Raw genomic sequence first — 113,895 nt, forward strand, 5'->3', positions numbered from 1 at the left:
GCTCGCCACGCAGGTCGGCCCGAAGGCGATCGCCGACTGGGCGGACCAGGCGCGGCGGCTCAACCGGCCCAGCGTGACGCTCGGCATGCTCTTCCCACCGGCCAACATCGGCAACCCGCTCCGCGAGGGCTGGTCGGGGCGGCGCGGCCAGGCCGTCCCCGTCTCCTACACCAACCGCTACGGCGCGCTCATCAAGGGCACCGTGTACGCCCCGTTTCCCGGGGCCCGCGACCCGTACACCGGCAAGAAGCTAAAAGGGCCGTTCCCAGGCGTCGTCATCACCACCGGGTCGGTTCAGGGCACCGAGCGGATGTACACCTGGCTGGCCCAGGATCTGGCCGAACGCGGCTACATCGTCCTCACCTATGACGTGCAAGGCCAGGGGCGCAGCGAGACCCTTCCCCACCAAGGGCCGGTCGCGGACCTCCCGTTCTGCGACCCGACTGCCAAGCCGTTGCCGGGCGAGCAAGGCGGTTGCCCGGGAGTGATTTCACAGCAGGGCGCGAACTTCCTCTATGGCACGCAGGACGCGTTGAGCTTCTTCCAGTCGAGCCCTTCCCATCGATGGCGCAACCCTGCCGCCGGGTCGGCCAAGGTCAACGCGTTCAACCCGTTCTGGAAGCTCTACGACCGCAGCCCCGACCGGCGAACGGTGACTCCTGGACGCACGAGCCGCATCGCCATCATCGGTCACTCTTACGGCGCGGCCGCGGTGAGTTACCTGCAGGGCGTTGACCCGCGCGTGCAGACCGTCGTCGCACTCGACAAGCTCTCCAACCGCACGGACCCGGCTTGGCCCGCCCCGCGTCCCGTGGTGCCCGCGCTGGGTCTGCAAGCCGACTACGGCTTCGTGCCCACGGCGTACGACTCGTGCCAGGGCTGCTCCCCGGACAAGGCGCCCGACCCCTATCGCGAGCGCAAGTCCGGCTACGACACGTGGACGGCTTCGGGGGTGGACAGCATGGTCGTCGTGCCCCGGGCGGCAACGCACCTGGACTACACCGACGTTCCCCTGGTGCTGCCCGCGTCCCGCTACGGGCAGGCGCTCGCCAGCGCGTACGCCCAGGCATGGCTTGCCAAGTACCTCAAGCACGACCCGGCCGCGGACAAGGCCCTGCTCGCCCCCTCGCTCCGCTACCTGGAGCCGGTCGCCATCGGGAAGTGGGCGCCGGTGACGTTGAAGCGGCAGGACAGCCTGTCGTTCTACTACTGCTCGGCCTACCGCTTCCGTACGTCCGCAGGGACTCTCGCCGCGAATCCCGACATCACCAAGGTCGGCTGCGCGCGCTGAGCGCCTAAGAAACGTTCACTAAGCAACGTTCAACGGAAACGGGCGAGCCCGGGCGCGGGGTGCTGCAGCACCCGCTCGCGCCCGGGCTCATCCCATGAGGGCCTGAAGATCAGCGGCGAACGCCGAGGGCCCGGGTGATCGTGCTGAACAGGTCGGTCTGGTCGGTGACGCCCGTGACGTTCGCGGCCTGCGGGCCACGCGCCGCGATGCGCACCTCGGTACCGGTGTGCTCCTGCGACTCACCGGCCGGCATGGTCGCGTAGTTCATCTTCATCTGCGCGCCGTCGGCGGTGATCAGCGTGGCGGTCTGGCCGGGGCTCTTGGCCTCCAGCGGGATGATCTGGCTGGTGTGACCGTGGTCGGCCGTGGTCACCACGAGGGTGTCGGGGTTGCGGCGGGCGAAGTCCAGCGCGGCCTTCACGGCCTTGTCGAACTCGACCGTCTCGCCGATCTGGCCGCACGGGTCGGCGGCGTGGTCGCGCTTGTCGATCGAGGCGCCCTCGATCTGCAGGAAGAAGCCCTTCTTGCCGTGCCGGGACTGGCCGTCCAGCACGTTGATCGCCTTGGTGGCCATCTGCGACAGGTGCGGGCCGCTGAACTGCTGGTTCGGCGTGCACTTGGAGGGGTCGGTGCCGCCGGTCCTGGCGAGCGGGCCGGTCCACTCCTGCGGCATGTTGACGTCGGCGAACAGGCCGAGCAGCTTGCCGTTGCGCGACGGCTTGGCGGCGGCGAGCCCGGCGGCGTCGGTGACGACGTTGTAGCCGGAGTTCTTGGCCTGGTCGATGACGGTCTTGCCCTTGTACTTGCCGGCCTTGACGGTCTGGTCCCAGCGGGCCTTGCCGCCGCCCAGGTACAGGTCGGCGCCCGTCTGGACCTGCTGCTCGACGATCGAGCCGGCGCCGCCGTTCTCCTTGGCGTTGGCCGGGCAGGACTTCATGTCCGCCGGGCCCTGGCAGGAACGGTCGACCACGTGCGAGGCCAGGACGGCCGGGGTGGCGTCGGACAGCTCGGCCGTGGTGACGTCACCGGTACGGAACCCTGCCGACTTGGCCAGCTCCAGGATGGTCTTCTTCGGCTTGCCGTCCGGGGTCACCGAGATCGCGCCGTTGTAGCTCTTGTGGCCGGTCGCCCAGCCGGTGCCGCTCGCCGCCGAGTCGGTCACGTACTCGGGCAGCTTCGGGTTCGCCTTCTGCAGGGCGTACGTGGTGTACGCGCCGGTCAGCGGGAACCGGTCCATGTTCAGGCGGCCGGCGGCGCCGACCGAGTAGTTGCGGGCGGCGGTGATCTCCGAGTCGCCCATCCCGTCACCGATCAGCAGGATGACGTTGCGCGCCTTCCCGCCCTTGACGGCGGCCCGGACGTCCTTGGTCCGGTCGCCGTTCGACGCGCCCGCGAGCCCGGCGCCCAGCGCGCCCACCGCGACCCCCGACGCGAGCACGACCGCGGCGGTACGCCGCATCCTTCCAGCCGAAGACACCGGCTGACCTCCCCATTTATCGGTTCTCTCTGAGCAGGGACAGAGAAGCGAGCGAAGGTGATCGTTTGACCGGTGACGGATGTCCAGGACGTGAACGCTGTCCCAATCCGTGACTCTTGGTGCCCAGTGGGCGTCCGGAAGCCCATAAGTGGGTTGAACGCCGCATCTGCGGGTTATGGGCCCGGTATGCCACCGGACCACCTGGACCTTTTCCCTGGAAGCGCTTGGAATGCGAGCACGGGTGCGCAATCCTGAGGGTCACCGGGCAGGGTCGCGGGCGCTCTCCACCAGGGACGTGAGGTTGCCCATGGACTTCGAAATACACCTGATGCACCACGACCGCTGCACCCTCGTACGGGTGCAGGGCGAGATCGACGTCGTCTCCAGACCGCAGTTCGAGAAGGCGATGTTCGACGTCATCGACACCGGCTCGCCCATGGTCGTGGACATGCGCGAGGTCACGTTCTGTGACTCGACCGGCCTGAACGCCATCGTGGCGGCCAACCGCCGCGCGACCGAACGCGGCACCATCATCGCCCTGATCGCGCTCCCCGAACGCGTGCAGCGGGTGTTCCGCATCACCGGCATCGACAAGTTCGTTCCGGTCTTCGACACCCTCCGCGACGCCGTCGCCGCGCTGCCGTCCGGCGCGGGCTCCCAGCCCGGCTCCTAACGAGCCTCAGCATCAGCGCTCCCCGACGTCAGCGCTCCCCGACGTCGGCACTCCCTGGCGTCGGCACTCCCTGGCGTCAGGTGCAGCCCTCGAACTGCGGGACGCTGTTGACGAGCTTCAGCCCCGACTTGCCGAACCACTTGTTGAGGAACCGCCCCGCCGAGCCGTCCTGATACATCTGCGTGAGCGCGCGGTTGACCGCCTCGCATCCGGCGAGATCGCCCTTCTTCAGACCGACGCCGTACTTCTCGTCGGTGAACGGGGCGTTGACGATCTTCACCTTGCCGGGCGGCTGGGTCACCGCGAAGCCGGCCAGGATGAGGTCGTCGGTGGAGACCGCGTCGAGCTGGCCCGCGAGCAGCTTGGGCACGCACTCGCCGTACGTCGGGCTCGGCACCGCGGTGGCGGCGATCTTGCGCTCCTCCTGCACCCGCTTGAACGAGTTCGAGCCGGTCACCGCGCACAGCCGCTTGCCCTTGAGGTTGCGCACGTTGGTGATCGACTGGTCGCCGGCGCGGACCAGCGTGTCCTGGTGCGCGACGTAGTAGGGCCCGGCGAAGGTGACCTTGGTCTTGCGGGACGGCGTGATGGAGTACGTCGCGAAGATCAGGTCGACGTCGCCGTCGGCGAGCGCCTTCTCCCGGATCGACGACGGGGTGGTGCGGAAGGTGATCCGCTTGGCGGGCACGCCGAGCTTGCCCGCCACGTACCTGGCGACGTCGACGTCGAACCCCTGGTAGGTCCCGTCCTTCAGCTTCAGGCCGAGGCTCGGCTGGTCGGCCTTGACCCCGATGACCAGCGAGCGCTTGTGCAGGATCGTGTCGTTGCCGTCGTCGCCGATGCTCCCGCAGGCGACCAGGCCCGCCGAGGCGATCAGCAGCGCCGCGGCGACCGCGGTCCGCCGAACGGCGGCGACCCGCAGGGGGCGGCGGAGGGTGGCTGGCTGGCGCATGGCTCTGTGGTCTCCTCCGGTCATCGGAACTCGGCCAGCCTCGGCCGTGCCCCGGCAAGGATCAGCACCGCGATCACCACGGCGCCCGCCACCGGGATCACCGTCCAGCCGCTCAGCCCGCCGTCGGCGTCCTTGATGGCGCGGTCGAAGGCGCCCTGGTGCGCCTCGTTCAGCCGCATCAGCGCGGTGTCGTAGTCGTCGAAGTCCTTGATGGCGCCGGTGTCGCGGCCCATCCGCAGTTTGAGCGCCTCGTCGGGCTTGCCGCCGGTCGCCAGCGCGCGCATCCGCCGGTCGTCGTCGATGACCTTCCGGTACGCGCCCAGCGTGCTGACCAGCGCGCTCATCTCCACGCCCGGCCGCACCCGGTCGGCCTCCTCACCGAAGAACCCCAGGAACACGCCCCTGTCCCGGGCCGGGTCGTAAGTGCTCAGGACCGCGGGCAGCCGCGCGTAGTAGGTCTCCAGGTTCGCGGGCTGTGTCTTCGGGTCGATGAAGAGCACCGACTGCGACTTGTCGAGGTAGGTCTGCTCGTAGGTGTCGGCGCGGCTCGGATCCAGCAGGTAGCGGGCCTCGTCGGCGAACGCGCTGTGGCTGATCGCGCGGGCCCGCGACAGCGCGAGGATCGAGTCGAACCCGTCCTCCTTGGCCTTCTTGATGTGCGAGCCCTGCGCCGACAGCATCCCTATCCCGACGGCGACGAGGATGAACGTCACCGCGGTCGCCAGCGCGAGCGCCGGGTTGACCAGGCGGCGGAACGTGGCGGCGAGGTAGAGCTGCGTCAGGATCAGCACGGCCAGCAGCAGCCCGCCCGTGATCGCCAGCCACAGGCGGCCCGAGTTGACGTCCGAGCGCTTGCTCTCGTACGACTGCCGGACGGTCGCGCCGCTGTCCAGCGTCAGGTTGTACGCCTTGGGGAGCAGTTCGAGGCGCATCAGCTCCGACGCCTGGTTGTAGGTGTCGACGACCTGCTTGGGCACCTGACCGGCGGCGTGGTTGGACTGCTTGTCGAGCAGCATCGCCTCGCCGACCAGCCGCTCGTAACGGCCCAGCCCGTCGATGACCTCGCGCACGGTCGCCTGCATGTTGGAGTCGTCGCCCGCGAGCTGCGCCGCCTGCACGGCCGCCTGGCCCGCCTCCGCGCGGCGCTGCTCGTAGCGCCGCAGCGACTCGTCATAGCCGATGCCCAGGTCGTGCTGGCGCCCGATCAGCAGCACGTTCGCGACCTGCGCGTCCATGTTGGAGAGCGAGAAGAACAGCGACCCGGTCGCCACGACCTGCGGGCCCGCGTCGTGCCCGATCGTCTTGACGCCGTCCCGCGCGTTCCCGATCGCCACGCTGAGCACCACCAGCATGACGATCAGCACGGCCAGCGCCGCCGCGACGGCCGCGCGGATCCGGCCCGGGATGGTCTTCAGCCACCGCGCCCGCAGGAACGTCCGCAGCCGCCCCTGCCTTCGGTCCGCGTTCGCCGCCGGGGGCGGTGCGGTCTCCGGCAGCGGCGGGCCGACCTCGGTCGTGGTCATCGGGTGCCCTCCCCGTGGAGCGTGATGGTGGTCCAGGCGCCGACGTGGATGCGGTCCCCGTCGCCCACCGGAACCGGCACGTTGGCGTCGAGCGGAGTCGTCCCACCGTTCAGCGTGGTGCCGTTCGTCGATCCCGGGTCGACCAGCAGCCACGACCCGTCCGGCTGCGCGAGCAGCAGCGCGTGCTCGTGCGAGACCCCCGGGTCCCCGGGCGCCACCCCGAGGTCGATCTCGGGGAACAGCGCCCGCGTCATGCTGCGCCGCCCGATCCGGATGCGGTCCCCGATCAGCGGGACGCGCCGTTCCGGGCAGTACGGCGGGAACGCCAGCCCGTCCGCGTCCGGCCCTTCCATCTCCATCACCGACGCGTAGTAGTCGCGATCGGCGACGATCGTCACCGACCAGCCACTGATCCGCCGCGCCGGGCTTGGCGGCGCCGCCGGCGTCTGAGCCGCCGACGGCCCGGAGGCCGGGGCCTGCGCCGGGGTCTCCTCGGGCACGTCAGTGCGCGCCTGGACGGGCGCCGCCGGTGACGCCGGTGGTGCCGGTGACGGCTCGGAGGGCGTCGGCGCAGAAGGCGGAGGCGCAGGAGGCGTGGGCACAGGAGGCGGAGGCACAGGCGCAGGGGGCGGAGGCGCCGCGGTGGGTGGAGGGGGCGGAGGCGGTGGTGGGGACGCCTGCTGCATGGATTGCTGGTCGAGGTACGCGGTCTGGACGGGGCTGCCTTCAGGGGCGGCGACCCGGGGCATGGAACCGGCCTCGAAGTCGTAGCCGTCGTCCTCGCAGAAGCGGCCGTTGCGCGGCATGCCGCAGTACGGGCAGGTCTCGACGGGACCCGCCGACTCCTTGACCGACGCGCTGCCGTTCTCCTGCAACGAGAAGCGGGCGGGCGCCGCGCCCGTCATGAGATCGCCGCACACGTCGCAGTAGTCCGTGGCGGCCGAGGTGTGCCCGCGTGGGCAGGTCGGCATCGCGTTCACCCTCCAGCCGGATGCTCGCCGGTCCCGCCCTGGCGGGTACGGACGGTGCGTACCGAACGCGTGTCGAGCGACATCTCGTCGGCCTTGGACACGTTCGACTTCAGCCGTACGGTCCCGGACTCCTCGTCGACGACGTCCACCACGCGGTCCAGCAGGCCGGAGATCTGGTCGTTCCCCACCTTCTTGGCCAGCGCGACGGCGCGGCCGAGGCGGGCGGTCGCGGTCTCCTCGTCGCCACTGCGGCGCGCCTCCAGGCCCTCCTGGATCGCGTCGGCGAGCTCGGACTGCCCGGTGTGGTGCGCGACGCGGCCGTTGATGCGGGTGGACTTGGCCTCGTCGTCGGTCCACTCCGCCAGCACGTTCCCCGAGGCGAGGACCTGCTCGGCCGGGTCGGAGCCGGAGCCGGGGACGACGAGCTTCACCCACGCGGCGCGCATCTGCCGGCCGACGTCGCCGGGGTCGACGTCGATGCGCAGGTGGTACTCGCGGTCCTCGGTGCCCCACGCGCCGATCGGGTAGTCGCCGGTCTGCGGGCCGGACGCGATCCGCTTGGCGGACAGGTCCTCGACGGTCGGGATCATCTGCTTCACGAACATCAGCCGCGCGTGCTGCGGCGTCCACACGCGCAGCATGACGTCGGCGACCTCCTTGCCCATGGCCGTCTTGGTCATCTCGAGGAAGTCGCGCTCCAGGTCCTTGGGGTCGGGAACGTCGAGGAACGTCCCCAGCAGCGCCGAGGCGATCTTGCGGAGCTCGGCGACCTCCCAGTCGGTTCCGACGCCGCGCGCGTCGCAGACGAAGCTGCCCGCGCACTTGGCGAGCGCCGAGTCGAGCTCCTCGTCGCTCTCGTGCTGGTTCTTGCCGTCGGTCAGCAGGATGGCGTGCCGTACGGCGTCGCGGTGCGCGTCGAACAGCCGGTCGGCGAGGCGCAGCCACGACCCGATCGCGGTGCCGCCCGCCGCGTCCAGCCGTGCCACCGCCTGCTGCGCGTCGTGGCGGGTGCGGTCGCTCACCTGCACCAGCCGCTCGCCCATCGGGTAGATCATGCGCGGCTGGTTCGCGCCGGCGACGACCGCGAAGTGCACCCCGTCGCGCAGCACGTTCAGCGCCGCCTTGGCCGCCCGCTTGGCCGCCGCCATCTTCCCGGAGTACGACATCGACCCGGAGGTGTCGATGATGATGATCTCCGCCGCCTCCGCCGCCCCGGATCCGGGCATGCCCGGTGAGGCTCCGGCCGTCCCGGTCGCGCCTGTCGCGCCGGTCGCCTCGACGGTGACGACCGCGTGCATCTCCCTGCCGCCCGCGGGCAGGTAGGGGTTCTGGTCGACTTTGATGGTGAACTCGGGAAGGTCGCTCATCTGCGGTTCTCCCTGGAGTGTTCGGCCGTTGCGTTCGCCTGCGATGAGTCCGTCGGGGGGAACGGGATCAGCGCCACCGTGACGTTGTCGTGCCCGCCGCCGTCGAGGGCCGCCTGGACCAGGCGGCGCGCGGCGCCGAGCGGATCACCCTCGCCGCTCGCCGCGGCGGTGAGGGCGGGCGGGTCGGGCAGGTAGTTCCAGAGGCCGTCGCTGCAGGCCAGGACGAGCCCCGGGCCGGCGGGCACGAACGTCCGCACGTGCGCCTCGACATGCCCCGCGTCGGCGCCGAGCCAGCCGGTCAGCAGGTGGGCGCGCGGGTCGGCCAGCGCCTCGTCCGTGCTCAGCTCCCCCCGCGCGATCTTCTGGACGGCCCACGAGTCGTCCTCGGTCAGCAGCGCCGACGACCCGTTCGCGAGCCAGTAGGCGCGGCTGTCGCCCACCCACCCGACGGTGACGGTGTCGGCGTCGACGACCAGCGAGACGTACGTGCAGGCGGGGGAGTTGTGGTCGGCGCCGCCCAGTCCGGCCACCGCGCGTGCGGCACGGCCGGCCGCGGAACGGGTGGCGCTGTCGGCGGGCGCGCCCGCGGTCAACCTGCGGGCCAGGAACGACACCCCGGTCTCGGCCGCGAGCTGCGCGGCCTCCTCCGATCCGGGCGCGGTGGCCACGCCGTCGCAGACGACCGCGCAGACGACGCGTCCGGGAAGGCTCACCAGCGCGAGGGCGTCCTCGTTGCGGCTGCGCCGCAGTCCGCGGTCGCTGATCCCGGCGGCCGGGACCCGGTTCCGCTCCCCCTCCAGCGCGATCTCGATGTGCTCACGCCCGTTCGGCTGCCGCATGCCGCACTGCTCGCAGTAGCCGTCCGGGCTGACCGCCGCCGCGCCGCAGTCGGTGCAGGCGGGCGCGGCGGCCTTGAACGCGGCGCCTGCGACGACGAGGTCGCTGGGCCGTCCGCATTCCTCGCAGAAGCGGTCGCGCGCCTGGACGAGCTCGCCGCAGTCCGGGCAGATCGTGGCGCCGTTCCCGCTCACCATGCGAGAGGCGCCTGCGGTGGATGCGGCGTCCGCGGCGCCCGCCGGACGGAACTCGCCGATCGCGCGCCAGTCATCGTCCGGGCGCCGTGCCTCGCCTGCGCCCGGACGCGGATCGCCTTCTCTGTAGTGGCCGCCGCCCCTGTCCATGATCAGAACAGCGTCCTCGGTCGTACGGAGTTGGCCCGTTTCACCATCTCGTGGCGGTCGTCGGAACGGTCGGCGAGCCGGGCGAGGAGGCGGTAGGTCGCCTCCAGCTTGCGCCGGAGCGCGGTCTCGGTGACCGGAGCGCCGAGCAGCGAGACCTGAGGTGCCGCCGCGCCGGGTGGTGCCGTACGCACCCAGGCCAGCGCCGCCTCCAGGACCTCGGCGGCGAAGCGCGCGTAGCGTTCGGTGTCGAGCCTGAGCGTCTCCAGGCGCTGACCTGCCTCGACCAGCGCGTTCGCGTTCAGCTCGCCCGGACCTCGGCCTCGTACGACCGTCGCCACGGCGGCCAGTTGCGCGGCCAGGTAGTGGCTGGAGATCGGCGGCACGGAGTCGAGCACCTGCTCGGCGCCCGCCCGGTCACCCGCGGCGAGGCGCACTCGGACCAGCCCGAACGCGGCGCTCACGTAGGTCGGGTCGGTGCGCCAGACGATCTCGTAGGAGTGCGCGGCCGCCTCGGCGGCGCCACGGCACTCGTGCACGAAGGCGAGGGCGAGCTTGGGCGACATCTCCCCCGGCATGAGGTCGTACAGGTCGTCGAAGATCCGGATGGCCTCGTCGAAGCGGCGGCCGCGCAGGGCCGCGACGCCCCGGTACCAGTCGACACGCCAGTCGTCGGGGTGCTCGGCGGCGATGCCTTCGAGGAGGCGCGCGGCGTCGGACTGGTCGCCCAGCTCGATCCGTACGCGGGCCAGGGCGAGGCTGACCTCGACGGACGGGACGACCGGGTTGACCAGCGCGACGGCCAGGGCTCCGGGGTCGCGCGCGGTGAGCCCGGCCAGGAAGCCCGCCGCCGGGTCCGCGTCGTTCACCAGCGGAACGGGCAGAGCCGCGGCCGCCTCGGCCGGGTTCAGGGGAGCCAGGACCCGGGTCTTGCCGTTCGATGTTGCGCTGGAGGCGGGTCGTCCTGCGTTGAGGGGAGCGGGAGCGGGGTTTTGGGCGGGTGGGGTGGAGCCGTTGGGGGCGGGGTCGGAGGGCTCGGTGGCCACGTCGGTGATCTCGGTGCCGGCGGCGTAGCGCTCGGGGCCGAAGAGGGTCGACGGCGCGGGGCGGGGGAGCCCGTCCTCGGACGAGAGAACCTCGCGCAGGACACCGGTGAGCTGCTCGGCCATCTCCGGCGCGCTCTGGAAGCGCAGCGCGGGGTCGGGGTGGGTGGCGCGGCGCAGGAGGCGGTAGTACGACTCGTGCTGCTCCAGCAGCGGTACCTCAAGGCGCGGCGGGAGGCTGCGCAGGTGGCGGCCGGTGTAGCCGCGGAACGGGAAGCTCAGCACGGCGAGCGTACGGCCGACCGTGTAGAGGTCGGAGGTGACCGACGGGCCGCGGTCGGCGATCTCGGGGGCCTGGTAGCCGGGCGTTCCGAAGATCGGGCTGTTGGCGTCGAACGCGCGGCGGACGCCACCGAGGTCGATGAGCTTCAGCTGCTCCTCGGACTGGATGGCGTTGTCGGGCTTGAAGTCGCAGTAGAGCAGCCCCACGCCGTGCAGGTAGCCGAGGGCGCGCAGCACCTCCAGGCCGTACGCGATGACCTGGCCGAGGGGCAGCGAGCCTTCCTCGCCGGCCTCCTTGCGGCGCAGCAGGAGGATGTCCTTGAGCGACTGGCCGCCGACGTACTCCATGACGATGTAGCCGGTGCCGCCGTGCTGCACGAAGTTGTAGATCTTGACGATGTTGGGGTGCTCGACCTCGGCCAGGAACGCGCGTTCGGCGGTCGCGGCGGCGAGCGAGTCGGCGTCGCCGGTGTCCAGCAGGCCCTTCAGCACCACCCAGCGGTCGCTGACGTTGTGGTCGCGGGCCAGGTAGATCCAGCCGAGCCCGCCGTGCGCCAGGCAGCCCAGCACCTCGTACTGGCCGCCGATCAGCTCGCCCTTCTGGAGCTTGGGCGTGAACGAGAAGCGGTTGCCGCAGCTGCGGCAGAAGCCCTCCGTACGGCCGGGACGGCCCTCGCGGCTGCGGCCGACCGGCTCGTCGCAGCGGCTGCAGTAGCGGCGGTTCTCCGGCACCTCGGGCCGTTCCATGATCGCCGAGGCGGGGTCGCGGTAGGGCACGGGCGGGACGTCGACGAGCCCGGCGCCGAGCATGCCCCGGCGTGCGGCGCCGGTCGAGCCCGTTCCGTACGTTCGCCAGGAACCGCGCGAGGCGGTGCGGCCCGAGCCCGAGCTGCCGCCGGAAGGCTGCGAGCCCGCTGAGCCCGCCGATCCGCCCGTTCCCCCGGACTCAGGTGACGGGATCACCGAGCCTGCGGCCACCGAGTAGGGCTTGGCGGGAACGGCGGACGCGATCGTCGGCGGGGCCGGGTGCGGCACGCCCCCAGCGCCCGCGGCTCCGTTGGCGACGGAGGGCTGGACGGTGGTGGGCGGCGCGGGCTCGTGCGCGACGGGCGGGGCCATGCCGCAGAGATCGCAGAAGCCGTCCGCCTGGACGGTGCCCGTGCAGCCGGGCTGGGTGCATGGCGTCATCAAGCCCTCCGCGTCTCCTTCTCGCACGCCCTGAGCGCGCGCTGGTACTCCGCCACCGCGGCGGTGGCCCTGCGCAGATCGCAGGGCGCCGTCCACAGCAGCTCGCGAGCCTCCCCGTGGAGCCGGGTCAGCAGTTCGTCCTCGGCGAATCCGAGCCGTCCGGCCTTCGCCCGGTAAGCCTCCAGACGGCCGCGCAGCTCCCCTCTGCGGTCGAGCAGCCCGGTACTGAGACGCACGCTGTGGCCGGCCTGTTCCAGTGCCTGCGCGGCGGCGCGGTCGAGCTCCTCGGTGTGGCGGGCCAGCTCGGACCAGCGGCACTCCTCGCGGAGCGCGTCGAGCGCGGCGAGGCGTTCGCGCAGGGCGGTCCCCTGCGCGGGCGGCTCCGGCACGGTCGCGTTCTCGATCTTCACGAGCGCGGTCTCACGGGCATCGCGCGCCTCTCGTTCGACGGCCTCGACACGTTCAATCGTCGCCCGCAGACCGGCCGCGCGCTGGGGAAACCCGTCACGCAGGCCGGCCAGTTCGGCGAACTCGGCGCGCAGGCCGTCCAGGGCGGCGCGCACCCGGTCCAGGCGCGAGGTGTCGGGCCGGCCGTCGCGGACGAGCGACAGCGGGTCGGTGCGGACGAGCCGGCCGAGGGCGGTGAGCTCGCGGCCGAGCCGGTCGAGCTCGGGGTGCCGGACGTCATCGAGCGACTGGCCGATCCTGGCCGTCTCGCGCCAGCTCTCCTCCGCCGCCTCCAGCGGAACGAGCAGGGCGCTCCACGCGGCGTCGGCCGCCGCGATCACGTCGGCGGCCCTGTCGTACGCCGTGGACATCATGTCGACGGCCTCGTCGAGCGTCGCCCGTTCCTTGGCCGGGCCGAGCAGCGTCCGCTTCTCCAGCGGGACCTCGCCGCCGGGCAGCTCCACCGACGGACCCGTGAGCAACCAGGTGAGCCGGCGCAGCGCGTCATGATCGGCACGCCGTCCGATGCGTTCACGCTGCTGCGCCGCCGCGTCCAGGACCCGCTGGTAGGCGTCGAAGAGCCGCCACAGCAGGGCGATGCGCGTCTGCGCCTCGTCCCAGCGGCGCCAGGTGTCCCCGGCCAGGCGGGCGCCGTGCAGCAGCCGGTAACCGTGATGACTGTCGAGATCGAGAAGGGACGTGGAGATCCGCTGCTGCTCCTCGCGCAGCCCGACGAGGGCGTGGTCGACCCCTTCACGACTCATGGGCGCGGCCGCCGCCCCAGGCCCGCTCTCATTCACCTTGACCCCGCGTTCGGTGCCTTCCTTGCGTTTCCGTCCCCGTATCCCTGTAGACGTCCACCTGTCCCCGTAAGGCGTATAAGGCGCGTTTGGCGTCGTAAGGCGTCGTTGCCAGAGCGGCCTGGAAGCTCCGGCCACACCAGGTTCGGGCACACCCTTTCCGAATAGTGTGATCGGTGACACTTTTCTGGACAAGCGCCCGTTGTACGAGGATGAGGCCCCTGTTCCGAACGTGAAACGGAACCGCTACTGTGATTCGCCCTCCTCGCCCCGGAATGCCCCTTCGCGCTGGGTAGTTGAGGGGATCATCACGCCGCGTCTCCTTGTGCTGCGGGAACGACCTGGTGTGGGGTGACGTTTGCGCATAGTGAGACGCATCAGTGACGTCGAAACCGATCGAGAGGGAGTTGAGAGTCCGCAGTGTCGGACCCCAGTCATAGACCCGGTGCATCGTGCTGACCGCCGCACTCGGCGTCCTCGCCGTCCTGTTGCTGACGGCGGCCACCGGATACTTCGTCGCTCAGGAATTCGCGTTCGTCGCCGCCGACCGGCTGCGGCTCAAGCAGGCCGCCGAGCAGGGTGACCCCGGGGCCGCCCGGGCCCTCAAGGTCATCGGCCGCCTCTCGTTCATGCTCTCGGGCGCCCAGCTGGGCATCACGATGACGACCCTGGTCGTGGGCTTCATCGCCAAGCCCGCCCTCGCCGAGCTGATCGAGCCGCTGCTGGACCTGGCCCGCGTCCCGTCCGGCGCGGTCGACGCGATCGCGCTCGCCACCGGGTTCGTGCTGGCCACGCTGATCCAGATGCTGCTGGGCGAGCTGTTCCCCAAGAACCTCGCGCTCGCCCGTGCCGAGTCGCTGGCTCGCTGGCTGGCCCGGTCCACGCTGATCTACCTGACGGTCGCCGGGCCGCTGGTCCGGATGTTCGACCGTACGGCCGAACGCCTGCTGCGGCTGGTCGGCGTCGAGCCGGTCGAGGAGCTGCACAGCGGCGCCACGCTGGAGGAGCTCGCCGAGATCATCGGCCGTTCGCAGCGCGAGGGCCACCTGCCCGCCGACCTGTCCGGGCTGCTGGAACGCGCCCTGTCGTTCGGCGACCTCACCGCCGACGAGGTCATGGTCCCGCGCCCGCAGGTCGACGCCCTGCCCGCCGACGCGACCGTGGCCGAGCTGATCGAGCTGATCCGCGACACCGGCCACACCGCCTACCCCGTGTACGGCACCGAGGTCGACGACATCGTCGGCGTCGCCGGGGTGCGCGAGGTCGCCGACGACACTGTCGACCCCACGACCCCGATCGGCCGACTGGCCCGCCCGGCCCTGCTGGTCCCCGGCAGCCAGCCGCTGTACGGGGTGATCGAGCACATGCGCGACTCCGGCGAGGAGTTCGCGTGCGTGGTCGACGAGTACGGCGGCCTGGCCGGCATCCTCACCTTCGAGGACATCGCCGAGGAACTCGTCGGCGAGATCACCGACGAGACCGACGCCCGCGACGCCGCCCCGTGCACCGAGGCCGACGGCTCCTGGCTGGTCGACGCCGGCATGCGCATCGACGAGATCGCCCGCATGACCCGCCTCGACCTCCCCGAGAGCGACGCCTACGACACCCTCGGCGGCCTGGTCATGGCAGAGCTCCGCCGCCTTCCCTCCCCCGGCGACCGCGTCGTCGTGGACCTCGACGCCGACGCCGCCGCGGCCGGCCGGGTCGAGCTGGAGGTCGTCACCGTCGTCCGCCGCGTCGCCCACCAGGTCCGCCTGCGCCCCCTGACGAACGAGGAGCAACCCGTCCTCCCCGCCTGCGATCCCATCGAAGGCGCACCCGTCCCCATCGACGGCGCACCCGTCCCCGCCTCACCTGTGGGGATCGGGGCGACGGTCGCCGAGACGCTGCCTCCGGCTGTGCCGATCGCTTCGCCGCCGCCTGACTCGGCGGTGGCGCCGGGGCCGGTGACCGCGCTCAACGCCGCACCCCTGGTCTCCGAGGCCGATGGTCAGGAGGCGTCGTGGACCCGTTGACCTCGCTGCTGATCACCGTTCTGCTGCTGATCGGGAACGGGTTCTTCGTCGCCGCGGAGTTCGCGCTGGTGGCGGCCAACCGTCCCCAGCTCGAACGGACCGCGGCCCGTGGCAGCCGCGCCGCCGGGGCGGCCGTGTCCGGGATCCGGGAACTGTCCCTGATGCTGGCCGGCGCGCAGTTCGGCATCACCATGTGCTCGCTGGGCCTGGCCATCGTGACCGAGCCCGCGTTCGAGCACTTCATGGAGCCGCCCCTGCACGCCGTCGGCGTTCCGGAGGCGGGCACCAAGGCCATCGCGCTCGCCACCGCGCTGGCGGTCATCACGTTCCTCCACATGGTCGTGGGGGAGATGGCGCCCAAGTCGTGGGCGATCGCGCATCCCGAACGGTCCGCGATGATCCTCGCGCTGCCGTTCCGGGCGTTCGCGAAGGTCTCCCGCCCAGTTCTGGCGTTCCTGAACGGCACCACCAACGGCCTGCTGAGGCTCATAAGGGTCACCCCGCGCGACGAGCTCGACAGCCATGCCGACGCGCAGCGCCTCACCCACCTGCTGGGCGAGTCGCGGCGCCTCGGCCTCATCGACCGCCGCGACCACGAGCTGCTCGGCCGCGCGATCTCGGCCCGCGAGATCACCGTCGACCACCTGGTCGTTCCGGCGGCCCGCGTCACCGTCATCGACGCGGACGCCACGGCCGCGCAGGTCCGCCGTACCGCCAACGCGCGCGGCCACAGCCGCCTGGTCGTCCGCGACCCGGGCGGCGCGGTCGTCGGCATCGTGCACGTGCGCGCGGCCATCACGGCGCCGGACGCCACCCGCAGCGCCGCCGACCTGGCCACCCCGGCGCCCGCGCTCACGTCCGGCACCACCGTTCTGGACGCGGTCACCCGGCTCCGCCGCGACCGCGCCCAGCTGGCCGTGGTGACGGGTCCGAACGCCGAGTTCAGCGGGATCGTGACGCTCGACGACCTGCTCGCGGAGCTGCTCGCCACCAACCCCCACTAAATGCGGCCCTGTCGCGCCTGCGGCGGGTGCGTTGTTGTCGAGATGCTGCAATCCGATCTCTGAGTCATCGTTGGCTTTATGAGCGAGCACAAGCACCGGTTGACGCACCTACGACCGCACTCGCACGAGGCCGCGGACAAGGTCGACTCGGCGCTCGAATCGAGCACCGAAGGCATGCGGGCCCTGTGGATCTCGCTCGCCGGACTCGGGGCGACGACGCTCGTCCAGGCGGTCGTCGTCGCCCTCTCCGGCTCCGTCGCGCTCCTGGGCGACACCCTGCACAACGGCGCGGACGCGCTGACCGCCGTACCGCTCGGCATCGCGTTCATGCTCGCCAAACGCCCGCCGACCCGCCGCTACACCTACGGCTACGGCCGCGCCGAGGATCTGGCGGGCGTCGCCATCGTGCTGGCCATCGCCGCCTCCTCCCTGGCCGCCGGGTACGCGGCGATCCAGCGCCTGGCCGACCCGCAGCCGATCTCCCACCTCCCGGCCGTCGCCCTGGCGGCCCTGGTCGGCTTCGCGGGCAATGAACTGGTCGCCCGCTACCGCATCCGAGTAGGCCGCCGCATCGGCTCCGCCGCCCTGGTCGCCGACGGCCTCCACGCCCGTACCGACGGCTTCACCTCACTGGCCGTCCTCCTGGGCATCGCAGGTGTCGCGATCGGCTGGACATGGGCCGACCCCGTAGTCGGCCTCCTCATCACCGTCGCCATCCTGCTCGTCCTGCGCCAGGCGGCCCGCGAGGTCTGGCGCCGCCTCATGGACGCCGTCGACCCCGCCCTCGTTGACCAGGCCGAACACGCCCTCGCCCACACCGCCGGCGTCCTGGCCGTCGGCCGCGTACGCCTCCGCTGGATCGGCCACCGCCTCCGCGCCGAGTGCGACGTCGTCGTGGACCCCGCCACGACCGTCGTCGAGGCCCATAGGGTCGCGGTGGAGGCCGAACACAACCTGCTCCACGCCCTACCCCGCCTGACCGGCGCGATCGTCCACCCCGACCCCGAGGATCACGATGGCATCGATCACCACGCGATGCTCGCGGGCCACCGATGATCGAAAACCTGTGAGACGTTAGTCCGGAGCAGGAGGGGAACACTGCCCACGAGGCGATCACGAAACGGGGGAAGGCCACGTGCGAGAGCCGAACGAAGGCCGCCCGGAGCCCGGCAGCAACGGCACCTTCGAATGGCCGAAGGTCACCGACCCACCGACGTCCCCCGGCGAAGAGCCCACCCAGGCACTCCCCACCCTCCCCGAAGACCAAGAACCCCCCACCCCACCCGACCCAACCCCCGCACTCCCCGAGCCGGCAGGCACGGACGAGCCCGCTCCGCCCATGACCGTGCCGCCCGAGCCCGAACGCGGTCCCACCGGGACCGCGCCCGAGCCGCCGGCCGTGGGCGACGCCGCCTTGGACGCTGCCGTGCTCGAGTGGCAGGAGCCGCCCGGCCAAGGCGCGACCGAGCCCGCTGCCACGGATGAGCCCGCGTCGAGCTGGGGGCCGCGCACCCCTCAGCCCGCCCCGGCCGCCGGACTAGGCGAGTCTGTGGGTGAGCCTGCGGAAGCGCCTGAAGCCACGCCGAGTGAGGCGCCCGCCTCTGCGTCCGGCCAGTTCGTGGAAGAGCCTGTGACTCCGGCGGAAGGCGAGCCGCCGACGGCAGGTGACCTTGCGCCGAGCGGGGCGCTGCCCGGCGGGCACGCGGCGCCCGGCGGGCACGCGGCCGAGCCCGCTGCCACGGACGAGCCCGCGCCTGCGAGCGAATCCGAGCCGGAGACGGTGGGGGATTTCGCGGCGATGAGGGAGGGCGGGCTCGGCGAGGCTGAGCCACCGACCGTGGGGGACCTCGCGGTCGGCGAGGCTGCGGAGGGCGTGCCGGGTGAGGCGTCCGGGGCGGAGCCCGTTACGCCGGTGGAAGGCGTGCCGGTTGCGGATGAGTCGCCGACGGTGAGTGATCTGACTCCCCTGGGCGAGCCTGCGGTGTCGGCTGAGGAGCTGCGGGGGCTGGTCAGGGATGCGTACGGGCCGCTGACGGAGATCTACGAGCAGCTGGAGGTTCGGCTGCGGGAGCAGGACGGGCACGCGGTCGGCTGGGCTGGGCATCTGGAGGCGTTGCGGGCCCTGCGGGAGGAACGCGTCGCCGGGGATTGGGAGGAGCTCGCCCGGCTGCTGGTCGCGCCTGCTTCTGCCACGCGGGCGCAGGTGGTCACGGGTGAGGGGTTCGCGGAGGCCGTACGGGAGGCTGTCGCGGAGGCCGAGGGCCGGGTGCTGGTGTTCGCGCCGACGATGGAGCAGGTCGAGGAGGCCCTGGAGGCCTGCCCGGAGGCCTTCGCGGTACGGGTCGACCCCGTTCAGCCTGAGAGCGCGGCGGACGGACAGGCGCCGGAGGAGCTGGTGTCGGGGGCGCTGGCCAGGCCGGTCGGTGATGCGTGGCGTAAGGCGTGGCGGGCCGAGGCCAAGGAGTTCCAGCGCGAGATGTTGTGGCTGGAGCAGTGGCCCAGGGACGCCGGGACGCTCGCGACGCTGCGTACCGAGCATGAACGCGGGCAGACCCAGGCGGCGGCCGAGATCAACCAGCTGGAAGGCCAGGTCGAGGAGCTCCGGGCACAGATCAGCATTGCCGAGCAGGCGGTCGAGGAGGCCGAGGAAGAGCGCAAGCGCCTCGCCGAGGAGGAGAAGCCGCTCGCCAAGGCCGTTCAGGGGCCGCGTGCCGAAGCCGACCGGCTGCAGCAGTTGGCCGAACGGGCGGCGGTCGCGGCCCGGGAGGACACGCGTTCGGCGGACGTGGCGTACGCGAAGTGCGCAGAGATCGACCAGCAGGCCGGCCACGCCCAGGCCGAGCTGACCGCCGCGCAGCAGCGCGAGCAGTCCCTCACCGCCGACCTGGCGCGGGCGCGTGAGGATCTGCCTCGCGCCACCGAAGAGGCCGAACGGCTGGCGGCCGAGGCGGCGGAATCCGCGGCAGACGGGCACGCCCGCTATTACAGGCTCGTGTCAGCGGAATCGGCCCTGTCCGCGCAACGCCGCAAGCGGACGCTCACGCAGCGCCTGCACGTGGCCTCAGCGCCGCCGGAGCTGGAGCAGTTGCGGGCCGAGGTGAAGGCCCGTGCGCGCGAGGCGGACGAGGCCGCCGTACGTGCGCGCCAGTCCAATGAGGCCGCCGAGCAGGCCGAGATGCACCGGGCCGGGCTGGACGGGTTCGTGTCGGGCGGCGCAGCCCAGCTCACGGCGACGCGTGCGGCGCAGGAGAAGCTGACCGCCGATCTCACCCGCCTCGCGGCCGAACGCGAGACGGCCGACATGGAGCACCAGGAGCTGGCGCGGAGTGCGGCCGAGGCCGTCGACCTGGCCACCCAGGCGAGCACGCAGGCCCGGCACGCCGAGCAGCACGCCCGGCACGCCGAAGAACGCCTGGCCGCGGCCAAACAGGCGCATCAGGAGGCGTTGAGCGCGGCTGAGCAGGCCCGGCTGGAGTCGGTGGCCGCCATTGAACGCGTCCAGGCCGCGTCCGCCGAGCTTGAGCGGCTGCGCGCGGAGGCCGAGTCAGAACGTGCCGCGCGCGAGGCGGAGATCGAGGCCGCGACTCAAGCGGAGGCCCGTTCCCGCGATAACGTCCGGCAGATCTCCGGACTGGAGCCCTCGGCGGCCCCGCCGGACCTGCTCGCCTCCCACCAGAACCGCGCCATGCAGCAGATCGACCTGCTGTCCGGCTATCTGGAGTCGCCCGATCCGCTCGTTCCGGTGCGTGATCTGCTGGCCAGGGCGGACCTGATCTGCGGAACGCCCGTGGCGATCGCCGCCGCGCCGTTCGCGGACGTGGACTTCGAGGCGCTGGTCGTACTGGACGCCGGGCGCCTGACCGACGCCGACTTCCTCATCGGCGCCGTACGGGCGCGCGACTGGCTGCTGATCGGCGACCCCGGCCACCGCCCGCCCGCGTACACCGACGAGCGGCTGATGAACGGTCCGTTCGTACGGGCACTGGGCCCATGACGGGCCTATGACGGCCGACGAGGCCCGGGCGGGGAGGATCGCGCCGGGCCTCGTACGGGTCTTTGCGTCGGGCGTCAGTCGTCGTCGTCGCTGTCGAGCACCAGGCTGAGAACCCAGCCCACGAGCCCGACGACGATGGCGCCCCAGAAGGCGGGCCAGAACCCGTCCACGTGGAAGGGGAGCTCGAGCCGCTCGGCCAGATTGCTGGTGAGCAGCAGCAGGAGGGCGTTCACCACCAGCCCGATCAACCCCAGCGTGAGCACGTAGAACGCGCACCCCAGGGTCTTCACGATGGGCTTGATGATGGCGTTGATCAGGCCGAAGATCACCGCCACGCCGACCAGCGTCAGCGCGCGCTTGGCCCCGGTCTGACCGGAGACCGTGATCCCGTGGATCAGCGCGGTGGCCGCCCACAAGGCCACGGCGGTGATGCCTATCTTGAGGAGTATCCGCACACCACGATCATGGTGTGCCCCTATGCCCCCCGCCATCCCCCTGCGCGGCGATATCGCCCCGCCCCCAACTCATCTCCAAGAACCATCCCCCACCAAGCCCACGGAGGACCCGCCCCCCATTCCCCCAGGCCAGAGGCCTGGAGCGGGGAGACCCGGGCGACGAAGATCCGCACGGCGGGCGGGCCGGAGCGGCAGACAGCCCTGGGCTGGGGCGCGAATTGAGGGCGCGGGCGACCCCAGGCGGGGCGCCTGGGGCAGAGGGGCGCCCAGATCGGTGAGCGGCCGAGGGGAGACGGGCGGCTCGGAAATGGGCGGCCCCGAAGGGCAGTCGGCCTGGGTCGGCCGGCGCCCGGGGCAGCTGGGCTGGGACGGTCGGGCCGGGGTGGCTGGCCGGGGCTGCGGGTGCCCGGCGCGGGAGCGGCCCGGGCGACAGGGTGCGTGGGCGGACGCGGCCCGGGCGACAGGGTGCCGGGGCGGACGCGGCCCGGGCGACAGGGTGCCGGGGCGGACGCGGCCCGAGCGACGGGGTGCCGCGGCGGAACGGGCGGGTGGCTAGTCGGCGCGGTCGAAGAAGGTGGAGGCCGCGGAGATCTGGGAGCGGGAGCCGGAACGGGCGGGAGCGGCGGCGGGGGCCGGGGCGGGTGCGGGAGCAGGGGCCTGACGGGCGGGGCCGGGGCGGGCCGCCGAGCCGCCGGCCTGGCGGAAGCGGGCGAGTTCGCGCTGGAGCTGGCGCTTCTCCATCTCCAGGGTGGTGAGCGACTCCTCGTGCTCCTCGCGCAGGTAGCGGAGGTCGCGGCGGGTGCGCATCATGCGGCCCATGCCGGCGAACGTGACCATGAGGCCGAGCATGAAGACGACGGCAAGGCCGGCGCCCGCGAAGAACACCTGCCACTGGCTCGTGATGCCGGGTATGGATTCTCCGTAGACGGTCAGATCCGCGCTTCCAGCGTTCTCCATGGCAACGCCGACACCGGCGCCGACGGCCGCCACGACCAGGACGAGTCCAAGGAACACCATGCCAAGTCTCCTCTCCAGAAACTCCGGAGGCAGGGGTTGGAGCGCCTCCACCTTGCCAGAGAGATGGCCCGTTATGCCTCTTTTGTCGGATAACAGCTGGTCAGGGCGGGGTATGAGGGATCTGTGGGGTCCAAGTGACGGGGTTCCGGCGGGCCCGACCGGGTACTGATCACAGCCGGAGGAGGGAGAACCATGTCCGTGAGAGCCGTCGTGTTCGACCTGGACGGGGTGCTGATCGACTCCGAACCGGTATGGGAGGAGGTGCGCCGCGCCTTCGTCGCCGACCACGGCGGGCAGTGGCGCCCCGACACCCAGGACCGGCTGATGGGCATGAGCACCGAGGAGTGGGCCGATTACCTCGGCAGCGACCTGATCGGCGACCTGAGCACCGAGTACGTGGCGTACGAGGTGATCGACCGCATGAGCCGCCGCTACGCCGAGGAGCTGCCGCTGATGCCCGGCGCGACCGAGGCGGTACGGCGGATGGCCGAGGACTGGTCCCTCGGGCTGAGCAGTTCGTCGCCGCGCGCCCTCATCGACCTGGTGCTCGGCCGGATCGGGGTGGCGAGCCTCTTCAAGGCCACCGTGTCGACCGAGGAGGTCGACCGTGGCAAGCCCGAGCCCGACGGCTATCTCGCCGTGGCCAGGCAGCTCGAGGTGCCGCCGGAGCTCTGCGCCGCGATCGAGGACTCCAGCAATGGCCTGCGTTCCGCATCGGCAGCGGGCATGCGCGTGATCGCCGTCCCGCACCCCCGCTATCCGCCCGCCTCCGACGCGCTGGCCCTGGCCGCCTACGTGGCGACCAGCCTGGACGACGTCACCCCCGCCGTAATCTCCGGCCTGGACGCGCCCGTCTAACCACCTGACCTGGACGCCTTCGCCGAACGGGTCGGCCGTACTGGGGCGGCTGCTCGATTGGTGGGGTTTGCGCGGGATGGTTACGCGGATCGCGGGCGCGGGTTGTCATTAGGATGGCTCGGTGGCTTCCCCCGAGACCGGACCCGGCCCGAACGATCCGTACGAGGCAGGCCTGCCTCCGGAGCCCGATCCCGATCCGTACGATCTGCCGCCGGAGCCGTACGACGAGTACGAGGCCTACGAGGCGCCCGCGGAGGCGCCGCCCGTTCAGGCGCGCGAGGTCGGTAGCGCCCTGGAGGCGCTGCAGCGCGTCTTCGGGTACGACTCGTTCCGCGGCGACCAGCAGGAGATCATCGATCACCTCGTCGAGGGGAACGACGCGCTGGTCCTGATGCCGACCGGCGGCGGCAAGTCGCTCTGCTACCAGATCCCCGCGCTCGTCCGTAAGGGCGTCGGCGTCGTGATCTCGCCGCTGATCGCGCTCATGCAGGACCAGGTGGACGCGCTGCAGGCGCTCGGCGTGCGCGCCGGGTTCCTCAACTCCACGCAGGACATGGACGAGCGGCGCGTGGTCGAGGCGCAGTTCGTCGCGGGCGATCTCGATCTGCTCTACCTGGCGCCCGAGCGGCTGCGGGTGGAGTCGACCGTACGGCTGCTGGAGCGCGGCACGGTCTCGCTGTTCGCGATCGACGAGGCGCACTGCGTGTCCCAGTGGGGGCATGACTTCCGGCCCGACTACCTGATGCTTTCCGGGCTGCACGAACGCTGGCCGGACGTTCCGCGGATCGCACTCACCGCGACTGCCACCCAGGCCACCCGCGAGGAGATCGCGACCCGGCTGGACCTGGAGAAGGCACGTCACTTCGTGGCGAGCTTCGACCGGCCCAACATCCAGTACCGCATCGAACCCAAGAGCGACCCGAAGCGCCAGCTGCTGTCCCTGCTCCGCAGCGAGCACGCCGGGGACGCGGGCATCGTCTACTGCCTGTCGCGCGCTTCCGTGGAAAAGACCGCCGACTGGCTCGTGGAGAACGGAATCGAGGCCGTTCCCTACCACGCGGGTCTGGACGCGCGCGTACGCGCCACCAACCAGTCGAGGTTCCTGCGCGAGGACGGCCTCGTCGTGGTCGCCACCATCGCGTTCGGCATGGGCATCGACAAGCCCGACGTCCGCTTCGTCGCGCATCTCGACCTGCCTAAATCAGTAGAGGGCTACTACCAGGAGACCGGCCGCGCCGGTCGCGACGGCCTGCCTTCGACCGCCTGGCTGGCGTACGGGCTGCAGGACGTGGTCAACCTCCGCAAAATGATCGACACGTCCGAGGGCACCGACGACCACCGCCGCCGCATGCGCACCCACCTCGACGCGATGCTCGCGCTATGCGAGACCGTCGAATGCCGCCGCGTGCAGCTGCTCAACTACTTCGGCCAGACCGGTGAGCCCTGCGGCAACTGCGACACCTGCCTCACCCCACCCGAGTCCTGGGACGGAACGGTCGCCGCGCAAAAGGTCCTCTCTGCGATCTGGCGGCTGCAGAACGAGCGCCGCCAGAAGTTCGGCGCCGGCCACATCGTCGACATCCTGCTCGGTAAGAAGAACGCCAAGGTCATCCAGTTCGACCACGACAACCTCAGCGTCTTCGGCATCGGCACCGAACTGTCCGCGAACGAATGGCGCGGCGTCGTCCGCCAGCTCCTCGCCCAAGGCCTGATGGCCGTCGAGAGCAACTACGGCGCTCTCGTCCTGACCGACACCAGCGGCGACGTACTGGGCGGCCGCCGCAAGGTCAGCCTGCGCCGCGAGCCCGAACGCGCCGCACCCAAGGCCGGCAAGTCGTCGTCGTCCTCCCGCAAGGCCGCCGCCGACATGCCCGCCGAGGCCGCCCCCTTCTTCGAACGCCTCCGCGCCTGGCGAGCCGCCACGGCCAAGGAACAGGGCGTCCCCGCGTACGTCATCTTCCACGACGCAACGCTCCGCGAAATCGCCACCGCCCTCCCATCCTCCCTGGCCCAGCTAGGCAAGATCAGCGGCGTAGGCGAGAACAAACTCGCCAAGTACGGCGAACAAGTCCTAGAAACCCTCGCCTCCACCGACTAACCACTTAAAGGCAGCGGCAACCTCAAGTTGCCGCTGCCTGTCGTTCGTCGATTTCGACGGGCGGACCATCAGGCCGTAGCTAACCGCCACCCCGCCTCATTGCCACAGGGGTCAGGGGGTCAGGTCTGCGGTTTCGCCTGGGCCGAGGATGCGGACTCGGGTGTCGGGGGAGGCCTCGCTTACGCGGCGGGCGAATTCCTGCTCGGGGCCTAGGAACAGCTGTGGGCGGACCTTGTCCAGGCCTACTGGCCAGAGGGTGCCGTAGTGGATGGGGATGGCTACTTCGGGGGCGCTGCGGCGGACTGCTTCGGCAGCGCGTTCGGGGTCCAGGTGGCCTGGTCCTAGGGTCGGTCCCCAGCCGCCTATGGGAAGCAGGGCGGCGTCTAGGCGGCCTAGGTTTGCCATGCCGTCGAAGAGGTCGGTGTCCCCCGCGAACCAGGTGACGCGTTTGTTGCCTGTGACCACGTAGCCGAGGGTGGGTGCGCTGTGGCGTGACCAGGGGTGGCGGCGGCCGCTGTGCTTGGCGGGTACGGCTCTTACGCCGACTCCGAAGACTTCGGTTTCCTTGCCTTGTTCTAGCTCGACGCAGCGTTCTGCCAGGTCGTCCGGCAGGAGCGCGCGGCTGCCGCTTGGGGCGACCAGCACGGTGGTCTCCGGCAGCATCCGTAGGGATGGGATGTGCAGGTGGTCGGCGTGCATGTGCGAAATCAGCGCCGCGTCCGCCGCGCGTGCCTCAAGCCTTGGCAAGGGCCCGCGGCGTCTGTAGAGGTGCCCGACCCGGCTGGTGAGCAGGGGATCGGTGAGCAATCGCACGCCGTCGTAATCGACAGTGGCGCAACTATGGCCCCACCAGGTAATGCCCGAACTCATTGCAGTCCTTTGCGGTGACCCAACCGTTCCAACCAGCCTACGAACAACCGGTGCACCGCCTCCGCGCCGACCAGCGGTTCAGCGGGCACCGGCCAGTCTGCGGGGTGAACGAGCATCGCCTCGGTCTGCCAGCCGCCCAGTCCCCCGTGGCAGCCGACCAGCTCCTCGAACGCCGCCACCTCGCCCGTCGCCTCGTCCACCATGCTGTTGAGGTAGATGTCAGGCGCATGGTCGAGCCGGGTCACCCGCAGCATGTCGGCGGCCGCGTTGGCAGGGAAGTCCGCAAGCGGATCGGAGCCGTCGACCGTGCCGTCGACCAGATGGTGGATGCCGTCCCGGCCCACCGCGATCGGCCCGCCTGTTTCTGATTCCACTACGGCGAACGCGATTCCCGGATGGTTGGCCAACGCCCCGACCATGCCCGGCCAGAGACGTTCGATCTGCTCGTAGGTAAGCCTGCCGGGCTCGCGGGGAAAGTAGACCAACCCCAAGTTGCCCGAGGCCGCGACCACAACCTCAGGGCGTTCCTGCTGCACGGCAGGTGTCTCGTTGCCGCGTACGGCAGGTGTCTCGTTGCCGCGTACGGCAGGTGCGGTCTGGGCGGCGGATTGCTCATGCGCGCGTACGGAAGGCGCCTCGTCGGCACGGGCGGCGGGCGCGTCACCGTCATGTGCGGCGGGCGGTTCGTTCTGGCGTATGGCGGAACGGCCGTCGCCTGCTAGGGGCTGAGCGGCGTTCTCATCATCGAGGGCTACAACGGCCTGCGCGGTGCGCGGCTTTGCTTGTGCTCTGCCGTCCGTCCCGTGGGTGGGGCCCAGGCCGGTGCGGGCGCGGTCTCGGAGGACGCGGCGGGCTATGCCGGCGCTGACGCTTTCCTGTTCGGTCAGCTGGCTGAGGAAGGTGTTGACCGGTCCCCACTCCTCGAACGTGCCTGTGGCGGTTTGCATCTGGGCCGTGCCGCCCATGAGGTCGCGGACCAGGTCCTCCAGGGGCAGGCCGTAGCGTTGCCGGAAGGTGGCGCCCTGGCTTTGACCGTGGTCGGACACGACCACGAAAGCGTACGGGCGGGGAGCCTGGGCCGCGACACGTTCGAGCTGACCGAGGACCTCGTCGAGACCTTCGAGAGCGCGCAGGGATTCGGCGCGGACCGGTCCGGCGTGGTGGGCGATCTCGTCGTAGTCGACGAAGTCCACGTAGACGGAACGGGTTCCGCGCATGAGCTGCTCTACGACGAGGGCCACGTTGAGGTCGCGGAGCATCACGTTCGTCACACCGCGCAGGAGGACGTACGAGCCGCCGCGGCGGATGCGGGGTTCGATGCCGAGGTTGCGCTGGCGGCGGGCCTGGTAGAGCTCCTTGGCCATTTCGCCGACGGTCAGGATGAGCGCACGGCTGAAGCCGAACGGGTGCGTGAAGAACGAGGCGTAGGAGGACGACGGTCCTAGGGCGTCGCGGCGGCGGCCGGACGCGCCGCTCATGGAGAGCAGGCTCACGGCGGCGTCGCCGGAGAACAGGTTGCTGATGCTCGCGCCGTCGTCGGCGAGCAGGCCGCGGCCGTCGGAGATCCGGGACTCGATCTCGGCGGCGTCGGCGGGCCGGTTGGCGACGAGCATCCGCCCGGCGTCCTTCTCGTACCAGCGGAACGCGGGGATGCCCTCGGTCGAGCCGTGCAGCAGGCCGGCCTGCGAGACCGGCGTGGTCGAGGGGACGCGCGCCGTCCAGCCCCGTACGACATGCTCGCCGGAACGGACCCAGCGCGACAGGTTGGGGAGGTTCCCCGCGTTCAGCGCCCAGTCGAGGACCGGCCGCGGAACGCCGTCCAGCTGCACGAACACCACGCCGGGCATGTCACTGGGTTCGATCACGCCGCGGCCGCGCGTGGCCTGGCGGACGCAGTGGCCGATGAACGCGTCGTCGGCGTCGACGGCGAGGAGCCAGCTGAGGATCGTGGCGAACAGCGCGTACAGCCACGCGGCACCGATCGCGTCCCAGAACGAGTTGACGTCGATGCCCGGCGCGAGGGTCAGGCCGACGTAGCCGACGATCGCCTGGGTGAACAGCCCGATCGCGAACACCCCGAACCACGAGAGCGCCACCGCGAGGGCGGTGAGGACGGGCCGCAGCACGGCGTCCACGATGGCGATGATCAGTACGGCGGCCACGACGCTCGCCGGGGTGCGGGCCGATATCCCGCCGTGGATCGCGATGATGGCGGACAGCACGAGGACGCCCAGGAACCAGGCCCACAGCAGATTCACGACCTGCCGCCAGCGGGGCCGCCAGCCGCTCAGCAGCCAGCGGGCGAGCCGATTCCGCCTGCTCTGCCTGCGCTGCGCAGGCACCTCGACCATGAGCCGATCAGAACAGATGACCCCGGGCATGTAAAGCAAGGGGTCACCCTGACCTGCACAAATACCGATAATGTGCGACTCGTTCGAGGACAGGTTCGTGGCCTCGGTCTGGCGGGCATATGGCTGACCGGGGACGATGATGATCGGGGGAGCATGCCGGACGACGAGGAAAAGGCGATCGAGATCGGTGAGGCCCTGGCGGGCATGCGGCTCGTGCCGCTACCGACCGGCTGGACGGCGCTCGCCGCGGTCGTGCTGGTCAAATGCCTCGACGAGGAGGGCCGCGCGTCATGGGCGTTCCGGACGACGGACGGCCTGAACGACGAGGAACTGCTCGGTGCCCTTGTCGTACGGACGGACCTGCTCAGGCGGGAACTGCTCGACGCCTACGAGGGCGAGGACGACGACTGAACGACCAGCATTTCGGTCGCGCCGCGCTGGAATTCGTACTGCACTGGCCGCAGCTCGGCTCGCAGGACGTTGTGGCGGCTCGGGCCGTTCAGATCGTTGTGGCTCGGGCCGTTCAGGTCGTTCACGGCGCTCGGGCCGTTCAGGTCGTTCGAGGCGCTCGGGTCGTTCGAGGCGCTCGGGTCGTTCGAGGCGTTCAGGGCGTTCAGCAGCGGGTTGAGGAAGGCGACCGGGTCGCCTGGGCCGCGGCGTACGAGCGGATAGACGCGTACCTCGCGTCGCGCGACCCTGGCCATCTCCAGCAGCGCCGCCTTGTGCCAGGCCTGGTCGAACGGGTCGGCCCACGTGAACAGCAGGTGCGACGACAGCACGAGGTCCACGCTGTTGTCGCGGAGCGGGAGGGTCGGCAGGCTGCCCGCTATGTAGCGGCCGGGTCGTTCTTGCACATCGTTCAAGAAACGCTGTGCGGCGGCGGCCCGGACGTCCAGGAAGGCTTCGGGCGAGCCGTACCAGTCCCAGGTGAAGCTCTCCTGCGCGTCCAGACGCATCGCGCCCAGGTGAACGCTGTCCTCCGCGATCCGTTCCGCCAAGCTCGCGGCCTGGGCGTACAGCGGATCAACGGCGAGGCCGCGACCCCCTGCCGCGCCGAGTTCGGCGGTGAAGCTGGACGCTCCCCCAGCACAATCCAGGACAAACCCTTCCAGATCAGCCTGTGAGAGCGAGAACATCGCCACATATTCGGCGAACGAGCGCGAACTGAGCAGCACGCAAGGCAGCTTACGAGGAGGCCGTGATGGAGCCGATCCGATGGGGGATCTTGGGCACGGGCACGATCGCCCGCGTGTTCACCGAGGACCTGTTGCGCCTGCCCGACCATGCCGTCGTGGCGGTCGGCTCGCGTTCCAAGGACACCGCGGAGGCCTTCGCCGACCGCCATTCCGTGACCCGCGCGTACGGCTCCTATGCCGAGCTGGCCGCGGACGACGAGGTGGACGTCGTTTACATCGCCACACCCCATAACCTGCACGCTTCCAACGCTCGGCTATGCCTGGAGGCCGGACGCGCTGTTCTCGTAGAGAAGCCGTTCACCGTGACCGCCGCCGAGGCGACCGAGACCGTTGCCCTTGCCCGGGAACGCGGCCTCTTTGCATTGGAGGCGATGTGGACCCGTTTCAACCCGGTCATCGACCACCTACGGACTCTGGTCTCTTCAGGGGCGATCGGTGAAATCCAGGCCATCTACGCCGACTTCAGCGCCGCGTTCCCGTACGACCCGGAACACCGCGCATGGGCACCCGCCTTGGCCGGCGGCGCACTCCTCGACCTGGGGATCTACCCCTTGTCGTTCACCTGGATGCTGATGGGCCAGCCCGACCGGGTCAACGTCATCTCCACCCCGGCCCCTACCGGCGTGGACGCCAATACCGCAATCACGCTCGGTTTCCCTAGCGGCGCCGTGGCTCTGCTTCATTGCGGGCTTTTGGCGGACTCTCCCCAGTCGGCCACCATCGTGGGAACGGCCGGGCATATCCACATCCCCGATTTCTGGCACCCGAACTCGCTGACCCTTCACCGTCCAGGCTCGGAGCCCGAGACGTACAGCGTCACCCTGAACGGCCAGGGCTACACCTACCAGGCCATAGAGGTCGCCCGCTGCCTCCGTGCCGGCCTCCTCGAATCCCCCAAGATGCCCCTGGACGAGACCATCGCCATCCTCAAGGTCATGGACACCCTCAGAACCCAAGCCGCAGCACCCCAGGCCTAGCCTCAGACCCCACGCCTAGTCCCAGGGCCCCAGGCCGCCCGCCGCTTAGCCCCATCCCTGGACGGCGGCGCTCCTGCGGGTACTTTTGTCTGCATGATCCCTGAAAGCCATGAGGACCTGCTGATCCGCCCGCTGTTCGTTCATCTTGCGACGATCGGTCCCAACGGGGCGCCGCAGGTGCAGCCCATCTGGCAGATCTGGGACGGTGAGGTGCTGCGCTTCACCACGACCACCGATCGCCAGAAGCACCGCAACGTGGTCGCCGACCCGCACGTGTCGATCTCGGTGAACGACCCGGACAAGCCGTACCGCTACCTGGAGATCCGCGGCCTCGTCGAGTCGATCGAGCAGGACCCCGAGGGCAACTTCTTCGACGTCCTCGCCCAGCGCTACGGCCTCGAGTACCAGCGCCCCGTCGGCGACAAGGACAGCCGCGTCATCCTGGTCGTTCGTCCGGTCAAGACCACCAGCCAGTAACCCTGACGGCCGCTGGCGACTGCACCGCGACCTGGACATGGCGCGACCGTGGCGCTCACCGACACCAATCTGGGCGGTGAGCTGTCGCTGCCGTTCTACGAGGACAAGATGGGATATCGCAGACAGGCTGTGATCTTGCGCAAGCACCTGGACCAAGGAGCCCCGATGATCGCCAGAGTCTGGCGCGCGACCGCCACCCCCGACGGAGCGGACGCCTACCGGGAGCACTTCACCGGCTCCGTCCTGCCCGCGCTCCGCAGCCTGAACGGCCATCGAGGCGCGTACCTCCTCCGCCAAGACGCGGAAGGCCAGGTGGAGCTGGAGGTCATCACCCTCTGGGAGTCCTTCGAGGCCATCCACGCCTTCGCCGGCGCCGACGCGACATCGGCGGTCGTGGAGCCGGAGGCCCAGGCCGTTCTCCTCAACTTCGACAAAACGGTCAGCCACCGTACGGTCGTGGTCGACACCGTGACCGACCAGACCTGACCCCCAGCGCCTGCGCTAGCCTCGAATCTTGGGTTGCACGGACCCCCGGAACAGGAGGGTTCCATGTCCAACCTGCCCGAGTACTACCAAGAGCGCGCCGGCGAATACGACGCCATCTACGCCAAGCCCGAACGCCAGAACGACCTGGCTCGCCTCCACGCGGCCTTGCCCCGCCTGGTCGAAGGCCGCCGCGTACTGGAGATCGCCGCAGGCACCGGCTACTGGACCCGAACGCTGGCGACGTCCGCCGCGACCGTCACCGCCACCGACCTCAACGATCAGCCGCTAGAGGTGGCCCGCGCCCGGCAGTACGGCCCGGCCCAGGTCACCTTCCAGACCGCCGACGCCTACGCCCTCACCGAGGTCCCGGGAGACTTCGACGCCGTCTTCATCGGCTTCTTCTGGTCCCACATTCTCCGCGAGGACGTCCCGCGCTTCCTGGAAGGCCTGCGATCCCGCCTCAACCCCGGAACGGCCATGATCGCCCTGGACAACCGCTACGTCCCAGGGAGCAGCACCCCCATCTCCCGTACGACCGCCGCCGGCGACACCTACCAGGAGCGCACCCTCACCGACGGGCGCACGTACGAGATCCTCAAGAACTTCCCCACCGAAGCCCAGTTCCGTACGGACATCGGGACCGACCTCAGCTGGACCGAGCTCCCGTACTACTGGCTTGCCACTTGCGACCTCAATCCATAGACACGCGATTACAGTGAATCCATGCCCGGCGAATTGGTGCCCGATCGCGGCAAACTCCGTGCCTCTCACGAGGACCGGGACCGGGCCGTGGAACGCCTCCGCATCGCCGCCGGCGACGGCCGCCTGAACGCCGACGAGCTGGACGAACGCCTAGAAGCCGCCCTCACGGCCCGTACCTACGGCGAACTCGAGGCCCTCCTCACCGACCTCCCGGCCGAAGCCGAGCCAGCCACCACCACCACCAAGGACATCTCGCGCATCGCGGTCAACAGCGCGACAGCCCGACGCGAAGGCCCCTGGACGGTCCCGCAGCGCCTGGAGATCCAGTGCGCCAGCGGTTCCGTCCACCTCGACTTCACCACCGCCGTGATCACGCTGCCCACCCTCGAGATCGACGCCTCAGTCCACAGCGGCTCCGTAACCCTCGTGGTCCCGCCAGACGTCCACGTCGACCTGGACGACGTCTCGGTAAGCAGCGCCAGCGTAAAGAACCGCGCCCGAGCCACCACCCCACAAGTCCGGCTCCGCGTTCACGTAACCGGCGAGGCCCACCAGAGCTCCATCACGGTCAGGCACCCCCGCCGCACCTTCTGGCAATGGCTCCTCCGCCGCCCCATCCCCGCCGCTAGCCAACTCGCCTGATCACCCCGCCTACCCGGCGCCCCTGAGCGAGCAAGGCAAACACCCTCCTCAACGCGAGGTCCATCAGCCTGCCCAAAACCCGTTGTCAGCTTCCGCATCAGCGACCAAGGAGCACGCACCAGTGAGCACGACCCAAAAGCCCAACCCAACCGACAAACCCGTACGCCCCCACCGGTACGTACTGACCGGGGCGCCGGGCGTAGGCAAGACCACGATCGCCCACCGCTTGAGGGCCCGCGGACTCACAGTCGTCGACGAGGCCGCCACCGACGTCATCGCCGACAGGCAGGCCCGCGGTGAGCAAGAGCCCTGGAACGGCCCCGGATTCCTAGAAGAGGTCCTCCAGACCCAACAAGAACGCCAGCAGAACGCCCCTGACACCGTTATCCAGATCTATGACCGTTCCCCGCTATGCACCCTGGCCCTGGCCCATTACCTGCAGCGCACAGTCCCAACAGCGCTGAAGGCGGCAATCGACCGCATAGAGCGCGAGAACGTCTACCAACGGCAGGTCTTCCTGATCCACCCGATCGGCTTCGTCACCCCCACCGCAGCCCGCCGAATCACGCTCGAGGAATCCCTAACCTTCGCCCGCATACACGAGCAGGTGTACCGATCCCACGGCTACGAGCTGATCGACGTCCCACCCGCCCCCATCGAACAACGCGCGTCAGCCATCGAAACCCACATCCGCCAGTGACCTGCGGACGGACAACCCAACCCACCTGCCCGGCAGCCCCAGCACCGCCTGGCGACGCCGTCGGTGAGGTGAGACGATCGCCGGAGGCCGTACGGGTGGAAGGGAGCCGTCGTGATCGAGATGCTGGCCGGAGCGCTGATCTTCGGAACCGGCCTGGCAATCGGTCGCCTCCTGCCCCGGCGCAAGCAAGACCAGAAGGCCGTCGAACGCGGGCCGTTGTGCCAGTGCGGCCACGGCGCCTCGTTCCACGACGTCGAGGGCCGCTGCCGTGCAGGCGTCGAACGCCCAACGTGGAACAACGGTGCATGGACGGGCAACGAGATGCAGCCGTGTGAATGCCAGAAGTACACCGGCCCCGAGCCCCTTCCATCCTTCTACGCTCCAGAACTACCCGAGTAACGAGACGCACGACCTCCAAGCTCGTTCAGCGACCGAGCCGGAGACCGTGAGTTGCGACACCCGGGCGCCTCACAGAGGCGTTGCCGCAGGTGGTCTCGGCGATCTCGGGGCGCGCGAGCATCACGATCACCGAGGACGTAGGGCCCCTTCGAGGGCTGAAGTCCGGCGGCTCCCAGGGAATGCAAAAGGCCCCTCCGCAGTGATCGCGAGGGGCCTTTGAGCTGGCGCAGCCGGAGGGATTCGAACCCCCAACCTTCTGATCCGTAGTCAGATGCTCTATCCATTGAGCTACGGCTGCTCAACCGGAGACAACTGTACCGGCTGTCTGGACCTAACCGCGAATCGGTTCCCCAGAACGCGCGTCCGGGGGTGGGGCCGTCGATCCGGGCCAGTGACCTGGGTCATGGGAACCGATCGGGGGGTAGCGGGGTCAAAGGGGTAATCGAGACGCAGGTGACCCGTGGGGTTTACCCTCGTCCGAGCCAAATCCCCCCGTTCAAGGAGAAATCCCATGCGCATGTCTGCCACGAAGCTGGTGGGTGTGATCGCCGTCGGTGGCGCCCTGCTGGCGTCGTCCGCCTGTGGCCCGCTGGACTCGGTCACCGGCGGCGGCGACAAGAAGGCCGCGTGCGACAACATCAAGTCGGCGGCGGAGAAGCTGTCCAGCACCTCCGTGGCGCCCGACCCCAACAACCCGCAGGCCAGTGTGGCGGCCAGCACGCAGAAGCTCACCGACTTCGCGTCGACGGTGCGCAGCGAGGGGCAGAAGGCCGGGGGTGACGTCGAGTCGTCCGCCTCCAAGTTCGCGAGTGACATCGACGCCGCTGCCGCGTCCCTGCGCCAGATGGCCAGCAACCCGCTCGGCGGGACCAGCGGGCTGAGCAGCATCAACAACATGAAGACCAGCGGCGAGGCGCTGTCCAAGGCGTGCGGCTTCAGCGGTGGGTTCCGGATCGGCATGTGACCTGCACGGCCGTCTCCCGCGCCCTGCGGGAGACGGCCGGCCGGGCTATGCTGGTGGCTCGCTTTGCCGGGGGTGGCAAACACCCGGTAACCTGTTCTCGGCCTGCTGGCCTCCTGGAGGATTCGCCTAGTCCGGTCTATGGCGCCGCACTGCTAATGCGGTTTGGGTGCAAGCCCATCCGGGGTTCAAATCCCCGATCCTCCGCTCTTCTTTACGCCCCGCCGAGGGTTCTCCCTCGGCGGGGCGTTTTGCTTTCTGGGAGGACGGCCAGGGGCGGCTGCGGCGTAGGTCGTGAGCCGGGCGGCTCGGTCAGGGGCGGGGGATGGCTACGGCGGTGTACGGGGTGTCGGGGGTCGGGGTTGTGTTGAAGCGGGCATTGGGCAGGTAGAGGCGGTTGCCGAACGGCGCCATGGTCGCGGGTACGTCGAAGCGTGGGTCGGTGACGCGGCGTACTACGCGGGCTTCGGTTCCGGAGGAATTCAGGTGGAGGACGGCCACGGTGTTAAGGCGGTTCTGGACGGCGTAGAGCGTTCGGCCGCGGAGGAGGAGGCCGTCGCCCTCGGGGAGGGAATCGCCATGGAGGTTGACCTGGTGGGTCACGCCGGAGAGGTCGGTGCGGAACAGGCGGCCGCTGTTCGACTGAACGATGAGTAGTGCCTTGCCGTCCGGGGTTGGTGTGATGCCGTTGGCGTTGAAGCCTTCGCCGTAGGTGATGTCTCCGGTGAGCGGGATCCGGGTTGCGGCGGCGGGGAGGCGGTTGCGGCGCAGGGGCAGCTTGTAGAGAACGGGGTTGGTCGAGTCCGTGATCCAGGCCGCGCCTTGGGTGAGGGCGATGTCGTTCACAAAAGCCGGGCCGGTGGTTAGGCGGTAGGACGCCAACTGGCGGCCGGTACGGATGTCTATGACGCGGGCGTCGCCGCCCGTGCCTCCGGCGACGAAAAGGCGGCCGGAGCGGTCGATCTGCATGCCGAGGGACGGGGTGCCCGGGCCGCGGCTGAAAATCGCGCCGCGGCCGGTGCGCAGGTCGGTGCGGTAGATCGAGCCATCGGCCATGGAGCTGAAGTAGGCGAACGGGCCGGGTCCTGTGGCGACGCCCTCGGGTTGGAAGCCGTTCGGGAGCTGGATCGTGCTCGGGTACGGCGGAGCGGATGCCTGGGCGGGGGCGGTCGTGCCGGCTGCCAGGGCTAGCGCCAGAAGGGCGGGCAGGTACTTGCGACGCATGATGTTGCCTCCATCGAGAGTCTCAACATTGAGACAACACCATGGGATTATTCTTTACGTCAAGTAGATCAATGTTGAGATAATTGAGCACAGGCCGGTGCTCGAGGATGGGCCTGGAGGCATGAGGAGGGGTCAGACGCGGATGACCTCGGGGCCGGTGGCGGCGATCTCGGCGGCGGACTCGGTACTGAGGCCGGTGTCGGTGATCAGCACGTCGATCTCGGACAGCTCACCGAAGCGCACCAGGTAGTCGTTGCCGATCTTGGTGTGGTCGGCGAGCAGGACGCGGCGGCGGGAGGAGGCGAGCATGGCCTTCTTCACGGCGGCCTCGGCCTGGTAGGAGGTCGTGAGACCGCGGGCCGCCGAACATCCGTTGGTCGCCATGAACGCCACGTCCACCCACAGGTCGGCCAGCGGGCGCAGGGCCCAGTCGTCGACGGTGGCCAGCGTACGGCCGCGCACCCGGCCGCCCAGCATGATGACGTTCAGGTTGGGGCGGGTGGCGAGGGCCGTGGCGTGCGGCGGGCTGTTCACGACGACGGTCAGCTCGCGGTCGGACGGGAGCAGCTGAACGAGGCGGGCGGTGGTCGTGCCGGCGTCGATGATGATCGAACCGTCGGCGGGAACCTCGGTCAGGGCGGCCTTGGCGATCCGTTCCTTCTCCTCGTTGAGGACCGCGTCGCGCGCCGAGAGGGCGGGCTCGAATCCGAGGCGTTCAACGGGGATGGCGCCGCCATGGACCCGGCGCAGCGTACCGACGCGTTCGAGGGCGGTGAGGTCACGCCGGATCGTCTCGGTGGTCACCCCGAACTCCTCGGCGAGCGCCACCACATCGACCCTGCCCTTAGAGCGGGCCCGGTCGAGTATCGCCTGCTGACGCTCTTCGGCGTACATGCTTCTCCGCCCCAGGTCGTGTCCGTGTGCCGCCATTGTCGTCCATGGCGGGGGCGGACTGCGATCGAGACGCGGCGGGCGGCGATCGAGGGCGCGGTCAAGGGGCGATCTTGTGCACGGTCACGCTGGCACCCTCCCGGCATCCGCGCGGCAGGCGCTTGAACATCACGTTCCCCTTCTTGTCGGCATGTGCGGCCTTCAGGGTCTTCACACAGGAGTGGTCGGCGAGGGCCGCCATGATCACGAAGATGCTCCCGACATCCCTCGCGCCCGCACCCAGCCTGGGGATCGACAGCGCCCACCGGCCGTTCACCACGGGGATCGGGCCACCGCTCGCGGCGTAGTAGCGGCCGTCCTGCGCGAAGATGAAGACCTGCAGAGAGTTGCCGCGGAGCTGACCGGCCGTGCCGGAGAGGCGTACCCCGGTCTTGCCCACGACGTCGGCGCGCTGGCCGGGCACTGCGATCGTGACCGCGGGCGGCGGATCCACCGGCGGCGGAACGGTGGACGAGGCGCTCGGCGTGATCGGCGACGTCGGAGTGATCGACATGGGCCGCCGGTCGTCGGCGGGCGCCCGGAGGCTGCTCGTTCCCGCGTCCCTGCGTGCGCCCGCGCTCGAGGACGGATCGCCGCCGCCCAGCGACTTCGCCACAGCCTGCGCGATGAGCAACGTGCCGCAGATGGAGATCACGGTCCAGCTGACGATGTAGCGAGTCTTCATGCGGCGCTTGGGCCCCTTCGGGCGCTCGTGAGCAGGCCCCTCGTGGTCCGCCTCCACCTCGACGCGCCGGTGACGCGGGCGCGGCCCGTCCTCAGGCGAACGCGCTGCTCTCCCGAGCCGACGTGGCGCCCGCTCGGCCGGACGGGCTGCGCGTTCGGTCGAACGGGAGGCTCGTTCAGCTGAGTGAGCACCACGCTCAGACGAGTGGACGGCATGCTCAGCTGGACGGGCTGCATGCTCCGGTGCACGCTCGGGCGCACTAGCGGCTCGCGTAAGCGGATGGGCTGCTAGCCCCGTCGCGTGGGCGGCCCGCTCGGGTGGACGCGCGTCCCGCTCCGCCGGGCGGGCGGCTTGCTCGGGCGGACGGAAAGCCCGCTCCGTCCGGCCGACTGCTCCCTCAGCCGAACGGGCGCCCTGCCCAGGCGGACGCGGGGCTTGCTCGGGCACGTAGGCGGCTTGCTCAGATGCACGGGCGGCATGCTCCGCCTGGCGAACGGCCTGCTCGGGCGCGCGGGCGGCACGCTCACCCGAACTAGAGGCCTGCTTAGACGTACGAGCCCCCTGCTCAGGTGTACGCGGAGCTCGCTCGGGCGCGACGTTGGCTTGCTCGGATGGGCGGGCGGCTTGCACACCCGGAGAGGCGGCTTGCTCGGGCGCGTGGGCGGCTTGCTCAGGCGGGCGCGCCGCTCGTTCACCCGAGCTGGCGGCTTGCTCAGGCGGGCGAGCGGCCTGCTCAGGTGGGTGCGCCGCTCGCTCACCTGGACGGGCGGCTTGCTCGGGCGGGCGTGCTCCTCGCTCGGGTCGGCGCGCCCCCTGCTCAAGTGGCCGAACGGCTTGCTCACTCGGAGGGGCGGTCTGCTCGGGCGGGCGGCTGGCCTGCTCGGGCGGGTGGGTTGGTTGCTTGGGCGGGGGGGGGGGGTGGGTTGGGGGGTGTTGGGCGGTCTCGGGGACTTTCGCTATTGGTTCGGTTTCGTGGGTGGGGCCGCCTCGGCCTAGGGAGCTCGGCGGGGTGGCTGGGCGGGGCGGACTTACGGGGGTGGGGGCGCTGAGGGGGGTGCGGTTGTGGCGTTGGGATCGGGTGGGTGGCTTGGCTGGGGGCCTGGGGCGGAACGGGTCGCCGGGGGATGCGCGGTGGGAGCCTCGTGAGCTCGATCGGTAGGAGGCGACCAGGCGGTCGGGTGGGTCGGACGACAGGGGGACGCTTCCGTGGGCGGGGACCTTCGGGTAGCCGCCGCTGCTCTGGGCGGGGTCGGGGTTCATTGCGGGACCTCCAACTTGATCCCTACGCCCCGTACCGTGTGCAGGTAGCGGGGGGCGGACGCCGTTTCGCCGAGCTTGCGGCGCAGCCAGGAAAGGTGAACGTCAACGGTCTGGTCGTTGCCGTACGGCTGGCGCCAGACCTCGGCGCGCAGCTCGGAGCGCGAGACCACCTCGCCGGGGCGGGCGGCCAGGTAGGCGAGCAGGTCGAACTCGCGGCGGGACAGGTCGATCGCCTGGTCGTTCATGAACGCCTCGTGCCGGACCAGGTCGATCCGCAGGCCGCCGACGGTGAAGACGGTGGACTCGCCTCCGCCGCCTTGCGCGCGGCGCAGGACGGCGCCCAGGCGGGCCTCGAGTTCTTCGACTGAGAACGGCTTGACCAGGTAGTCGTCGGCTCCGGCGTTCAGGAGGCGGACGATGTCGCGTTCGCCGTCGCGGGCCGTGACGACCAGGACGGGGATGGTCGATATTCCTCGCAGCATTTTCAGCAGTTCGAAGCCGTCCAGGTCAGGTAGGCCGAGGTCGAGGATGACGGCTTCGGGCGGGTTCTCGGAGACCTCGCGCAGGGCCGTCCAGGCCTCGCCGACGCTGCGGACCGAATGGTGGCGGTCGGTGAGGTCGCGTACGAGCGCGGTGCGGACTTCTAGGTCGTCCTCCACTACAAGAATGCGAGCCATGCCTGTTCGCGGTTCCCTTCATCGTCCTCGCCGGGGAAGGGCCCGCCAGACCGCGGCGGCCATGGACATGAGGGTGAACGCGGCGACGCCGATCCAGACGGCCTGCCAGCCCAGGAACGGCATGCCGGCCACGCTCGTCGCTCCGCACGCGCTCGGCGCCAATCCCCCTGCGGGGAACCGGTGATACATGGGCTACCACTTCCTTTCGGTGTGCAGAGCGGCCTCGCAAAAGGCTCTGAGCTGGACGGCCTGAAGGAACACGTCGAACGCCATTTCCACGAGCAGCAGCGCCGCGATGCACATCTGCGCAAAGCCGCGGGCCCGCACGGTGACCGCTCGTTCGATCGCGAAGACCCCGGTCACGCCTATCCAGAAGGGGCTGAGCGGGATGCTGCCGGTGGTGGTGAGGGTGGTCGCGATGGAGGCGAGATAAATGCCGATGACCGCGAGGCCGGTGAGGGCCAGCAACTGGCGTCCCCAATAACGGCGGGTCACGGGTGTCCAGCCATAGTCGATCAGATTTTCCAGCGCGCCTCTTTTCCAGCGGAGTCGCTGCCGGAAAAGGTCTCCCCACGTTGGCATGACCTCGGTCGCCAGAGTGCATTCGATGGGGCAGAGAATGCGCATCCGAAGGTGCAGGATCGCGAGGGTCAGCTCGTTGTCCTCGGTGAGGACGCGGACGTCGTACACATGCGGTGCGCCCGGCAACCGCCCCTCGCTACGCGCGTGAACGATCTCGCGCAGCGTCTCGGCCCGAAAGAGCGTGGCCGTTCCGCTGAGCACGAGCGCCTTGCCGTTAAGGCGCCGGACGTCACGCGCGTAGCGGGCGTATTCGTTGCGCTGGAACATGCCGACCAGGCCACCGCCGGGCTTGCCCTCGAACGTGCCGCCCACCGCCGCGTACCTGCCGGTGGCGAGGTAGGCGAGAGCGTGCACGATGAAGCCCGGATGAAGCGTGGAGTCGGCGTCCATCACCAGGATGGCGTCGTCCGGTCCGCAGTCCGGCAGGACGCGGTCCAGCACCTGGTTGAGCGCCCCGGCCTTGCGGTGCGCATTGTCGCGGGTCTCGACGATGTCGGCGCCGCAGAGATGGGCGAACGCGGCGGTCTCGTCGGTGCAGTTGTCGGCGATCACGATGATGCGGTCGGGCCGCCGTTCCTGAACGCGCAGGGAGGCGAGCGTATCGGCGATCTGACCGGTCTCGTCGCGGGCCGGAATGAGCGTGATCACCCGGGCCGACGCGGGCTTCATGGCCGGGAGACTCTGCTTTCCGTCCATCGCGTGGCGACGTCGCTCGAGCAGCTGCGCCATGACAACTCCCTTTGCATTCAGACCTGAAGTCCAATGCCATTTAATGCGACCGGGATATGAGGATGCGCTTATCCGACCTATAAGCAACTCCTAAGAAATCTTAAGTGTCTTATGGTTCGAGGGTTCGCCCCCGGGAACGCTCGCGTTGCTCGCGGTAGGAGGCCGTGGTCCGCAGCCACAGCCCGACGTGCGCGCCGCCCATCACCGAGCGGTCGATCTTCATTTCGCCGCCGGTGGACTCGGCCAGCCGCCGCGCGATGTCCAGGCCGAGCCCGGTGGAGCCGCCGCCGCTGCGGCCGCGTTCGCTCATCGTCTCGGGCTCGGGGATCCCCGGTCCGGCGTCGGAGATCAGGATGCCCGCGCGGTCCCGGCCGGACTGCACGGTGACGGCGAACGCGACGCCCTCGGGCGTGTGGTGGAAGACGTTCCCGAGCACCGCGTCCAGGGCCGCCGAGAGTTCGCCGCGCCCGACCGGCACCGAGACGCTGTGCTCCGGGCAGGTGAGATGCCATCGCCGGCCCTGGTCGTCGGCCAGCGCCGACCAGTATTCGACGCGTTCGCGCACCACCTCGGCGGCGTCGCACATCGCGGTGTCGGACTCGTCCTCCGAACGCCGCGTCATGCGGATCACCTGGTCGATCTCCTGCTCCAGGCGGGAGAGCGCGAGCCGGGTGGGCGCCGTCGCCTCGTCCACGCCGAGCCGGTCGACGTTCAGCCGCAGCACGGTGAGTGGGGTGCGCAGCCGGTGCGACAGGTCGGCGGCCATCTCGCGTTCGGTGGCAATCTGCCAGCTCACGCGTTCGGCGACGGTGTTGAACGCGATAGCGGTGTCCTGCAGTTCGGGCGGGCCCTCCGGCTCGATCCGCACGCGCATGTCGCCGGCGCCGAGCCGCGCCGCCGCCTCGCCGAGCCGCTGCGCCGCCCCGACCACCCGCGCGCCGAGCCGGTCGGCGGTGAACATCGAGAACGCGACCAGCAGCAGGCTGACCATGCCCATCACCGCCCACGCGGCGACCACTCCGGGCGGGAGGGCGTCGCCGGGCAGGCTGACCTGCACGATCGCGCCGCTCGGCGTGGCCTGCAGTACGACGCGCCGCCCGGACGAACGGGTCTCCATCGCCAGGCTCCGGCCGCGCGCCGACACCAGCACGGTCGACGGGACCAGCGAGCCGCCGCCGATCGTCGACCCGTCCGGGAACACCACCACCGACGCCCCGCCCGTCTCGGTGTTGACCACCGCGACGGCGTGCTCGATCGTCGCCCGGTCCGGGGAGCCCGACACCACCGACACCAGCACGCTCAACCGGCGCTGCGCCTCGATGACGGCCCGGTCCCGGGCCAGCTCCCGGGCGAGCAGCGCGCTGGGAACGAGCGTTCCCAGCGCGATCATCGACGTCACGGCCAGGGACACCAGCGCTAGCGTCCGGCGCATCCTCGCGTCAGCCTCCCCGCCGAGTGTCCGCGTTCACCGAGACCGCCGCGGCCTCGGTTGGTGAGCCGACAGGTGCCGGCGGTGCTGACGGTGGCGGCGAGCCGGTCTGCGGCGGCGTGCCGGGCTGCGGCGGCGTGCCGGGCGGTGGCAGCGGGCCGGGCTGCGGAACGGCTGGTCGGTTCACCGCCCCACGGGCTACTGCGGCACGGGCTACTGCCGCACGGGCTTGCGCGGCGTCGGCGGCGGCCAGCGCACGTTCGGCCATGCGTTCGCAGTCGGCCAGGTCGTGGGACGACAGGGCCTCGCGTACGGCGGGCAGGCTGCGCGCCGACATCGACAGGCGGGTGACACCCAGGCCGACCAGAATCGGTGCGAGCAGCGGATCGGCGGCGGCCTCGCCGCAGACGCTCACGCTCTTGCCGGCTTCCCGGCCGGCGCGCGTGCACATCGCGATGAGCTCCAGCAGCGCGGGCTGCCACGGATCGAGCAGGTCGGGCAGGTCGCCGCTCTGCCGATCGACGGCCAGCGTGTACTGGCTCAGGTCGTTCGTACCGATGCTCAGAAAGCCCGCGACCTGGAGAAGCGCGGACGCGCGGAGGGCGGCGGCCGGGACCTCGACCATGACGCCCGCGTTCGCCAGCCCGTGCCGTCCGGCACGTTCGGCGAAGTCCGCGGCCTCGGTCGCCGTGGAGATCATCGGTGCCATCACGCGGACGGTCGCGCGGGTCGAGGTCGCGGCGGCGGCGATGGCCCTGAGCTGGGTGTCGAGGACCTCGGGACGCCACCGTGCCGTGCGGAAGCCGCGGACGCCGAGCGCCGGGTTGGGCTCGTCGGCGAGGCCGAGGAACGGCAGCGGCTTGTCGGCGCCCGCGTCCAGGGTCCGGACGATCACCGTACGGTCGCCGACCGCGTCGAAGACCTCGCGGTAGGCGCTCACCTGCTCGTCGAAGCCGGGTTCCGTGCGGCGTTCGAGGAAGAGGAACTCGGTGCGGAAGAGGCCGACGCCCGCGACGCCGGTCAGGTCCGCGCTCGCCAGATCCGCCGCCGAGCCGATGTTGACCATCAGGTCGACGCGATGGCCGTCCGCCGTGCTGCCGGGTTGCCGGCTCGCGTTGGCGAGCCGGGCCTTCAGGTGTTCGCCGCGCTGCTGGTGGGAGGCGACCTCGTCGTCGCCGACTCCGATCCGTACCTCACCGGTCGTGCCGTCCACGGTCGCGCGGAGATCCGACGTCTCCGCGGACACGGCGGTCAGCGAGGCCAGCAGGCCGCCGCACCCGACGACGGCCGGGAGACCGAGCGAACGGGCGAGGATCGCGGTGTGGCTGGTCGGCCCGCCGCGTTCGGTGACCAGCGCCAGCACGGTGGCGGGGTCGAGCGTCGCGGTGTCGGCGGGCGCCAGGTCGTCCGCGATCAGGATGAACGGGTGACCGGGCGCGGGCACCCCCGGCATCGGCTCGCCCAGCGCGACCGCGATCGCGCGCTGGGCGATGTCGGCCAGGTCGGTGGCGCGTTCGGCCAGGTGCGCGCCGGCCTCCAGCAGCACGCGCCGGTACTCGTCGAACGTGCCGTGCAGCGCGTGGACCGCGTCCTCGCCGCGTTCGGTACGGACGCCGAGGTCGCTCTCCAGCATCGGGTCGGCCGCGATCGCCGCCTGCGCCTCGAGAACGTCGCGGGCGTCCTTGGTGGGGGCGTTCCTGGCACGTTCGGCCAGGTCGGCGCGGACCGCTTCCAGCGCGTTGACGGCGGTGGCGAGCTCGTAGCGGGGGTCGGTCGCCGCCAGCGGGGGCGGCAGCTCGGGCGGCCGTCCCATCGGCAGCACGGGACCCGCCGCGAGCCCGGGACTCACGCCGAGGCCGCGCAGCGGCTCAGGCGGATTCGGCATGATCGGGCTCCTCCGCGTCGAGGTCGCGGGCGAGCAGGTCGGCCAGCTCGTCGAGCGAGGCGTCGGCTCCCTCACCCTCGGCGTGCAGGGCCACCTCGGCCCCCTGCACGGCGCCGAGCGTCAGCAGGCCGAGCAGGCTGGCCGCCGGAACGGGCCCCTTCTCGCCAGAGCTGATGGTCACGCCGACCGGCTGCCGGGCGGCCGCCTCGGCGAAGATCTTCGCGGTACGGGCGTGCAGGCCCTGGGCGGAGCCCACGGTCACGATGCGTTCGGGCACTGGATCCTCCGTTGTCGAAGCGGCTGGGGCTGGACGGCCGGGGTTGGGGAGGGCCGGGGTTGGGGAGGGCCGGGGTTGAGGAGGGCTGGGCAGACTCGGCGGTTCGGGCTGGGACGGCTCCCGCGCGCGGCCGGTCGCTGGATCTCGCGAGGCCGCGAGGCGGTGGCGTGCCTCGCGAGGTCGGCCTGCGCGCGGGAGCCGAGTACATGGGGTGGACTCCGGGGTCGTCAGGGCTCGATGGTCACCTTGATGGCCTCGCCGCGCGCGACGAGATCGAGGGCCTCGTGGATGGACGCGAGCGGCAGGCGGTGCGTGATGAGGTCGTCCACCGGCACCGCGCCGGAGCCGATCATCGCCAGGGCGCGCGCGTTGTGGGACGGGCTGGAACCGTTCGCCCCGACCAGGCTCAGCTCGCGGTAGTGCACCTTGTTGGAGTCGACCGAGATGATCGGGTCGTCCTTGGGCAGCCCGCCGAAGAAGCTGATCCGGGCGCCCGGCGCGGCCATCTCCATCGCCTGGACCTGCGCGACGCCGGACGCGGCGGCGGTGATCGCCACGTCGACGCCGCGGCCCTCGGTGAGGTCGCGGATCGCCTCGGGAACGTCCAGGTCGGGCGTCGCCCACACGGCACCGTCGGGCTTGACCAGCGCGGCGGCCTGTTCGAGCCGGTCGCGGTTGACGTCGATCAGGAACACGCGGCCGGCGCCGTTCGCGCGGGCCACGCGCACGTGCAGGCAGCCGACCGGTCCCGAGCCGAAGACGACGACGTCGTCGCCGTCGGACACGCCCGCGATCTCCTGGCCGTTCATCACGCAGGCGAGCGGCTCGGCGACGGAGGCCTCGGCGAACGAGACGCCGTCGGGGATCCGGTTCACGCCCTGCACCGCGAGCACCTTGGCGGGGATGACCATGTACTCGGCGAACGCGCCGTCGTAGTGGTAGCCCATCGACTCCTGGTTGACGCAGACCGTCATCCGGCCGCGCCGGCACTCCGAGCAGTGCCCGCAGGGGATCGCCGCGATCACCTGGACGCGGTCGCCGGGCGCCCAGCCGGGCGCGTCGCCGCCGACCACCTCGCCGGCGATCTCGTGGCCCATCACGCGCGGCGGCACGATGTGGTGGTGCCCGAAGCGGGAGATCTTGACGTCCGTGCCGCAGGTCGAGCAGTTGCGTACGCGGATCTTCAGCTCCCCGGGCCCGGGCTCCGGCTCGGGGGCGTCCTCCAGGCGGATGTCTCCGGGAGCGTAGAAGCGAGCGACTTTCATCGTGTCCGTTCCTGTTCGCTGGGTTTCGGGTGAGCCGTGCGGTGACGTCGGTCGGTTCGATTCGGTCCGAACCGGGTCGGTTCGAACCGTTTTGTGACGCGAGTTGCCTCGCGGGTCGTTGCGTCGGCCGTTACGCGGGTTGCCGCGCGGGGCGTGACGTCGGTCGTGACGTCGGTCGTTACGTCGGTCGTTACGTGGGTTGGTCGCTGGGCTGGAGGAGGCGCATGACGTCCTCGGCGGTGCCCGCCTCGCGGAGCCGGCGTGCCTGGTCGGGGTCCATCAGGACCTCGGCGAGTTCGGCGAGGATCGCCATGTGCCCGTCGCCCTTGGCCGCGATCGCGATGCAGACGGTGACCGTGTGGCCGTTCCAGTCCACGCCGTCGGGGAACCGCAGCACGGCCAGCGCGTCGTGGAGCACTTCGTCCTTGCCGCTCGCGGTGCCGTGCGGGATCGCCACGCCCTCGCCGAGGTAGGTGGAGATCGAGCGCTCGCGTTCGAGCATGCTCTCGGCGTACGCGGCGCTCACCGCACGCGCCTCGGCCAGCGCGCGGCCGCACTGCCGGATGGCGTCGTCGCGGTCGGCGGCCTGGACGTTCAGCCGGATGGCGCGCGGGTCCAGGAGCCGCGCGGTCGACTCAGGCACCCACCACACCGCCGTTCTTGATCGCGGTGACGACCTGGTTGACCGCCGGGTCGCCGATGTAGACCTCGAACGACACGATCACGACGTCCGGCGCCGCGCGGCGGGCACGGGCGGCGAGGCCCGAGTGGCAGACGACGACGTCGGCGTCGCCGGGGATGGAGTCGACGGGGGTGTGCTCCACCGTCACCGGCTCCTTCTTCAGCGTCCTGCGCAGCTGGCCGGCGAGCATGACACTGCTGCCCATGCCCGCGTCGCACGCGATGACGAGCTTCTTGATGTCCTTGCCGTCGATGCTGGTGACCATGATCGAACTCCGGTTCGTGGAGGGGGTCGGGATGCCGCGCTAGTGGGCGGCGGGCTGCTGGGAGGTGCCGTCGGTACCGGCCTTCTCCGTCGCGGGCTGCTCGTCGGACGACTTCGTCTCGCCCGAGGCCTCCGCCGACGCCGACGCCGACGCCGACGCAGGCTCGGGCGCTTCGGCCTCTTCCGAGGCCTCCGGGGTTTCGGCTCCTTCGGCCCCGTCCGCCGCCGCGGGCTCGGCGAGCTTGCCGAAGCCGAGGAGGAGTGCGCCGACGAAGAACGAGACGGCCGCCGAGGCCGCGATCCCGGTGTAGATGCCGATCCAGTTGTTCACGCCCTTCGGCGTCTGGGCGAAGTAGGCGAAGATGCTGCCCGGCGCGGGCGTGGCGACCAGGCCGGTGTGGAAGATCAGGAAGATCGAGACGCCGGTCGCGCCGCCCGCGATGGTGGCGAGGATCATCCGCGGCTTCATGAGGATGTACGGGAAGTAGATCTCGTGGATGCCGCCGAGGAACTGGATGATGATCGCGGCGGGCACGGTCGGGCGGAGCCGGCGCGGGCCGAAGAAGAAATAGGCCAGCAGCACGCCGAGGCCCGGGCCGGGGTTGGACTCCAGCGTGAACAGGATCGACTTGCCGTGCTCGGCCGCCTGCTGCACCCCGAGCGGGCCGAGGACGCCGTGGTTGATCGCGTTGTTGAGGAACAGCACCTTGGCCGGCTCGATCAGCACGGACGCCGCGGGCAGCACGTCGTGGTCGACCAGCCAGTTGACCGAATCGCCCGCCCAGGTGGTGAGGTGGTGCATGACCGGCCCGATGACGGTGCGGCCGAGCACCGCCATGGCCGCGCCGATGATGCCGGCCGAGAAGTTGTCGACGAGCATCTCGAACCCGGGCCGCACGCGGTCCTCGACGAGGCCGTCGAACAGCTTGAGCACGTACGCCGTCAGCGGACCGATGATCATCGCGCCGAGGAACATCGGCTGGTCGGCGCCGACGACGACCCCGATCGTGCCGACCGCGCCGACGACCGCGCCGCGCTGGCCGTGCACCATCCGGCCGCCGGTGTAACCGATCAGGATCGGCAGCAGGAACTTGATCGTCGGGTCGACGAGCTCGCCGAGCTCCTTGTCGGGCAGCCAGCCGGTCGGGATGAACAGCGCGGTGATGAGGCCCCACGCGATGAACGCGCCGATGTTGGGCATCACCATCCCGGCCAGATAACCGCCCACCTTCTGGACCCGCGCGCGGATCCCGGTGCCGGTTACTTCGGGGGTGTACGCAGTGGCCATGACGGCCTCCTGTCGATCGGGGGGTCGAATTCGAACGTCGTCGTTGCTCTTGTCGTCGTGTCTCTGTCGATGTCGGCGGGCAGGTCAGGTGAGGAGGGCTCGGTCCAGGTCGGGGCGGGGGTGGAGGCGTACCAGGTCGCGGCGGATGTCGTTCGGGCCGGGCATGCGGCTGGCGGGCTGGCCGACCGCGGCGGCGCCCCAGGCGAGGCCCTCGCGGAGGGCGGCGGGGCCCTGCGCGCCGGCGGAGAGGAAACCGGCGAGGAGCGCGTCACCTGCGCCGACCGTGCTGTTGGGGTTCTCGACCGGCGCGGAACCGGCCGTGATCCCTTCGTCGTCGACGAGCACGGCGCCGTCCGCGCCGAGGCTCACCAGGACGGTTCGGGCGCCGCGGGCGCGCAGGGCCCGCGCCGCCTCGATCACGTCGCTGAGCCGGTCGACCGGGCCCCCGACGGCCTCCGCGAGTTCCTCGCGGTTGGGCTTGATCAGGTCGGGTCCGGCCGCGACGGCGGCGAGCAGCGCGGGCCCGCTGGTGTCCACGGCCACCCGGATGCCCGCCGGGACGAACGCCTTGCACAGCTCGGCGTAGATCGTCTCCGGGACGCCGGGCGGGATGCTGCCGCAGCCGACCACCCAGCTCGCCGAGTCGGCCTCGGTGGCGACGACCTTGGCCACCGCGTCGAGCTCGCCGCGCGACAGCGGTCCGCCCGGCTCGTTCAACTTGGTGACCAGGCCGCCGGGCTCGGCGATCGTCACGTTGGAACGGGTGTGCCCGGCGGACGGCACCGCGCGCACCTTCATGCCCTCGGCCTCCAGCATCCGGCGGAGCTGGTCGCCGTCGGGTCCGCCGACCGGGACCACCGCGGTCGAGTCGATGCCGTTGGCCAGCAGCGCCCGCGACACGTTCACGCCCTTGCCGCCGGGGTCCAGGCGTGCCGAACGGGTCCGGATCACGGCGCCGCGGGTCAGCGAGTCGACCTCGATCGTGCGGTCCAGGCTCGGGTTCAGGGTCACGGTGACGATCACGCGAGGACCATCCGGATGCCCGCCTGCTCGAACCCGTCGGCGAGCTCCTGGTCGAGCGCGTCGTCGGTGATCAGGGTGTCGATGTCGGCGAGGTCGGCGAACCGGGCGAGGTAGTCGATGCCGACCTTGGTGTGGTCGGCGAGGATCACCGACCGCCGGGCCGCGCCGATCATCGCCCGCTTCATGGCGCCCTCCGCGGGGTCGGGCGTGGTGAAGCCCCGCTCGAGGGACACCCCGTTGGTGCCCATGAAGGCAACGTCGGCGTACAAATGTTCCAGCATGTGCAGGCTCCCGTCGTCGACGGTGGCGAGCGTCCGGCGCCGTACCCGGCCGCCCAGCATGATCACGGTGAGGTTGGGGCGGGCGGCGAGGGTGGCCGCGAGCGGCGGGGAGTTGACCACGACCGTCAGCTCCCGGTCCACCGGCAGTGCCTCGGCGAGCCGTTCGGACGTGGACCCGGCATCGATGATCACCGAGCCCTCGTCCGGCAGCTCGGCCAGCGCCGCCTTGGCGATGCGCTCCTTCTCGGCGGTCATCACCGAGTTGCGCGCCGACAGCGCCGGCTCGAACCCGAGCCGTTCCACCGGGATGGCCCCGCCGTGCACCCGCCGGACGACACCGGCGCGCTCCAGCACGGTCAGGTCCCTGCGGATGGTCTCGCCGGTCACCGACAGGGTCTCCGCCAGCCCGACGACATCGACGCGCCCACCCGAACGGGCCCGCCGAAGGATCTCGGCCCGCCTCTCCTCCGCGTACATGTTGATTCGCTCCTGGTTATGTTGGTTCTTCTGTGTTTAGCCCTCCATCCCACGCGCGGTCAACCCCCGAACGCCAACGATTTGTGACCGCGATCACCCCGGCGCCGCCCGGCGACCACCCCGAGGGCGGGCGCCGGCAGCCGCCTCACGTACGCGCACATGAACGTGCGTGCGGACGAGCGCGCGAACGTGCGTGCGCGAAATTGCGCGCGAAATAAGCCGCGATCCATTTAACGAATGAACCCTAAGATTCCTTACAAGACACTTAACGCGACGCTAAAAGCGGAGCGCGAAAACGTTGATATGAACGCATTATCTGGAAGCTCCCGACGCGAGAGGGAAGATCAATGCGTGTCATCCGAAAAAAGGTTCTGGTCGGCGCGACCGCCCTGGCGACCGGGGCGGCCGCACTCACCGGAGCGGTGGCGCTCTCCTCGGGCTCAGCGAGCGCCAAGAACAACGTCGATCTCTCGGACCTCAAGATGATCGACACCTGCCCGCAGATGGAAACGCAGACCAGGTACAAGGCCGATCGGTGCCAGTTCGAGCCGACGAGCTACGAGTCCTACCAGAGCAAGTTCTACATTCCAGACGGCGACATGAACGCCTGGAACTGCGGTTCGGAGGTCGCCGACCACCAGTGGCAGCTCACCGTCGTCGAGCAGCAGACCAACAGCCTCGGGATCGACTTCCACGTGGGCGTCGAGCTCTTCAAGATCGTGGAAGCGTCGGTCACGCTCAAGTACGGCCATGAGTGGATGCACGGCACCTGGCAGTGGACCGGCAACACCGAGCACATCGCCCCGGGCAAGGTCGGTTGGATGGAGATGTCCACCGAGATGCTCAAGGTCAACGGCAACTGGAAGATGAACTTCGGTGACCCCGTCGCCTTCGACCCGAAGGGCGACCCCGGCGGCTACCACTACGAGTGGACCCTGTTCGGCTACTCCCAGACAGCGCAGAAGAAGGAAGGCAACCGCAGCGTCGTCTTCAAGGACCGCGACATGACCCCGGAGGAGAAGGAGCGGGTCTGCGGCAGCAAGGGCCTCGGCCCGGGTGAGCCGCCCCCCGGCACCCAGAACAAGGCCGTCGTGAACAACCCCGGCCTGGTACTCACTCCGCTCGACCCGACCCAGCCCGACATGTAGCCGACCCGTCCGGTCCCGATCCGTCCGTCCCTCGACCCCGTCCGTCCCTCGACCAGCCCCACCTCTGCGCACCTGAGTCACCTCTTGCACCCCGGTCGAAGCCCTCACCCCGGCCGGGGTGCCAACGCGCGCTCAAAGCGGGCGGTGGTCTCAGTGGCCTTGCTGGGCGTGCTTGGGGAGGAGGCCGACCAGGAGCAGGGTGACCAGGAAGAGGGCGGCGGCCAGGCCGGTGATGAGTTCGCCGGCGTCGAAGAAGCCGCCGTGCGCGGCCTGGGCGAAGAAGGCGGTGCCCAGGGCGGCGGCGCCGGTGGCGTTGGCGAACTGCTGGGCGGCGTTGAGCATGCCGGAGCCGGTGCCGACCTCGTCGGAGGTCGCGTCGCCGAGGACGTAGTCGAAGATCGGAATGAAGACCAGGCCGGAGCCGAAGCCGGTGATCAGCAGCGCGGGCGCGAGGGTCCAGGAGGTCAGCGAGTCCTGGGTGTACGCGACGGTCACGCCGAGGACGACCAGGCCGGCGGCGGCGATGCCGAGACCGAGGTGCAGGGTGGCGCGGCCGAGCCGTTCGGCCAGGAAGGCACCGGCGAGGCCGACGGCGACCGCACTGCCCAGAGCCCAGGGGATCAGGGTCAGGCCGGTGTGCAGAGGCGTCCAGTGCGCGCCCAGCTGGAGCATCAGGTTGAGCGCGAGCTGGAAGCCGGTGAGCCCGGCGTAGAAGCCGCCGACGATCACGAGGCCGACGATGAAGCTGCGCTTGCGGAAGAGGGTCGGGGCGATCACCGGGTGGGCGCTGCGGCGTTCGGACCAGGCGAACAGCGCGAGGACCGGGACCGAGGCGGCCATCATGGCGTACGTCCAGAGCGGCCAGCCGAGCTCGCGGCCCTGCACCAGGGGGATGATCAGCAGCGCCGAGGCCAGGGTGAGCAGGCCGACGCCGCGCAGGTCCAGGCGTGCGGTGGTGTCCTCACCGGCGTTGCGGGGCAGGAAGAGCGCGCCCAGAAGCAGGGCGGCGACGCCGATCGGGACGTTGATCAGGAAGATCGAGCGCCACTCGCTGCCGAAGAGGTTCAGGTGCAGCAGCCAGCCCGCCAGGATCGGGCCGGCCACGGTGGCCAGGCCCATGATCGGGCCGAACGGGATGAGCGCCCGGCGCAGGTGCTGCGGCAGGAAGACGATCTTCACGAGCGCGAAGCCCTGCGGGATCATCACCGATCCGCACAGGCCCTGCAGAACGCGGGCGCCGATCAGGAACCAGACGCCCGGCGCGAGGCCGCAGGCCAGTGAGGCGAGGGTGAATCCGGCCAGGCCCGCCAGGAACAGCCGGCGGCGGCCGACCAGGTCGCCGAGCCGGCCCGAGGTGACCAGGCCGAGGGCGAACGCCGCGGTGTAGGCGGCCGGCACCCACTGCACGGTGGAGTCGGCGCCGCCCAGGTCGGCGCGGATCGAGGGGCCGGCGAGGTTGGCGACGGTCGAGTCGAGCACGTCCATGATGTCGGCGACGACCACGACCGCGAGGACCAGCCAGGCCCGGCGCAGAGGCAGGACGGGGGACTCGACGGCGGGCGACCGTGCCACTGGAGAACTAAGTTCAGTAGTCATGAACTAAGTTCTATGTGGCGAACTTAGTTCTTGTCAACGGTAAGGTGAGGGCATGGCCCCAGATCCGAAAGCCCGCCGCGCCGCCCGTCACCTCCAGGCGAGCGACCAGACCGGTGACCGCAAGGGCGACGCCTCGGTGCGGCCCGCGCCGCGCCGCGAGCCCCTCACGGTCGACCGCATCGTCGACGCGGCGCTGCGCGTGGTCGCGACCCAGGGCTATGACGCGCTGACGATCCGCGCCATCACCGGCGAGCTGGGCACCAGCCCGTCCTCGGTGTACGCGCACGTGGTCAACAAGGCCGACATCGACGACCTGATCATCGGGCGGCTCAGCTCCGAGCTCGTTCTGCCCGAGCCCGACGCGGAGCGGTGGCGGGAGCAGCTCCTGCACGTGTACGGCCAGATCCGCGATCAGTACCTGCGTTATCCCGGCATCTCACGCGCCGCGCTGGCGACCGTCTCCACCAACCTGGAGACCCTGCGGGTCGGCGAGGCCATCCTGGCGATCCTGCTCGCGGGCGGGGTCGAGCCCCAGACCGCCGCCTGGGCACGGGACTCGCTGTCCCTGTACGTCGCCGCGTACACCATGGAGATCGCGCTGGTCCGCGCGCGTCAGACCGATCATGACCAGGAGTGGGTCGTCGATCGCGACGAGCTGATGGGCCGCCTCCGCGCCCTGCCCCAAGACCAGTTCCCGCAGACCAGAGCCCATGCCGCCGAGCTGACCTCCGGCAGCGGCCACCAGCGATTCGACTTCACGCTCAATCTGATGCTCGACGGCCTCACCTGACGGCGGCGTTTCGATCACCAGCTCGTTTTGAGAACGTTCACCTTGGCCTTCGCGGTGCACCCCGGCGGGAGCTGCGTAAAGGAGATGTTGCCGGTCCGGTCGCGGTGGCTTCGGTCGAGCAGTTTGCGGCAATCGCTGTCCACGGTCGCGACGAAAACGGTGAACACCCTCCCGATATCTCGCTTGCCGTCGCCAATGGGCTTCAGAAGGAAACGCCATTCGCGGTTCGGCGCGATCACGGGGCCGTTGTCGATGAGGTAATACTGCCCGTTGTAGGCGAGCACGAAGAGGCGCAGAACGGAGTCGTGCAGGTCACCGGCATGGCCCTGGACCAGCACGCCTTGCCGGCCGTTCACTTTCGTCAGCTCGCGCGGCGCCTCGATGGTCACCTGCTGTCCTTGCGACGGCTTGGACGACGTCGAGGTCAGCGGTTGTGGCACCGGCGGGGGAACGTCGTTGCTGGTCTCGTTGCCGCCGGCGTACAGCCCCTGCGTACCGGCGAACGACACCAGAACGGCCGAGACTGTCCCAACAAGCCAAAAGAAGAGGTATTTCCGCTGGAAACCACGGGGGGCGGGCCGCGAACCATGGCTCATGACCGGGCTCCTCATCGCGCCCGGAGCTCTGCGCGATCTTGGTTATCTTCCGGGTTAAGTTTGTTTCCTTTGTTTTTAGCGGCGAATGTGTGGGCAGTCAAGGGCCCTAGACCGACCCCTGGGCTGACCCCTGGGCCGCCCCCTGAAGCGACCCCTGGCGGCGGCGCCGGGTCAACGAGAGGAGGTCCCTGGCGGGGCCTGCGGGGCGCTGCCCCTGAGGCCACACCGCGCGAAGCGGACGGCTGAGGTCCAACTCGGGCACGGGCACCGAAACCAGGCGCCCGTCTGCCAGTTCCTCGGCCACCGCGAGCTCACTGACCGCCGCAGGACCGGCGCCCGACACGGCGGCGGCCTTGATGGCGGTGGTCGAGCTGAGCTGAAGGAGCGGACGGGCCGGGCCGTCGTACTTCAGGAGAGACCGATCGATGACCTCTCGCGTACCGGAGCCCTCCTCGCGGAGCACGAGCGGCGTGGCGGCCAGCTCCGCTGCGGTCACCTCGCTGCGGCGGGCCCACGGGTGGCCGGGCGCGACCACGACGACCAGGCGGTCCTCGCTGATGACCGTTCCGCCAAGGCCCGCCGGGGACGTGCGGCCCTCAACGAAGCCGAGGTCGGCCTCGCCCGCCAGGACCTGCTCGGCCACCGTGGTCGAGTTGGCCGCGCTCAAGGTGACGGCCGTGTCCGGATGCGTCTGGCGCAGGGCCAGCAGCCAGCCCGGGACGAGGTACTCGGCGATGGTCATGCTCGCGGCGATGCGCAGGCGGCCGTCGCGCCCCGCACGCAACGCCTCGATGCCCGCGTCCAGCGCGTGCGCGGCGTCGATCACCTGCTGGGCCCACTCGGCGACCAGGGACCCGGCCTCGGTGGGCCGCGAGCCGCGCGGTGAACGTTCCAGGAGAGCCACGCCGAGCTGCTGCTCCATCGACTTGATCCGGCCGCTCGCGGCGGGCTGGGTGATGCCCAGCTCCTCGGCGGCGCGGCCCAGGCTGCCCAGCCGTACGACGGCCAGCAGCAGCTCCAGCGCGCTCAGCTCGGGAACGCGATGTGACAACGGCATGATCCCAGTCTAGGCAGAGCTCATAAGTCGAGCTTATGTACTCATAGGAACGCGCCCCCTACTGAGCTGCGGTGATCCGGCCGAGAGTGGAGGCATGACCGCAACCGCCACCCGGGCGACGCTGCCCGGATCGTTCGTCCGCACGGAGCGGCTCCGCCAGCTGGGGCCCAACTGGTACGCCTGCGTCATGGGCACGGCGATCATCGCCACCGGCGCCTACGCGCTGCCGGTGTCCGTGCCCGGGCAGCACTCCTTCGCGGTCGTCATGTGGGCCGTCTCGTTCGCCATGCTGATCGTGCTGAGCGCCGCGCGCGGCCTGCACCTGCTGCGGCACCGCGACCAGGCCCGCTTCCAGCTCCTGGAGAACCCGGCCACGGCCGTCTTCTACGGCTGCCCGCCGATGGCGTTCCTCGCGGTCGGCTTCGGAACGCTGGTGCTCGGGCAGGACGTGCTCGGCGCCGAGGCGGCGGTACGGATCGACGCGGTGCTCTGGACCGCCGGAACGATCTACTCGCTGGCCGTCGCGTTCGGCATCCCGTACCTGATGATGACCCGCCACGACGTCGGCCACGGCACCGCCAACCCGACGTGGCTGCTGCCGGTCGTCGCGCCGATGGTGGCCGCGGCGCTCGGCCCCGCGCTGATCCCGCACCTGCCGGCGGGCGAGCCGCGGAGCCTGATGCTGTACGGCTGCTACGCGCTCTTCGGCGGCAGCCTGCTCGCGACGCTGATCATCCTTCCGGGCGTGTGGACGCGGCTGATGCACGATCCGCTGCCGCTCGCGATGGTGCCGACGCTGTTCCTGGTCCTCGGGCCGCTCGGCCAGTCCACGACCGCGGTCAACCAGATCGCCTCCGCCGCCCCTTCCGTGGCGCCGGCGTACGCGGGAGCGATGTCCGCCTTCGCCGTGCTGTACGGGGCGTCGGTGATGGGCTTCGCGCTGCTGTGGCTGGCCCTGTCGATCACCGCGACCGTACGGGCGCTGCGCTCGGGCATGCCGTTCGCGATGACCTGGTGGGCCTACACCTTCCCCCTCGGCACGTGCGTGACCGGCGTCTCCGCCCTGGCCAAGCGCATGGACCTGAACGCCATGACGGTGCTCGCGGTCGGCCTCTACTTCCTCCTGGTCGCCGCATGGACCATCGCCGCGACCCGCACCCTGCGCGGCATCGTCTCCGGCAGCCTCTTCCAGCCGCCCACCCCGGCGCCGGCGCCCGCTCCGGCATCCGCTCCGGCATCCGCTCCGGCATCCGCTCCGGCATCCGCGCCCGCCCTGGCATCCGCGCCCGCACCCGCTCCGGCGTCCGCGCCCGCTCCGGCACGCGGTCCGGCACCCGTCGGCGCGGCTGCACACGCTTCTGGCCTCGGCGGACGCTGAAGATCACAGACCGGTCTCGACTGGTCAAGGGCGGTCAACCCGGAGATCAGGTGGCACGTCTCTCCATCGCGCGATTGATCTTTTCGCGCGATGGAATCTGAGTAGGTGACCATTTGAGACGAACCACGCTGGGAATCGCCGGCGCGCTGACGCTGACCCTCGCGTCCGCCGCGATCTCCGCCCCTCCCGCGTTCGCCGCAGCCGACAAGGCCAAGGTGACCATCACCGTCCAGTCCGACCGGCAGACGGTCGACGCCGAGCACCCCTCCGCGACCATCACCGGTCAGGTGATGTCGCAGAAGGACGGCGAGGACGCCAAGCCGCTGGCCGGCGTCAAGGTCGATCTGACCGTTCCGGACCAGACGAACGTCGACGACCCGACGACCGACGCCGACGGCAAGTTCTCCGTCGCCTACACCTCGTCCGGCAACGCCAACGCCGTGCACGCTGCGGTCGCGGCCACCGACGAGCTCGAGGCCGCCGAGGCGAGCACGCCGGTCATCCAGGTCAGCAAGGCGCAGACCCGGGTGAACGTCGTCGCCGACAAGCCCAAGCACGACTTCGGCAACGCGTTCACGCTGACCGGCACCGCCGAGTGGGAGTCCAGCACGGGCTGGCGCCCGCTGGCGAACACCGCCGTCGCCGTTCACGCAGACAACTCCAGCTGCAGCACGGGTGCGCAGAGCGCCAACGCCACCACCGACGCCGCCGGGCACTACTCGGTGCAGGTCAAGCCGCAGTGCGACACCTCCGTCTGGGCCGACGTCAAGCCCGGCGGGTTCTACCAGGACTCCTCGAACACGCAGTCCCGGTGGCTGCTCGTGCGCGCGCAGACCTACGTCGACAGCTTCTCCGCGAGCATGGACCCCTACGGGTGGTTCAAGGCCTCCGGGCACGTGTCCTCGCGGCGCGTTTACCACAACCTCGCGGGCCTGGTGCAGGTGCAGTACGCCTACCCCGGGAGCGACCGCTGGAAGACCGTGAAGACGGTCAAGGTCAACAGCGGCTCGTTCAGCACGGCCTTCCGCGTCAACACCTCCGGCAACTGGCGCGCCCAGTTCCTCGGCACCGCCGACGGCATGCCGTCGACCGGCCCGGTCCGCAAGGTCTGGCGCTGGGGCACCCGGATGGGCAAGATCAAGGTCTCCCCCGGCAAGGTTCGCAAGAACCGGTACGTGACCACGTCGGGCACGCTCACCCGCTACTGGAAGCTGACGCAACGGACGCCGACCGCGTTCGGCGGGCAGCGCGTCCGGATCATCTTCCGGTTCAAGGGCAAGAAGACCTGGTACCACCTCGCCTGGGCCACGACCGACCGCAAGGGCCGGTTCAGCAAGAAGGTCAAGGCGTACGGCGACGGCTACTACGCGGCCGAGTTCGAGGGCACCAGGGACACCTGGGCCGTCGGCTCGTCCAACACCCCGTACGTGAACACCTACGGCGTGAGCGGCCCCGGCTCGTCCGGCGGCCTGGCCGGGATCCAGTCGCTGGCGACGCCGTTCGCCCAGCTGCTGACCCTCAACGGCACGGGCGGCGCGGGCTCTCCCGCGGCACGTCCGTAACCGGCATCACCTGAACGACCGGACAGAGGCGGGGCCGCTCGGAATCCGAGCGGCCCCGCCGCACGTCTACAGCCCGGCCGCCTCAGTCCCGATCGCTCCCCTTGGCCGACCGATCGCCCGGCCTGGTGGAACGGCCTGCGCGGCGCAGGACTCGGGGGCGGACCCGGCCCAGGCCCTGGAGGGGGCGCGGGCGCAGGGACGAGATGTCGTACGCGGCGGAGCCGTTGAGCTCGGTGGCCATGCCGCCGTCGATGAGGACCGTTCCGGGGTGGGCGGTGGCGGTGAGGCGGGCGGCCAGGTTGACCGGGGTGCCGAAAACGTCGCCCAGCCGCATGACCACCTCGCCGTACGCCAGGCCCACGCGGACGCGGGGGAACTCGGGGTCCTCCTCGCAGCGTTCGGCGATGTCCAGGCCGATGTCGGCCGCGGCGGACGCGCCGGTCGCGACGAACAGCACCTCGTCGCCGAGGGTCTTCACCAGGCGGCCGCCGCGGTCGGCGACGAGCCGGCTGGCCGACGACTCGAACCGTTCCACGAACTCGGCGAGGCTCGCGCCGTCCATGCGGCGGCTCATCCGGGTGAACGAGACGACGTCGGCGAAGCCCACGGCCAGCGGGGTGATCCCGACCGACGGGTCGGCGCGGACGGCGGTCGTGCTGGCGGCGGCGCGCAGTCCGGCCGCGGCCATCTGGCGCCGCCACCCGTGCAGCATGAGGCGTTCGAACGGGTGGCGCAGCTCCTCGGTGACCGCCAGGACGTTCATCACCAGGTCGGGCGTGAGCGGCTCGTCGGGCGGGAGCTGGTCGCTCAGCCGTCGCAGCCAGACGTCGCCGAGCCAGCTCGCCAGGCGGCCCATGGTCTGGCCGACGGCGCGGGACAGCTCCACGACCATGGCCTCGTCGATCAGGTCGTTGCCGAGCAGCTCCTTGATCTCGCGGAGCGCCTCCAGGTCGCCGTCGGTGAAGGCGACCTCGTCGTCGGGGGGCGCGGGGAAGCCCAGCGCCTGCCAGATGCGTCGGGCCGAGTCCTCGTCGATGCCCGAGAGCGTCTCCAGCTCTTTCCGGGTGTAGCGCACGGGACCACCGAGCAGCGACGCCTCAAGGTCCTCAGGAAGCCTGTGGTCCACCACGGCCCACCTCATTATGTGTCATTGACCGATGTAACAATAGTGCCGAGTAAGATCAGGGCGGTCAAGGAGAACGAGTCCGGCGGACCGCCGAGCACGGCTTGCCCCCTGGGCGCGGGGGCGGCGGTGCGGGGGTTGCGGGGAGGCGGGGACATGGCCGAGTACCGAATCGACGACCTGGCCCACGCGGCGGGGAGCACGGTGCGGAACATCCGCGCCTACCAGGATCGCGGGCTGCTGCCGCCGCCCCGGCTCGAGGGCCGGGTGGGCCTGTACGACGACACCCATCTCGCCCGGCTGCGCCTCATCGGCAAGCTCCTCGGCCGCGGCTACACCTTCGCCATCATCAAGGACCTGATCGGCGCGTGGGAGACCGGCAAGGACGTGAGCGAGGTCCTCGGGCTGGAGAAGGTCCTCACCGATCCCTGGTCGGACGAGATCCCCGGAACGGTGACGCTCGAGGAACTGGTCGCCACGTTCAACCCGAACGCGGACGAGGAGACCGTCGTCCGCAACCTGGAGCGCACGATCGAGCTCGGCCTGATCGAGCCCGAGGGCGACCACTACCGGGTGCCGAGCCCGCGGCTGCTGCACGTGGGCGCCGAGCTCGTCGCGGCGGGCATCCCGACCGACTCGGTGCTGACCATCGCCGCGCAGATCCGCGACGACTGCGACGTGATCGCGGGGCGGTTCGTGAACCTGGTGTACGACCACGTCTTCACCCGCCTGAACACCGAGGCCGCCCCGACCAGCGACGAGGTCTCGGAGATCGCCGCCGTCGTGCGCCGGATGCGGCCGCTGGTCAAGATGGTCGTCGACCCGTTCATCGCCCGCGCCATGGAGGTCCGCGTCCAGGCCGCCCTCGGCACGCAGCTGGAGACCATCCGCGACCATCTCGTCGCCGAGGCCGAAGCCGAGGCCGCCGGAGCCTGAGGCCGGGCGAGGACCGGGGTGGTCAGCCGAGGGAGATGCCCCAGGTGACGGTCACGTCCTGCCGCTGGCCCTGGGCGTTGATGAACGTGAGCGTGCTCTGACCCGGCAGGTTGATCAGCGCGGTCTGCAGGGTGATGGTCACCTCGGTCGAACCGCCCTTGGCGAGGCTGCCCTGTGCCGGAACGACCGTCAGCTGCTTGCTCCCGGACTGAGAGCTCCAGAAGACCGGACCGCGCTGCGCGCTCACGTGGATCCGGGCGGTCTTGGTCCCGTACAGCTCCACCTTCGCGGTGTCGACGGCCATCACGCCGGGCGGTTCGGGCTGGCTGGGCGGCTTGGAGCTCGGGCTCGGCACGGGATTCGGGGGATTGTGCTCGTCCAGCTGGGGCCGCGGCGGAGCGGCGCCCGCACCGCCGCCGCCCGGCCTGCCGTCGTTGCCGGGCGCCCCGGCCTGCGGATTCTGGGACTGCCCGCCCGAGCCGCGCTTGCCCTGATGGTCGGTGATGGACGGCTGCGGATGGGTGTGCAGCGGCGGCCACGTCAGCATCGACGAGGGCAGGTCGCCGCCCATGAACAGCGTCGCGAGGACGGCGGTCACGACCGCGCCCGCCATGCCTCCCCCGGCGAACAGCCAGCGCCTGGTGTACGGCGAGGGGATGTCGGGCTGGCTGGGCATTCCGCCGGGCGTCAGGTTGCCGCCGCGCGCCGCGATGTCGGTCCGGTAGCCGGCGAGCTCGGGATCGGTGGCGGTGTGGATGACGCGGTGCCGGAGCGCGGCGGGCAGCACGGGCGCGGGCGGCATCACCAGCAGCGCCGCCGCCGGGACCTGGCGCCGCTGCCGGCAGTCCCGGCACGTGGCGAGGTGACGCTCCAGGCGTACGTCGTCGGGCTGCGCGGGCGCGGCGGTGGGGGAGAACAGCCGGTCGGCGAGCGAGACCTCGGTCTCGGCCTCGGAACGGCGACCGCGGCGCGAGGTTGACCCGGGCCTTGACCGGTCCTTCCGTACGGTCGCGGGCATGCGCAGCGTCAGCCGGGCCGGGCGGCGCGTGGGCGGCCGTACGGCGACCTCGGGCGGCGGGACCCGGCGGGGTGGAGGCCGCTTGCCCGGCGCCGGAGCGTCCTCGTCGGCAGAGGCGCCGGCCGCCGCAGCGCCCGACCCCCCGCTACTCGACCCTCCTGAGCCAGGTCCTCCACTGCCTGGTCCTCCACTGCCCGGTCCTCCGCTGGCGCCGCCGTTCTGTGCGGAGGCCTGCAGAACGACCTCGGAACGCCGCGCACCCTCGTCGAGGGCCTCGGTGTGACCGGCGAGCTCGCGTTCGGCGTCGGCGGCCTTCAGCGCGCGCACGGGCTCCCTGCCGTCGGCGCAGCGGGCCGCGAGGCTGAGCAGCTCCGCGTCCACCGCCGCCTTCAGCCGCCGCTGCGCCCGTACGGTACGGGCGGCGGCGCGGCGCGAGGACAGGCTCAGCGCGGCGCTGAGCTCGGCGGGACGCAGACCGTGCCGGACGACCAGCAGCAACGTCTCCTGATCGGCGAAGTCCAGGCGGGCCAGCGCGCCCTCGAGCAGCTCGCGCCATTCCGCTGTGAACGGCCCGAGCACCTCCTCACCGACCCGGTCGATGGCGGCGGGATCCTGCTCCCAGCTGAGCCCCCGCGTTCTCCCCCGCTGCAGGCAGCGCCGCCGCGCCGCGCCGTACAGCCACGACCGCAGCCGCAGCTGGTCGCGCATGCGCGGCGCCCGGCGGGCGGCGTCGATGAACGTGTCGTGAACGATGTCGGCGGCGATCCGATACTCGCCCGACATTGTCAGACAGTAGTCGTACAAACGCTCGGCGTAATCGTCGTACAACGCGGCGAGCGACGCCTTGTCACCTTCTTTGAGGCCGTACACCAACGTTCGGTCGGCGGCGGCGTCGAAGGAGGACCACCTCGGCATACGCTCTCCCGGGCTCCAGCGTGGGAGTCACCCCCGGAGGTCGGGGGACATCTGGACATTTGAGCCCAACCTGCTTACACCCCTGTGCCCCATCTGCACCACATGATCCCCTGAAATGGCGATGAAGGGTGACCCCGGGGTGAGCTCTACGTTCCCTCCCGTTCGCCCGCCGCCGGACGCCCGCCGGACGCCCCGCGGGCGCACGCCGGGCGCACGCCGGGCGCACGCGGGTCCGCCCGCGCAGCCTCAGTCGATCCTGTGGACGTCCAGCTCGCCGTCGGCGTAGCGGCGCCGCAGGACCTTCTTGTCGAACTTGCCCACGGAGGTCTTCGGGACCTCGGCGATGAACGTCCAGCGCTCGGGGACCTGCCACTTGGCGATCCGGTCGGCCATGAACGCCTTGAGCTGGTCGGCGGTGACCGCGGCGCCCTCGCGTACGACCACCGAGGCGAGCGGGCGCTCCTGCCAGCGGTCGTCGGGGACGCCGACCACGGCGGCCTCGATGATGTCGGGGTGGGCCATGAGGTGGTTCTCCAGCTCGACCGAGGAGATCCACTCGCCGCCGGACTTGATCACGTCCTTGGCGCGGTCGGTGAGGACGAGGTAGCCGTCGGAGCTGAGCGTGCCGACGTCGCCGGTGCGCAGCCAGCCGTCGTGGAACTTCAGCGGGTCCTCGTCCTGGTAGTACGCGCCGGTGATCCACGGGCCGCGGATCTCGACCTCGCCGACCGCGGTGCCGTCGTTCGCCAGCACCGAGTCGTCGTCGCCGACGATGCGGACCTCAAGCCCGGCGAGGATCCGGCCCTGCGTCTGGCGGTGCACCCACGCGGAGTCCGAGTCGGGCTCGACCCCGGCGGGCGCGTGCGCGACGGTGGCGACGGGCGAGGTCTCGGTCATCCCCCACGCCTGAACGATCCGTACGCCGATCTCGTCGAAGCCCTTCATCAGCGCGGCGGGCACCGCCGAACCGCCGCACGGCACGAGCCGCAGCGAGCTGAGGTCCGAGCCGTGCTCCTTGGTGTGGCGCAGGACGTCGGACCAGATGGTCGGGACCGCGCCCGCGATCGTCGGGCGCTCGGTCTCGATGAGCCTGACGAGCGGCTCGGCCTGCAGGAACCGGTCCGGCATGATCAGGTCGGCGCCCGCCATGAGCGCGGCGTACGGCAGGCCCCAGGCGTTCGCGTGGAACATCGGGACGACCGGCAGGACGCGGTCGGTGGCGTTCAGGGTCATCGCGTTGCCCGTGCAGACCGCCATGGAGTGCAGGTACGCGGACCGGTGCGAGTAGACGACGCCCTTGGGGTTGCCGGTGGTGCCGCTGGTGTAGCACATGGCGGCGGCCTGGCGTTCGTCGATCTCGGGCCAGTCGAACGTCGGGGGAGCGGCGGCGAGGAGCTCCTCGTAGGAGTGCACGGCCTTGCCCGCCTCGGCGAGGGCGGCGGTGTCGCCCGCGCCGACCACGACCACGTGCTTGATGGTCTTGAGCTGGTCCAGGACCGGGGCGAGCAGCGGGATCAGCGTGCCGTCGACGATGACGACCTGGTCCTCGGCGTGGTTGGCGATGTAGACGAGCTGGTCGGGGAAGAGCCGCAGGTTGAGCGTGTGCAGGACCGCGCCCATCGAGGGGATGGCCAGGTAGGCCTCGAGGTGCTCGGTGTTGTTCCACATGAACGTGGCGACGCGCTGGTCGGAGTCGATCCCGAGCGCGCGCAGCGCTCCGGCGAGGCGCGCGGCCCGCTCCCCGACCTCGGCGTACGTGCGGCGGCGGGCTCCGTCACCCGTCCAGGTCGCGACCTCGCCGGCGCCGAAGACACCGGACCCGTAGCGCATGATCGAGGTGATGGTCAGCGGGAAATCCTGCATCGTGCTCCACACGGCGCGCCTCCAGCTCGGCGGGATTCCAGAACCGGATTCTTGCCGGTGGAAGCCCGGATTGTCAGCACTTGCGGTGCACGTTTTCGTCAAGCCTGGGGCGGTATGTCGGGGAAATCGTCCCCGAGGCCCGCGTCGTCACGGAGCCTGGCCATCGCCCTCGAAACCGTGCTCTTGACTGTGCCGACGCTGACGCCGAGCACCTCGGCGATCTCCGCTTCGGGCATGTCCTCGTAATAGCGCAGCATCACCGCGAGCCGTTGCCTCGTGGGCAGCCGATCGAGCGCGCGGCCGAGCGCGTCGTGCATCTCGCTGCGCCGGGTGTGGTCGTCGACCGGCTGGTCGGGAAGCTCGTCGGTCGGGTAGATCTCCAGCTTTCTCCGCCGCCACCAAGAGATCTGCGTGTTGACCATGGCGCGGCGCACATAGCCGTCGACCGATGCGCGATCATTGATGCGATCCCACGCGAGGTAGGTCTTCGCCAGCGCGGCCTGGAGCAGGTCCTCGGCCTCGGCCCGGTCGCTGGTCAGCTGCGTCGCCGCGCGCAGCAGCGCCGGCCCCCGGGCCGCGACGTACTCGCGGAACTCCTCGTGCCGCGTCGTGTTCACAGCACCACCGACTTCAAAGCACCACCGACCCAGGGGTTATGGGGAATTCAGCGGTGATCTTGAGTGCCAAGATCCCGATGTTCATGACGATGGCACGAAGATCGTAATTCCGGGCCAACAAAAAAGACATATTCGGGTCAACCAGTGTAGGAATACTCCCCCAGGTGTGAAGGACCTCAACCCGGTGCATGACTTATCGGATAAATCCGTCGACAGAGGGGTGACCGCGCGTGACTCTTGACTCACTGTCCTAACAGCAGTGGCCACGAGTCAAAGACCCCGATGCCGGAGTAACGCCATGCCGCTTCCCCGCTTGCATGGAGCCAGGCGTCGACGTCACCGGGAGGCCGTTCTGGGCGCGCCGAGGCGCCCGGGCTCCCCTGACGCTCGCCGAGCACCGCTCCCCGCCCTGACCGGCACGATTCTCGACGCCAGCCCGCACCTCCTGGTGCTGCAGACGGCCGGCGGCGAGCGACGCCTGCCGATGACGCAGGCCACCCGGGTCTGGCACGGCGGGCGCGGGGGCCTCGCCGTCCTGCGCCCGGGCCGCGACGTGATCGTGCGCCCGACCCCCGACGGCCTCGGGGCGGACCGCGTCTGGGTCGAGATCGGCCGGGTGACCGGCACCATCCTGGCGTGCGGGCGGGACACCGTGGAGGTGGACATGGGCCCTCACCGCGGGCAAGCCCATGTGGTGATCCCCCCGCACGCCCTCGGCCAGATCCTCGTGCGCCACCCGCGCCTGGAGCCCGGCTACCTCATCGACGTCATCTGCGTCCGCTCCCCCAACGGTCCCCAAGCCGTTCGCCCCGGCACGTCCCAGCCGGGCCACCGAGCCGACACCCCACCATCGCCCGATCCCCACGCGCCCGCGGCCGACCCCCTGCAGGGCACCTGCACCTGGTTCGGCGGTGCGGCCTACACGCCGCCCCCGGGCATCCAGACCTGGGCCGCGCACCTGAACGAGGCCGGCCCGTCGCACAAGCTCCACCCGGGCCTGCGGACGCCGTCCCATGGGAGCGCACACACGGCCGCGGACGAACACGCCGCCCTGACGCTCCCCGACATGCGCCCCTCGCCCCCGAGCGCCTACAAGCGGCCTGCGGACGACGGGACGCTGACCGTGCCGGACATGCGCGCGGTGAACCCGGAGGACATGCGAGCGGCGCACGCGGAGGGCCCGGGGGCGGCGCACGCGGAGGGCCCGGGGGCGGCGCACGCGGAAGACTTGCGAGCGACGCACGCGGAAGACCTGGGGGTTCGGGGCGGGGGGAGTGTGCTGACCGTTCATGCGCGGGAGGAGGGGAGCGCGTATGCCGGGCAGGCGTGGGGGAGCAGTGGAGGAGGTCCGGCCCGGGCCGCCGAGGAGGCGGCGGTCCCGGGCTGGGCCGGGACGCTGGCCGACACGTACGACCTGCTCGGCAGGAGCTCGGTGGGGGTCGCGCGGGCCAGGCGTGGATCGGTAGGCGATGCCTATCGGCTCGTGGGGGCGAGCTATCCGGCCGTGGACCCCGAGGGCGAGGGCGGCGGATGTGCTGACGCGCCAACGGGTTGTGTGGCGCTCCCCTACCTGTCGCTGGGCAGCGAGCTGATCGTCCACAACGAGTGCACCGGGCGTAGCGGCGTGATCCCGGTGGTGGAGTGCGGCTGCGTGGCGGCGCGGTACTGCGACCGCTGCGTGGAGTGCGAGACGTCGCCTCGGGGACGGCTCGTCGAGCTCACCCCGGCGGCGTTCGTCGGCCTGGGCGGCGACCTTGAGGCCGGGTGCTTCAACGTGACGCTGCGGCATCAAGCGCCAGGGAGGGCCTAGCCATGGTCGCGGTCTTCCAGAACACACAAGTGCTGTTGCTGGCCTCGGTGTTGCTGATCGCCTGCCTGGCCAAGCTGACCATACGCGAGCCGGTGAGTCCCTCTCATGTGCATGGGGTGCCGTTGCCGAAGCGGACCAGCCTCTTGCGGCAGAGCCGTCCGGTCAGTGTCGGCCTGGGGCTCACCGAGGGCGGGCTGGGGTTGGCACTGCTGCTCACCTCGCATGTGTCCGTACGGCTGGCCACCACGGTCGCCTTCGCCGTGGCGACGTGGGCGGTCGGGGAGCTGAAGGTGCGGCGGCCCGACATCGGGTGCGGCTGCTTCGGGGGACTGAGCACCAAGCGGGTCGACCGGCGGAGCGTCGTACGGGCGAGCCTGTTCACCGTGGCGGCGCTGGCCTCGATCACCGCGCCGCACGCGGGCGTGGAGGTGCTGCGGAACGGCACGACGCAGGTCGGGCTGGTGCTGGCGGTGGAGCTGGCCGTCTTCGCGGCGCTGTCGCCGGAGCTGTCGGTGCTGTTGCAGCGGCACGGGCTGCGGCACCGGCCGCAGGAGCCGTGCGAGCGGCGGCGCAGCACGCTGGAGGAGACCTACGCGACGCTGCACGAGAGCCGGGTGTGGGCCGAGCACGAGGACGAGGTCGTCAGCGCGACGCCGCTGGACGTGTGGCGCGAGGGGTGCTGGCGGTTCCTGGTCTTCCCGGCGCGGGTGGACGACCAGGCCATGGAGCTGGTGTTCGCGGTGTCCACGGCCGAGCGGGAACGGGACGTGCGCATGGTGCTGGTGCCCGCCTCTGCGCTCGTATAAGCGATTCTGGGCAGGACTCTAGAAAGCCCTATAGAACGGCAGACGGCATCGCTTGACGAATCTACGGCTTTCTAGGGCCTGCTTTAGAGAGCCGTAGATTCTTATGAAGAGCGATGTCGATGCAGGCTTATAAGAGCTTCTAGCTTTGACGCTAGAAACCCGTAGAGAGATATAGCGGGGGTCGTCGGGTCAGGCGGGCTGGGATCTGAGGAACTTGCCGAAGTGCGGCACGGTGAACGCGACCAGGCCGCGCTCGGCGCTGTAGACGAGGCCCTTCTTGATGAGGCCGTCGCGGGCGGGCGAGAGGCTGGAGGGCTTGCGGCCCAGTTCGTCGGCCACCGCGGCGGTCGCAACGGGCTCGTCACCGAGGACGGCCATCGCGCGCATGTAGTCGCGTTCGGCCGGGGTGGCACGCTCGTAGCGGCTGCCGAAGAAGCCGACCGCGAGCTCGCTCTCCGCCTCGGGCGCGGCGACCTTGATGTCGTCGGCGGTGATCGGGGTGTCGGGCGCGACGTCCCAGACGACCTTGGCGTACGCCTGGACGAAGTAGGGGTAGCCGTCGGCCGCGACGTAGAGCGCGTCGAGCGCCTCCTCGGTGAAGGTGACGTCCTCGCGTTCGGCCGGGGCCATCAGCGCGTAGTCGGCGGACTCGCGGTCGAGCCGGTCGATGCGCGCGTAGCGGAACAGGCGCTCGGAGTAGGACTTGCTCGCCGACAGGACGGCGGGCAGGTGAGGCAGGCCGGCGCCCACGACGATCAGCGGGCCGCCGTTCTGGGACAGCTCGTGGCAGGCGGCGCAGAGCGCGGACACGTCGTCGGCGGGGATGTCCTGCATCTCGTCGACGAACAGCGCGATGCCGACGCCCACGTCCGTGGCCACCGACGCGGCGTCCACGAACAGCTCGGTGAGGTCGATCTCCAGGTCGCCCGAGTCGGCGCGGCCGCGCGCGGCGGGCACGTCGATGCCGGGCTGCCAGCGGTGCACGCGGGCCTTGGACTTGCCCGTGGGCTCCTCGCCGGCCTGGGCGAACGCCTTGAGCACGCCGAGGAACTCCTCGATGCGGTCCGGCGCGCGGTGGCGCGGCGCGAGCTCGCGGATCGCCATGTGGAGCGCGGAGGCGACCGGGCGGCGGATGGACTGGTCGGGACGCGCCTCGATCTTGCCGGTCCCCCACAGCCGCTGGATCGCCATGGAACGGAAGGAGTTCAGCAGGACGGTCTTGCCCACCCCGCGCAGCCCGGTGATGATCATGCTGCGCTCGGGTCGCCCGCGGGCCACCCGTTCGAGCACCACCTCGAACTGCTGGAGCTCGCGGTCGCGACCGGCGAGCTCTGGGGGGCGCTGCCCTGCGCCCGGGGCATAGGGATTGCGCACGGGGTCCACGCTCTCGGACTCTATGAGGCGATATAGCTGCGGCCGTAGATTTGCGTAGAAACTCGTACGGCGTGTCGCGTTCGGGCGTGCCGCCCTGCAGCGCGCCACAGCGGAGCCGCGTGAGCGGTCCAGGCCGCCGACCCCGTCGAGGCCGCAGTCGACCGGGGCCCCCGCCGCCGGACGACCCGCGGTCATCGTCGCCACCATTGCCGCCTCCCCGGGCGAGCGCGTTCGAACATGCAGGTCGAACTTCTGTTCGACTATTCGAACACACTAGCGCATGGACTCCACCCCCGTCACGCGGGTCCCGCTAATCCGTTCGATGATGTTGGCAGCCGCCTACGACACTTCCGTTCACCCGGCAAAACTCGCCCTTTTCGCAGGTCGGGGCATATGCGAACGACCCGGCGCCGCGAGGCGGTGCCGGGTCGTTCACGCGGGCCGTACGGGCAGATCGGACGAGCAGGTCCAGGCAGGTCGGGCAGGCGCGTCGTAGGTCAGGTCGGACGGCCGGATCAGCCGTGAGGTCGGACGGCCGGATCAGCCCTCGGCGGCAGCGTCGGCGCGGCCGCGCTTGAGGGCCTCGCCGATCTCGATCGTCCGGCGGGTCTGGAACTCCATCGCGGTGAGCGCGATCTCGTCCGGCGGGATCTCGCCGTTGGCCGAGACGTGGCTCGTGCCGTACGGGTTGCCCATCTGGAACTGGATCGGGTCCGCGTAACCGGGCGGCACGATGATGGCGCCCCAGTGGTAGAAGGTGTTGTTCAGCGCGAGGATCGTCGACTCCTGGCCGCCGTGCGGGGTGGCCGAGGCGGTGAACGACGACATCACCTTGTTGACCAGCAGGCCTTGGCCCCACAGCGGGCCCGTGGTGTCGATGAACTGCTTGAGCTGGGCGGCCGGCATCCCGTACCGGGTCGGCGCGCCCATCAGGATGACGTCGGCCCATTCGAGGTCGTCCAGCGTCGCCTCGACCACGTGCTGGGTGGCCTCGGCATGGTCGGCCCAGCCCTGGTTGGAGGCGATCGCCTCGTCGGGGGCCAGCTCCCTGACCTTGCGCAGGCGCACCTCGGCGCCGGTCTTCTCCGCCGCGGTGGCGGCGGTCTTGGCGAGCTTGAAGATCGTTCCGGTCGCGGAGTAGTAGATGATGGCGACCCGGAGCGGAGCGTCGAGCGACATATCTTTTCCCTTGTCTTTGTCTTCTGAGTGAAGCGCGGACGAGGTGTCGGTCAGTCCAAGGCCTCGTCGGCGGCGGAGAGGTGCGGGACCTTCTCAGCAGGGATCGTTCCCATCCGCCCGGCTTGGAAGTCCTCGAACGCCTGGATGATCTCGTCGCGGGTGTTCATGACGAACGGTCCGTACCGCGCGATGGGCTCGCGGATCGGCAGCCCGCCGAGGATCAGGATCTCCCAGCCGTGCTTGTTCGCGAGCGCCTGACTGTCCGCGGCGCGCACGACCAGGCCGTCGGTGTCGCCCTTGTGGTGCGAGCCGCCGAAGACCGCGAGCCGGCCGTCGCCGACGGCGACCTCCTCGACCCCGGCGGTGCCGCGGCCGGCCAGCGAGTAGACCAGCGCGTTGAAGTCCTGCGGCCAGGGCAGCTTGAGCTGCGCGCCGGGCGCGACGGTCGCGTGCAGGTAGGTGATCGGTGTGTACGTGACGCCGGGCCCCTCGTAGCCCGCGACCGAACCGGCGATCACCCGTACGAGCGAGGCGCCGTCCTCGGCCGCCAGCAGCTTCACGTCGCGCGCCTCGATGTCCTGATAGCGCGGCGGAACCCACTTCTGCGAACGCGGCAGGTTGACCCACAGCTGCACGCCGTGGAACAGGCCGCCCTTGGTGACGAGCTCGGGCGGCGGCTGCTCGATGTGCTGGATCCCGGCACCGGCGGTCATCCACTGGGTGGCGCCGTCGGCGATCACGCCGCCGCCACCGGTGGTGTCCTGGTGCTGAAACGTGCCCTCGAGCATGTAGGTGACGGTCTCGAAGCCCCGGTGCGGGTGCCAGGGCGTGCCCTTGGCCTCGCCCGGCGCGTACTCCACCTCGCCCATCTGGTCGAGGAGCAGGAACGGGTCGGCGAGCGGCAGGTCCACGCCCGGGAACGGGCGGCGGACCTGGAAGCCCTCGCCCTCGAGGTGGCGCTGGGCGGTGACGACCTTGGCGACCCGGCGCCATCCGGTGCCGGTCTCGGGCAGGTGCGGCAGGCGGGGCAGCGTGAGCGGATCCGCCATCACGGCAGGCATCTCGGCTCCTTCTTCCTGGGTTGGTCGGTCGCCTCGGAGAACGTAGTTGAAACGTAAACTATTCCGTCGCACGGGGCAAGTAGTTGAATCTTCAACACGCGCATATACTGTCGGGCATGAGCGAACCACGCTGGCTCGACGCCTCACAACAGCGTGACTGGCGGTCCTTCATCGAGGGCAGTATCCGCCTGAACGATCTCCTGGACCGTGACCTCAAGGCCAAGCACGGCCTGTCGATGTCGGAGTACGAGATCCTGGTGCGGCTGTCCGAGGCCCCGGACCGCCGCCTGCGGATGGCCGAACTGGCCGAGCACGCGAGCCAGTCACGAAGCCGCCTGTCCCATACCTGTTCCCGCCTGGAGTCCAAGGACCTGGTGTTCCGCGGCGGCTGCCCCAACGACAAGCGAGGCGTCTACGCGCACCTCACCGAGAAGGGCTACGCCGCCCTCGAACGCGCCGCGCGAGACCACGTCGAGACCGTACGGGACTTCTTCGTGGACATCATCCAGCCCGAGGACCTCGAGGCCGTAGGCCGCGCCTTCGGCGCCGTCAACAAACGCGTCACCGAAGCCGGCTGACACCCACCTCCGGCCGCCAGGCCCGCCGTCATTCGGCGGCCCGCCCAGTTCAGCCACCCCGCTGGTCGGCCCCACCGCCGGTCGGTCTGTCGTCGCTCGGCGCCGCCCCTGGTGGGCCTGCCGTCGCTCGGCGCCGCCCCTGGTCGGTCTGCCGCCGCCCGGGCGCCACCGCTGGTCGGGCCGCTATCGGTCGGCGGTCTGCTGATTCGGCCACCCCTCGGTCGGGTCTGCGGTCAGAAGGGGAGGCCGGTGAGGCCGGTGAGGAAGCCGACCGAGATCAGGGTGAGGAAGCACCAGCCGGCCATCATGCCGTAGCCGAACGGGCGCCACGTTCCGCCGACCTTCCAGATCAGCAGGCTGCCGAGGCCGAACGCGAACACGATCAGCGTGACCATCTGGGGCAGCAGGCTGGGCCGGCGGCTCATCATGAGCGGGGCCGACATCATCACCAGGTCGACGAACAGGAACGTGCCGAAGCCGGCTCCGGCGGCTCGCAGGAAGCTCGCGCTCGGGGCGTCACTGCGTTCCCACCGCCGGACCTTCAGTCGTGGCGCGGCCTCCTGCGGTGACTCCATCTCGACGTTGGAGGCCACCGAGAAGATCTCGTCCTCAAGGCTGGGCCCGCCTTGCGCGTTCGGAACATTTGAGACATGCGGAAGATCCGTCTCCTCAGGATCCGCCATGCCGGCTCCCTCGGCCGGGGGACGCCGGGCGGGGGCCCGGCGGGGGGTGAAGTCGCCAGTTCTCGGCGCGCCCGCCCCCGTCCCCATGTACGACGGACGCGCTCCTAGACGCACCGTAGCGAACCGAAGGTCCAACACGAAGGTGCTCTGGCATGCCATCCTGCAGAAGTGCCAGGCAGAAGGGTGTTCCGTACCGCAGCGTTCATGACCGCGTTCGTCTCCGTCACCTCGGCGGCGGCCGGATGCGGCGGTGACGGCTCCGATTCCAAGGGCGGGAGCTCGGCTTCACCTCCCACTGCGGCCTCCCCTTCCGCGTCCACCCCGGCACCACAGTCGCCCTCGCCATCCCCGAGCAAGAGCGCCGAGCCTGAGCGGTTCCAGTCGGCCGTCAAGAAGGTCTCGGCCGACGATCTCCCGCACTCCTGGCACAAGGGCTGCCCCGTCTCGCCGTCCGGTCTGCGGATGATCGAGATGACGTACTGGGGCATGGACCACAAGCCGCACGCGGGCGGGAAGCTCGTCGTCAACGCCGAGGCCGCCGACAAGCTGGTCGGGGTGTTCCACAAGCTCTTCGAGGAGCGCTACCCGATCCACCGCATGGAGCCCGTGGACGTCTTCAAGGGCAGCGACTTCGACTCGATCGAGGCCGACAACACCTCGGCGTTCAACTGCCGGAACGCGACCGGATCGAGCAACTGGTCGCAGCACGCCTACGGGCTCGCGGTCGACCTCAACCCCTGCGAGAACCCGTACGTCACCGCGAGCGGGCACGTCGAGCACAAGGACTGTGTGAAGTTCGCGGACCGCTCCAGAAAGGATCCCGGGGTCATCCACAAGGGTGACAAGACCGTCCGGGCGTTCGCCTCGATCGACTGGGGCTGGGGCGGCAGCTGGGACGGAACCCGCGACTACCAGCACTTCTCCAGCAGCGGCCGCTGATCGCCGAGCGGCCGGTTCGGTACGGACGGCCCAGCGAACCAAGGGCCGAGCGGGCCGAAGACCAAGCGTCCCAACGCCGAGCGGGCCGAAGCGGGCCGATCAGGGCCGCGTGCGCCCGCCGACGGGGTTCCACTGCTCCGTGGACGGCGGGACTGGACGGACCGACGGGGACTCGAGCGGGGCCCCCGCCCGGGTCATCCGATCGCGACGAGCGCGATCACCAGGATCGCGACGACGGCCACCACCGCGACGATGCCGATGATCAGGCCCATGTTCGGCCCCGACTTCTCGGACTGTCCTTGCTGGAAACGCTGGAACTGCTGAGTGGTTCCAGCCGGATCTTGCGGATTCTGAGACATGGCGAAGAGGGTAACGGATGATTTCTCCGTCTTTCATGCCGTTTAGCCCTATCGACCTGCAAACACTGCCTTGGTCTCGACCGCGAGCTCGTCCCCCTCGGGCGACAACTCCAACGTCGCAGTGGCCGAGGACAACTCTCCCAAGCGCCTCACATGCGTTCCCCCGCAGGGGATGGAGACCTCTCCATCAGGGAGTGAACAGTGCCACTCCCGCCTCGCGGTGAGCTCCGGCGACGGCACCTCGATCCGTACGGGCGCGTCGCTCGCGAGCCACTCGGCCAGCAGCCCGTTGATCTCCTCGGTGAGCGCGGGCAGATCGTCCGCGAGGCCTTCGGCGGTGAACCCCTTCTTGCGGAGCGACTTCCCCAGCCGGTAGGTGTCCAGGCTGCCGCCCTCCACGATCCGCGACGAAGTGATCGCGAGCGAGTCGAAATCGGGGCGGCCGAGGCCGTCGTTCCGTGCCTCCTTGCGCCAGCGTGGGGCCAGCGCCGCGTTCAGCGCCAGCGCCATCAGGTGGCAGGCGGTGTGCCCGGCCGACAGCGCCCGCCGGCGGTCGGGATCCACCTCGAGATCGGCCGGTTCACCGACGGCGACCTCCCGTTCGACCACGTGGACCACGAGCCAGTCCCAGCCCTCGTCGCCGCGCCGTACGGGGATCTCCGTGCCCAGCAGCAGCGCGCCGGAGCCCGCCTCCTCCATCGCGCCCGTCAGGCAGTCGACGACCCGGTGACGCACCTCGTCGACGACGATCAGGCCGGTGTCGGCGGGCTGGTCGGGCCAGGTGTGGTCGAGGGGATGGAACGGCGTCTCCCGGGTCACGACGCCGAATCCGCCGCCGTCCAGCCCGATCGCGGCGAGCACCTCGGACCGCCCGGAGACCGCTCCGGCGGGAAAGGTCACCTGCGTCGATTGTCCGCTGTTCCCCACGTTCACCGACGCTACCAGCAGTCACCGACACCTCTACAGGCCGTCACCACATGGAAACGCCCCCGCGGGCTCGGTGCCCGCGAGGGCGTCTGGTGATGCGCTTCTTATTGCGTCGTAGGGCGTTACCTACTGCGTTCGTGCCGCGTTCGGTGATGCGGAGGGTGTGGGATTCGAACCCACGACGACTGTCCCCAGCCGTGGTCGCTTTCAAGGCGACTGCACTAGTCCACTATGCGAACCCTCCAGGCCTGCAGGCCGCAGACCACGATAGCGGCCGGACGGACCTCCCATCGACCCGATATGCCGCCTGGGCCTGCACGGGCTAGGTCGGCGGGGGGACCTTGTAGCCCGGGATGGACGGCCAGCGCACGGTCATGACGACGGAGTCCTCCTCGGCGTACCAGGAGTGGTCGACGCCCCGGGCCCACACCACGTACTCCCCCTGGGCGGCCAGGACCACGTCCCCGTCCGGGAACTCCATCCGGAAGCGCCCGCTGATGAGGACGAGGAGGGCGGTCCGCTTCTCGCCGGTGGCCCACTGCGCACGCCGCTCACCGCGCGGATGAACGCCCCACTTGATCTCGACCTCGTCGCTGTGCCGGATGTCGCCCTCCGGCTTGAAATGCCCGAGCAACCAGCCGCTGTCGGCCGCCGCGTCGGCGGCCGCCTTCCCCACGTACACCCCATCCATCACGAGGCGCGAGGCTAGCGCAGCACACCGGAAAAGAAATTCTTGGCGAGCATGTCGAGCGGCGCGCTTCGGCTCCGACCACCTGGCATCAGCATGATGACGAACCCAAGGAGTCACTGGCCATGCGAAAGATCATCTACTTCGTCCACACCTCGCTCGACGGCTTCATCGAGGGCCCGAACGGCGAGTTCGACTGGCCGCGGATGGAGGACGAGCTGTCGGCCTTCTCGTTCGAGCTGTCCGACCGCGCCGACACCGTCATGTACGGGCGGGTCGTGTGGGAGATGATGTCCGGCTACTGGCCGAACGTCGAGTCGATCAGCGACCACCCGCACGACCTGAAGTACGCCCCGATCTGGCGCGCCACCCCGAAGATCGTCTTCTCCCGGACGATGGAGAGCGCCGAGCACGGCGCCCGGGTGATCGGGAAGAACCTGGTCGAGGAGGTCACGGCGCTGAAGAACCAGCCCGGCAAGGACCTGCTGCTCATGGGCGGCTCGGCCCTGCCCGGCGCGCTCACCGAGCTCGGCCTGATCGACGAGTACAACATCGTGGTGCACCCGGTCGTCCTCGGCGGCGGCCTCCCGGTGCTGGGGCACCCGGCCCACAGGGTCGGCCTGGAGCTGGCCGAGACTCGCACGTTCGACGGCCAGACCGTGCTGTTGCGCTACGCCTCCGCTTCCGCCTCCGCCGCTTCCCCCTCCACCTCCGCGTGAACGCCGAAGGCCGCCCCGACTGGCGGGGCGGCCTTCGTTGACGCGGATTCACCGGCGTTTGCGCGCTTACTCGGCCTGGGGGCGCTGGTAGGCGAAGCCGTCGCCGACGACCGCGGCAAGGAGCAGGTAGGCCTCGCGCGTGGCGGGAGCGAGCTGCTCCAGCTCCACCTCGGCACCCTCCTCCAGGTGGTCGTCGTACGGGATGCGCACCACGGCGCGGCAGCGGCTCTCGAAGTGAGCCTGGAGCTTGTCCAGGTCCACCTGGCTGCGCGTACGGTTGCGCACCATCGACAGCACGACCACGCCGTTGCGGACCAGGTGCCCGTGGTCGTGGGCCTCCAGCCAGTCGAGCGTCGCGCTGGCCGAACGGGCGCCGTCCACCGACGGCGAGCTGACCAGGACGAGCTGGTCGGCCATCGCCAGAACGCCGGCCATGGCCGAGTGGAGCAGGCCGGTGCCGCAGTCGGTGATGCAGATCGAATAGAACTGCTCCAGGACGATCGCGACCTCGGTGTAGTCCTCCGCGCTGAACGCCTCGCTGATGGCGGGGTCGCGGTCGGAGGCGAGCACCTCCAGGCGGGCCTCGTTCTGCGAGGTGAACGTCCGGACGTCGGCGTACCGGTGGATCTTGTCCTTGTCGTTCAGCAGGTCGCGCACGGTCGCGGCCGTCTCCAGCCGCACCTTGTCCGAGAGCGTGCCGCGGTCGGGGTTGGCGTCCACGGCGATCACGCGGTCGCCGCGCATCGACGACAGCATCGAGCCGAGGCCGGTCGTGGTGGTCGTCTTGCCGACGCCGCCCTTGAGCGACATCACCGCGACGCGGTGGTGGCCGCCCGCGACGGGCGTACGGGTGCGCCCGACCAGGTCCTTGCGGCGGACCTCACCCTGCGACTCGCCCGGGTGGATGTTGCCGCCACTGGCCTTGTAGACCGCGCGGCGCCAGCCGGCGGACGGCGCGATGCGGCGCTCGCCGAGAAGGTTCTCGGAGCTCAGGCTCTCGGGGCCCTGCTGCTCTTGCGGCTGCTGCGGGTATCCCTGGCCGGGCCCAGGCTGACCTGGCTGCCCCGGCTGACCCGGGTATCCGGGCTGCCCCGGGTATCCGGGAGGAGGCCCCTGGTAGGGACCGCCCTGCGGACCACCCTGCCCGGGCGGCGGGTAGCCGACCGGCGGACCCTGAGGCGGGCCCTGTTGCGGCCCGGGAGCGTACCCCTCGGCCGGGCCGGGAGCGCCGGGACCGTACGGGCCGGGAGGCATCTGGCCGGAGCCCGGACCGTAGGGCGGCATGCCCTCGCCACCGGGCGGGGGCGGCGGGCCCTGCTGCGGCGGAGGATCGCCGTACGGGTACTGCTGCGGCCCACCCGGCTGCTGCTCGGGCCCACCGAACTGCTGCTGGTCCGGTCCACCGAACTGCTGCTGCTCAGGACCGCCGAACTGCTGCTGGTCGGGCGCACCGAACTGCTCGGGCGGGTAAGGCGGAAGCGGCTCTAGAGGAGGCGCACCCTGGCCGTTGGGTCCCTGCGGGCCATAGCCGCCGTCGAAGGGCTGCTGGTCGTACGCCGGGCCACCTTCATATGGCCCCTGCGGACCATCGAACTGGCCGCCCTGCGGTCCCGGACCCTGCGGCGGGCCATCGAACTGCTCCTGCTGCAAGGGACCGCCATCGAAGGGAGGCTGATGCCCCCGCTGGTTGGGGTCGTCATACGGCTGGTGCTCACCCGGACCGCCCTCGAACGGGGGCTGAGGAGGCTGCGGGCCCTGCGGGCCACCGTAGGGAGGCGGCGCCTGGGGGCCGCCCGGACCGGGCTGGCCCTCGAAGGGCGGCATCTGGGACGGGTCGTAGGGCGGGAAACCGCCGCCGTAGGGAGGCGGCAGCATGCCGCCATCGAAAGGCTGAGGCATGGGGCTGCCGTCGTACGGCTGCTGATGCCCGGGGCCAGGACCGCCCTGACCGCCAGGGCCCTCGAACGGCGGAGGGGCCGGGAGCTCCCCGTACGGCGGGAAACCAGGAGGCGGAGGCATCGCGCCCTGCTCGCCCCCAGGCGGAACCGGGGGCGGGCCGAAGCCGCCCTGCGCCGGGTCATGGAAGGGGGGAGGTGCCGCGAGCCACGGGTTCTGCTCGTCCTCAGGCGGCATCGGCCCAGGACCGCCCTGCTCCATGCCAGGGCCGGGACCACCGGGACCAGGCCCAAAGCCACCCGGGCCAGGGCCAGGCCCGCCGGGGCCGGGACCGGGACCGCCGGGGCCGGGACCGCCGGGGCCGGGACCGCCGGGGCCGGGACCGCCGGGGCCAGGGCCGCCGGGGCCAGGGCCACCAGCGCCGGGGCCAGGGCCACCAGCGCCGGGGCCGGGAGCACCGAAATCGGCGCCGGAGTCACCCGGGCCAAGCCCGCCAGGGCCCGTGTCACCAGGGCCAGGGGCGCCGGGAGCCCCAGGGCCGCCAGGGCCCGAGCCGGGCTGGGTGGTCTCGGGGTTCGGGCTCGGCGACCGCCTGACCTTGCGGGTCGCGGTGTCCTCGTACTCCTCCGCGATGGTCTGCTCGACGTCGTCCTGAGGCACGTCGTCCACGTCGTCGGAAGGCGGCGGCGAGGAGGGTTTGTCGGTGGCGGCGGGCGGCGCGTCGTCAGCGGGACCGCCGGCCTCGCTGTTCATCGCGTCGAGGGAGGCCAGGCGCTCCTCCAACGAACGCCCGTCGTGATCGTGCTTTGCCACCGGTGTCTCCCCTCGGCAATGCCTGAGATAGATCATTTGCGGAGTTAGAACGGCATTAGCCTCAGGACAGGGTACCCGTGGTCTAATACCATGCATCCCCAGACGTAAAGCCGCTTCCCCCCTGTTTCGCGACATTTCTCCTGCGCCCGGGGAGGCGCTTCGGGTCCCACCGTCCCCGGTAGCGTGAGCTGTATGCATGCGATCGTTATCCGCGAGCCCGGAGACGCCGGCGTACTGGAGTGGACCGAGGTCCCCGACCCCGTTCCGGCGCCCGGAGAAGTGCTGATCGACGTCGCCGCGAGCGCCGTCAACCGCGCCGACACCATGCAACGGATGGGGTTCTATCCGCCCCCACCCGGGGCACCCGAATATCTGGGTCTGGAAGCCTCAGGCACAATCTCGGCGCTCGGCGAGGGAGTGACCGGCTGGCAGGTCGGCGACGAGGTCTGCGCACTGCTCGGCGGCGGTGGTTATGCCGAACGAGTGGCCGTGCCCGCGGGCCAGGTCCTGCCGGTGCCGAAGGGCGTCGGGCTGGTCGAGGCGGCCGCGCTGCCCGAGGTCGTGTGCACGGTCTGGTCGAACGTCTTCATGATCGCGAAGCTGGCCGCCGGGGAGACCTTCCTCGTGCACGGCGGGGGCAGCGGCATCGGGACGATCGCGATCCAGCTGGCCAGGGCGACCGGCGCCCGCGTCCTCTGCACCGTGGGCAGCGAGGCCAAGGCGGCCCGCTGCCGCGAGCTGGGCGCCGAGGTGGCGATCAACTACCGCGAGGACGACTTCGCCTCGTACGGGCCGTACGACGTGATCCTCGACCACATGGGCGCCAAATATCTGGCCGCCAATCTCGACTCTCTCGCGACCGGCGGCAGGCTCATGATCATCGGGGCGATGGGCGGCACCCGGACCGAGATCGATCTGAGCAGGCTCCTGGGCAAGCGGGCCTCCATCCACGGCACTGGCCTGCGGTCCCGTCCGTTGGACGAGAAGGCCGCGATCGTGGCCTCCGTACGCCAGAACGTGTGGCCGCTGATCGAGTCGGGGGACGTCACGCCGGTCGTGGACCGGACGCTGCCCATGCGGGACGCGTCCGAGGCCCACCGGCTCCTCGAGGACAGCGCCCACACCGGAAAGATCTTGCTGACCGTGTGAAACTGGAGACATCATGAATGAGCCTTCGAACAACCAGTCTGAGCAGGAGCCACAGGTTCTCGTGGTCGGCCCGAACGGCATCGCCCTGGAGGGCGGCGGCGAGGACGGCGAAGAGAAGTCGATCACCGACATGGTTGAACAGCCCGCCAAGGTGATGCGGATCGGCGGCATGATCCGGCAGCTCCTCGAGGAGGTCAAGGCGGCCCCTCTCGACGAGGCCAGCCGGGCCCGCCTCCGTGAGATCCACAAGTCGTCGATCAAGGAGCTCGAGGACGGTCTCGCCCCCGAGCTGGTCGAGGAGCTCGAACGGCTGTCCCTGCCGTTCACCGAGGGCGTCGTCCCGAGCGAGTCGGAACTGCGCATCGCCCAGGCCCAGCTGGTCGGCTGGCTGGAGGGCCTGTTCCACGGGATACAGACCACCCTGTTCGCCCAGCAGATGGCGGCCCGCGCCCAGCTCGAGCAGATGCGCCGCGCCCTGCCCGCCGGCATGGTCCCGCCCGGGGCCTCCGACGACCAGCACGGCGGCGGCCACTCCGGCCCCTACCTGTAGGTCATCCCGCCGAGGGGCCGAGGCACGCGCCGTTCACCACCCGCGTGCCTCCCCCTCCCAGGCACGAGTTCGAGGGTTACGGGAAGAGGCGTTCCAGGATCTGGGCCACGCCGTCGTCGTCGTTCGAGGCGGTCGTGCCGGTGACGGTGGCGAGGACCTCGGCATGCGCGTTGGCCACGCCGAACGAGGTGCCCGCCCAGGTCAGCATCGGCAGGTCGTTGGGCATGTCGCCGAACGCGACGACCTCGTCGGCCGTGATGCCCTTCTCCGCGCACATCTCCGCCAGGGCGCTGGCCTTGGTGACGCCTTGGGCGCTCATCTCCAGCAGGCCCCGGCCGGACGAGTGGGTGACCGTGACCAGGTCGCCGACCGCCTTCTCCGCCTTCTCGGCGAGCCAGTCGGGATCGGCGCTCGGGTGGAACGCCAGCAGCTTGGTGCCGGGCCGGTCGACCAGCGCCTCGCCGTCCACCGGGCGGCCGCCCACGGCCTCGGCGTCCCAGTCACCCAGGTTGTAGCGGGCCTCGAAGACGAAGCCGGTCGGGTACTCCACGGCGAACCGCAGCTCGGGCACGGCGGTGCGGAGCCGTTCCACCGCCTTGGCGATCACGTCGGGCTGGATCATCGTCGCGCGCACCACGGACTCGGTGTGCAGGTCGTAGACCACGGCCCCGTTGGCGCAGATCGCGACGCCGTGATGCGCGACCGCGTTCGCGATCTCGTGCATCCAGCGCGGCGGACGGCCGGTGACCATGACGAGATAGGCCCCGCCGCGTTCGACGCGGGCCAGGGCGGCGACCGTACGGGCCGAGATGGAGCCGTCGGTGCGCACGATCGTTCCGTCGAGGTCGGTGGCGACCAGACGCGGCGTGAGATCAGACATTTCACCTACCAGTCTCGCCGCATTGTGATCTTCCCCGCATCCCCTCGGCGGAAAAGCTCGCACCCATGTCACCGGGGCGGCCCGAGAACCAGCCTAAGTGACACTTACGACACATAGCTCACACAAGACCCTTTTCTCCACCCCCGCCCCACGTCTACGGTGTGCTCACCGGGCGGCCATCTCCCGGACGACCGAATCTGAAAACTTCTTCACGTTCATCGCACTGTGTGGAAGGTCGTTACGGATGACCCCGAAGTCCCCCCGGCTGGTCACGGCCGCCCTGACCGGCACGCTCGCCCTCGCCCCGCCGACGCTCGCCGCCCCCGCATCCGCCGCCGAGACCCCGGCCAAGGCCACCACCGCCGCCGCCGCATCCGCCTCCCGCGCATCCGCCTCCCGCGCATCCACCGCCCGTGCGTCCACCGCCCGTGCGTCCACCGCCCGTGCGGCCGGCGTGCGCGCGGCCGGCGTGCGCGCGGCCGGCGTGCGCGCGGCCGGCGTGCGCGTGATCAGGGTGAACGGCGCGAACAACGTGCGCGACCTGGGCGGCTACACGGCGGGCAACGGCAGGCACGTCCGCTACGGCCTGGTCTACCGGTCGGCCTCGCTCAGCAAGGTCACCCCGGCCGGTGTCGCCGCGCTCGGCCGCCTCCGCCTGAGCGCCGCCGTCGACTTCCGTTCCCAGGGCGAGGTCAGCGGCGACGGCACCGACCGCCTCCCCAAGGGCGTCACCCCGGTCGCCGCGCCCATCAACCCGGCCTCGACCACGCTGCTGAGCCTGCCCGCCGACCTGCTCAAAGCGCTCCTCGCCGAGAACAAGGCCGCCGGGTTCATGGAGCTCTCGTACCGCGGCTTCATCCACGACCCGGCCTCGCGCAAGCAGTTCGCGGGCGCACTGCGCCGCATCGCCGCCGGTAAGGGCGCGGTGCTCTACCACTGCACCGCCGGCAAGGACCGTACGGGCACGATGTCCGCGATCCTGCTGACCACGCTCGGCGTGAACAAGAAGCAGGTGTACGCCGACTACCTGCGTTCCAACAGGGAGCTGGCCGCGAGCAACGCCGCCCAGCTGGCCAAGCTCAAGAAGTACGGCATCGACCCGGCCCTGGTCTCGCCGCTCCTCACCGTCCAGGCCTCTTATCTCGACGCCGCGTTCGACCAGATCAAGCGGGACTACGGCACGTTCGACGCGTTCCTCGGCAAGGGGCTCGGCATCGACGCCGCCACCAAGGCCAAGCTCCGCCACCGCCTGCTCAAGTAGCGAGTAGCGAGCAGCCTCAACGCGAAGGCCCCGCGGTCAGCACTCGACCGGCGGGGCCTTGGCGATGCGTTCAGCGCTTGACCGGCTCCAGGACCTCCAGGCCCAGGTACTTCTGCAGGGCCTCGGGCACCCGCACCGACCCGTCGGCCTGCTGGTGGTTCTCCAGGATGGCGACGATCCAGCGGGTCGTGGCCAGCGTGCCGTTCAGCGTCGCGACCGGCCGCGTCTTGCCGCCCTCGTCACGGTGCCGCACGGCCAGCCGCCGCGCCTGGAACTCGGTGCAGTTCGAGGTCGAGGTGACCTCGCGGTAGGCGTTCTGCGTCGGCACCCACGCCTCGCAGTCGAACTTGCGCGCGGCGCTGGCGCCCAGGTCGCCCGCCGCGACGTCGATGACGCGGTACGGCAGCTCGACCTTGGCCAGCATCTCCTTCTCCCAGCCGAGCAGCCGCTGGTGCTCCTCGTGCGCGTCCTCGGGGTCGCAGTAGGAGAACATCTCGACCTTGTCGAACTGGTGCACCCGGATGATGCCGCGGGTGTCCTTGCCGTACGAGCCGGCCTCGCGCCGGAAGCACGACGACCAGCCCACGTAGCGCCGCGGGAGCTCGTCGATGATCTCGTTCATGTGGTACGCCGCGAGGGGCACCTCCGACGTTCCGACCAGGTACAGGTCGTCGGCGGGCAGCTGGTAGACCTCGGCGGCGTGTGCGCCCAGGAACCCGGTGCCCTCCATGGCCTCCGGCTTCACCAGCACCGGCGGGTACATCGGCACGAAGCCCGACTGGACGGCCTGGTCCATGGCCATGTTGAGCAGCGCGAGCTGGAGCCGCGCGCCCACACCGGTCATGTAGTAGAACCGCGCGCCCGACACCTTGGCGCCGCGTTCCATGTCGATGGCGCCCAGGCTCTCGCCCAGCTCCAGGTGGTCCTTGGGCTCGAAGTCGAACGTCGGGATCGCGCCGACGTGCTCGAGCGTGACGAAGTCCTGCTCGCCGCCCGCCGGAGCGCCCTCCTCGATGAGGTTGGGCACGCCCTTCAGCAGCGCGTCGAGCTCGCCGCCGAGCCGGTCCGCCTCGGCCTCGGCCTCCTTGACCTGCTGCGCCAGCTCCTTGGCGCGGGCCAGCAGCGCCTGCCGCTCGTCGCCCTGGGCCTTGGAGACGGACTTGCCGAAACTCTTCTGCTCGGCGCGCAGCGACTCGAAGCCGGACAGCGCGGAACGGCGCCGCTCGTCCAGGTCGAGAAGCGTGTCGACGACGGCCACATCCTCGCCGCGGGCGCGCTGGGACACGCGCAGCCGCTCGGGATCCTCGCGAAGAGCTCGAAGGTCAATCACAGTTCTGAGGCTACCGGCACGCACCCCCGCTCCGCGCCCGAGTATCAGCGCGCGGCAAGCTCGGTGTCATGGACGATCTGGAGTTCGCTCTCGCCCTGGCCGACCGGGCCGACGAGATCACGCTGGGTCATTTCGCCCGTACCGGCGACCTGACCGTTCAGTCCAAGCCCGACCGTTCACTGGTCACCGAGGCCGACACCGCCACGGAGCAGGCCCTGCGCGCCGACATCCGCCGGGCGCACCCCACCGACGCCGTCCTGGGCGAGGAGCAGGGCAGCAGCCCCTCCGCCTCGCACCGCCGCTGGATCATCGACCCGGTCGACCACACCAACAACTTCGTGCGCGGACACCCCGTCTACGCGACCCTGATCGCCCTGGAGGAGGACGCCGAGATCACCGTCGGCGTCGTCTCGGCGCCCGCCCTGGGTCGCCGATGGTGGGCCGCCCGGGGCCAGGGCGCGTACGCCGACGGCGAGCGCATCGCGGTGTCCCGCGTCAGCGCCCTGTCAGACGCCCACGTGTCCATCGCCGCCCTGCACCGCTGGAACCGCCGCGGCCTCGTCCCGGCGATCACCGAGATCGCGACCACGGCCCTGTACGAGTGGGGCTCCGGCGGCTTCTGGGCCAGATGCTCGTCGCCGAAGGGCGCCTGGACGTCTCGCTCGACCCCTGGGGCCAGATCTGGGACCTGGCCGCCTCCAAGGTGATCGTCGAGGAGGCCGGCGGCCGGCTGACCGACCTCACCGGCGCACCCCGCATCGATCAGGGCTGCGCCGTCGTCACCAACGGCCTGCTCCACGACCAGGTCATTTCGTTCCTTTAGCCAGCAGGGCATGGGCGGGCAGGGCCACGGTCCCCTCGCCCTTCGTATAGCCGCCGACGATGAGGTCGTAGGCGCCCTTGATCCGCGCCACGGTCTCGTCGTCCTGGCGCCCCACGATCACGCCGTTCGTCCCCACCCTCGACAGGGCGCCGGTCTCCCACCACTCCTCGGGGTCGACCAGGTGGTCCCAGGTGATCTCGACGACCTCGGCCTTGAAGCCCGCCCCGGCCACCAGTGCCTGGAACGGCCCCACCTCGCCGTACTCCAGGAAGGGCGTGTTGGGGATGTCGTCCGGCCAGGCGACCCCCACCTGCTCGATCGCGTCCCGCACGATCGCCAGGGCGCCGCTTCCGGGCATCTTCCAGCACGTCAGGGCGAGCCGCCCGCCCGGCCGCAGCACCCGCCGCAGTTCCTTGAGCGCCACATCCGGCTCGCCCACGTGGTTGATCACGAAGTTGCCGACGACCGCGTCGAACTCCTCGTCCTCGAAGGGGACCTCCGGCAGGATCGCCTCCTGCACCTCGATCCCCGCGTTCCGGGTGGCGGTCTCGACCATGTCCGGGTCGGCGTCGACGGCCGACACCTCGGCTCCCCGCCGCACGGCCGCCAGCGAGACGAACCCCGGGCCCGTCCCCACGTCCAGCATCCGCGTCCCCCGCCCCACGCCGCCCGCGTCCAGCAACGGATCGATGGTGTACGAGGTCAGCCGCGCGAACCCGCGCTCGTAGGCCGAGGCGCGCCCGGCCCACAGTTCGCGCTCGTATTCGTCGAAGTCCATAGCCACCCAAGAAGAGTAACCCCCTGACTAGGGTCAACCAAAGCCAGAGGGGCCCACCGAACCGGAGACGCCCCTCCGGCCCGATGGGCCCTAGACGACCGGCCGGACTTCAGCTCCCAGGTGAACGGAACTCCCCTGGCAGGAATCCGACCGGCCGCCGGTCAGCGAACGTCAACGTAGTCGCCGACGCTACTGGCGCCACGATAGGTGCTGCTGCCCGCATAGGTCGCCAGCCACGTACCGTCCTTGGACGCCTTGAACTTCCACAGGAACCAGCCACTGGCCCCCGTCTTCACCACGGCCACCCGCGCCCACCTCGCAGAATCCTTCGCCTTGAAGTAGACGTCCACGGTCGCCCCGCTCCCCGGCTTCCACGTGCCGACGAGCCGCTCGAGGCGCCCCTGGACGGCCAGCGTCCGCCCTTTCCGCACGGGCTCCGGAGAGGCGTTGAACGACGCGATCCGCGTGTAGAAACGCACCTTGACGTAGTCCGCCGGGCTGACGCTCGGCGCGTCATCGGTATAGGGCGATGCGTTGCCGGACCCCCCGCCGCGGTAGACGGCCCGCCACTGACCGTCCGTGGACGCGGACGCCGACAACGTGAACGTGAACCAGCCATGCGGTCCGCTGGTGCTCTGCACCACGTCGCGCCAGGTCTTGCCGTCCGGTGAGAACTGCAGCGCGATGGGAGCACCCGCCACGACAGCCTGCGGACCGGTCGCCCCACTGCGGAGCACCTGCCCGCGTGCCGTCATCTTCGAGCCGGCCATGATCGGCTCCGGCCCGGCGTCGAAGCCGTTGATCACCGTGGTGTACAGCAGATTCCGGCGATCGGTGTTGGCGTAGGCCGCCTCGTAGTCGCCGGCAGGGCCGAAGTTCGCCTGCCACCAGCCCGCCCCAAGGGCCGCGACCTCGGCGGTGAACCGGCCGTCCGCCCTGGTCTCCACCGTCATCACTCTACGGCTGGTGACCATGCCTGCCATCTGCAGGAAGTTGATCGCGACCTGAGCGTTGGCGAGGCCCCTCCAGCCGGTGTCGTCCTGCCGTTCCAGGAGGCCGGTCAGGACCACCCGGTCACCCACGCGCTGAGCGGGGGTGTCACTCACGGTGATCCGGGTGGCGTACCGAGGCCTGGTGACGCTGATGGTCTTCATGGTCGCCGGGGCGTACGGGCCGGTCGGATCGGAGGTCAGTCGCAGCTGACCCGTCTCGGTCGTCCGCCACACCAGGGAGAACCGGCCGTCGGCGTCGGTCTGGGCGCTCAGGCCCACGCCACCGTTGTACTCGTAGACGCGCACGCCGACGAGCGGCTGCGCCTCCCCGCCGGCGTCCAGATGCACCAGCCGGCCGGTGATGGTGACCGTGTCGTGTTCGTCGTCGACCTTGGTCCGGTCCTGCGTGACCTCCGCCAACTGGGTGGGGAGGCGCTTGCGGACGAGGCCGGAGCGGCCCTCGTGCTGGTCGCCGCCCTCGTCCCAGGCCGTGACCACGATCTCGTAGTCGCCGACCGGTGGATCCCAGAGCTCGTCGGTCGTGTAGACCGCCCTCCGGTCGTCGACCGAGCGAGCGGTCAGCTTGTCGCTGGTCGAGACCAGGTCGTTCGTGCCCGCCTTGTAGAGGCGAGCCTGGACGCGCTTGATCGGCAGATCATGGGTGACGCTCGCCTTCGCTCCGAACGGGCGCTCGTAGTAACTCATGAAGTTGCCGTTGGCGGTGACCGCCGTGACCTGGACGACCTGCAGATCGGCGGCGGGGCCCGCCAGCGCTCGTCCCGGTTGCAGCACGGCCAGCACCACGACGAGCGAGGCCAGGGCCGCCAGAAATCTACGCAAAGCACTCCTCCGCGTGTTGATCAGCACGAAGGAGACGGTTGGGCGTGAAGGGCGGTTGTCCGCAGAACAGGAAACAAAGGTTGCGGTTTGATCAACCGTTTGTCAGGGGGTCAGGCGTGGCCGGAGCGGATGGAGGTGAGCCAGGCGGCGGCCTCGGTGAAGTCGGTGTCGTGGGTGCCGCGGCGGATCTCGGGGCGGACCTGGTCGGCCCGGGCGTAGGAGCCCAGGTAGCGGACGTCGGCGACGACGCGGCGGAGGCCCATGAGGGCCTCGCCGACGCGGGCGTCCTGGACGTGGCCCTCGAAGTCCATCCAGAAGAGGTAGGAGCCCAGGCCGGCGCCGGTGGGGCGGGACTGGATGAGGGTCAGGTTGATGCCGCGCATGGAGAACTCGTTGAGGATCTCCAGGAGGGCGCCCGGGTGGTCCTCGCCGATGAAGGCGACCACGGTGGTGCGGTCCATGCCGGTCGGGGGAGGCGGGGCGCAGGGGCGGCGGAGCTCGATGAAGCGGGTGACGGCGTCGGCGACGTCGTGGATGTCCTCGGCGAGGACGTCCAGGCCGTAGCGGGCCGCGGCGAACGAGCCGGCGAGGGCGGCGTCGTAGTGGCCGTCGGCGACGTGCTGGGCGGCCTCGGCGTTGGAGGTCGCGGCGCGCCACTCGGCGTCGGGGACGTGCTCGGCGAGCCAGCGGCGGCACTGGGGCTGCGCGATCGGGTGCGAGGAGACCGTCTTGATGTCGCCGAAGCTCGTTCCGGGGCGGACCAGGAGAGCGAACGAGACGGGGATGTGGATCTCGGCGACGATCTGGAGCTGGTCGCCGGTCGCCAGCTCGTCGAGGGTGGTCGGGACCGAGCCCTCGACGGAGTTCTCCAGGGCCACGACGGCGCCGTCGACCTTGTCGCTGCGCAGGGCGTCCAGGACCGCGGGAACGGTCGAGAGGGGCACGTGCTCGGCCTCGGCGGCGCCCGGGATGGTGCGGAGCGCGGCCTCGGTGAACGTGCCCTGCGGTCCCAGGTAGGCGTATCGCATGAAAGGTCTACTCCGTGAGCACGGCGGGTTGTGAGGAACGAGTGTACGTGCCGTGCCGGTGGGAGATCAGGCGCGGGCCGAGGAGGCGCCGAAGTCGGGCAGCGGGTCGTCCATCGTGACGACCGGGCCCTTGCCGAGACGCGCGGCCCGCAGGGCTTGGTTCTCCTCGGGGGACAGCGTCTCGAGGGCGTGCCCGTCCCGGACGACCTTGGCGTACGTGCGGGTCTCGGTGCGCCCGTTGATCGAGCTCACGACGACACCGTCGCCCGTCGCGTTGATCAGGGCGAGCGAGAACGATCGGTGGCCCGACATCTCCTTCAGCGCGTCGTAGTGCACGATGGCGAGATCACGGAGCGCCTGATTGTCGACGGCCCCGCTGGCGACCTGAAGTTGCCGCCGGAGCACTTCCGCGCACTCCTCGACGACCTGGTTCACCCTGTTGTGGGCCACCACCGCGATGGACAGTCCGGCCACCCCGGCAACCAAACCGGCGACGGCCACCGCTACCAGCATCACGGGGCGAGCGTACCGACCCGGGGCTCACTCGGAGAAGGATCCGGCCGATCCGGGCCGCTCACCAGCCTGTCCACCAGCCATCTTCCCAGTACGATGATCAAGATCACAGCGGCGAGGCCGAAGGCGTCCTGGATGATCCGGCCGAAGAAACGCGTGATGAGAAGGTGGTTGCGGCCCGACATCGCGGCACCCCACCAGGGCAGCGGGAAGAGGAAGTAGACCCAGAGCGCGGCGGCGATCAGACATCTTCGCGTGTCCCGTCCGTCACCGGCCAAAGCCCCGAGAACCGCGATCATCCAAACGAGGTGGTGCATCCAGCCCACCGGGGACAGCAGGACCGACAGCAGGCCGGTGATCGCGATGGCGGCGAGCAGGGCGCTGTAGGCGGCCGGTCCGGCGGCGCGGTCGGCGGGCGGCAGGAGGTCGGTGCCGTTGAACGGGCCGAACGGTCCTGGCCCGGCGAGGCGGTCGGCGACCATGGAGGCGCGGCGGGCGTACCGGAAGCCGATGTAGGCGACCGCGAGCGCCAGCACGAGCCACAGCAGGGAACGGACCGGTCCCTCGGGGATCAGCCTGGACACCATGCCGTTGACCGCCTGGTTGGTGGTGGCGGTGATCGATCCGGTCCGGTCGCCGCCCTCCAGGAGTGCGCCGAACCAGTAGTCCTTGGAGTCGGCGGGCAGCAGCGCGAACGTGCCGAGGGTGGCCGCGGCGGCGGTCAGCACGGCGTTCTTCAGCGCGTCGCGGCGGCCGGTGATGAGGAAGTAGATGAGGAAGACGCCCGGCACGAGCTTGATCGCGATGGCGAGGCCGACCAGCATGCCGCGCGGCCAGCGGGCCGTCCGGGCGGCGCAGTCGGCCAGGCAGAGCGCCATCAGGAAGAACCCGACCTGCCCGAACCGCATCTGGTCGAAGCTCGGCCACATCCATCCGGCCGCGCCGACCAGCGCGCCGGCGGCGACCGGCGCCCAGCGGCCGGCGCGGGCGATGAGGTCGCGGAACGCGTAGCAGACGATGATCGCCAGCGCCGCGTACATCAGAACGGTCCACGCCCACTGGTCGCCCTGCCAGGACATCCAGGTGAACGGGACGGCCAGGATCGCGGCGAACGGCGGGTAGGTGAACGGCAGCAGCTGCGGCGGCTGGGTGAGGACGTCGTAGAGGGGCGCGCCGCGGCGGACCGCGTTCCCGCCGTCCAGGTAGACCTCGAGGTCGACGAGCCGCTGGTCGGGCGGGTTCGTCAGCCAGTGCGCGACGATCGGCGCGATCACCGCGACCGCGACGGCGATCCCGGCCGCCAGGATCAGCAGATCCTGCGGGCTCCGGGGCCTCCCCCACCGCCGAGCGGGCCGCGATCCCTTGATCGCCTCGCGGCCGTCGTTGCCTGCACGCATGTTCCCATCCTGGCGTAAGCCGCCCACTAACCTTGACGCATGGGGCAACGGGGGCTGGTATCGGGCACTCCGGCGCGCACGCACGGGGCCGTCTTGATCAAGACGGTGGTCGGCGTCGCCGCGCTGGGCGTGCTCAGCTTGTTGATCTCGCTGCGTCCCGCCGCGGCCCACGCCGACCGGGTCCCGGCCGCCACGGCCGCGTCCACAGCCGCAGCCGCGCCCGCGCCCGCGCCCACGGTGGTCATCGGGATTCCGGGGCTGATGTGGAGCGACCTCGGCGAGCACCGGACACCGACGCTGTGGCGGCTGACCGGTGAGGGCGGCGCGGGCGGGCTCAGTGTCCGTACGACGCGCCCCAGCACCTGCCCGATGGACGGCTGGCTGACGCTGTCGGCGGGCCAGCGGGCCCGGATGGCGAACGGGAACTGCGGACTACCCTCGGCCCCCGTTCTGCCTGGTCAGCCCGTTTCCGGTGGGGTCGCGCCCCCCGAGGGCGGCGCCGTCGCCCCCGGCTGGCAGATGATCAAGAACGACAACGCCCACACCTCGTACCACGCGCAGGTGGGCCTGCTCGGCGACGCCGTCCACAAGGCCCGGATGTGCACCACGGCGGTCGGGCCGGGCGCGGTCTTCGGGCTCGCGGACGGCTCCGGCAAGGTCGATCACTACGTCGCCTCTCCGGACAAGGCCACGGCGGCCGACTGGACGCGCTGCGGGCTCACCGCGGTCGAGATCGACGGCCTCTTCCGCACGTTCGTCAGCGCGGGCGTCGACCCCAAGGGCGACCAGGTCCCGGTCCCGCGCAAGAAGCGGCTGGCGGCGGCGGCCGCGGCGGACCAGCAGGTCGCCAAGGTCCTGGCCGGGCTGCCCTCGAACGCCGTCGTCCTCATCGCGGGCCTCTCCGACGTCAAGCCCCAGGCCCACCTCCGCGTCGCGATCGCCAAGGGAACCCCGTTCAAGCCGGGCTACCTGACCTCCAGCGCCACCCGCCAGGACGGGCTGGTCACCCTCACCGACCTGACCGCGACCGCGCTGCAGCTGCTGAACCTCCCGCAGCCCGAGCAGGCCGTCGGCTCACCGTGGGACGCCAAGGCCAGTGACGCGAGCACCGCGGACAAGGTCGAGACGCTCCGCGAGCAGGACGTCGCCGCGCAGGCGGTCCGCCGCGTCCAGGGGTCGTTCTTCCTGGTCCTGGGCAGCACGCAGCTCGTCCTGTACGGGATCGCGGCGCTGGCACTGCGGCGGCGCTGGAAGGGCCAGGGCACCCGCCTGCGGATCCTGAACGGCACGCGTTTCGTCGCTCTGTTCTGGGGCGCGATCCCGTGCGCGTCGTTCCTCGCCGGGCTGGTGCCCTGGTGGCAGGTCCCGCATCCCATCCCGGTCCTGATCGTCACGGTCCTGGGCTTCGGCGCGCTGATCGCCTCGGTCTCGCTCGCCGGTCCCTGGCGGGGATCGGTGACCACGCCCGGCCTGGTGATCGCCGCCATCACGGCGACCGTGCTCGCGCTGGACGTGATGACCGGCTCGAACCTGCAGATCAACACGCTGCTGGGCTACACGGCGATCGTCGCGGGCCGCTTCTACGGCTTCGGCAATCAGGCGTTCGCGCTGTTCGCGGTGGCGGCGATCCTGACGGCGGCCTGGCTGGCCGAATACCCGCTGCGGCAGGGCCGTAAGGACCTCGCCATCGCGCTCGTCGCCGTGATCGGCGTGGCCGCGGTCGCGATCGACGGCCTGCCCGCCTGGGGCGCCGACTTCGGCGGCGTGCTGGCCCTGGTACCGACGTTCGCCATGCTCGGCCTGATGATCTCCGGTCGCCGGGTGTCGCTGGTCAAGGTCGGGCTGTTCGGCCTGGCCGGCGTGGTGCTGGTGCTGGCGATCTCGTACTGGAACGCGCGGAGCGCCCACCCGACGCACCTCGGCCGGTTCTGGCAGGACCTGGTGAACGGGGACGCCTGGGGCACCGTCACCCGCAAGTTCGACTCGATGATCGGCAGCCTCGGGTTCTGGCCGTTCACGGTGCCGCTGGCGGGCGCGATCATCTTCCTCTACTTCGTGCTGATGCGGCCGACGCGCTGGCGGGCCTCGCTGCTGGACCGGGCGTACGCGCACAGCGACACGACGCGGCCCGCGCTGGTCTGCTCCCTCACCGTCGGAATCATCGGCACGCTGGTGAACGACTCGGGCGTGGTGATCCTCGCGGTCGCGTTCAGCCTCGCGATCCCGCTGGTGCTCGCGGCGACCGTCCGGGCGCTGGAGCTGGACGCTCCGGGCGGCGGCACGCCAGGATCAGCGCGACCAGAACCCCGGTCAGCGCCAACGGGATGACCACCGGCCGGACCGCGGTGAACAGCCAGGACAGCCCGTCCGGCAGCCGGATCAGCTTGGGATCGCGGGCGGGCAGGTAGGCCAGGCTGAGCGCCCCGGTGTGCGCGAGCAGGATCGCGTCGAAGCGCGACCAGGGGAGCAGCGCGATCACCGCCCAGCCGAACCCGTCGTACCAGGGCAGCTCGTACGGCGCCGCGAACAGCCAGGCGATCACCAGCGCGGCGGCGATCCGGCGGCTCTGCCCGGCGGGCTCGTCCCGTTCACCGGGCAGGGCGCGGGCCAGCAGCACGACCAGCACGACCATCAGCGCCAGCCAGCCGATCTTGATGATGGTGCGCTGCCCGCCGCGGCCGAGCAGGGTGTCGACCAGATGCCAGGGCGTGGCGAACGAGACCATGTTGCTGGCGTTCCGCACCTGGTCGAACGCGTGCGAACCGGCGGCGGTGAACGCGATCAACGCGACCAGCCCGGCGCCGCCGAACAGCGCGACCAGCCCCCACCAGGCGCGACGATCCCGTTCGGAGAACGCGCGCCGCGGCAGGACCCAGGCCGGTCCGCCTCCGACCAGCGCGGCCGGAAGCTTGATCGCCACGCCCGCGCCGACCAGTGCGCCCGTCGCCAGCGTTCGCCACAGGCCCGCGCGTTTCGCCGCCGAGAAGAGAGCGACCGAGGCGACCATCGGCGCGATCGCGAGCACGTCGTTGTGCGCGCCCGCGACCAGGTGGAACAGCAGCAGCGGGTTGCACGTCCACAGCAGCACGCCGCGCAGCCGCCCGGGCTCGCCGCCCGCGCTCCGGTAGAGCACCAGCGCCGTGATCACGAACGCCAGCGCGTTGGTGACCGACAGCACGAAGACGGTGAGCCGCATCGACTCGCCGCCGATCCACGAGGCGAACGCCTCCTGCGCGGTGGCGATCGGCCCGTACACCGACGGCGTGGTCCGCCACTCCTCGACCGCGCCGATCACCGGGTCGCCGGGCACGTCCACCGAGCGCGTGACGTACGGGTCGTGGCCGGTGACCGCCATCCGCCCGTACGCCGCGTAGTTGAGATGGTCACCGGAGCCGATCGGCGGCATGAACGAGAACGCCGCCGTGACCAGCAATCCGGCGATGAGCAGCGGGAACGGCCGAGGCCGCCAGCCCCGCCGTACGGCCGGCATGCACAGCCCGAGCCCGGCCACCCCGGCCAGGATCCCTGCCGCGACAAGGCCGATCACCAGGTACGGGGAGGGATGGACGGTCAGAGAGTAGGGAGGCTGACCGGACTTTCCGGGGAGAGCGGGCTGCATCGCCGACGGGCCGAGCAACGCCGTGACCAGGAAACACGCGACGCTGCCCCCGACGAGGCCGAGTCCCGCACCTCCCAGCCGCCGGCCGCCGGCCGCGTCGGCAGAGGTCACGGGCGACGGCCGCGAAGCCGGGCCAGGCGCCGCGTCACGGCGGGGTCGCGCGTCGCGAGGGCACGGGCCACGTCGCGGAACTGCCGGCCGCGGTGCACCTGAGCGCGCCAGTCGGTGCCGGTGGCGCGGTGGGCCAGCGGCACCTCGACCTCCTCGACCCGGAAGCCCTTGCGGAGCAGGTCGATGGTCAGCGCGGTCTCGACCCCGAACCCGGCGGCCAGCGGACGCGCGGCCTCGAACGCGGCGCGGGTCAGGCAGCGCTGGCCGTTCAGCGGCTGGGTGGCCTCGAAACCGGTGGCGCGCTTGATGCCGTCGCGCGACAGCCGGACGACGAAGCCGTGCCCGCCGAGCTTCACCGTCGACGAGAACACCGCGATCGTCATGTCGGCCTCGCCGCGCCGCACCGGCTCGGCGAGCGGCGCCGCCTCGCGCGCGGTCTCGGCCAGGTCGGCGTCCAGGAACAGCAGGTGGCGGGGCTGGTCACGGCCGTCGTCCAGCAGCCGTACGGCCTCGGCGCCGCTCTCCATCGCCGCGCCCTTGCCCCGGTTGCGGCTGTGCCGCACGACGCGGGCGCCGGCCGACTCGGCCACCCGGCCCGTTCCGTCGGACGAGCCGTCGTCGACCACGACCACCAGATCGGCGCCGGGCAGCTCCAGGGCCGCCTTCACGGTCGCCGCGATCCGGTCCGCCTCGTCCTTGGCCGGGATGATCACCGCTACATCCTGCATACCGGCGATCGTAGCGACGACGGGCGCCCGCACAGGGCGGTCGCCACGCGACGGGCCGCATCCCGGGCGGGCGTCCGGGCATAAGGACGACCCGCAGGGCGTGGCCCCGCGGGTCGTTGACGGTTATGGACGGGTCAGGACGCGGGCGGTCAGCCGGCGTCCATCGCGGGGACCGCGTCGGTCACGGAGAACACCGTGTCAAGCCCGGTGACCTGCAGGATCCGCTTCACCGCCGGGCGCGGCGCGGCCAACTCGAGCATGCCGCCCTGCTCCTTCAGCCGCTTCATGGCGGCGAGCAGCACGTTCATGCCGGTCGAGTCACAGAACTCGACACCGCTCAGGTCGACCACGATGCGGTCGACCTGCTGTTCGCGCAGCAGCCCGGCAAGGGCCGTCTGCAGGCGAGGCGCGGTGTACAGGTCGAGTTCGCCGGTCGCTGTGACGACGGCGTGACCTCCCTGAGACGCAGTCGAGACGTTTAGCTCCACGCCCGGCACACTATCGGGCCGACGGCCGGCGAGCCAGGGAGTTCGGTAAGTCCCGTGTCGTTTGGGCGTGTCAGGGGGGTTCGGCACCGTGACAAGCCCCCATGATTCACCGAATACACGGCCATTCGGCGCGTCGGCCGCCGCATTCCTCGCCGCGGTCGCCTACATGATCACGATTCGCCGGTGTCCTGCCCGGACCGCCACCTGGCCGTCACCGGACCCGGTGAACTGGCCGATTCGCCCTTCACGCGCGCGCCGAGTGAGGGAGGCTGAGCAGGTGGAACAGCGGAAGTGCCAGACGGCCACCGCCCCGCACCGGGGGATGAGCCGCAGATGAAGGCCGAGCGAAGCGTCGATCCGCGCGAGGTCCGGCTGCGCGAACGGCTGCAGGCCATCCGGGCCCGCTCGGAGAAATCCAACTCGTGGAGATCCTCCACGCAGTACCTGTCCCGCCTGATCAACAAGTCGGGCTTCGTGCCCATCCGGACCCGCCTGTCGCGCGAGGACCTGACCTTCATCGCCGGGGCACGGGATGAAGTGATCACGTTCGCCGAGCTCGGCATCCGGCTGCTCGACCTGCACCGCCCCCAGGACGCGGGCGGCATCACCAGCGACCCCGACAGCCCGATCCGCCGCTGCCGCGCCTGCATGTGGCGCTGGCCCTGCCCGACGTTCCGCGCCATCGACGAGGCCATCGAGCGCTGAGCCGTCAAGGCTGCTGCCCCGCTCCCCAAGGCCGCGGCGGCCCCCGCGAACGCCGCGACCATGGAGAGTCGTTCTCAGTCGGCTAGACGAACCGCTGTCAGTCGGCCAGGCGACCCGTTCTCAGTCGCCCAGGCGACCCGCTGTCAGTCGCCCAGGCGGAGGCCGAGCTGCGCGCCCTTGCCGCTCACCTTGAAGGTGCCGGGCCCGAACGCGAACGCGCCCGCGATCGGCAGGACGCCCGACGCGCGGCCCTTGATGAGGGTCACCGAACCGTCGCCGCGGTTCTCCCCCGGAGCGCCGATCGTCAGGTCGGCGCGGCCGTCACGGTTGTTGTCCCCCAGGGCGACCTGAGCGCCGAACGCGTCGCCGCGCTCCGCACCGCCCGGCACACCCGCGGTGTCCTGCGACATCCACTGCGCGCCCGTGCCGGTCAGCCCGTTCGCCCGCCCGAAGAGCAGGTACGCGCCGCCCGCGCCACCGGCGGAGCCGACCTTGACGCCCGGGGCGCCGACCGCGAGGTCGGCCTTGCCGTCGTGGTTGACGTCGCCCACCGACAGGTCGGCGCCGAAGCGGTTGCCGGCGGTGCTCGCGCCGGGGATCCCGGCGGTGTTCTGGCTGAACGAGGTCTGGGCCCACTGGTGGACGCCGTTCACCGAGCCCGCGAAGACGGTCACCCGGCCGCCGGTGTGGCCGCCGTCGCCCGGCTGGCCGATCGCCACGTCGGCGCGCCGGTCACCGTTGAAGTCGCCGACCGCGATCGGGCCGACCTCGGCGGAGACGTTCGACTTCATGGTGAGCTCGTCCCGGTTCTTGGCCGACCAGATGCTGACGTCGTTGCGGTACTGCGTGGACTTGGGGTCCCGCCAGGCGAGCACGATCTGCGGGTAGCCCAGGCCGAGGATGTCGCCGCTGTAGACCATGGCGGTGACGGGGCTCAACGCGGTGGACCGCGCACCCGGAACGGCCAGCCTGTGCTGAACGGCCCGCGCCGACCTCGCGCCCGGGTCGTAGGCGAACCAGCCCCAGCCGTAAGTGCCGGAGTAGGCGAAGTCGGCGTGGCCTCCGTGGTTGAAGTCTCCAGCCGTCAGGGAGAGCCCGACCCGCTCGTTGGCTGAGGAACCGGAAACGCCTGAGCTGTAGGCATGGGTGGAGAGCCCCGACTTGGTCCCGTAGAAGACCGTGAAGCTGCCGACGTTCTTCTTGGAGGAGTCCTCGTCGGGGGAACTGACGACCAGGTCCGCGCGACCGTCCCGGTTGAAGTCGGCGGAGGTCACGGCGTAACCGAAGTGGTCGCCCGCCTCGGCCGCGCCGGGGACGCCCTTGGTGTCCTGGGTGAGGACCTGGCGCTTGCCGGTGTTGAGGCCGCCGCGCGAGCCGTAGGTCACGGTGACGAAGCCGGCGCCGGCCTTGCCGCTCACCTTGCCGTTCGGGCTGCCGATCGCCAGGTCGCGGTAGCCGTCGCCGTTGAAGTCGTACGGCTTGGCGGGCGAGGCGGCTGAGGCGGCGGGCGCCAGGGCGGTGAGGCCGAGGGCGCCGACGCAGCCCGTGACGGCGACACCGGCGACCAGCCGGGGGAGGACACGCTTGCGCAACTGAACGGACCTTCCGGAACGAGCACGTCTGTATGACGCGCGATACAGAAGTGACGTGTGTCCAGAATGCGCGGTTTACCCACCCGGAAAACTTTCCTTACTAATCCGGAGTTCAGCCGATCTCATCGCTGGTTCAGTGGCCCAGCCGGTTGCCAAGATGCGCTCCCTTGCCCCGTACACCGAGGGCACCGGCGCCCACGACCGCCGCGCCTCGCGTCGTCAGACCGCCCTTGCCGCCGCGCACGAACGTGACCCCGCCGTTGCCCCGATCCTCGTCGGGCGCACCGGCCGTAAGGTCCGCGGCGCCGTCCCCGTCGTGGTCGAGGAGCCCGACCTGCGTGCCGAAGTTCTCGTACGCCGCGGCGGTGCCGGGCACGCCCTTGGTGTTCTCCGTGATCGCCTGCGCGCCACGGCCGGTGAGCCCGCCCGGCGCACCGAACAGCACGTACGCGCGGCCGACGTTGAACGTCCGCCCGATGTCGACCCGGGGCGCACCGACCGCGAGGTCGGCGCGGCCGTCGCGATTGACGTCGCCCACGGCGAGTGAGTAGCCGAACAGGTCCTCGTTGATCCCCGCGCCCGGCACGCCCGGCGTGGCCTGGTCGATGCCGTACGAGCCGCCGAGGCCGAACATCGAGCCCCGGTAGACGGTCACCCGGCCGCCGACGGAAGGCTTGTCGTAGGTGTCCCCGACCGCGACGTCCGCGCGCCGGTCACCGTCGAAGTCCCCGACCGCGAGCGCGTGAACGGTCGTGTAGACCGTGCGGCCCGTGCTGAACCGCCCGTTCGCGCCGCCGTAGAAGACCGTGAAGCCGCGCCGCTGCGAGACCTCGCCGCCGTCGTAGTCGTACCAGCCGTAGACCACGTCGCCGCGCCCGTCACCGTTGATGTCACCGGCCGCCACCCACGACCTGTCCACGTCCGCACGCCCCGCTGCTGACGCCGTCCCCGGCTTCGACGCCGTGGTCCGGGTGTTGAAGTAGATCCAGGTGAACGTGCTGGTGCCGGGAACGGTGACGATGAGCTCGGGGGAGCCGTCGCCCTGGATGTCGGTGACGGTCAGCTCCTCGCCGAACCGGTGCAGGGCGCCTGCCGTACGCGCTTCCCCGTAGGCGCTGCCCTTGCCCAGTCCCTTCCGGGAGCCCCACAGGATCGTCACGCCGCCCGCATTGGTCTTGCCGCCCGCGTCCTCCTCGGGGGCACCGATGGCGAGGTCGGCGTAGCCGTCCCGGTCGAAGTCGGCCGAGGCCAGCGAGGAACCGAAGTGGTCGCCCGCCTCGGGAGCGCCTGGGACACCCGCCGTGGCCTGGCTGATCACCTTCTTGCGCGCGCCGTTCAGGCCCTTGCGCGACCCGTAGAGCACGCTCACGAGCCCGGCGCCGCGCCTGCCCGCCACGGTGGCGCTGGGGCTGCCGATCGCCAGGTCGCGGTAGCCGTCGCCGTTGAAGTCGTACGGCCTGCCCGCCGCACGCGCCGCCGCCGCCGCAGAGGCGGAGGCTAGGACTGAGGCAGGGACAGCGAGCCCCAGGATCAGGCTCGCCGCGAGGCCGGCCGCCGCCACTCCACTACGCACAAAGTCTCCCGAGGCATGAGCAACCGGTTATAAACGCGGTGTCCAATAACTCCAGGAACGCTACTCCCTGTAAGCAATCCCTTATCTGATGTGACGCGACCCACAACGGGACATCTGGGGGCTCGATGGCTTTGCAAGTAATGCCTGGTCAATGACCAGATCATCAGTTGCCTCGGACGCCGTTGCGGAGCCCGGACGAGCCCGGCGCGTGGGTCCACGATGAGCTAGATCACCGATGAGGCGCTGATCACAGACTCCGTCGCGACCACGGAGAGCGACCTATCGATTTGTCGACAAATCGACTCTCGGAGAGTTCTTACGGTTCGCGTACGTGACCGGCCGGGCCCGCCCCACCTCGCCGCCGCAGGATTAGCGTGCGAAGCATGCAGGTGCTCATCACCGGATCCGCCGGATTCATCGGATCGCACATCGCCGAGGAACTCCTCCGGCGCGGCCACGACGTACGCGGCCTTGACCTGACCGACGGCGGCGCTGACGGCAACGGCGGCGACGTGCGCGATGCCGCGACCGTGGCCCGCCATCTGGCCGGGGTCGACGTCGTCTGCCATCAGGCCGCGATGGTCGGGCTGGGCGTGGACATCATGGACCTTCCGGGGTACGTGTCCACCAACGACCTCGGCACCGCCGTGCTGCTGGCCGAGATGGCGCGCGCACGCGTGACCGGCCTCGTGCTGGCCTCGTCGATGGTCGTGTACGGCGAGGGCGCGTACGAGTGCGCCGAGCACGGACCGGCCAGGCCCCTGCCCCGTACGGCCGAAGCACTCGACGCGGGCCGGTTCGAACCGTTGTGCACAGCCTGTGGACAACCACTCGCGCCCGGGACCGTCACCGAGTCCGCCGCGCTCGATCCGCGCAACGTCTACGCCGACACCAAGGTCGCGCAGGAGCACCTGACGGCCTCATGGGCCCGTACGACCGGCGGCCGCGCGATCGCCCTGCGCTACCACAACGTCTACGGGCCGAGGATGCCGCGCGACACCCCGTACGCCGGAGTCGCCGCCATCTTCCGCTCCCACCTGGCCAACGGCCGCGCTCCCCAGGTCTTCGAGGACGGCGCCCAGCGCCGCGACTTCGTTCACGTCCGTGACGTCGCCGTCGCGAACGCCCTGGCCGTCGAGGCCGTCGCCGAGCGCCCGGCGGGCGGGCTGCGGCCCTACAACGTCGCCAGCGGGCACCCCCACACCGTCGGCGAGATGGCGCACGCCCTCGCGCGTGCGTGCGGCGGTCCCGAGCCGGTGGTCACAGGGGCCCACCGGCTCGGCGACGTTCGCCACATCGTCGCCTCCCCCGGCCGCGCCGCCGCCGAGCTCGGCTTCCGCGCACAGATCGCGTTCGAGGACGGCATGGCCGAGTTCGCCGCCGAGAGCGAACTGGTCTCCTAGCTGCCGATAGGCCGCCTAAAGGCCGCCTAGCCGCCCAGGGGGAGCCGGACGACGAAGCGGCAGCCGTCGCCCGCGTTCACCACGCCGATCTCCCCCGCGTGCGCCTCGACGATGCCGCGCGCGATGGCCAGGCCGAGTCCCGCGCCGCCGCCCGGTGTCCGGGCGGTCTCGCCGCGGAACGCGACGTCGAACACGCGCGGCAGATCCTCCTCGGGGATGCCGCCGCACGCGTCCGCCACGGTCACGCAGGCGGCGCCGTCGCGTTCCTCGCCCGTGATCTCGATCGTTCCGTCGCTCGGGGTGTGGCGGATCGCGTTCACCACCAGGTTGCGCAGCGCGCGGCCGAGCTCACCGGCGTCGGCCTCCACGGGCAGGCCCGGCTGCACCGCGCCCTGCAGCCGCACGCCCTTGGCCCGGGCGAGCGCCTCCGCGCTCGCCAGCGCCTCGGCGACCAGGTCGTCCAGGCCGATCCGGCTGCGCGACAGGCGCAGCGCGCCCGCGTGGATGCGCGACAGCTCGAAGAGGTCGTCGACCATCTCGGTCAAGCGGTCGGACTCGACCCTGATGCGCCGGTGGTAGCGGGCGACCGTGCCCGGATCGGCTACCACCTCGTCCTCCAGCGCCTCGGCCATCGCGCGCAGCCCGGCCAGGGGAGTGCGCAGGTCATGGCTCACCCAGGCGACCAGCTCCCGGCGGCTCGCCTCCAGCGCCTGCTCGCGCCGGTGGGCGGCGGCGAGGCGTTCGTACGCGGCGTCCAGCTCGCGGGACAGCTCGGCCAGCTCGGCGGGCAGCCGGGCCGCCGGGATCTCGTACGGCTCGGACCGCACGGCGTTCACCAGCACGCGGTTGGCGGCCACCAGGCGGCGTCCGAGCAGGACCGACACCGCGACCGCCACCACGCCCGCGGCGGTCACCACGGTCAGCACGACCTTGAGGTCATGGTCGTTGATCATCATCATCAGTGAGATCACGACGATCCCCGACAGCGTGGCGAGGACGGTCGAGACGCCGACGACGGTCAGCTGGATCGCGACCGAGCTGCCGCGCAGCGCGTGCAGCAGCGCGAGGCCGACGCCCGCCACGATCGCCGCGGCGAGCGCCGAGTACCAGGCGACCCACAGCAGGTCCTGGAGAGGGATCATCATGAGCCGGCCTCCGTCTCCGTCGGCTCGTAGCGATAGCCGACCCCCCACACGGTGACGATCCGGGCCGGGACGGTGGGGTCGGGCTCGATCTTCTCCCGCAGCCGCCGCACGTGGACGGTGACCGTGGAGGAGTCGCCGAACGACCAGCCCCACACCTGCTGCAACAGCTGGTCGCGGGCGAACGCCTGGCGCGGGTTGCGCATCAGGAAGACCAGCAGGTCGAACTCGCGGGCGGTGAGCGCCAGCTCCTCGCCGCCCCGGCTCGCCTCGTGCGCGCTGACGTCGACGACCAGGTCGCCGTCGCGCAGCACGCCCGTTCCGCCGGGGACGAGCGCCCCGCGTGCGCGGCGCAGCACCGACTTCACGCGCAGGGCCAGCTCGCGCGGGCTGAACGGCTTGGTCACGTAGTCGTCGGCGCCGGTCTCCAGCCCCACCAGCCGGTCGGTCTCCTCACCGAGCGCGGTGAGCATGACGATCGGAACGGGGGAGGTCTCGCGCAGGCGCCGGCACACTTCCAGGCCGCCCATCCCGGGCAGCATCAGATCGAGCACGATCAGGTCGGGCGGGTCGCTTTGGGCGCGGCGCAGGGCCTCGACGCCGTCGGCCACGCACTCCACCTGGTGCCCATCGCGCTGCAGGTAGCGGGCGACGACCTCGGCCACGGTCGGGTCGTCGTCCACGACCAGGATGCGGCCGGCGACGTCGGCGGGGGTCACCACGAGGCCGCCTGGCACGGCCCGGACGGCCCGGACGGCTCGCACGGCCCCGGTGCCCGGAAGGATGTACTGATCACGGTTCTCACGCTACGGCTGACCTGGCCCGATCCGCAGTTCACGTCATCACTCCGTAAGAGTTGAATGAGCCTCGCGGGCCTAGCGTCACCAGTGTGATCGATGTCGTGCTCCCCTGTCTCAACGAGGCCGCCGCACTGCCGTGGGTGCTGGACCGGATGCCGGACGGCCACCGCCCGATCGTCGTCGACAACGGCTCGACGGACGGTTCCGCCGGGATCGCCGCCGCGCACGGCGCGCTGGTGGTCCACGAGCCGCGCCGCGGGTTCGGCGCCGCCTGCCACGCGGGCCTGGCCGCCGCGACGGCCGAGGTCGTGTGCTTCATGGACGCGGACGCCTCGCTCGATCCGGGGGAACTGCCGAGGGTGGTGGACGGGCTGGCCACGGCCGACCTCGTCCTCGGGCGGAGGCGTCCGACCTCGCTCGCCGCCTGGCCGGTCCACGCCAGGCTCGGGAACGCCGTTCTGGCGCGTTCACTCAACCGGCGGGCCGGAACGCGGCTGCACGACCTCGGCCCGATGCGTGCCATGCGGCGCGAGGCGCTGGAGGATCTCGCGCTGACCGACATGCGCTTCGGCTATCCGCTGGAGATGGTTCTGCGCGCGGCCGGGGCGGGCTGGCGGATCAACGAGCTGGACGTCGCGTACCACCCGCGCGAGGGCCGTTCCAAGGTCACCGGGACTGTCCGCGGCACGATGCGAGCCGTACGGGACATGCGCCGCGTACTGGCCGAGCACGACGTCCCGGTGAAGACGGTCGTGGGGGCGCACCGATGAGCCGGGGCGAGCGGGCGGTGGCCGACCTCATCGTGATCGCCAAGGAGCCGATCCCCGGGCGGGTCAAGACGCGGCTGACGCCGCCGTGCACGCCGGAGGAGGGCGCCGCGCTGGCCGAGGCGGCGCTGGCAGACACCCTCACCGCGGTCGCCGAGACACCGGCCGGCCGGCGGACTCTCGCTCTCGCCGGCCGGCCGGGCCACTGGCTCCCGTACGGCATGACCGTGATCCCGCAGCGCGGCGCGGGCCTGGACGAACGGCTCGGCCACGCCTTCGCCGACGCTTACGCCGGACGGCCACTCGTTCTGATCGGCATGGACACACCGCAGGTCACTCCCGGCCTGCTGACCGAGGCCGCGGAGGCGCTGCGCACGCACGACGCGGTCTTCGGCCCGGCGTCCGACGGAGGCTTCTGGCTGCTCGGGCTCCGCCGACCCGATCCCGATCTCATTCGCGGCGTTCCGATGAGCGAGCCGCACACCGGGGCCGCTCAGCTCGCCCGGCTGCGCGGCGCGGGACTCTCGATCGCGACGTCGCCCGAGCTCACCGATGTCGACACCGCAGCAGACGCCCTGCACGTCGCGAGCCTGTGTCGCCCCGGAGGCCGCTTCCCCGCCGCCGTCCAGGCGCTCGGCTCGACGCTCCGCCCCGTGGCGGCCACGTGATCGGGGACCTGTACGAGAGTTCGCTGGCGGGGACCGGCGCCGCCGAGATCGAGCACGCCGACGGGCGCCGTACGCCGCTGCGGGTCGAGGAGTGGATGGGCGCGCGCCCCGGCGACGACGGGCTGCTCGACCGGTGCTCGGGCCCGACGCTCGACATCGGTTCGGGACCCGGGCGGCTGACCACGGCGCTCGGCGAACGGGGGATCCCGTCGCTCGGCATCGACATCACCCCGTACGCGGTCGCGCTCACCCAGGCGGCGGGCGGCCTCGCGCTCTGCCGGAGCATCTTCGACCGCGTGCCGGGGACGGGCCGCTGGCAGACGCTCCTGCTCGCGGACGGCAACATCGGCATCGACGGCGACCCGGCCGCGCTGCTGCGCCGTTCCGCGGAACTGCTGCGGCGCGGGGGACTCCTGCTGGTGGAGGTCGAGCCGCCCGGCGTTCCCAGCCGTGCCGAATGGGTGCGGCTGCGCACGCCCGCCCGCACCGGCGACTGGTTCCGGTGGGCCCACCTGTCGATCGACGACACCGGGCCGCTCGCGGCAGCCTGCGGGCTCGCCCTCGCAGATGAGTGGACGGAGGCGGGCCGCTGGTTCGCCGCGCTCACCAAACGAACCAATGCCGTACGAACCGGTGCCGTACGACCCAGTGACCGGGGTGGACCAGAGCCGCTTTAATGGCCGGATGCTCCCCCCGGCCCGAACGTCACAGTCCCGGCCCCCTTCCAGCCCGGTCGCGGTGTTCATCGCGGTCATGGTGGGCGGCGCGTTCGCGACGGCCGTCAGCGCCGTCCTCACGTGCATCCTCGACTACGCGCTGGGCGGCGGCATCGCGGCCACCGGCGGGCTGCCCATGAGCCTGACCACCTACCGCCTGGTCGGCGCCGTGCTGAGCATCATCACCGGCGTCGTCGTCGGGGCCGCGGTCCTGCCGCTGCGCCCGCAGGGGCCGCTCGCCCCGATCCTCGCCGCCCCGGCGGCACTGGTCGCCGACCGCGTCGGCAGCCTGCTCGGGTTCCTCGCGTACGCGATCGTGAGCGGCGACACCATCCCCGTCGACCGCATCGACCTGGACTTCTGCATCCACTTCATGACCCAGATCGAGGGCGTCTGGGGCGTGATCTTCATCATCCTGCCGCTGGCGGCCGGCGGTGGCGTGGCGTTCCTGCGGGTCATGAGCGCGTCCAAGAACTCGGCACCGCGCGGCGCCGCAGTCGCCTTCGGCACACCTGGGGCCCCTGGCGCACCCGGCCAGCCGGTACCCGGCATGCAGGCGCCCGGGCCGTACGGCCAACCGCAGTACCCGGGCCAGCCGCAGCACCCGGGCCAACCGCAGCACCCGGGCCAGCCGCAGTACCCCGGCGCGCCGCCGCCCCCCGGTCAACCCGCCCCCGGTCAGCCGCCGTACGGCGGGCACGGGCAGCCAGGGTTTCCCCCGGCCGGGCCTCAGGGTCCGCCTCCGCCGCCCGGCGGGCCGTGGCCGCCCCAGGATCGTCCCGGAGGGTGATGACGGAGATCGGGCCGGCGCATACCTTGGGGGCATGGGTCGGACAATTCTCACGATTGTGGGCGTCATTCTCGCCGTGTGGCTGCTCTTCACGGTGGTCGGCGCGATCATGTCGATGCTCAAGATGTTCTTCTTCATCGGCTTCGTCGCCGTGCTGGTCGTACTGGCGGTGACGCTGGTCTCCAAGCTTTCCCGAAGCCGGTAGCGCACGGGGGCCGCAGCCCCTTGCCCCACGCCGCGCGGTGACCGCATGATGCGCAGACGAACATGCGGTCACCGGCGAGAGGGGCCCCCGTGCCAGGACTGACCGAGGTGTTGCGCGAGCGTGCGCGGCAGCACCCAGACCGTCTCGCGCTCATCGCGGGCGACGAGCAGATTACCTACGCGGACTTCGACCGGCGGGTCGACCAGACGGCGGCGGCGCTCCAGGCCGCCGGTGTCTGGCATGACGACCGGGTCGCCGTCCTCGACAAGAACTCGATCGAATACGCCGAGCTGCTCTTCGGCGCCGCCCGCCTCGGCGCGGTCCAGGTCCCGGTCAACTACCGGCTCGCGCCCGACGAGGTCGCGTACGTCGTCAACAACGCGCAGGCGAAGGTCTTCGTCATCGGACCCGAGTTCCTGCCCGTCCTCGACGCGATCGCCGGGAAGCTCGAGCACACCACGCATCTGGTGGTCATCGGCGGCTCCGGCCATCCCCACCTCGACTACGAGACGTGGGTCGGTGCGTACGAGGCCACCCCGCCCGCGCACCAGGTCGACACCTCGGACGTGTTCGTCCAGCTCTACTCGTCGGGCACCACCGGGCTGCCCAAGGGCGTGATGCTGACGCACGACAACTACACCGCTCTGCTCCCCCTCACCAACGATCTGTGGGGGATCGGCTCGGACGCCGTCCTCATGGTCGCGATGCCGATGTACCACGTGGCGGGCAACGGGCTGACGATCTGCGCGATCTTCGACGGCATCACCGGCGTGATCGTCCGCGAGCCCGACCCGGTCGTCATCGCCAGGGAGATCGAGCGCAACCGCGTCACGCACGTCTTCCTCGTTCCGGTCCTGCTCCAGTTCATGCAGCTCATGCCCGAGGTCGCCGAGACCGACCTGTCCACGCTCCAGCTCGTGCTGTACGGCGCGTCCCCGATCAGCGAGGACGTCCTGCGCGGCGCGATGGCGATGCTTCCGAACGCGCACTTCATGCAGGTGTACGGCCTGACCGAGACCACCGGGGCCATCACCGCGCTGCCCGCCGAGGACCACGACCTGGACGGCCCCGACCCGGCCCGCCTGCGCAGCGCCGGCCTGCCCAACCCCGAGTGCGAGCTGAAGATCGTCGATCCGGCCAGCCTCGACGAGGTGCCGCTCGGCCAGGTGGGCGAGATCCTCTGCCGTACGCCCCAGAACATGAAGGGCTACTGGGGCCTGCCCGACGCCACCACGGCGGCCCTGCTCCCCGACGGCTTCTTCCGTACGGGCGACGCGGGCTACCTGGACGCCGACGGCTACCTCTACATCCACGACCGCGTGAAGGACATGATCATCTCCGGCGGTGAGAACATCTACCCCGCCGAGGTGGAGAACGTCCTGATGGGCCACCCCGAGGTCGACGACTGCGCGGTGATCGGCGTTCCCGACGACAAGTGGGGCGAGACCCCGCGCGCCATCGTGGTCCTCTCCGGCGACGCGACCGAGGCCGACCTGATCGCCTACTGCCGCGAGCGCCTCGCCCATTTCAAGTGCCCGACCTCCGTCGAGGCCCGCGAGGCCATCCCCCGCAACCCCACCGGCAAGATCCTCAAGCGCGAGCTCCGCGCCCCCTACTGGGAGGGCCAGGACCGAGCCGTTCACTGATCCGGCACTGCTCAGATACCTAAATTTGGAAATCTGTAGTCACGGCGTGACTCCGTGTGGATCCTGAGACTGTGAACGAGACCGGGGTCCGCACCATCGCGCCGAGCCACCGCAGCCTCAACCTGACCAGCCGCCATTTGAGGAACCTGGAGCGTACTCGCACCCGGGTCGACCAGGCATGTCTCCGGCTGGAGAAGATCCGGCGGGGGGCCGGTCGGGCTCTGATCGGCCTGGCCGAAGCGCACGAACGAACCGCCGCCGCGATGGAGCGGCGCGCTGCCCGCAGGCCCGAAGCGGCCGACCGCTACTGGGAATCGGCCACCTATCACCGCTTGCAGGCCGCCCTCATCCGTACGCTCGCACTCCCGAACCCGTGGGACGAGAGCGTGATCTGACGGCGTCAGCGGAGGGTGGCGGCGTCAGCGGAGGGTGATGGCGGCGATCACCGGGCGGTGGTCGGAGGAACGGACCACCGAGTTGGGAACGTCGCAGGAGACCGTGGCGGTCTTGCCGGTGAAGATGTAGTCGAGCTTCTCCCAGGCCTTGCCCTTGGCGTTCTGGTGGGTGCTCTCGCCGCCGTGGGTGACGCCGGTGCCCTGGTCGCACTCGCGGTAGGCGCCGTAGAGGACGTCCAGCGCGGGCTTGGTGGGCTGGTCGTTGAAGTCGCCGCCGAGGACGACGCGGCCGGTGCCGGCGCCGACGAGGCTCTTCAGCCTCGCGGTCTGAACCTTGCGGTAAGCGCCCGTCGGATCGTCGGCCTTCATGCCGGAGCTCAGGTGCGCGGTGCACAGGCGCGCGGACCAGCTGGCGACGTTGGCGCAGACGGCGACGCGGCCTTCGAACTTGGGCGACTTCAGGTAGGTCCTGGTCACGTTGCCGAGCTTCTGCGCGCTGCCGAGCGCGACACCGAACTGGCCCTGGCCGTTCGCGCAGGTCTTCGGCTTGCCGTCGGCCTGCTTGGCGGGGGCGAACGCCCAGCTCCACGACCTCAGCCAGCCGTAACCGCCGAGCCTCTTCACGTGGCCGGAGCAGACCTCCTGCAGGAACACCACGTTCGCCCTGGCCTTGGTGCCGTCGACGGTGGCGTTCTGCGCGGTGTAGGAGATCGTCGCCGCGAGCTTGGCCGGGTCGGCGCCGAGCGGGCAGTGCGCGGACTTGTTCCCGCAGACGTTCCAGGTGAGCACGTTCACCGGGACGGCGGGCCTGCTCGCGGTGTCGGCCGCGGAGGCCGGGCCGGAGTGGCCGCTGGATCCTCCCTTGATGGCGGCGCCGGCACCGGCGGTGACGACCACGACGGTCGCGCCGGTCACGGCGAGCAGGGGGACGACAGCGCGGGGGGCTCGCACACAGTCTCCATAGGGGAATCAAGCGGGGGCGATCACGTTGCATCCCACCACAAAGAGCAACATTTGCGCCACCGACTCGGGTAAAACCCGGCGCCTCGAGCGTACGTGAAGAACCACCCCGCACCCGCCGTTTTCCGATGGGTGCGAGGTGGTCCTCGCGTTCGCCGGCAGAGCGGCCGGTGACGCCGAACGGCGGTCTAGTCGAGAAGCTCGACGACCGTTCCGGCGCCGACCGTACGGCCGCCCTCACGGATCGCGAAGCCGAGGCCCTCGGCCATCGCGACCGGCTTGCCGAGCTCGACCGCCATCTCGACGGAGTCGCCCGGCAGCGCCATGCTGCCGTCGCCGCCCAGGTCCACGCCGCCGACCACGTCGGTCGTACGGAAGTGGAACTGCGGCCGGTAGCCGTGGAAGAACGGCCTGCTCCGGCCGCCCTCGGCGGCGGTCAGCACCCGCACCCGGGCCCGGAACCGGCTGTGCGGCCGGATCGAGCCGGGAGCGGCGACGACCTGGCCGCGCCGGATCTGGTCCCGCTTGATGCCGCGCAGCAGCATCGCGGTGTTGTCGCCCGCCTCGGCGTGGTCCATCGACTGGCCGAACGTCTCCAGCCCGGTCGCTACCGAGCCGAACGTCTCGCCCAGCCCGACCACCTCGACCTGGTCGCCGACGCGGATCGCGCCCTGCGCCACCACCCCGGTCACGACGGTGCCGCGGCCGGTGATGGTGAGGACGTTCTCCACCGGCATCAGGAACGGCCGGTCGAGCACCCGCTCGGGGATCGGCACGTAGGCGTCGATCGCGTCGAGCAGGTCGACGACGCGGGCGGTCCAGTACGGGTCGCCCTCCAGCGCGCGGAGGCCGGACACCCGGACGATGGGGATCTCCTCGCCCGGGAAGCCGTACTCCGAGAGCAGGTCGCGCACCTCCAGCTCGACCAGGTCGAGGAGCTCGGCGTCCTCCACCGTGTCGGACTTGTTGAGCGCCACGACGATGTGCCGGACGCCGACCTGCCGGGCCAGCACGATGTGCTCGCGCGTCTGCGGCATCGCGCCGTCCTGCGCCGAGACCACCAGCACCGCCCCGTCGATCTGGGCCGCACCCGTGATCATGTTCTTCACGTAGTCGGCGTGGCCCGGCATGTCGACGTGGGCGTAATGCCGCGTCGCGGTCTCGTAGTGGACGTGCGCGATGTTGATGGTGATGCCGCGGTCGCGCTCCTCGGGCGCACGGTCGATGCCGTCGAACGGGACGGCGGACGCCAGCCCGCGCTCGGCGAGCACCTTGGTGATCGCGGCGGTCAGCGTGGTCTTGCCGTGGTCGACGTGCCCCATCGTGCCGATGTTCAGATGCGGCTTGCCGCGCTCGTAGAGCTGCTTGGCCATGGTCCTTCTGTCCTCACGTGTGAAGTCGAACGCGAGAACCACCCGGGCGCGACGCCCGGGAGCGGTGACCACCCCCCTCCGCTGGTTCTCCGGAGGTGGGACGGAGAGGGGTCAGCTTCGCGCGCCGTCGACGACGACTGCGCCTGCTGCCGCTGCTCCCGTGGTGAGGAAGGCAGCCGGCACCGCGCTCAGCAGACCGAGGTCTGCGAGCGTGCGAGTGCCGGCTGCGAAGAACATGCCTTGAGGGTACGAGCCGCCAGGTCGGCAAGTCGATTGATTATTCGGCCCCTGCCCGGGCCCTTGGCGGGCTGGGGCAGCGGAGGCGCTGCGGAGGCGTGGGAGGTGCTGCGGAGGTGTGCGGAGGCCCGTGGACGCCAAAGTGCGGCGTGCAGACCGTCCCGCGCCGGGCAGCCTCGCACGCCGCACCTTTTGGGGATAACGGCGGTCCATCACCCTGAGAAGGCAGGGCGGGACTTATGAGTCTGGATCAGTTTCCAGCTGCTTGCCTATTTATGAGAGCCGGACGCCTTTCGCGGGTCCGGTGAAAACGATGACCTGTTGATGAATGCCGCCCAAGCCGTTCGGCGACATCGCCCGACCAACACCGCCCCGGTCATCGTGAGAATGGCGGGTGTTCGGGCACATGGGAACGATTACCTTCCAAGTTTTACGAGAGGGTCATCCCTGAGCGGGGATCTATGGTGATCCGCACGCAGGGCCCTAAGCGGGGATCTGGGCCCTGTGCGAGGAGTTCTGGACCGGACTGTGGTGCCCCGGCCTTGCTGCGTCACCAACGTTGGCATGCGGCCGGGGCGGGCACCAGGACTTCTCGTCCAAGCGCCGTACAGCGCTGACTGGACAAATGAAGTCGCAGGTCAGAGATGCCCCACTTGGACATAGAGGAAGATGGGGCGCTTGGTCGGCATGAGGATGCGGCCGGCGGAGTCGGCCATCTTGAAGAAGATCTTGCACTTGGTCGGCCGGTTCGCCGCCTTCACCCGGACCCGCACGTCGACCATGTGGCCGGGCGAGGTCTCGGGAATCGGCACGCTCTTCGGCGCGAAGCACGGGCTGTCGCCGATCTGGATCAGCTTCCGGTTGCTCCATTGGACGCTGCCGGAATTGCGCAGCCGCCACACCTTCTCGAACGTGCTGCCCGCCTTGACGAGCGTCCCGTCCGGGTAGGTGATGTCCTTGATGAACGTGGAGTCGTCCTTGGGCTTGGGCATCGGGACAACCGAGGCGTGCACCGGCGGCTGCTTGGGCTCGCCGTCCGCCGACGGCCAGGCGATGTAGACACCGCCGCCGATGACGATCATGGCGACCGCGGCGGCGGCGAAGATCCAGACCGGGAAGCGGCGCTGCTTCTTCGGCGGCGCGGTGGGAGCGTGCGGCGGCGGAGTGCCGGGGCCGGGGTCGGTCGGCGGGCCGCCGTCGTCCCCGTCGAAGCCGTGCGAGGCGTTCCAGCCCTGGGAGCTCTCACCGCCGGGCCAGGCTCCGGCGGGCCAAGCGGTGTTATCGCCGCCCGGACCCGGGGCGCCCGGCATGCCCGGGGCTCCCGGCGCACCTGCGCCCGGCCCGTACGGGGAGCCGACACCCTGGCCGCCCATCGGAACGCCCTCGGGGCCGAGGGTTCCAGGGGCTCCGGAAGGTCCGGGAGGTCCGGCTTCGAACGCCGCCGCGGCGCCCGGACCGGCGCCAGGCATGCCAGGCGCGGCCGGACCACCGGGTCCACCAGGTAGGCCGGGACCGCCAGGAGTGCCGAGGTCGGTCGCGCCGCCGGCTGCGGCCGTGGCGGCGTCCGCCATGGGGTCGACCGAGAAGCCGGCATGCGGGCCCTGCGGCACCGCCCCGGGCTCGACCTCGCCCCATTCCTCGGCGTCCTCCGCCGCGGTCATGGCGTCGCGGGCCTTCTGCCAGTGGGCGCGCCACTCGCGTTCGGTCTCCACCGGGTCCAGGCCAAGCCGGTCGACCGCGAGCACGCGCACGAACTCCCAGGTCGTGCCCCAGCTCGGGAGCGAACGACCCTGAGCCGCTGCCGCCAGGGACGACTTGGAGGCGGCGGCGCCCATCGCGGCCATCTCCGCGTACGAGGGATCGCCGGCAGACTTCTTCAGCCGCCACAGGAGCTCGGCCAATGCCGCGACCGGCCCCGACGCCGGATCCGGCCGTCGCGACCTGCGGCCCCGCCTGCCGCCTTCCTGTCCCTGACCAACCGAGGTATCCACACCTGCTCCCTTTCGTAACTCCAAGGAGCTGCCTCACCACAGATCATGTCCAGACCCTTGACGATACCGGCCGAGATGCGTCCGAAAGGACAGACCGAGGATGAAAACGGTGATGACCAAGGGGACGGTGTCCTTACTCAGATCTGTGCCAGATCTGTGCCTACGCCCTCGACCTGGGACGATGCAGGATCCAGGCGCCGAGGAGGGCCCCGGTGAACTGGAAGGATGCGATGGCGATCACCAAGCCGACGACCCCGATCGCGTCGGCGAAGGCGCCCGTGAGGGCCGCCCCCACCGCCGAGGCGGCGATCTTGAGGCTGCCCCCGGTGGTGTTGACCTGACCGAGCCGATCGGGTGGCGATTCGCGCTGGCGGAGCATCAGGGTCGAGGCGAACACCGGCCCCTCACTCACGCCCGCGAGCAGGAAGAACACCATCGCCCAGCCCAGGGACGGCGCGAGCGCCAGGCAGCCCAGGGCGATCCCGAACGCCACCAGCCCGGCCGGCATCACCGTCTCGGCCCATTTCAGCGTGAGCCACCGTGCCGAGGCCAGTGATCCGGCCAAGGAGCCGCAGGTCAGGGCCACCAGCAGCAGCCCGCCGGCGCTCGGCGGTGCCCCGAGGCGCTGCGCCAGCAGAACGGTGGTGACGGCGACCCCGCCGAAGCCCAGCCAGGCCAGCGTCGTGGCCACGGTGAGCCCTCTCAGCACCCGGTTGGCCCACAGGAGCACGAGACCGCCGATTGCCACGGAGCGAAACGACGACGCACCCCCCGTATCAACCTGCGGAGGTCTGAAAGGGATAAGAGGAAGGCCGAAAAGAGCCAGGGCCGCACAGCACACGATCGGTGCCCCGGCGAGGCTCCCGCCGACCGCCGCCGCGAAGGCGGCTCCGAGGCCCGGACCCGCGATCCCCGCGACGTTGTAGCTCGACGCCTCCAGCCCGTACGCGCGCGTGAGCCGTTCCTCGGGCACGAACCGCGGCAGCAGGCTCGTCAGCGCCACCACGATCGGCTCCGTACAGCCCACCAGGACGGCCGCGGCGAGCGCGACGACGAGCATCACGCGGCCCGCCAGCAGCAACAGCAGCCCGGACGCCAGCACGTAGATGATCATCAGTCCGGCGGCGACCACCCGGGGCCGGGCCGTCCGGTCGAACGCGTGCCCGATCAGTGGCCCGCTCAGCACGTACGGCAGCGTCAGGCCGGTCTGCAGGAAACCGGCGGTCGCGGCGTGCCCGGTACGTGCCTGGACCGTGAGGACCAGGGCGGTGCCCATCCCCTCGGCCGAGACCCGCAGCAAGGTGGCCGCGCCGAGATAAACCGGCAGGCCACCGGCACGGGCGCTCACCGCTGGATCGTGACATACGCGATGACCACGTGAAAACCACGCCAGAACCGGACCTTAGACTGCCGATGTGGCAGACAAGCACCAGCACCGGGTAACCAGCGAGGTAGGACGGCTGCGCACCGTACTGCTGCACCGTCCGGGCGCCGAACTGAAGCGGCTGACCCCGCGCAACAGCGACAAGCTGTTGTTCGACGCGATCCCGTGGGTGGGGCGGGCCCAGGAGGAGCACGACGGCTTCGCCCAGGCCCTGCGGGAGCGGGGCGTGGAGGTCCTCTACCTGACCGAACTGCTCCAGGACGCCCTGGAGTACGAGGCGGCCCGCGAGCAGGCGATCTCCTACGTTCTGGACGACAAGCGCCTCGGCGACCAGCTCCGCCGCGTGGTGAAGGGCTATCTGGACGGCCTGGACCCCGAGGATCTCTCCCACACCCTGATCGCGGGCCTGGCCCACGAGGAGCTGAAGGCGGGCCACGGCCTGGTCTACCGCCTGATGGACCGGCACGACTTCGTGATCGACCCGCTCCCCGGCCTGCTGTTCACCCGCGACAACAGCGCCTGGATCGGCGATCGCGTCGCCGTCACGAGCCTGGCGATGCCCGCCCGCCACGGCGAGTCGGCGATCACCGGCCTGATCTACGCCCACCACCCGCGTTTCGCGGGCCTGGAGCCGGTGTACGACCCGTCCCTGGAGCACCTGGAGGGCGGCGACATCCTGCTCCTGTCGCCCGGCGTGCTGGCCGTCGGCACCGGCGAACGCACCACGCCCGCCGGGGTGGAGCGCCTGGCCCGGCAGGTGTTCGACGCGGGTCTGGCCCACACCGTGCTGGCCGTTCCGATCGCTCAGGAACGCGCGACCATGCATCTGGACACCGTCTGCACCATGGTCGACGTCGACACGGTCGTGATGTACCCGCCGGTCGCGCACTCCCTGCAGGCCTTCACGGTCACCTCGGCGAACGGCGACCTGCGCGTCTCCGAGCCCCGCCAGTTCCTGGAGGCCGCCGCCGAGGCGATGGGCCTGGACCGCCTCAAGGTGATCGACACCGGCCTGGACCCGGTCACCGCCGAACGCGAGCAGTGGGACGACGGCAACAACACCCTCGCCGTCGCGCCCCGCCTGGCCGTGGCGTACGAGCGCAACATCGAGACCAACGCCCAGCTGGAGGCGGCCGGCATCGAGGTCATCCGCATCAGCGGCAGCGAGCTGGGCAGCGGCCGGGGCGGCCCGCGCTGCATGTCCTGCCCGATCCTGCGCGACGCGCCGCCGCCCGCGCCCTGATCATCGGCACCTGATCGCCTGCACCTGATCACTGG

105 protein-coding genes and 3 tRNA genes (1 of these 108 running past the window's edge) are annotated in these 113,895 nt (G+C 70.9%); 44 read left to right on the plus strand and 64 right to left on the minus strand.

The features are described 5' to 3' along the window. Positions 1-1,291, plus strand: the 3' portion of a protein-coding gene (locus J4573_RS19270) for an alpha/beta hydrolase family protein (RefSeq protein ID WP_208257121.1). 272 nt of this gene lie to the left of the window's left edge; only the last 1,291 of its 1,563 coding nucleotides appear in the window; its start codon lies off the left edge, out of view; the stop codon is at positions 1,289-1,291. 109 nt (positions 1,292-1,400) lie between these two features. On the opposite strand, the gene phoA is transcribed toward J4573_RS19270, so the two are convergent. Further along, the gene (gene phoA / locus J4573_RS19275) at positions 1,401-2,750 is read right to left on the minus strand and encodes an alkaline phosphatase (protein WP_243773223.1); all 1,350 of its coding nucleotides are present in this window, start codon (positions 2,748-2,750) and stop codon (positions 1,401-1,403) included. A 325-nt stretch (positions 2,751-3,075) separates the two neighbouring features. Here phoA and J4573_RS19280 point away from each other — a divergent pair, with 325 nt between their 5' ends. Next, the gene (locus J4573_RS19280; RefSeq protein WP_208257123.1) at positions 3,076-3,441 is read left to right on the plus strand and encodes an STAS domain-containing protein; all 366 of its coding nucleotides are present in this window, start codon (positions 3,076-3,078) and stop codon (positions 3,439-3,441) included. A gap of 76 nt (positions 3,442-3,517) precedes the next feature. On the opposite strand, the gene J4573_RS19285 is transcribed toward J4573_RS19280, so the two are convergent. From J4573_RS19285 to J4573_RS19315, 7 genes are read right to left on the minus strand one after another with little or no spacing between them, the layout of a single operon-like run. Further along, positions 3,518-4,393 carry a glutamate ABC transporter substrate-binding protein gene (locus tag J4573_RS19285; RefSeq protein WP_208257124.1) on the minus strand — a complete coding sequence of 292 codons (876 nt, stop codon included), beginning with the start codon at positions 4,391-4,393 and terminating at the stop codon, positions 3,518-3,520. 20 nt (positions 4,394-4,413) lie between these two features. Next, entirely contained in the window at positions 4,414-5,916 is a 1,503-nt protein-coding gene (locus J4573_RS19290) for a GlnX family signal transduction membrane protein (RefSeq protein ID WP_243773224.1), read from the minus strand. Next, entirely contained in the window at positions 5,913-6,887 is a 975-nt protein-coding gene (locus J4573_RS19295) for an FHA domain-containing protein (RefSeq protein ID WP_243773225.1), read from the minus strand. The genes J4573_RS19290 and J4573_RS19295 overlap by 4 nt, the downstream gene beginning before the upstream one ends. 5 nt (positions 6,888-6,892) lie before the next feature. Next, positions 6,893-8,254 carry a VWA domain-containing protein gene (locus J4573_RS19300; protein WP_208257125.1) on the minus strand — a complete coding sequence of 454 codons (1,362 nt, stop codon included), beginning with the start codon at positions 8,252-8,254 and terminating at the stop codon, positions 6,893-6,895. Then, positions 8,251-9,435, minus strand: coding sequence for a PP2C family protein-serine/threonine phosphatase (locus tag J4573_RS19305; protein ID WP_243773226.1), 1,185 nt, complete (start codon positions 9,433-9,435; stop codon positions 8,251-8,253). Before J4573_RS19305 ends, J4573_RS19300 begins: the two co-directional genes overlap by 4 nt. Before the next feature lie 2 nt (positions 9,436-9,437). After that, a complete protein-coding gene (locus J4573_RS19310) occupies positions 9,438-11,945 on the minus strand; it encodes a serine/threonine-protein kinase (protein WP_208257126.1) in 2,508 nt (835 codons plus the stop codon). Next, a complete protein-coding gene (locus tag J4573_RS19315) occupies positions 11,945-13,156 on the minus strand; it encodes a hypothetical protein (RefSeq protein ID WP_243773227.1) in 1,212 nt (403 codons plus the stop codon). The genes J4573_RS19310 and J4573_RS19315 overlap by 1 nt, the downstream gene beginning before the upstream one ends. A gap of 488 nt (positions 13,157-13,644) precedes the next feature. Between J4573_RS19315 and J4573_RS19320 the strand changes: the two genes are divergently transcribed. From J4573_RS19320 to J4573_RS19335, 4 genes are all read left to right on the plus strand, one after another. Further along, positions 13,645-15,207: a CNNM domain-containing protein gene (locus J4573_RS19320; protein WP_307796711.1), complete on the plus strand. Its 1,563-nt coding sequence runs from the start codon at positions 13,645-13,647 to the stop codon at positions 15,205-15,207. Beyond that, entirely contained in the window at positions 15,195-16,211 is a 1,017-nt protein-coding gene (locus tag J4573_RS19325; RefSeq protein WP_208257127.1) for a hemolysin family protein, read from the plus strand. The genes J4573_RS19320 and J4573_RS19325 overlap by 13 nt, the downstream gene beginning before the upstream one ends. A gap of 78 nt (positions 16,212-16,289) precedes the next feature. Beyond that, entirely contained in the window at positions 16,290-17,267 is a 978-nt protein-coding gene (locus J4573_RS19330) for a cation diffusion facilitator family transporter (protein ID WP_208257128.1), read from the plus strand. 79 nt (positions 17,268-17,346) lie between these two features. Further along, entirely contained in the window at positions 17,347-20,205 is a 2,859-nt protein-coding gene (locus J4573_RS19335) for a hypothetical protein (protein ID WP_208257129.1), read from the plus strand. A 74-nt stretch (positions 20,206-20,279) separates the two neighbouring features. Here J4573_RS19335 and J4573_RS19340 read toward each other — a convergent pair whose 3' ends face one another. Together J4573_RS19340 and J4573_RS19345 are read right to left on the minus strand one after the other, a co-directional pair. Further along, on the minus strand, positions 20,280-20,660 hold the full coding sequence (locus J4573_RS19340; protein ID WP_208257130.1) for a phage holin family protein: 381 nt from the start codon (positions 20,658-20,660) through the stop codon (positions 20,280-20,282). A 552-nt stretch (positions 20,661-21,212) separates the two neighbouring features. After that, positions 21,213-21,677: a hypothetical protein gene (locus tag J4573_RS19345; RefSeq protein ID WP_208257131.1), complete on the minus strand. Its 465-nt coding sequence runs from the start codon at positions 21,675-21,677 to the stop codon at positions 21,213-21,215. A 192-nt stretch (positions 21,678-21,869) separates the two neighbouring features. Between J4573_RS19345 and J4573_RS19350 the strand changes: the two genes are divergently transcribed. Then, entirely contained in the window at positions 21,870-22,535 is a 666-nt protein-coding gene (locus J4573_RS19350; protein WP_208257132.1) for an HAD family hydrolase, read from the plus strand. 121 nt (positions 22,536-22,656) lie between these two features. Next, complete coding sequence (recQ, locus tag J4573_RS19355; protein WP_372442851.1) at positions 22,657-24,633, plus strand: DNA helicase RecQ; 1,977 nt, start codon at positions 22,657-22,659, stop codon at positions 24,631-24,633. Positions 24,634-24,744: 111 nt separating this feature from the next. Here recQ and J4573_RS19360 read toward each other — a convergent pair whose 3' ends face one another. Next, complete coding sequence (locus J4573_RS19360; protein WP_208257133.1) at positions 24,745-25,503, minus strand: MBL fold metallo-hydrolase; 759 nt, start codon at positions 25,501-25,503, stop codon at positions 24,745-24,747. Continuing rightward, complete coding sequence (locus J4573_RS19365; protein ID WP_208257134.1) at positions 25,500-27,854, minus strand: phage holin family protein; 2,355 nt, start codon at positions 27,852-27,854, stop codon at positions 25,500-25,502. The genes J4573_RS19360 and J4573_RS19365 overlap by 4 nt, the downstream gene beginning before the upstream one ends. 153 nt (positions 27,855-28,007) lie before the next feature. On the opposite strand from J4573_RS19365, the gene J4573_RS19370 reads away from it, so the two are divergent. Next, entirely contained in the window at positions 28,008-28,265 is a 258-nt protein-coding gene (locus J4573_RS19370; RefSeq protein WP_208257135.1) for a hypothetical protein, read from the plus strand. Here the strand turns inward: J4573_RS19370 and J4573_RS19375 are convergent. Beyond that, positions 28,241-29,029: a methyltransferase domain-containing protein gene (locus tag J4573_RS19375; RefSeq protein WP_208257136.1), complete on the minus strand. Its 789-nt coding sequence runs from the start codon at positions 29,027-29,029 to the stop codon at positions 28,241-28,243. The two genes, J4573_RS19370 and J4573_RS19375, sit on opposite strands and share 25 nt — an antisense overlap. Positions 29,030-29,055: 26 nt before the next feature. On the opposite strand from J4573_RS19375, the gene J4573_RS19380 reads away from it, so the two are divergent. From J4573_RS19380 to J4573_RS19410, 7 genes are all read left to right on the plus strand, one after another. Continuing rightward, positions 29,056-30,027, plus strand: coding sequence for a Gfo/Idh/MocA family protein (locus tag J4573_RS19380; protein WP_208257137.1), 972 nt, complete (start codon positions 29,056-29,058; stop codon positions 30,025-30,027). 93 nt (positions 30,028-30,120) lie between these two features. Next, positions 30,121-30,504, plus strand: a complete 384-nt coding sequence (locus J4573_RS19385) for a PPOX class F420-dependent oxidoreductase (RefSeq protein ID WP_208257138.1) — start codon at positions 30,121-30,123, stop codon at positions 30,502-30,504. Between the two features lie 48 nt (positions 30,505-30,552). Next, entirely contained in the window at positions 30,553-30,990 is a 438-nt protein-coding gene (locus J4573_RS19390; RefSeq protein ID WP_208257139.1) for an antibiotic biosynthesis monooxygenase family protein, read from the plus strand. A 63-nt stretch (positions 30,991-31,053) separates the two neighbouring features. After that, the gene (locus tag J4573_RS19395) at positions 31,054-31,692 is read left to right on the plus strand and encodes a class I SAM-dependent methyltransferase (RefSeq protein WP_208257140.1); all 639 of its coding nucleotides are present in this window, start codon (positions 31,054-31,056) and stop codon (positions 31,690-31,692) included. A 21-nt stretch (positions 31,693-31,713) separates the two neighbouring features. Continuing rightward, complete coding sequence (locus tag J4573_RS19400) at positions 31,714-32,334, plus strand: DUF1707 SHOCT-like domain-containing protein (RefSeq protein WP_208257141.1); 621 nt, start codon at positions 31,714-31,716, stop codon at positions 32,332-32,334. 121 nt (positions 32,335-32,455) lie between these two features. Then, positions 32,456-33,034 (plus strand): AAA family ATPase, encoded by a 579-nt coding sequence (locus J4573_RS19405; RefSeq protein ID WP_208257142.1) that lies wholly within the window; start codon positions 32,456-32,458, stop codon positions 33,032-33,034. 111 nt (positions 33,035-33,145) lie between these two features. Then, entirely contained in the window at positions 33,146-33,433 is a 288-nt protein-coding gene (locus J4573_RS19410; protein ID WP_208257143.1) for a hypothetical protein, read from the plus strand. A 222-nt stretch (positions 33,434-33,655) separates the two neighbouring features. Here J4573_RS19410 and J4573_RS19415 read toward each other — a convergent pair. After that, a tRNA-Arg gene (locus tag J4573_RS19415) sits at positions 33,656-33,731 on the minus strand. 219 nt (positions 33,732-33,950) lie between these two features. Here J4573_RS19415 and J4573_RS19420 point away from each other — a divergent pair. Continuing rightward, entirely contained in the window at positions 33,951-34,397 is a 447-nt protein-coding gene (locus J4573_RS19420; RefSeq protein ID WP_243773228.1) for a hypothetical protein, read from the plus strand. A 115-nt stretch (positions 34,398-34,512) separates the two neighbouring features. Continuing rightward, positions 34,513-34,601: transfer RNA gene (locus J4573_RS19425), tRNA-Ser, on the plus strand. 105 nt (positions 34,602-34,706) lie between these two features. On the opposite strand, the gene J4573_RS19430 is transcribed toward J4573_RS19425, so the two are convergent. The 15 genes from J4573_RS19430 to J4573_RS19500 form a co-directional block, all read right to left on the minus strand. Then, positions 34,707-35,618, minus strand: a complete 912-nt coding sequence (locus J4573_RS19430; RefSeq protein ID WP_208257145.1) for an SMP-30/gluconolactonase/LRE family protein — start codon at positions 35,616-35,618, stop codon at positions 34,707-34,709. A gap of 132 nt (positions 35,619-35,750) precedes the next feature. After that, positions 35,751-36,512: a DeoR/GlpR family DNA-binding transcription regulator gene (locus tag J4573_RS19435; protein WP_208257146.1), complete on the minus strand. Its 762-nt coding sequence runs from the start codon at positions 36,510-36,512 to the stop codon at positions 35,751-35,753. A 97-nt stretch (positions 36,513-36,609) separates the two neighbouring features. Next, entirely contained in the window at positions 36,610-37,233 is a 624-nt protein-coding gene (locus tag J4573_RS19440; protein WP_208257147.1) for a hypothetical protein, read from the minus strand. A 1,256-nt stretch (positions 37,234-38,489) separates the two neighbouring features. Then, positions 38,490-39,170: a response regulator transcription factor gene (locus J4573_RS19445; protein ID WP_208257148.1), complete on the minus strand. Its 681-nt coding sequence runs from the start codon at positions 39,168-39,170 to the stop codon at positions 38,490-38,492. Positions 39,171-39,188: 18 nt separating this feature from the next. Continuing rightward, positions 39,189-39,359 (minus strand): hypothetical protein, encoded by a 171-nt coding sequence (locus J4573_RS19450; protein WP_208257149.1) that lies wholly within the window; start codon positions 39,357-39,359, stop codon positions 39,189-39,191. A gap of 3 nt (positions 39,360-39,362) precedes the next feature. Beyond that, positions 39,363-40,481, minus strand: coding sequence for a glycosyltransferase family 2 protein (locus J4573_RS19455; protein WP_208257150.1), 1,119 nt, complete (start codon positions 40,479-40,481; stop codon positions 39,363-39,365). A 109-nt stretch (positions 40,482-40,590) separates the two neighbouring features. Further along, positions 40,591-41,913: a sensor histidine kinase gene (locus J4573_RS19460; protein WP_208257151.1), complete on the minus strand. Its 1,323-nt coding sequence runs from the start codon at positions 41,911-41,913 to the stop codon at positions 40,591-40,593. Between the two features lie 7 nt (positions 41,914-41,920). After that, complete coding sequence (gene ptsP, locus J4573_RS19465) at positions 41,921-43,795, minus strand: phosphoenolpyruvate--protein phosphotransferase (RefSeq protein ID WP_208257152.1); 1,875 nt, start codon at positions 43,793-43,795, stop codon at positions 41,921-41,923. Next, entirely contained in the window at positions 43,779-44,072 is a 294-nt protein-coding gene (locus J4573_RS19470) for an HPr family phosphocarrier protein (protein WP_208257153.1), read from the minus strand. Before J4573_RS19470 ends, ptsP begins: the two co-directional genes overlap by 17 nt. A 227-nt stretch (positions 44,073-44,299) precedes the next feature. After that, complete coding sequence (locus J4573_RS19475; protein WP_208257154.1) at positions 44,300-45,337, minus strand: zinc-dependent dehydrogenase; 1,038 nt, start codon at positions 45,335-45,337, stop codon at positions 44,300-44,302. Positions 45,338-45,527: 190 nt separating this feature from the next. Then, positions 45,528-45,980 carry a PTS mannitol transporter subunit IIA gene (locus tag J4573_RS19480; protein WP_208257155.1) on the minus strand — a complete coding sequence of 151 codons (453 nt, stop codon included), beginning with the start codon at positions 45,978-45,980 and terminating at the stop codon, positions 45,528-45,530. After that, positions 45,973-46,284, minus strand: a complete 312-nt coding sequence (locus J4573_RS19485) for a PTS sugar transporter subunit IIBC family protein (protein ID WP_208257156.1) — start codon at positions 46,282-46,284, stop codon at positions 45,973-45,975. The genes J4573_RS19480 and J4573_RS19485 overlap by 8 nt, the downstream gene beginning before the upstream one ends. 39 nt (positions 46,285-46,323) lie before the next feature. Continuing rightward, positions 46,324-47,571, minus strand: coding sequence for a mannitol-specific PTS transporter subunit IIC (mtlA, locus tag J4573_RS19490; protein ID WP_208257157.1), 1,248 nt, complete (start codon positions 47,569-47,571; stop codon positions 46,324-46,326). Positions 47,572-47,655: 84 nt separating this feature from the next. Further along, positions 47,656-48,594, minus strand: coding sequence for a 1-phosphofructokinase (gene pfkB / locus J4573_RS19495; RefSeq protein ID WP_208257158.1), 939 nt, complete (start codon positions 48,592-48,594; stop codon positions 47,656-47,658). After that, positions 48,591-49,352, minus strand: a complete 762-nt coding sequence (locus J4573_RS19500; protein WP_208257159.1) for a DeoR/GlpR family DNA-binding transcription regulator — start codon at positions 49,350-49,352, stop codon at positions 48,591-48,593. The genes pfkB and J4573_RS19500 overlap by 4 nt, the downstream gene beginning before the upstream one ends. Before the next feature lie 347 nt (positions 49,353-49,699). Here J4573_RS19500 and J4573_RS19505 point away from each other — a divergent pair, with 347 nt between their 5' ends. Then, the gene (locus J4573_RS19505) at positions 49,700-50,500 is read left to right on the plus strand and encodes a hypothetical protein (protein ID WP_208257160.1); all 801 of its coding nucleotides are present in this window, start codon (positions 49,700-49,702) and stop codon (positions 50,498-50,500) included. A gap of 150 nt (positions 50,501-50,650) precedes the next feature. Here J4573_RS19505 and J4573_RS19510 read toward each other — a convergent pair whose 3' ends face one another. Beyond that, complete coding sequence (locus J4573_RS19510; protein WP_208257161.1) at positions 50,651-52,096, minus strand: DHA2 family efflux MFS transporter permease subunit; 1,446 nt, start codon at positions 52,094-52,096, stop codon at positions 50,651-50,653. A gap of 52 nt (positions 52,097-52,148) precedes the next feature. Here J4573_RS19510 and J4573_RS19515 point away from each other — a divergent pair, with 52 nt between their 5' ends. Beyond that, the gene (locus J4573_RS19515; protein ID WP_208257162.1) at positions 52,149-52,886 is read left to right on the plus strand and encodes a TetR/AcrR family transcriptional regulator; all 738 of its coding nucleotides are present in this window, start codon (positions 52,149-52,151) and stop codon (positions 52,884-52,886) included. Between the two features lie 14 nt (positions 52,887-52,900). On the opposite strand, the gene J4573_RS19520 is transcribed toward J4573_RS19515, so the two are convergent. Continuing rightward, positions 52,901-53,482: a hypothetical protein gene (locus J4573_RS19520; RefSeq protein ID WP_208257163.1), complete on the minus strand. Its 582-nt coding sequence runs from the start codon at positions 53,480-53,482 to the stop codon at positions 52,901-52,903. Positions 53,483-53,588: 106 nt separating this feature from the next. After that, positions 53,589-54,539: a LysR family transcriptional regulator gene (locus tag J4573_RS19525; RefSeq protein WP_208257164.1), complete on the minus strand. Its 951-nt coding sequence runs from the start codon at positions 54,537-54,539 to the stop codon at positions 53,589-53,591. A 94-nt stretch (positions 54,540-54,633) separates the two neighbouring features. Here J4573_RS19525 and J4573_RS19530 point away from each other — a divergent pair, with 94 nt between their 5' ends. Further along, the gene (locus J4573_RS19530; RefSeq protein ID WP_208257165.1) at positions 54,634-55,917 is read left to right on the plus strand and encodes a TDT family transporter; all 1,284 of its coding nucleotides are present in this window, start codon (positions 54,634-54,636) and stop codon (positions 55,915-55,917) included. Positions 55,918-56,030: 113 nt separating this feature from the next. Next, a complete protein-coding gene (locus J4573_RS19535; RefSeq protein WP_208257166.1) occupies positions 56,031-57,479 on the plus strand; it encodes a hypothetical protein in 1,449 nt (482 codons plus the stop codon). Between the two features lie 82 nt (positions 57,480-57,561). On the opposite strand, the gene J4573_RS19540 is transcribed toward J4573_RS19535, so the two are convergent. Further along, entirely contained in the window at positions 57,562-58,608 is a 1,047-nt protein-coding gene (locus J4573_RS19540; RefSeq protein WP_307796713.1) for an adenylate/guanylate cyclase domain-containing protein, read from the minus strand. Positions 58,609-58,758: 150 nt separating this feature from the next. Here J4573_RS19540 and J4573_RS19545 point away from each other — a divergent pair, with 150 nt between their 5' ends. Further along, positions 58,759-59,538, plus strand: a complete 780-nt coding sequence (locus tag J4573_RS19545) for a MerR family transcriptional regulator (RefSeq protein WP_208257168.1) — start codon at positions 58,759-58,761, stop codon at positions 59,536-59,538. A gap of 22 nt (positions 59,539-59,560) precedes the next feature. Here J4573_RS19545 and J4573_RS19550 read toward each other — a convergent pair whose 3' ends face one another. From J4573_RS19550 to J4573_RS19560, 3 genes are all read right to left on the minus strand, one after another. Next, entirely contained in the window at positions 59,561-61,471 is a 1,911-nt protein-coding gene (locus tag J4573_RS19550; protein ID WP_208257169.1) for an RNA polymerase sigma factor, read from the minus strand. 246 nt (positions 61,472-61,717) lie between these two features. Continuing rightward, entirely contained in the window at positions 61,718-63,334 is a 1,617-nt protein-coding gene (locus J4573_RS19555; protein WP_243773229.1) for a long-chain fatty acid--CoA ligase, read from the minus strand. Between the two features lie 98 nt (positions 63,335-63,432). Further along, a complete protein-coding gene (locus J4573_RS19560) occupies positions 63,433-63,951 on the minus strand; it encodes a SigE family RNA polymerase sigma factor (protein ID WP_208257171.1) in 519 nt (172 codons plus the stop codon). A 298-nt stretch (positions 63,952-64,249) separates the two neighbouring features. On the opposite strand from J4573_RS19560, the gene J4573_RS54110 reads away from it, so the two are divergent. Together J4573_RS54110 and J4573_RS19570 are read left to right on the plus strand one after the other, a co-directional pair. After that, positions 64,250-65,761, plus strand: a complete 1,512-nt coding sequence (locus tag J4573_RS54110) for a hypothetical protein (RefSeq protein ID WP_243773230.1) — start codon at positions 64,250-64,252, stop codon at positions 65,759-65,761. Between the two features lie 2 nt (positions 65,762-65,763). Then, positions 65,764-66,567, plus strand: coding sequence for a MauE/DoxX family redox-associated membrane protein (locus J4573_RS19570; protein ID WP_208257172.1), 804 nt, complete (start codon positions 65,764-65,766; stop codon positions 66,565-66,567). A gap of 189 nt (positions 66,568-66,756) precedes the next feature. Here J4573_RS19570 and J4573_RS19575 read toward each other — a convergent pair whose 3' ends face one another. From J4573_RS19575 to J4573_RS19585, 3 genes are all read right to left on the minus strand, one after another. Beyond that, entirely contained in the window at positions 66,757-67,941 is a 1,185-nt protein-coding gene (locus J4573_RS19575; RefSeq protein WP_443605353.1) for an ATP-binding protein, read from the minus strand. A 540-nt stretch (positions 67,942-68,481) separates the two neighbouring features. Continuing rightward, positions 68,482-69,120, minus strand: coding sequence for an NAD(P)H:quinone oxidoreductase (gene wrbA, locus J4573_RS19580; protein ID WP_208257174.1), 639 nt, complete (start codon positions 69,118-69,120; stop codon positions 68,482-68,484). 50 nt (positions 69,121-69,170) lie between these two features. Then, positions 69,171-70,181 carry a pirin family protein gene (locus J4573_RS19585; protein WP_208257175.1) on the minus strand — a complete coding sequence of 337 codons (1,011 nt, stop codon included), beginning with the start codon at positions 70,179-70,181 and terminating at the stop codon, positions 69,171-69,173. A 116-nt stretch (positions 70,182-70,297) separates the two neighbouring features. Between J4573_RS19585 and J4573_RS19590 the strand changes: the two genes are divergently transcribed. Next, positions 70,298-70,759 (plus strand): MarR family winged helix-turn-helix transcriptional regulator, encoded by a 462-nt coding sequence (locus J4573_RS19590; protein ID WP_208257176.1) that lies wholly within the window; start codon positions 70,298-70,300, stop codon positions 70,757-70,759. Positions 70,760-70,992: 233 nt separating this feature from the next. On the opposite strand, the gene J4573_RS19595 is transcribed toward J4573_RS19590, so the two are convergent. Continuing rightward, positions 70,993-71,442: a hypothetical protein gene (locus tag J4573_RS19595; RefSeq protein WP_243773231.1), complete on the minus strand. Its 450-nt coding sequence runs from the start codon at positions 71,440-71,442 to the stop codon at positions 70,993-70,995. A 168-nt stretch (positions 71,443-71,610) separates the two neighbouring features. On the opposite strand from J4573_RS19595, the gene J4573_RS19600 reads away from it, so the two are divergent. After that, positions 71,611-72,381: a M15 family metallopeptidase gene (locus tag J4573_RS19600; protein ID WP_307796715.1), complete on the plus strand. Its 771-nt coding sequence runs from the start codon at positions 71,611-71,613 to the stop codon at positions 72,379-72,381. 194 nt (positions 72,382-72,575) lie between these two features. Here J4573_RS19600 and J4573_RS19605 read toward each other — a convergent pair whose 3' ends face one another. From J4573_RS19605 to J4573_RS19620, 4 genes are all read right to left on the minus strand, one after another. Continuing rightward, positions 72,576-72,740, minus strand: a complete 165-nt coding sequence (locus tag J4573_RS19605; protein WP_208257177.1) for a hypothetical protein — start codon at positions 72,738-72,740, stop codon at positions 72,576-72,578. Positions 72,741-72,788: 48 nt separating this feature from the next. Then, positions 72,789-73,640, minus strand: a complete 852-nt coding sequence (locus J4573_RS19610; RefSeq protein WP_208257178.1) for an alanyl-tRNA editing protein — start codon at positions 73,638-73,640, stop codon at positions 72,789-72,791. A 182-nt stretch (positions 73,641-73,822) separates the two neighbouring features. Continuing rightward, a tRNA-Ser gene (locus J4573_RS19615) sits at positions 73,823-73,911 on the minus strand. Between the two features lie 78 nt (positions 73,912-73,989). Next, a complete protein-coding gene (locus J4573_RS19620) occupies positions 73,990-74,358 on the minus strand; it encodes a cupin domain-containing protein (RefSeq protein ID WP_208257264.1) in 369 nt (122 codons plus the stop codon). 122 nt (positions 74,359-74,480) lie between these two features. Between J4573_RS19620 and J4573_RS19625 the strand changes: the two genes are divergently transcribed. Continuing rightward, the gene (locus tag J4573_RS19625) at positions 74,481-75,074 is read left to right on the plus strand and encodes a dihydrofolate reductase family protein (protein WP_208257179.1); all 594 of its coding nucleotides are present in this window, start codon (positions 74,481-74,483) and stop codon (positions 75,072-75,074) included. 66 nt (positions 75,075-75,140) lie between these two features. On the opposite strand, the gene J4573_RS56140 is transcribed toward J4573_RS19625, so the two are convergent. Next, entirely contained in the window at positions 75,141-77,783 is a 2,643-nt protein-coding gene (locus J4573_RS56140) for a MinD/ParA family ATP-binding protein (protein ID WP_307796716.1), read from the minus strand. 192 nt (positions 77,784-77,975) lie between these two features. Here J4573_RS56140 and J4573_RS19635 point away from each other — a divergent pair, with 192 nt between their 5' ends. Further along, positions 77,976-78,932: an NAD(P)H-quinone oxidoreductase gene (locus J4573_RS19635; protein ID WP_208257180.1), complete on the plus strand. Its 957-nt coding sequence runs from the start codon at positions 77,976-77,978 to the stop codon at positions 78,930-78,932. Between the two features lie 13 nt (positions 78,933-78,945). Beyond that, complete coding sequence (locus J4573_RS19640) at positions 78,946-79,482, plus strand: bacterial proteasome activator family protein (protein WP_208257181.1); 537 nt, start codon at positions 78,946-78,948, stop codon at positions 79,480-79,482. A 76-nt stretch (positions 79,483-79,558) separates the two neighbouring features. Here the strand turns inward: J4573_RS19640 and J4573_RS19645 are convergent, their stop codons facing one another. Continuing rightward, on the minus strand, positions 79,559-80,362 hold the full coding sequence (locus J4573_RS19645) for a Cof-type HAD-IIB family hydrolase (RefSeq protein WP_208257182.1): 804 nt from the start codon (positions 80,360-80,362) through the stop codon (positions 79,559-79,561). A gap of 244 nt (positions 80,363-80,606) precedes the next feature. Here J4573_RS19645 and J4573_RS19650 point away from each other — a divergent pair, with 244 nt between their 5' ends. Continuing rightward, positions 80,607-81,623 carry a tyrosine-protein phosphatase gene (locus tag J4573_RS19650; RefSeq protein WP_208257183.1) on the plus strand — a complete coding sequence of 339 codons (1,017 nt, stop codon included), beginning with the start codon at positions 80,607-80,609 and terminating at the stop codon, positions 81,621-81,623. Between the two features lie 70 nt (positions 81,624-81,693). Here the strand turns inward: J4573_RS19650 and serS are convergent, their stop codons facing one another. After that, positions 81,694-82,953: a serine--tRNA ligase gene (gene serS / locus J4573_RS19655; protein ID WP_208257184.1), complete on the minus strand. Its 1,260-nt coding sequence runs from the start codon at positions 82,951-82,953 to the stop codon at positions 81,694-81,696. A 68-nt stretch (positions 82,954-83,021) separates the two neighbouring features. Between serS and J4573_RS19660 the strand changes: the two genes are divergently transcribed. Continuing rightward, positions 83,022-83,660, plus strand: a complete 639-nt coding sequence (locus J4573_RS19660) for an inositol monophosphatase family protein (RefSeq protein WP_279575512.1) — start codon at positions 83,022-83,024, stop codon at positions 83,658-83,660. Continuing rightward, complete coding sequence (locus J4573_RS55405; RefSeq protein ID WP_279575513.1) at positions 83,582-83,776, plus strand: inositol monophosphatase family protein; 195 nt, start codon at positions 83,582-83,584, stop codon at positions 83,774-83,776. The genes J4573_RS19660 and J4573_RS55405 overlap by 79 nt, the downstream gene beginning before the upstream one ends. On the opposite strand, the gene J4573_RS19665 is transcribed toward J4573_RS55405, so the two are convergent. From J4573_RS19665 to J4573_RS19685, 5 genes are all read right to left on the minus strand, one after another. After that, positions 83,760-84,554, minus strand: coding sequence for a class I SAM-dependent methyltransferase (locus J4573_RS19665; protein WP_208257185.1), 795 nt, complete (start codon positions 84,552-84,554; stop codon positions 83,760-83,762). The genes J4573_RS55405 and J4573_RS19665 overlap by 17 nt on opposite strands. 161 nt (positions 84,555-84,715) lie before the next feature. Next, the gene (locus J4573_RS19670; RefSeq protein ID WP_208257186.1) at positions 84,716-86,386 is read right to left on the minus strand and encodes a hypothetical protein; all 1,671 of its coding nucleotides are present in this window, start codon (positions 86,384-86,386) and stop codon (positions 84,716-84,718) included. A 110-nt stretch (positions 86,387-86,496) separates the two neighbouring features. Then, positions 86,497-87,414, minus strand: coding sequence for a prephenate dehydratase (gene pheA, locus J4573_RS19675; RefSeq protein WP_208257187.1), 918 nt, complete (start codon positions 87,412-87,414; stop codon positions 86,497-86,499). 66 nt (positions 87,415-87,480) lie between these two features. Further along, on the minus strand, positions 87,481-87,927 hold the full coding sequence (locus tag J4573_RS19680; protein WP_208257266.1) for a DUF4446 family protein: 447 nt from the start codon (positions 87,925-87,927) through the stop codon (positions 87,481-87,483). Further along, positions 87,927-89,324, minus strand: coding sequence for a glycosyltransferase 87 family protein (locus J4573_RS19685; protein WP_208257188.1), 1,398 nt, complete (start codon positions 89,322-89,324; stop codon positions 87,927-87,929). Before J4573_RS19685 ends, J4573_RS19680 begins: the two co-directional genes overlap by 1 nt. Positions 89,325-89,363: 39 nt before the next feature. On the opposite strand from J4573_RS19685, the gene J4573_RS19690 reads away from it, so the two are divergent. Further along, positions 89,364-91,652 carry a hypothetical protein gene (locus tag J4573_RS19690; protein WP_243773232.1) on the plus strand — a complete coding sequence of 763 codons (2,289 nt, stop codon included), beginning with the start codon at positions 89,364-89,366 and terminating at the stop codon, positions 91,650-91,652. Here the strand turns inward: J4573_RS19690 and J4573_RS19695 are convergent. From J4573_RS19695 to J4573_RS19705, 3 genes are all read right to left on the minus strand, one after another. Beyond that, positions 91,534-93,054, minus strand: a complete 1,521-nt coding sequence (locus J4573_RS19695) for an MptA/MptB family glycosyltransferase (RefSeq protein ID WP_208257189.1) — start codon at positions 93,052-93,054, stop codon at positions 91,534-91,536. The two genes, J4573_RS19690 and J4573_RS19695, sit on opposite strands and share 119 nt — an antisense overlap. Further along, positions 93,051-93,782, minus strand: coding sequence for a glycosyltransferase family 2 protein (locus tag J4573_RS19700; protein WP_208257190.1), 732 nt, complete (start codon positions 93,780-93,782; stop codon positions 93,051-93,053). The genes J4573_RS19695 and J4573_RS19700 overlap by 4 nt, the downstream gene beginning before the upstream one ends. A gap of 149 nt (positions 93,783-93,931) precedes the next feature. After that, entirely contained in the window at positions 93,932-94,270 is a 339-nt protein-coding gene (locus tag J4573_RS19705) for an STAS domain-containing protein (RefSeq protein WP_208257191.1), read from the minus strand. Positions 94,271-94,603: 333 nt separating this feature from the next. On the opposite strand from J4573_RS19705, the gene J4573_RS19710 reads away from it, so the two are divergent. Continuing rightward, the gene (locus J4573_RS19710) at positions 94,604-94,975 is read left to right on the plus strand and encodes a hypothetical protein (RefSeq protein WP_208257192.1); all 372 of its coding nucleotides are present in this window, start codon (positions 94,604-94,606) and stop codon (positions 94,973-94,975) included. Positions 94,976-95,118: 143 nt separating this feature from the next. Here the strand turns inward: J4573_RS19710 and J4573_RS19715 are convergent, their stop codons facing one another. After that, positions 95,119-96,567 carry an FG-GAP and VCBS repeat-containing protein gene (locus tag J4573_RS19715; protein ID WP_208257193.1) on the minus strand — a complete coding sequence of 483 codons (1,449 nt, stop codon included), beginning with the start codon at positions 96,565-96,567 and terminating at the stop codon, positions 95,119-95,121. Positions 96,568-96,700: 133 nt separating this feature from the next. Continuing rightward, positions 96,701-98,140 carry an FG-GAP-like repeat-containing protein gene (locus J4573_RS19720; RefSeq protein ID WP_307796718.1) on the minus strand — a complete coding sequence of 480 codons (1,440 nt, stop codon included), beginning with the start codon at positions 98,138-98,140 and terminating at the stop codon, positions 96,701-96,703. Between the two features lie 383 nt (positions 98,141-98,523). On the opposite strand from J4573_RS19720, the gene J4573_RS19725 reads away from it, so the two are divergent. Continuing rightward, complete coding sequence (locus J4573_RS19725) at positions 98,524-99,543, plus strand: NAD-dependent epimerase/dehydratase family protein (RefSeq protein ID WP_208257194.1); 1,020 nt, start codon at positions 98,524-98,526, stop codon at positions 99,541-99,543. A 26-nt stretch (positions 99,544-99,569) separates the two neighbouring features. On the opposite strand, the gene J4573_RS19730 is transcribed toward J4573_RS19725, so the two are convergent. Continuing rightward, the gene (locus J4573_RS19730; RefSeq protein ID WP_243773233.1) at positions 99,570-100,688 is read right to left on the minus strand and encodes a sensor histidine kinase; all 1,119 of its coding nucleotides are present in this window, start codon (positions 100,686-100,688) and stop codon (positions 99,570-99,572) included. Next, on the minus strand, positions 100,685-101,407 hold the full coding sequence (locus J4573_RS19735) for a response regulator (RefSeq protein WP_307796720.1): 723 nt from the start codon (positions 101,405-101,407) through the stop codon (positions 100,685-100,687). Before J4573_RS19735 ends, J4573_RS19730 begins: the two co-directional genes overlap by 4 nt. A 167-nt stretch (positions 101,408-101,574) precedes the next feature. Between J4573_RS19735 and J4573_RS19740 the strand changes: the two genes are divergently transcribed. The 7 genes from J4573_RS19740 to J4573_RS19770 all read left to right on the plus strand — a co-directional run bounded on the left by J4573_RS19740 (position 101,575) and on the right by J4573_RS19770 (position 106,672). Continuing rightward, positions 101,575-102,255: a glycosyltransferase family 2 protein gene (locus J4573_RS19740; protein WP_307796721.1), complete on the plus strand. Its 681-nt coding sequence runs from the start codon at positions 101,575-101,577 to the stop codon at positions 102,253-102,255. After that, positions 102,252-102,920 (plus strand): TIGR04282 family arsenosugar biosynthesis glycosyltransferase, encoded by a 669-nt coding sequence (locus J4573_RS19745; protein WP_208257196.1) that lies wholly within the window; start codon positions 102,252-102,254, stop codon positions 102,918-102,920. Before J4573_RS19740 ends, J4573_RS19745 begins: the two co-directional genes overlap by 4 nt. After that, positions 102,917-103,597: a class I SAM-dependent methyltransferase gene (locus tag J4573_RS19750; RefSeq protein WP_208257197.1), complete on the plus strand. Its 681-nt coding sequence runs from the start codon at positions 102,917-102,919 to the stop codon at positions 103,595-103,597. The genes J4573_RS19745 and J4573_RS19750 overlap by 4 nt, the downstream gene beginning before the upstream one ends. Positions 103,598-103,604: 7 nt before the next feature. Then, a complete protein-coding gene (locus J4573_RS19755; RefSeq protein ID WP_208257198.1) occupies positions 103,605-104,426 on the plus strand; it encodes a hypothetical protein in 822 nt (273 codons plus the stop codon). 34 nt (positions 104,427-104,460) lie between these two features. Continuing rightward, on the plus strand, positions 104,461-104,631 hold the full coding sequence (locus J4573_RS19760) for a hypothetical protein (RefSeq protein ID WP_208257199.1): 171 nt from the start codon (positions 104,461-104,463) through the stop codon (positions 104,629-104,631). An 89-nt stretch (positions 104,632-104,720) separates the two neighbouring features. After that, positions 104,721-106,277, plus strand: coding sequence for a long-chain-fatty-acid--CoA ligase (locus tag J4573_RS19765; protein ID WP_208257200.1), 1,557 nt, complete (start codon positions 104,721-104,723; stop codon positions 106,275-106,277). Positions 106,278-106,348: 71 nt separating this feature from the next. After that, on the plus strand, positions 106,349-106,672 hold the full coding sequence (locus tag J4573_RS19770; protein ID WP_208257201.1) for a hypothetical protein: 324 nt from the start codon (positions 106,349-106,351) through the stop codon (positions 106,670-106,672). Positions 106,673-106,696: 24 nt separating this feature from the next. On the opposite strand, the gene J4573_RS19775 is transcribed toward J4573_RS19770, so the two are convergent. From J4573_RS19775 to J4573_RS19790, 5 genes are all read right to left on the minus strand, one after another. Further along, a complete protein-coding gene (locus J4573_RS19775) occupies positions 106,697-107,623 on the minus strand; it encodes an endonuclease/exonuclease/phosphatase family protein (protein ID WP_208257202.1) in 927 nt (308 codons plus the stop codon). Positions 107,624-107,820: 197 nt separating this feature from the next. Continuing rightward, complete coding sequence (gene tuf / locus J4573_RS19780) at positions 107,821-109,005, minus strand: elongation factor Tu (protein WP_208257203.1); 1,185 nt, start codon at positions 109,003-109,005, stop codon at positions 107,821-107,823. 111 nt (positions 109,006-109,116) lie between these two features. Continuing rightward, a complete protein-coding gene (locus tag J4573_RS55410; protein ID WP_279575514.1) occupies positions 109,117-109,242 on the minus strand; it encodes a hypothetical protein in 126 nt (41 codons plus the stop codon). Between the two features lie 638 nt (positions 109,243-109,880). Next, on the minus strand, positions 109,881-111,143 hold the full coding sequence (locus J4573_RS19785; RefSeq protein ID WP_208257204.1) for an NBR1-Ig-like domain-containing protein: 1,263 nt from the start codon (positions 111,141-111,143) through the stop codon (positions 109,881-109,883). A 250-nt stretch (positions 111,144-111,393) separates the two neighbouring features. Next, positions 111,394-112,581, minus strand: coding sequence for an MFS transporter (locus tag J4573_RS19790; protein ID WP_208257205.1), 1,188 nt, complete (start codon positions 112,579-112,581; stop codon positions 111,394-111,396). 67 nt (positions 112,582-112,648) lie between these two features. Here J4573_RS19790 and J4573_RS19795 point away from each other — a divergent pair, with 67 nt between their 5' ends. Further along, on the plus strand, positions 112,649-113,860 hold the full coding sequence (locus J4573_RS19795; protein ID WP_208257206.1) for an arginine deiminase: 1,212 nt from the start codon (positions 112,649-112,651) through the stop codon (positions 113,858-113,860). Positions 113,861-113,895: the final 35 nt, after the last annotated feature.

The sequence above is a fragment of the Actinomadura barringtoniae genome (genome assembly GCF_017573505.1).
GTDB classification, from domain to species: Bacteria; Actinomycetota; Actinomycetes; order Streptosporangiales; family Streptosporangiaceae; genus Spirillospora; species Spirillospora barringtoniae.

Coding starts and splice junctions, on each gene's coding strand:
- phoA (WP_243773223.1), bottom strand. CDS start 2,750: ATGCGGCGTACCGCCGCGGTCGTGCTCGCGTCGGGGGTCGCGGTGGGC.
- J4573_RS19280 (WP_208257123.1), top strand. CDS start 3,076: ATGGACTTCGAAATACACCTGATGCACCACGACCGCTGCACCCTCGTA.
- J4573_RS19285 (WP_208257124.1), bottom strand. CDS start 4,393: ATGCGCCAGCCAGCCACCCTCCGCCGCCCCCTGCGGGTCGCCGCCGTT.
- J4573_RS19290 (WP_243773224.1), bottom strand. CDS start 5,916: ATGACCACGACCGAGGTCGGCCCGCCGCTGCCGGAGACCGCACCGCCC.
- J4573_RS19295 (WP_243773225.1), bottom strand. CDS start 6,887: ATGCCGACCTGCCCACGCGGGCACACCTCGGCCGCCACGGACTACTGC.
- J4573_RS19300 (WP_208257125.1), bottom strand. CDS start 8,254: ATGAGCGACCTTCCCGAGTTCACCATCAAAGTCGACCAGAACCCCTAC.
- J4573_RS19305 (WP_243773226.1), bottom strand. CDS start 9,435: ATGGACAGGGGCGGCGGCCACTACAGAGAAGGCGATCCGCGTCCGGGC.
- J4573_RS19310 (WP_208257126.1), bottom strand. CDS start 11,945: ATGACGCCATGCACCCAGCCCGGCTGCACGGGCACCGTCCAGGCGGAC.
- J4573_RS19315 (WP_243773227.1), bottom strand. CDS start 13,156: ATGAGTCGTGAAGGGGTCGACCACGCCCTCGTCGGGCTGCGCGAGGAG.
- J4573_RS19330 (WP_208257128.1), top strand. CDS start 16,290: ATGAGCGAGCACAAGCACCGGTTGACGCACCTACGACCGCACTCGCAC.
- J4573_RS19345 (WP_208257131.1), bottom strand. CDS start 21,677: ATGGTGTTCCTTGGACTCGTCCTGGTCGTGGCGGCCGTCGGCGCCGGT.
- J4573_RS19350 (WP_208257132.1), top strand. CDS start 21,870: ATGTCCGTGAGAGCCGTCGTGTTCGACCTGGACGGGGTGCTGATCGAC.
- J4573_RS19360 (WP_208257133.1), bottom strand. CDS start 25,503: ATGAGTTCGGGCATTACCTGGTGGGGCCATAGTTGCGCCACTGTCGAT.
- J4573_RS19365 (WP_208257134.1), bottom strand. CDS start 27,854: ATGGTCGAGGTGCCTGCGCAGCGCAGGCAGAGCAGGCGGAATCGGCTC.
- J4573_RS19370 (WP_208257135.1), top strand. CDS start 28,008: ATGCCGGACGACGAGGAAAAGGCGATCGAGATCGGTGAGGCCCTGGCG.
- J4573_RS19380 (WP_208257137.1), top strand. CDS start 29,056: ATGGAGCCGATCCGATGGGGGATCTTGGGCACGGGCACGATCGCCCGC.
- J4573_RS19385 (WP_208257138.1), top strand. CDS start 30,121: ATGATCCCTGAAAGCCATGAGGACCTGCTGATCCGCCCGCTGTTCGTT.
- J4573_RS19395 (WP_208257140.1), top strand. CDS start 31,054: ATGTCCAACCTGCCCGAGTACTACCAAGAGCGCGCCGGCGAATACGAC.
- J4573_RS19400 (WP_208257141.1), top strand. CDS start 31,714: ATGCCCGGCGAATTGGTGCCCGATCGCGGCAAACTCCGTGCCTCTCAC.
- J4573_RS19420 (WP_243773228.1), top strand. CDS start 33,951: ATGTCTGCCACGAAGCTGGTGGGTGTGATCGCCGTCGGTGGCGCCCTG.
- J4573_RS19430 (WP_208257145.1), bottom strand. CDS start 35,618: ATGCGTCGCAAGTACCTGCCCGCCCTTCTGGCGCTAGCCCTGGCAGCC.
- J4573_RS19435 (WP_208257146.1), bottom strand. CDS start 36,512: ATGTACGCCGAAGAGCGTCAGCAGGCGATACTCGACCGGGCCCGCTCT.
- J4573_RS19440 (WP_208257147.1), bottom strand. CDS start 37,233: ATGAAGACTCGCTACATCGTCAGCTGGACCGTGATCTCCATCTGCGGC.
- J4573_RS19445 (WP_208257148.1), bottom strand. CDS start 39,170: ATGGCTCGCATTCTTGTAGTGGAGGACGACCTAGAAGTCCGCACCGCG.
- J4573_RS19450 (WP_208257149.1), bottom strand. CDS start 39,359: ATGTATCACCGGTTCCCCGCAGGGGGATTGGCGCCGAGCGCGTGCGGA.
- J4573_RS19455 (WP_208257150.1), bottom strand. CDS start 40,481: ATGGCGCAGCTGCTCGAGCGACGTCGCCACGCGATGGACGGAAAGCAG.
- J4573_RS19460 (WP_208257151.1), bottom strand. CDS start 41,913: ATGCGCCGGACGCTAGCGCTGGTGTCCCTGGCCGTGACGTCGATGATC.
- ptsP (WP_208257152.1), bottom strand. CDS start 43,795: ATGCCGAATCCGCCTGAGCCGCTGCGCGGCCTCGGCGTGAGTCCCGGG.
- J4573_RS19475 (WP_208257154.1), bottom strand. CDS start 45,337: ATGAAAGTCGCTCGCTTCTACGCTCCCGGAGACATCCGCCTGGAGGAC.
- J4573_RS19485 (WP_208257156.1), bottom strand. CDS start 46,284: ATGGTCACCAGCATCGACGGCAAGGACATCAAGAAGCTCGTCATCGCG.
- mtlA (WP_208257157.1), bottom strand. CDS start 47,571: ATGGCCACTGCGTACACCCCCGAAGTAACCGGCACCGGGATCCGCGCG.
- J4573_RS19500 (WP_208257159.1), bottom strand. CDS start 49,352: ATGTACGCGGAGGAGAGGCGGGCCGAGATCCTTCGGCGGGCCCGTTCG.
- J4573_RS19505 (WP_208257160.1), top strand. CDS start 49,700: ATGCGTGTCATCCGAAAAAAGGTTCTGGTCGGCGCGACCGCCCTGGCG.
- J4573_RS19510 (WP_208257161.1), bottom strand. CDS start 52,096: ATGACTACTGAACTTAGTTCTCCAGTGGCACGGTCGCCCGCCGTCGAG.
- J4573_RS19515 (WP_208257162.1), top strand. CDS start 52,149: ATGGCCCCAGATCCGAAAGCCCGCCGCGCCGCCCGTCACCTCCAGGCG.
- J4573_RS19520 (WP_208257163.1), bottom strand. CDS start 53,482: ATGAGCCATGGTTCGCGGCCCGCCCCCCGTGGTTTCCAGCGGAAATAC.
- J4573_RS19525 (WP_208257164.1), bottom strand. CDS start 54,539: ATGCCGTTGTCACATCGCGTTCCCGAGCTGAGCGCGCTGGAGCTGCTG.
- J4573_RS19530 (WP_208257165.1), top strand. CDS start 54,634: ATGACCGCAACCGCCACCCGGGCGACGCTGCCCGGATCGTTCGTCCGC.
- J4573_RS19545 (WP_208257168.1), top strand. CDS start 58,759: ATGGCCGAGTACCGAATCGACGACCTGGCCCACGCGGCGGGGAGCACG.
- J4573_RS19550 (WP_208257169.1), bottom strand. CDS start 61,471: ATGCCGAGGTGGTCCTCCTTCGACGCCGCCGCCGACCGAACGTTGGTG.
- J4573_RS19555 (WP_243773229.1), bottom strand. CDS start 63,334: ATGCAGGATTTCCCGCTGACCATCACCTCGATCATGCGCTACGGGTCC.
- J4573_RS54110 (WP_243773230.1), top strand. CDS start 64,250: ATGCCGCTTCCCCGCTTGCATGGAGCCAGGCGTCGACGTCACCGGGAG.
- J4573_RS19570 (WP_208257172.1), top strand. CDS start 65,764: ATGGTCGCGGTCTTCCAGAACACACAAGTGCTGTTGCTGGCCTCGGTG.
- wrbA (WP_208257174.1), bottom strand. CDS start 69,120: ATGTCGCTCGACGCTCCGCTCCGGGTCGCCATCATCTACTACTCCGCG.
- J4573_RS19585 (WP_208257175.1), bottom strand. CDS start 70,181: ATGCCTGCCGTGATGGCGGATCCGCTCACGCTGCCCCGCCTGCCGCAC.
- J4573_RS19590 (WP_208257176.1), top strand. CDS start 70,298: ATGAGCGAACCACGCTGGCTCGACGCCTCACAACAGCGTGACTGGCGG.
- J4573_RS19595 (WP_243773231.1), bottom strand. CDS start 71,442: ATGGCGGATCCTGAGGAGACGGATCTTCCGCATGTCTCAAATGTTCCG.
- J4573_RS19605 (WP_208257177.1), bottom strand. CDS start 72,740: ATGTCTCAGAATCCGCAAGATCCGGCTGGAACCACTCAGCAGTTCCAG.
- J4573_RS19620 (WP_208257264.1), bottom strand. CDS start 74,358: ATGGATGGGGTGTACGTGGGGAAGGCGGCCGCCGACGCGGCGGCCGAC.
- J4573_RS19625 (WP_208257179.1), top strand. CDS start 74,481: ATGCGAAAGATCATCTACTTCGTCCACACCTCGCTCGACGGCTTCATC.
- J4573_RS19635 (WP_208257180.1), top strand. CDS start 77,976: ATGCATGCGATCGTTATCCGCGAGCCCGGAGACGCCGGCGTACTGGAG.
- J4573_RS19640 (WP_208257181.1), top strand. CDS start 78,946: ATGAATGAGCCTTCGAACAACCAGTCTGAGCAGGAGCCACAGGTTCTC.
- J4573_RS19645 (WP_208257182.1), bottom strand. CDS start 80,362: ATGTCTGATCTCACGCCGCGTCTGGTCGCCACCGACCTCGACGGAACG.
- J4573_RS19650 (WP_208257183.1), top strand. CDS start 80,607: ATGACCCCGAAGTCCCCCCGGCTGGTCACGGCCGCCCTGACCGGCACG.
- J4573_RS19660 (WP_279575512.1), top strand. CDS start 83,022: ATGGACGATCTGGAGTTCGCTCTCGCCCTGGCCGACCGGGCCGACGAG.
- J4573_RS55405 (WP_279575513.1), top strand. CDS start 83,582: ATGCTCGTCGCCGAAGGGCGCCTGGACGTCTCGCTCGACCCCTGGGGC.
- J4573_RS19665 (WP_208257185.1), bottom strand. CDS start 84,554: ATGGACTTCGACGAATACGAGCGCGAACTGTGGGCCGGGCGCGCCTCG.
- pheA (WP_208257187.1), bottom strand. CDS start 87,414: ATGCGATACGCCTACCTGGGACCGCAGGGCACGTTCACCGAGGCCGCG.
- J4573_RS19680 (WP_208257266.1), bottom strand. CDS start 87,927: ATGCTGGTAGCGGTGGCCGTCGCCGGTTTGGTTGCCGGGGTGGCCGGA.
- J4573_RS19685 (WP_208257188.1), bottom strand. CDS start 89,324: ATGCGTGCAGGCAACGACGGCCGCGAGGCGATCAAGGGATCGCGGCCC.
- J4573_RS19690 (WP_243773232.1), top strand. CDS start 89,364: ATGGGGCAACGGGGGCTGGTATCGGGCACTCCGGCGCGCACGCACGGG.
- J4573_RS19700 (WP_208257190.1), bottom strand. CDS start 93,782: ATGCAGGATGTAGCGGTGATCATCCCGGCCAAGGACGAGGCGGACCGG.
- J4573_RS19710 (WP_208257192.1), top strand. CDS start 94,604: ATGAAGGCCGAGCGAAGCGTCGATCCGCGCGAGGTCCGGCTGCGCGAA.
- J4573_RS19725 (WP_208257194.1), top strand. CDS start 98,524: ATGCAGGTGCTCATCACCGGATCCGCCGGATTCATCGGATCGCACATC.
- J4573_RS19730 (WP_243773233.1), bottom strand. CDS start 100,688: ATGATGATCCCTCTCCAGGACCTGCTGTGGGTCGCCTGGTACTCGGCG.
- J4573_RS19745 (WP_208257196.1), top strand. CDS start 102,252: ATGAGCCGGGGCGAGCGGGCGGTGGCCGACCTCATCGTGATCGCCAAG.
- J4573_RS19755 (WP_208257198.1), top strand. CDS start 103,605: ATGCTCCCCCCGGCCCGAACGTCACAGTCCCGGCCCCCTTCCAGCCCG.
- J4573_RS19760 (WP_208257199.1), top strand. CDS start 104,461: ATGGGTCGGACAATTCTCACGATTGTGGGCGTCATTCTCGCCGTGTGG.
- tuf (WP_208257203.1), bottom strand. CDS start 109,005: ATGGCCAAGCAGCTCTACGAGCGCGGCAAGCCGCATCTGAACATCGGC.
- J4573_RS55410 (WP_279575514.1), bottom strand. CDS start 109,242: ATGTTCTTCGCAGCCGGCACTCGCACGCTCGCAGACCTCGGTCTGCTG.